This window comes from Hymenobacter fodinae (assembly GCF_004745825.1).
Taxonomy (GTDB): domain Bacteria; phylum Bacteroidota; class Bacteroidia; order Cytophagales; family Hymenobacteraceae; genus Hymenobacter; species Hymenobacter fodinae.
Window position 1 is genome coordinate 230,124 of record NZ_SRLA01000006.1, and the last position, 114,096, is coordinate 344,219.

Consider the following 114,096-nt stretch of genomic DNA (forward strand, 5'->3'; position numbering starts at 1 on the left):
GATTGGCTCCCTCGACTGGCTGCCCAACCAAGAGGGCCTCGACTGGCTGCTGGCCCACGTGTGGCCTACGGTGTCGAAACTTTACCCTGATCTGGAGCTGCACATTGCGGGCAAGGAAATGCCCCTGCGCTTCCAGCAGTTGAAAGTACCCGGCATTGTGGTGCACGGCTTCGTGGAGTCCGCGGCGGCGTTTATGCAGCAGTATGAGGTGATGCTGGTCCCCTTGCTGAGCGGCGGCGGTATGCGCATCAAAATCATCGAGGGCATGGCCCTGGGCAAGTGCATCATCAGCACACAGTTAGGCGCCGAAGGAATTCATGTGCGCGACGGTTTTGATATTGTACTGCGCGATGAGCCCGCCGCCTGGATTGAAGCCATTGGCCACTACTACCGCAGCGAGCTAGGCCACCAAGCTATTGGCCAGGAGGCCGCCCACACTATTGCTCGCCTCTACGACAACCAGCGCGTGGTCGAAAGCTTCCAGGATCTGTACACCATTCTGCTCCCCGAGCGCGCCAAATGTTAGAGCTGGGGGCTGCCTTCGTGTTGTGGATGAGCCTGTTGCTGGTAGCGCATACCTACGTGCTGTTCCCACTACTGCTGGCCCGCCTGGCCCGCTCGCGCCGCCAGAACCAGCAGGTGTACGCTCCTGACAACGCAGATTTGCCCGCCGTGGATATTCTGCTGGCTGTGTACAACGAAGAGCAGGTAATTGAGGAGAAAATTCGCACCACCTTCGCCACTACCTACCCGCTCGACAAGCTTACCTTCTACATTGGCTCCGACAACTCCCAAGATAATACCAATGCTCTGGTGGAGCGCCTGGAGCCGGAGTACCCTGGCCTACGGTTCCGCCCGTTTGGGCAGCGCACCGGCAAGCCCGGCGTAATAGAGGCCCTAGGCCAGGAAGCTACCGCCCCGGTTCTGGTGCTGACTGACGCCAACGTCTTCTTCGCGCCCGATACCATTTACCAACTCGTGAAGCACTTCCGTAACCCGGCTGTAGGCCAGGTAGGGGGCAATATCATCAACCCCGAGCACCGGCGCGAAGGAATATCGGGGCAGGAGAAGGCTTATCTCGAGCGGGAGAACATAATCAAGTACCAAGAAGGCGTAGTGTGGGGCGCCATGATTGGGGCCTTCGGAGGCTGCTTCGCGGTGCGCCGCGCCTGCTACCACCCCGCGCCGGCTTCGTTTCTGGTTGATGACTTTTTCATCTCCATGGCGGTGCTGCAGGATGGCTACCAGGCTATCAACGAGCTCGATGCCGTGTGCTACGAGGACGTTTCGGACCGACTGCCGGAGGAGTTCCGGCGGAAGGCGCGCATCTCAACGGGCAACTTCCAAAACCTGCTGGCCTTCCGGCGGCTGCTGTGGCCGCCTTGGCACGGGGTCAGCTTTGCTTTCTGGTCGCACAAGGTGTTGCGCTGGCTCACGCCGCTGCTGCTGGTGCTGATGCTGCTGGCCAATGTGGTGCTGGTAGCTTTAGGAGCCGGCTGGTTTTACCAATTGATGATGCTAGGCCAGGTAGGGGTGCCCTTGTTGCTGCTGCTGGATTCTGGCCTGCGCCGCCGGGGCACTCATTCGCGGCTGCTGCGCTTTATCACGCACTTCTACAGCATGAACGCCGCCTTGTTTGTCGGGCTGTGGCGCTTTCTGCGCGGGGTGCGCACCACGGTGTGGGAGCCTACGCAACGCTTTCAGCAGAGCAAATAGGAGCATACTGATTCCGTCTCAGACAAGAAACCTAATTACTGTCATGCTGAGCATGTGGCGCATCAAGCCAGCGAGCGAAGTACCTCTACCGCTGGCTAACCAACTGGCCTAGTACTAGTAATTATCCAACTAAGCAGGAGAGGTACTTACCTACGGCGACCTTCGGTTCGGCCAGCGGATTGACGTTCTACGTTTTCCGGGTAGGCGTTAAGTCTGAATTAGATTCAGCAGCTTTTTTGTGCGCTGCCCTCGCCACCTAGTACCTTGGCGATTATGGACAACATACGCATTGCTATTTTGGGCTGCGGCAATATGGGGCTTGCCTTCGCCAAAGCTTTCCTTCAATACAACCTGATCCGGCGCGAAGACCTGCTGCTGGTTGGCAAGCACGACGACCAGTGCCAGCGCCTACGCCTGGCGCAGGCTGACGTTCCCGTAGGCCTGCTAACGGAGGCAGTAGGCACCTACGACATAGTGTTGGTGGCCGTGAAACCTCAAGACTTCGGCACCGCCGCCGCGGGGTTGCGGGCCGTACTCCGGCCGGAGCAAGCCGTACTTTCCATCATGGGCGGCATCCCGATTGCGCGGCTGCAACGGGAGCTAGGCCACCGGCAGGTGCTGCGCGCCATGCCCAACACGCCCGTGCTGCTGGGCATGGGCATCACCGGGTTTACGGCGGCACCCGAGGTGGAGCGCAGTCTCATGCACCGCGTGGAGAACTTGCTTAATGCCACTGGCCGCTCTATTTTCCTGGAAGATGAGAGCATGCTCGATGCCGTAACCGCCGTGAGTGGGAGCGGGCCAGCTTACTTCTACTACATTGTGCAGGCCATGATGCGGGCCGGGCAGGAGCTGGGCTTCTCCGAATCAGTGGCCGGGCTGCTGGTGAAGCAAACCATGATTGGGGCCTTCCACCTGCTCAACAACTCCGACCAAAGCCTCGACCAGCTCATTGCCACCGTGGCCTCTAAGGGCGGCACCACCGAAGCCGCCTTGCGCACCTTCAGGGCCGGCAACCTACAGGAAACCCTTGTGGAAGGCATTAAAGCTGCCCAGCAACGCGCCACGGAGCTAGCAAAGGAGTAGAAGTAGAGGAGGTAATGAGGTCAAGTGTCCTAGGCCTGCCCTGTGTATGCTTCATCGTGTCTCCTCTCAATGACGCACATTAGGCCACTTCACTCAGTCACTCAATCACACATTCACCGTTTGTGTAACTTCGCGGCGCCGTTGGTGGTTGTTCCTCCAGCTTCGCGGCCGTATGCTTATATCCGGCGCTCAGCGAAATTATTTCACTCCTAGTTAATCAGCGAATCATGCTTGATTCCATCGAAGACGCCATTGCCGACATCCGCGCCGGAAAGGTGGTAGTGGTTGTAGACGACGAAGACCGCGAAAACGAAGGCGACTTTATCTGCGCCGCCCGCTGCGCCACTCCCGAAGTCATCAATTTTATGGCCACCCACGGGCGCGGCCTTGTGTGCGCTCCTCTTATTGAGCAGCGCTGCGAAGAGCTAGGCCTAGAGCTGATGGTGGGTCGCAACACCGCTCTGCACGCCACGCCCTTTACCGTGAGCATCGACCTGCTGAAGAACGGCGTGACGACCGGCATTTCGGCCTCCGATCGTAGCAAGACCATCCTGGCCCTCATTGACCCCGAAACCAAGCCTGAAGAACTAGGCAAGCCCGGTCATATTTTCCCGCTAAAAGCTCGTAAAGAAGGCGTATTGCGTCGGGCTGGTCACACTGAAGCGGCCATTGACCTGGCCCGCTTGGCGGGCTTTGAGCCCGCTGGTGTGCTCGTAGAAATTCTGCGCGAAGACGGCGAAATGGCCCGCCTGCCCGAGCTGCGCGAGGTAGCTACCAAGTGGAACCTCAAGCTGATTTCGGTGCAGGACCTGATTAAGTACCGCCTGAAGCAGGAAAGCCTTATCACCCGCGAAATCTCCGTGAAGTTGCCCACTGAGTTCGGCGACTTCGACCTGATTGCCTACACCCAAACCTCCACCAACGCCCAGCACCTGGCTCTGGTGAAAGGCGATATCTCCGGCCCCGAGCCCGTGCTGGTGCGCGTGCACAGCTCCTGCGTAACCGGCGACATCTTTGGTTCCTGCCGTTGCGACTGTGGCCCCCAGCTGCACCGCGCCATGCAGCAGATTGAGCGCGAAGGCCGCGGCGTAATTGTGTATATGAACCAGGAAGGCCGCGGCATAGGGCTGCTGAACAAGCTGCGCGCTTACAAACTCCAGGAGCAAGGCCGCGACACCGTAGAAGCCAACGTAGAGCTGGGCTTCGGCATCGATGAGCGCGACTACGGCGTAGGTGCCCAAATCCTGCGCGACCTAGGTATTTCGAAGATGCGCCTGCTCTCCAACAACCCCCGTAAGCGCACCGGCCTTATCGGCTATGGCCTTGAAATTGTAGATTCCGTGGCCATCGAAGTAGAGCCCAATGAGCACAATGAGCGCTACCTTACCACCAAGCGCGACAAGCTAGGCCACACCATCCTGCACAAAGACCGTACCCCGCACCCCGACGCGGAGGCGGCTGTTTAAATCAGAGTCCTTTTGATGGCTCCCTACAGCCCCGACTTGGCCTACCGGCTGGGTCGGGGTTTGCTTTGTAGTTCTGTTTCCGGATAAGGTGATGCTAGTACAACGGGAAATAAGAGTCACATTAAATAAGAGAGATTAGTTGCAAATAATAATAACTGCCCTCGATTTGCCAAGATGGCAAGTTTCTGCAGCTGCCAAGATCGTTTGATGCAAAAAGATAGTTGAAACACGCCAGGTATTAAAGCCATTGCTATACTTAGATTGCCAGACAAGCAACTGGTTTTACGCACAATCTATTCTCATAATGACGAGATACTTACCTGTTGAGAGAAAACCCGAAAAATTAACCTACCTCTATTTTGCTCTCTTTAGAGTGCTCGTGTAGTTTCATTTTTCTAGTAGGCCTAGCCGTAATGCTGTAGTGCAGACGGCACCGACTCCACAAGAGTAAAGCAGGGTACGTACTGCTGGCAGGGTAATTTTCGGGAACAAGCAAGAGAACTATACCGTTGCGAAAGTGTATATTTCTTTGGTTATGAAAGCTTGCTACTCCTCCCAAACTGCCCACTCCATGTGCCTGTGGCAATGGATGCTGCCCGTACTGCTGCTACTTTGTCTTACGGCTAACGCCCAGCGCGGGGGGCAGGGCTTCACGCAACAGTTTACCCAGGCCACAGTGTTGCTGAGTACTGGCGACACTATTGCTGGCCCCCTGGCGCTGCACCGCTCCGAGGACATTCTGACCATGACCATGGCCGACAACACGGTGCGCACCCTGCCCGCCGTTAACGTGCAGAGCTTTGCCGTGCAGGGCGAACGGTACAACCGCCAGCGCGAGCAGTATTACTACGACGATTTCTACGCCATGCGGCAGGGGTATTATTATGGCAACCCTTACTTCAACTCGTTGCCCGTGCCCCGCCGGCGGGAGCGGCCCGATACAGCGCTAGTGCGCGTGTTTCGGGTGTACCGCTGGAACCGCGACAACGATTATAGCGACTTTCGCACGCCAGGCTTTTTCGAGCAGCTAAGCAGCGGGCCTACTATTCTGCTGCGCCGCGAAGGACTGGTGCAGCGCCCCGTTATGAACAACTCCCCTTATGGGTATGGCTACGGGTACGGCGTTCCGTATGGGATGGGCCGGCCCATGGGGTATTACACCGAAGTAAAAGATAGCTTTTTCCTAGGCCTACCCGATGGTAACGTACTGCCCCTGCGTAACCCTAAAAAAGACTTGCTTTCCTTCTTTCATGGTCATTCTCGTCAGGTAGAGAAATACGCGAAAGACAATAGCCTAAGCTTCACCGATCCGCGGGAACTGGCCTACATCGTAAACTACGCTAACTCGCTGGGTAGTGAGAAGATAAAGCAGTGAACAGATCTTGTGTTTGAGATGCGGGGCCGAAACATCTACGGTTGTTGCGTTTCGCTCAGTGAAAAAAAAGCCCTTACCTCCGGCACGGAGATAAGGGCTTTTTTGTCTTACCCGCTCACACTACACAAGACGCACTTGGCATAACCTATACCGTTAATTTTTCACTGCCTCCGTTGGCAGTTGGCCCCCCGTCCACCGCACAATAGGGTAGCGCTGGTGGGTTTTCTCGTAGTTGGGCGACTGTCGGTACACCCAGTCGAGCTGGGCGGCTCCGTTGGCGGCGAATGCGGGGTTTTGCTGCTTCAGCTTCTCCAGCCGCTCCCGGAGCGTTGGGTCGCGGCGAAGCAGGTCGGCGGCCACATCTTCAAACACGTAGTCGGAGAAGTACTCCTTCTGCTGCAAAATGCTGTCGAAGAATCCCCAAGCGAAGAAGGAATCAGTGGCTTGGGGCTCTAGGGTTTCAATGAGGTAGCGCGCTGCGGGCTGCGCAACCCACGCCACGTAGTCGCCGCGGTGGAAGGTAAGGGGCAGGCGCTCCGGGCGCACCTCCACCTGGGTGTGCAGGTAATGACCTTCGTAAGGCCTAGGCCCGGTTTTGTAATCCTGAATGTAATAGGCCTCCGTGGTGAGGGTTGTGTCGCGGGTGAGACGTTGGAGCTGCGTACCAGCGCGGCGCAGATGGTCTATTACCTCACCCCAGGCCTGTGGAATCAGGTAGGCGGCAGGCCGCTCAACGGTTACGGTGGGCCGGAAGGTATTGTAGTAGTTGATCTGGCGAGAGTAAGGAGCGGTGCGGTCGTAGTAGAGCCGGGGCTTGCCGCTTACTTCACTGGGTTTCATCCGGCCTTCATAGCCCAAGAAAGTAACTTTTTCTGCGGCGGTAGTATCCAGCTTCCACGCCAGCGGAAAGGTGGTTTGGCTGGCCAGCTGGCGAGCAGCTTCGGCCCGGGCCTGGCCTAGCGCTTCCTTATCGTGGGCCACTGTCCGGATCATCAGGTCCAGAAAATCATACTGGGCTTTCACGCGGGGCGTGTAGGCTTTCAGCATGTGCGTTTCGGTGATGAACCCGATGGTGTTAAACAGGGCGGTGTAGCCACTGGAGTAACGAGGGGTTTCCAGAAACCCGACTAGCCCGCGGGCATCGGGCGTACGGCCTTCGAAGTCTACGTAGGGTGTCATGGGCTCCTGGCGTTGGCTCATGCCCTGGTATAGCTGCGGCAGCAGGCTAGCATTCATGTACTTGCTCAGGGCCGGGTGCAGCTTGCTCTGCTGCGTGGCAATGAGCGTCATTACGTATTGGTAGTCGGCGCCGTCGGAGGTGTGCGTGTCCACGAAAACGTCGGGTTGCCAGCGGGTGAGCAGCTCGGCGAAGCTGCGGGCATTCCGCGAGTCCTGCTTCACGTAGTCGCGGTTTAGGTCGAGGTTGCGGGCGTTGCCACGAAAGCCGTATGACTCGGGCCCGTTCTGGTTGGCGCGGGTGGTGCTGTTGCGGTTGAGCGAGCCATCTATATTGTAGATAGGGATGATAATCAGCGTGACATCCTGCAATTGCTGGCGTAGCTCGGGCTTCTGTACGTAGTCGCGGGCGAGCATCATGGCGGCATCAATCCCCTCCGGTTCGCCCGGGTGTATGCCATTTTGAATAAGAATTACCCGCCGGTTTTTACTGCGCATTTTCACCGGGTCGAAGGTTTTATCTAGCGACACAATGACCTCATGCAAGGGTAGCCCGCTGTCGGTAGAGCCAGCTACCTGCAGCTTTATCTCCGGGTAGGCTTTGTCGAGCCGTTGGTAATAGGCAATACACTCGGCGTACGTGGTAGTGGTGTTGCCATTGCCTTTCTCGAAGGGGGTGCGCCAATCAGCTTTAGGCGAAGGAGCAGGTGAGGAAAGCAGGAGGGCAGAGAGCAGAAAAGGCAGCATAGAAACGGGCGTCAGCAATAACGCCCGAAACTAGAACTAAATAGTCAGTTTCAAGAGCTCTTATAACCCAACTGCTGATGACTACCCACTATCAGCAAAAAAATACGCTGCCCGCCAAAGCGGTACAGCGTGTTAGTAAGATAAGGTTTGCAGAGCTAGTAAAGGCGCCTGGGAGGCGGAAAAAGCACTTGATCGAGGCTGTATCGGCCGGGGCCGGCAAACAAGAGGCCTAGGAATAGAATGGCTGCCTCCAGCGCGTGCGAGTACACCTGAAAATCGTCGCCGCTGAGCACATGCTGCACGGTAGCCATCAGCATGGTGCCCAGCAGGAGGGCGCAGGCCAAGCGAAAAAACAACCCTATTGCCAGCAACTGCCCACCTACCGCTTCGGCAATGGCCGCCAGCAGCCCCCAGAAGGTCGGCGCAAAATCAATCCCGACCAGTTTCATGGTGCCGCCAATTTTCTCCCACACCTCAGGCCCACCAACCAGCTTGGGGTAGCCGTGAATGGTGAACATAATCCCGATTCCTACGCGCAGCAGCAACAGGCCTAGGTCGTGGGTTTTATAGCGGTTTTCAAACAGAGCCATAGGCGAGAACAGAAACAAAACCGGGGACGTGGTAGTGCAAGCTACCCGCCTACTGTGGGGCATTGCGTTGCCAAAGTACAAGTTTTGCAGCGGAATGCAATCGTTCTAGTGTGTAGCTTACCGGTATAGTAATACGCCAGTGATGCGCGCTGCCGGCGGTATATCAGCCGAGTTCATTTCGTCGGGGTGTTTGGCGGGCAACGACTTAGGGTCGATTACCCAGGCCATTTGTACCTGCCCTGACACTGCCGCAAACCCAGCCGGCGTGGGGCGTACTTTCGTGAGGCCTAGGTTCTGGCGTGCAGCACCAAAGGGTGAGCCCACCCCAATGCCTTCGGCCGTGCGGTACTGTGGGTCGTAGATGCGGATGCGGCGTAAGCGGTACCCCCCCGCCGAGTCGCCGATGAAGTGGAGCACGGTGGCAGGTGCCGTGGGCTGCTGGGCATCCAGCATTTCGTAGGCCGGGAGTTCCTGGCCATTATCTACGTAAGTAGTAGCGCGCAGCAGTTGGGCTGGCACCACTTTTTTCAGCTTCGCTTCCGTCATGCCCAAGCGCAGGCGGCCCGCCCGGCCCGGACTGATTAGGTGTAGCGAGTCGGGGGTGGGAGCTCCGCTTAGTGGTGGGGTGGCGCTGGCCGATTGGGCCACGGAAGTGGAGCCGGGTGATGTGGCCGGTGAGCCATCGGCGGGAACGAAGGGAGGCTCGGCGCCCCCGGAAGCACCGGCCGCCGAGCTGCCATGCTGCTCGTTGCAGCTCACTAAAACGAAGGCCAAGCCGAGAGCCGGCAACAGGTGAAAGGAAGAAAAGAAACGATTGAGCATGATGTGCATACGAACACCAGGGGCGGGTTGTTGAAATAGCATCTGCCATTGTGTGCCCAAGTAACGTAGCACAACCATAACCACCCCAACGAGGTGGCCTACGTACCTTTACACTCCTTCCAATCTAAACCAACTTATTGCCCGTGACTGCAAACACCCGCAAGCCCCTGATTCTGATATCCAACGACGATGGCATTACGGCCCCCGGTATTGCTACGCTAGTGCGCGTAATGAGCCGAATTGGGGAAGTAGTGGTGGTAGCGCCCAATTCTCCCCAGTCGGGGATGGGCCACGCCATAACCATCGGTCATCCGTTGCGCCTCGACGCGAGTACCATTTTTGAAGGGATAGAGGCCTACGAGTGCAGTGGTACTCCCGCCGACTGCGTGAAGCTAGCCAAGCATTTCGTGCTGCGCGACCGGACCCCCGATCTGGTAGTTTCGGGCATTAATCATGGCTCTAATTCGTCGGTAAACGTGCTGTACTCGGGCACGATGTCGGCGGCTATTGAGGCGGCCATTGAGGGGCTGCCCGCCATTGGGTTCTCACTCTGCGAGTACGGCCACGACGCCGACTTCTCCCACACCGAAGGTTGGATTGAACACCTAACTCGGCAGGCACTGGAGCACGGTATTCCGCAGGGCACGGCCCTGAATATCAACATCCCGAAGAACTCAGAGACGCCCATTGCCGGTGCCCGCGTGTGTCGCCAAGCCCGAGCTAAGTGGCAAGAAGACTTTGACTTACGCCACGACCCGCACCGCCGCCCGTATTACTGGCTGATTGGAGAATTCGTCAACCTCGACAAAGGCACCGACACTGATGAATGGGCTCTGGCTAACAACTATATCTCCATTGTGCCTTGCCAGTTTGATCTGACGGCCCTGCACGCAGTGGGTGAAATGAATTCACGGTGGGACTTAGCTACCGCCAAACCCGCCGCAGCGCAACCAGCCCCCAGTAGGGGAAGTGCCACGCCGGAGCCCGGCGAAACAGCCGAAGGACTAGGCTAGGCCACTAGCGTTACCCACTTCGCGGAACCGCCGCCCCACGGAGTGCCGCTGCCCAAAACCGATGTGGCCCTGAGCCGACTAGGAGGTTTTGGGCAGCGGCACTCCGTGGGGCGGCCGTTTGAGCCGTTATAACACGGAGGGTCTACTTCTTGGTGGATGGGCGGTGGTGACCTGCGTAGAGGCCGTGCACAGTGGTAACGTGCTTGATGGGCGCAACGTCATGCACCGATTTACGGATGACGGGAATGGTAGGCGAGTACGTATGGGCGGGCGGAGGACGCCGCAAAAGCAGCGCCAGCGCAATACCTATGGCCAGTAACAAGACCGCCAAAAGCAGCTTTTTCATGGAGAAGGAGGTGGCAAGAGCAATAAAGCTAAAAGCTACACTCACCAAGGTGAAGGACAGGTGAAACCACCCGCTACCGGAACCGCAGACTAAACGTGGTGCCCTTGCTCACCTCCGAAGTTACCGTGAGTTGGGCCTTGTGAAACTCCGCAATGGTTTTGGCGATGGGCAGGCCTAGACCGTAACCTTCCGGCGCCGAAGCTCCCTTTTGAAATCTCCGGAAGCGGTCGAAGAGGTGGGGGAGGTTTTCGGGGGCAATGCCAGGCCCAGTGTCCGTAACCGAAAGGGTGTAGCCCCCTTCGGGGTGAGGGCGCCCCAACACGGTGATGCTGCCGCCCCAGTTGTTGTACTTGATGGCGTTGCTGATCAGGTTAAACAACAGCGTGAACAGCAAGGTGCGGTTGGCCCGCAGCAGTACATAGTCGGGCTCCAGATCTTCCAGCAGATGAATCTCGCGTTGGGCCAGTCGATCTTCCAGCTCATTGGTCACCTCGGCCAGCACCGTGGCCACCGATACGGTTTCGTCGCGCAGGTACTGCTCATTCTCAATATTGGCAATGAGAAGCAGCGTTTTCACGGTGTTACGCAGGCGGTAAAGTGTCTTCTGCGAGTCTACAATCTTGAGGGAGTGTGCGTGGCCTAGCTCGGGGTCTTGCAGCATGTTCTCAAACCTCGACTGCAGAATGCTGACCGGCGTAAGCAATTCGTGCGAGACGTTCGACATGAACTCCCGCTCTTTCTCAAACGCCGACTGAATCTTGCGCATCATCTCGTTCAGGCTTTCGTCCAGCCGCTGAAAATCGGCGGTGTCGGTTTCGAGGGGCGTGTAAGAGAAGGCCGAAGGGTGGTGCACGCCGCGCAGTTTGCGCACAATCAGCTGGCGCAAGGGGCGGAGCAGGTAGTGGGCAAAGGCAGCATCGGTGAAAATGGTAATCAGCGCCCCGATTACGAGCACCCACAGGGCCATGTGGCGCAGCGTATCTGTGAGCAGCTCCACCGTGGCCAGGGAGGAACCAATTTCCAGACGGTATTCCTTCCGGTCGATGTTGAAGTTGTAGCTCAGTATCCGGAAATCCTCAATTTCGTTGTCTACCTGCCTGGGCTCATCAAAAATGCGCGGCTTGCCGGTAGGTTCCGAGGCGGCAGGGAGGGGAGTAAGCGTGATATACTCTTGTTTTAGGATATTGTAGTCGGCGTAGGCCTCTCCCTTTACAAACGCTGAGATGCCGTTGCGTCGGATGAGCTGCATCACCTCCGCCTGCTTCTCGTGCAGGCGCTGGTCGGTGTGGCCTACCGCCACCCGGCTCACCACCGGCGGAATCACTACGGCCCCCAGTAAGACCAGCAGCAGCTTGGAGAGAGCATTAAACAGGGCCAGCTTCGCCTCTAAGCGCATGGGGTGAAGAATGAGGGGGCTAGATAGAAAAATGTAAACGACTCCGAGCCGGGCAAACGAGATGAGCCCTAAGCAGCCGCTAGGCCACTCCCAGCTTTAAGGCGCTACCCGATACCGATAAAGCTAATTCGCCTCAGTTACGCGGTAGCCGATACCACGCACAGTTTCCAGAAAGTCGGTGGGGGCGAACTGGCTGAGCTTCTTGCGGATATTCTTGATGTGCACGTCAATGTAGTTGGAGTCGGAGTCGTCCTCCAGCACGTTGCCCCACAGGTGCTCCCCAAGCTGCAGGCGCGTGAGCACGCGGTTTTTGTGCAGCAGCAGGTAGTGCAGCAGGTCAAACTCTTTCTTGGTGAGCGACACATCCTGCCCCTCGAAGCGCAGGGTGCGGCCGGTGGCATCAAGTTGAAAGCCGCCGCCAAACTGCATTTCCTGGCGCTTCAGGCCAAACTTACGGCGCATGATGGCCTGCATCCGGCTTTGCAGTTCCAGCAAAGAAAATGGTTTGGGTAGGTAGTCGTCGGCTCCCAGGTCCAGGCCTTTGATTCGGTCGTCGAGGGCGCCGCGAGCCGTCAGAATGATGAAAGACGCTTCCTGCCGGTCGTTCTGCCGGGCTTCACGCAGCAGCTCTAGGCCATCCCCATCGGGCAGGCCCAGGTCCAGCAGCACAAAGTCGTAGCTATTCACGAAGACCTTCTCCGACGCCTCGGCGTAGGTGTAGGCCGAATCGACGAGGTACTGAGACTGGAGCAAAAACTGCTGCACCTCCTGGTGCAGGCTTTTTTCGTCTTCAACAATTAGAACGTGCATGGGGCGCTGGCGAAGTAGTTGATGGTGCAACATACGCACCGCCGGGGTGAAGAGCACATGAAATTCCGCGCAAAACTCCGCGAAATAGCGGGCCCGGTGCGGTGGCAGTGGCTCGGCAGTTGCGCTAGGCCTGTGCATCTTGCCTCTCGTAAACTCCGTTACTTTACCCTAACCCTTTTCTTTCGCCCTTGAGCTACGCCTCTCACCCGGTTGCTGCGGCGCCGGCCTTCGTTAGCATCATCATTCCCACGTATAACGAGGCGGCGGGAATCGGGCAACTGCTAGGCCACCTGCAAGCCACCGCCGGCCCCGATGCAGCTCTGGAGGTGCTTGTAGCCGATGGGGGCAGCCCCGATGGTACGGCTCACCTGGCCCGGCAGGCAGGCGCGCGGGTAGTAGAATGTACTCGCAAGGGCCGGGCGGCTCAGCTGAATGCCGGCGCCGCGGCTGCCGCCGGCCGCATCCTTTACTTTCTGCACGCCGATACTTTCCCGCCGCCCAACTTTCTGCCTTTGATTCGGGCGGCCGTTGCGGCCGGAGTTGGGAGCGGCTGCTTTCGGCTGCGCTTCAATGACTCGCACTGGTTTCTAAGGGCTAATGCCTGGTTCACCCGATTCGATATTGACCTGATTCGATTTGGCGACCAGAGCCTGTTTGTGGAGCGCGCCGTGTTTCAGCAAGCCGGGGGCTTCCGGGAAGACCTAGTGCTCATGGAAGATCAGGAGATTATTGGGCGGTTGCGCAAGGCAGGGCGGTTTCAGGTGCTGCCACACACCGTAGAAACTTCGGCCCGCAAGTACCACGAAAACGGCGTTTTCCGTCTCCAGGCCATCTTTACACTTGTGGCCGTGATGCATTGGCTTGGGGTGCCGCAGGCCCGCTTGGTGCGCCTATACCGCCACCTCATCCGGCAGGGCAAGGTATAAGGACCTCACAACTACGCGCTTACTTGCGTAGAAAGGCACTCAGATCTGATACTGAGGCAATGCCCAGGCGCTCGGCATGCTGACGGCGCATCAGCAGGGCATAGGTGTTGTTGAAGCCCAGCGGTGCCTGCCACTCCAGCCCGTAGCGCCGCTCAAACTCCCGGTGCACGTAGGCCAGTACGGCCGCGGGCTGGCTTCCCAATGAATCCAGCACGGCTGTGGCTGGCTGCAACACCACCAAGAGGCCCGTGCCCGTGTACTCGGGGTAGAGGTCGATGGAGCCCGTGCGCAATGCCTCAAAGCAAATGCTGGTGCCCCCCAACCCCGTCTTAGACTCCACGGCTAACCCCGTGTACCCCCGAATCAGGGCCTCGTACATTTCAGCCAAGATATACTGCTCGGCAAAGATTTTTGAGCCCAGCCGGATGGTGCCGCCTTGTACGGGTAGTGGGTCGTGCCACAGGCCGCGCTGGCGCAGGAAAGCGTGAGCCACGGTCCGCGGTGTTTCGTGTAAGTAGTCAACGCGGTAGTTCAACTCCGTCATAACAGAGTCTGAAATCTGCCCGTCTAACTTGGCTAGCACGGGGGCCAGCTCGGGGTGCTGGGCCAGCGTCTGGGTTCGTACCACGGGCGCCGCTTGGTAGGGCGGAAATGCCTGCCGGTCGTCGTGCAGCACCCGCAGGTCATAGGCCCGAATGCGGCCGTCGGTGGAGTACCCATCAATAACGTCTACGTCGCCGTGGTGGGCTGCCTCATACACCAGCGCGGGGGCCAGCACCACAGAGGCTGGGTGTAGGCCATACTTCTGCTGCAGCCCGGGTAGTCCATCGGCACGGCCCACAAACTCGGGGCTGAACCCGGCCAACAGGCGGCTGGTGGCGCGGGGCAACAGGTAGAGTCCCGCTAGCAAGGGCAGCACCACCAGAGCCACCTGGCCTACGCGCACCAAGCGCCGAACCGGCAGGCGCTGCAGCAAGGCCAAAGCTGCATCGAAAGCTAAGGCCAGTGCGGCCGCCGGAATGGCTCCGGCCAGAATCATAGCGGGATTGTTCAGGGCAATGCCGCCAAAAATGAATTCGCCTAGGCCACCCGCCGCAATGTACGCCGCTAGCGTAGCCACGCCCACGTTGATTACTGCTGCCGTCCGGATACCGGCAAACAGCACCGGCAGCGCCAGCGGCAGCTCTACCCGGCGCAGCACCTGGCCATCGGTCAGGCCTAGACCGCGGGCGGCATCTACCACGGCTGCATCCACGCCCTGAATGCCCGTTACGGTGTTGCGCACAATGGGCAGCAGGGCATACAGAAACAAGGCAAAGATGGCGGGCCCCGGGCCGATGCCCAAAGCCGGAATCAGGAAGCCCAGCAAGGCAATACTCGGGATGGTTTGCAGCACGCTGGCTACACCCAGCACCCAAGGAGCCAACCGTGGGCGGCGCGTCACGAGCAGGCCTAGCGGCACCCCAAGCAGCACACCTAGCAGGAGGGAGGCAGCCGTTAGACCAATGTGTTGCAGGGTCTGCTGGCCTAGCTTATCGGCTTGAGCGTGCCAAAAGGAGAGGAGTTCGGTGAAGGTGTTCATGCGGTCTGAACGTCTTGGAGCGCCCGGCCAAACGCCGTCATTAGCTGCGGCAGCGTCAGGGAAATGTATGCCGTTGCGGAAGGGCTATTGCCTGCCTCTACCCACACTACTGCCTCCTCTTCAGCACTAGTCTGCAGTCCAGAAGGTGAGCTAAGCGCCTCTATAGCCTCCTGAATGGTTACACTAAGTGGCAATACCTTATCGGCTGATTTATAAGTATGTAAAGAATTATTATGAACCTCATTAGGGATGTATGTCATTACGTCAGCTAGTCGTAGCGTACGGAGTTGTAAGGAGAATTTCTCGGCATCGAAGAAGCGGCGCACGAACTCATTCGCGGGCCGGAACAGTAGCTCCTTGGGCGTGCCCAGTTGCTGTACTTGCCCGGCATTCAGAAGCATGATGCGGTCGGCTAGCTCAAAGGCTTCCGTCACGTCGTGGGTAACCAGCACTACGGTTTTGCGGCGTAACTCCTCCAGCTCCCGGAACTCCCGCCGAATACTGGCGCGGGTAATGGGGTCGAGGGCGCCGAAGGGTTCATCGAGCAGGATGATGGGCGGGTCGGCGGCTAGGGCTCGGGCCAACCCCACACGCTGCTGTTGCCCGCCGGAAAGCTGGTGAGGGTACAGCCCCGCGAAGCGCTCGGGAGGCAGGTGCAGCCGCCGCAAAAGCTCCTCGGTCCGGGCCGCCACCTGAGGTTCTTCCTGGCCTAGCAGGCGAGGCACCACCCCCACATTTTCGGCCACCGTGTAGTGCGGCAACAGGCCTACCTGCTGAATGACGTAGCCGATACCACGGCGCAGCGCGGCGGCAGACTGAGTGCGAACATCCTGCCCCTGCACGGCCACGCTCCCTTCGTCGGGCTCTACCAGGCGGTTGAGCATGCGAAGCAGCGTGGTTTTGCCGCAGCCGCTGGGGCCCAGCAAGACCAAAGTTTCGCCCGCCGGTAGGGCAAAGGAAACGTTCTGCACTACCGCGTGGGGGCCGTAGCGCTTGCTGAGCTGGGTAGCCTGAATGGCAAGTGGAGAGGAAGAAGTCACGCAACAAGTAAACTGACGAGTGGTGTAAGGTAGAAGGGAAAGCCGACATAGCCCGCACCAGCACAGGGCGAGGTACCTGCTAGGCCACCCCAGGGCAGAGCAGGCTAGGGCTGACGGGGCATGTCATGGCGTGTAGTATCTTGCCCACCCACAACCTATTTTCCCGCACTCGTACCATGAAAAAGATTCTCCTTGGTCTGCTACCTGCGCTGTGGCTAGGCCTGGTGCGGCCCGCTGCTGCCCAGGTGTACACGGCCACCGACCCGCTGGCCCACACCTACTCCATTGTAGCCCGCGACCCTCAAACCGGCGACCTGGCCGTGGCCGTGCAAAGCCACTGGTTTTCAGTTGGCACTTCAGTGAGTTGGGCCGAAGCCGGGGTAGGAGCCGTTGCCACCCAGTCGTTCACCAACAAGTCCTTCGGTCCGCGCGGCTTGGCGTTATTGAAAAGTGGTAAGTCGGCCCAAGAGGCTCTCGATGAGCTGTTGCGCACCGACGAAGGCCGCGACGTGCGCCAGGTAGCCATTGTTGACAACCAGGGCCGCGTAGCTACCCACACCGGAGCCAAGTGCATTGATATGGCCGGCCACCGCCAGGGCAGCCAGTTTTCGGTGCAGGCGAATATGATGCTCAATAACACGGTGCCCACGGCCATGCAAAAAGCCTACGAGCAAAACGCCAAGCTGCCCTTCGCCGAGCGTGTGGTGTCGGCGTTGCAAGCGGCCCAGGCTGCCGGCGGCGACATTCGGGGGCGTCAGTCGGCGGCCTTGCTGGTGGTGCGTGCCAAAGCCAGCGAGGCACCCTGGACCGACCGCCTCATTGATTTGCGCGTGGATGATGCTGCCGAGCCGCTGCGTGAGCTGAGCCGCCTGCTGAGCCTACACCGAGCCTACGAGCACATGAACGCCGGCGACCTGGCCGTGGAGAAGAACGATGTGCCGGGGGCCATTCGGGAGTATGAAGCCGCCGAAAAGCTATTTCCCCAAAACCTCGAAATGAAGTACTGGCATGCCATCAGCCTGGCTAACAAGCAGCAGGTGCCGGCTGCCATGAAAATGCTGGGACCTATTTTCAAGCAAGACCCCAACTGGCGTACCCTCACCGAGCGTCTGCCCAAAGTGGGGCTGCTGACGGTTTCTGATGCTGAGCTAAAGCAAATATTAACCCTCAAGTAAGGTGGCGAGACCATTCAGTAGCTTAGTTATGCATTGAGTTGCTGAAGTAGCCGCCAGGTTTATTTGATCTACTACTAACTGACTTGATTTCCTGAGGATGAACCAATTCCTAACGTCTTTCAACTGGCTACTGCCGCTCCTAACTTTGCTAAGCAGCTGCGGGGGCTCGGCGCACGTGAGTACTTCTGCCGCCCCAACCACGGTCTACATTGTACGGCACGCTGAGAAAGACCCCACACCTGGCCTAGCCGACCCCGCCCTGACGGAAGTAGGCCAGCAACGGGCCCAGGCCCTGCGCGAAGAGCTAGTGAAAGCGCCCCGCCCCGTGTCCACGGTGTTTAGCACCAATACCCTCCGCACCCGCACCACCGCTATGCCGCTGGCCACTCAACTCCAGATTCCGGTAGAGGTATACGATGCCCGGCAGCTGCCCAAGCTAGCCTCGCGCATCCGCCGCGAGTATGCCGGCAAAACCGTGTTGGTGGTAGGCCACTCTAATACCATCTTGGAAACGGCCGAAGCCCTGGGGGCGCCCCGACCCGTGCCCTCCGTCGGCGACAACGACTACAACTATTTGCTGGAGGTAAGCATGCCGCGAGACTCTACCAAGGCCTCTACGGCCGTGGCTCGGCGGTACGGAGCCGGCAAGTAACCGCTAGGTTCTCCAGGGGAAATGCCCTGTTGCGCCTGCCTGTTATCTGACGACGGACAACCCCGGCTGCTAGCTCTAGGCCACTTGCTTGCAACCTGCACGGCTTTTTCACTTCTATTGCGCACATTTACCCGCGTACTCCTTCCAGTTTCATACTATGCGTATTTCCTCCCTCTGCCGCACTCTTCTGCTGGCAGCTGTACTGCCGGCTGCCCCAGTGGCGGCTTCGGCGCAATCAGCCCGCATCAATACCATTGATTCGCTCAACATCCGCAAAATCTACGACGAGGCCCTGGCCCACGGGCAGAGCTACGCCAACCTGCGGGAGCTGACCGGCTCTATTGGCGGGCGCCTGAGTGGCTCGCCAGAGGCCGAAAAAGCAGTGCAGTGGGGCAAGACTACCATGGAGAAAATGGGCCTCGATCGGGTGTATCTGCAGGAGGTGATGGTGCCGCATTGGGTGCGGGGCGCCAAGGAAAAAGCGCAGGTGCGGGGAGTAAAGGGTAAAGGGCTAGCTCTAAACGTATGCGCCTTGGGCGGATCGGTGGGGACCAATGGCAAGTTGAAAGCCCAGGTGGTAGAGGTGCACAGCATGCAAGAGCTGGCTGCCCTGCCCGCCGACCAGGTGAAGGGCAAGTTTGTGTTCTTCAACCGGCCCATGAATCCGCTCTACGTGGAGACTGGCCGGGCCTATGGCGAGGCCGGCGACCAGCGCCGGAGCGGGGCCTCTGAGGCAGCGAAGCGTGGAGCCGTGGGTGCCCTGGTGCGCAGCCTTTCCCTGGCGCACGACGACTACCCGCACACTGGCACCATGCGCTACGAAGATGGCGTAGCGCAAGTACCCGCCGCGGCCCTCAGCACTAATGGCGCCGATGAACTGAGCCAGCTGCTGAAGGCCGACAAAACCCTCACTGTTGAATTGGAAATGAGCTGCCAGACCCTACCTGAAGTGAAAAGCTACAACGTGGTTGGTGAAATCAAAGGCTCAAAGTATCCCGACGAAATCATCACCGTTGGGGGCCACCTCGACTCATGGGACCTGGCCCAAGGCGCCCACGACGATGGCACGGGCTGCGTACAGAGCATGGAGGTACTGCGCTTGCTGAAGGCCAGTGGCCTACGTCCCGAGCGGACGGTGCGCGCCGTGCTCTTCATGAACGAGGAAAACGGTACCCGTGGCGGCAACAAATACGCGGAGCTGGCCAAGAGCGCCGGCGAGAAGCACGTAGCCGCCATGGAGTCTGACGGTGGCGGCTTTACGCCCCGCGGCTTCAATATTGAGGCCGACCCCGCCACCGTGCGCAAAGTGCAGCAGTGGCAACCATTGTTTGTTCCCTACGGTAGCGGTGAGTTTGCGCCTGGCCATGCGGGCACCGACATTGGCCCCCTAAAAGGCCAGGCTAAAGCCCTCATCGGCTATGAATGCGACTCCCAGCGCTACTTCGACATCCACCACACCGCCGCCGACACGTTTGACAAGGTGAACCGCCGCGAGCTGGAACTGGGTGGCGCTAGCATGGCAGCCCTGATATACTTGATGAGTAAGTACGGGCTCTAGGCCAGTACCCAGCCACTGCGCGTGCCCTATATGATGCGGCCGCCCACTTGCCTGCACGCGGGCCGGTGGGCGGCCGTTGCGCTTACTTGGTCCGCTCGTATCATTCTGGGCTGCCCGAGCGTAGGAGCACAGTGGGCAAACCGGTTAATGCTTACCGATCTATGAATTTGTATTTAGTAGCTGTGTTGCCACCCGAGCCGGTGCTAGGCCAGGTGTGGGCCCTGAAACAAGAGGTGCATGAGCGTACCGGTAGTCGCAATGCGGTGCGGTTGCCTCCCCACATCACGTTGATTCCGCCAACTCGCCAGCCCGCGGAGTTTGAAGCCGCGGCGGCCGATGCATTAGCAGAATTCGTTCGGGGGCGTGCTGCAGTAAGGGTTGGCCTCCATGATTTCTCTTGGTTTGGGCAGCGGACGTTATTTGTAAGGGTAGTAGAGGCCGATGCTTTACTGGAGCTACACGCAGCCCTTTATGCGTGGTGCGCGCAACGGCTGCCCAGTATTCAGCCCGAAAATCGCCCCTTTACTCCTCACATGACCCTTGCTACGCGCGACATACCCACCTCGGCGGTGCCACTGCTGCAAGAGGAATTTCGCCACCGCCATTACGGCGCTACATTCGAGATAAAGTCGTTGCAATTATTTCGGCATAGTGGGCAGCAATGGGAGAAAATACGGGAGTTTGAGCTAGTGTGATAATTAGGCAGAATAGAATATAAAATAAGGCCCGAAACACAAGTTGCATTTCGGGCCTTACATGTATGAGCTTAAAATAACTTAAGCAGGCGTTTCGCTTTTTCTTGGACGGCCGGGACGCTTGCCAGTAGCAGAAACTGCACGTGGCTTACGCTCCTTGCGCTCTGGCTTAAAGCCGGGCTCAAGCATCGTGTTTACTTCCGCAATAAGTTCAGCCACCTTCGACATATTCTTGCGAATCTGGCTAATTACGAATTCATTTTCTTCTGCGTTTGCCAGAATCTGCTGTAGCTTGTTAAGGTCGGGAGCGGCCATGTCTTAGTCTATTTAGTGTTAATGGTTTTCAAAGGTGTGATAAAAACGTACGCAAGGCAACTAATGTTTATTGTAAATGAATAATTTATTTTTTCTGTCCATAATTGATAACCGAGCGTAGCTATTACCACTTACTAAGCCTGTAAACCTAGCATTTCTGCAGCCCGCTGAGTATTTGACTAAGTAAGATAAGCTGTTGTAGAGCTGTAAATGGTAATTTAATCAGCTTATTTGTCTTGATTTTTAAATTTCAAGTAGTTGATATGCAATTAATTATGGCTAAAATGATTTGCTTGCGATAGTAGCCTGACAAATAGCAGATAGGTCATAACTAAGCCATTTCTGCCGCAATAGGTCAGTACCTTAATATACGTGATTTATCCTTGTTAACTTAATTACACTACAAACGTGAATTGCTTGGTAATAGAAATGATGCTAGGTAAATCAGCTGAGGCATCAAGCAAGTAGTTATGGTCGATGCTGATTGGTGTATTTTAGGACAGTTTAATTTATAGTATTGAGCAACTTTAACGCTTTTGCAGTGTAGGCTACATTGGCCTAGCAATGTCCTCTCCGCAAATGGAGGTAGTATCATTACAGCGCAGTATGTTAGGCAGCTGCGTAATCTAAATTATTGTGCAAGAAAGCCACCACTGGAATTGGCTTAGGCCTTATAAGTAACAAATGAGCTCTACCTGTTATTGAGTTTACAATCCTTTAACCGAAACAGCCAAACTCAGCTTTATTATTTAGCAGTGAGTTAAAAACGTGGGCTCGAAAACAAGTTAGTTCTTGTAGCCAATACCAAAACATTAGCATAACTGTTCTACTCAGCGAGCCTCTATTAGGAAATACAAGCCTTTTAGAACCTAGTGACTACGTATCACTTAGTGGGTGACATAGCTCGCCTCGGACATAAACTGAGTTGTCAGTTGTGCTGACTTTTACCGTGCTACGAGCCATTTCCCGTACCTTGTGGGGCTTTTATCTGGTTTACACGTTGCTGTTTTCTATTCGCTTGTATCAGTCTGCACTTTCTATTCTGGTTCGGCAAGGGCTGCTGGTTGGCATTCTGCTGATTGTGGGTCACACGGGAGTGGCTCAACCGGCCCCTTGCGCAGGCTCCGGTCGGTTTTGGGTTGTTTTCACCGACAAGAAAGGCCAGCAGTTTTCCCCAACTCACTACTTCGCTCCGCAGGCGCTGGCACGGCGGCAGCGGCAACACCTGCCCATCGCCGACAGCACCGATTTTCCCGTGCGCCCTGCGTACGTAGCTAGCGTGCAGCAGCAAGTAAGCTCAGTGTTGCTGGTAAGTAGGTGGTTTAACGCCGTAGCTTGCCAAGCTACACCAGCTCAAGCCGCAAGCGTACGGTTGCTACCGGGCGTGCGCTCAGTAGAGGCCTTGCCGGAGGCGGCTCTGCTGCCTGCGGAAAGGCTAGTCGAGGACCAGGGAGCTTCCATGACACTCTCAGCCACCGACCGCCAACTGGCCCGGCGCCAAACCTTAAGCTTGGGTGGTAGAGAATTTCAGGTGGCTCGCTTAACGGGGCAAGGAGTGCGCATTGCAATTTTTGATGTGGGGTTCAACGGGGCTGACCAGCACGTGGCCTTTGCGCACCTGCGGCAGCGGAAAGCCATTGTTGGGACGTACGATTTTCTCAAGCATTCCCCCAACGTATACCAGGGCGGCACGCACGGCACCGAAGTCCTATCCTGCATTGCGGGGCGTCTGCCCGACAGTACCTACCTAGGCCTCGCGCCTCAAGCTGAGTTTCTGCTGGCTCGTACTGAGCAGATGTACCGGGAGCGGTATGCAGAGGAACTAGCCTGGCTGGCCGCCGCTGAGTGGGCCGACCGCAACGGGGCCGATATCATTAATTCGTCTTTGGGCTATACTACCCGGCGCTACTTTCCAGAGCAGATGAACGGCCGCACTAGTTTGGTAGCCCGCGCTGCAGAACTAGCCGTGCGCAAAGGTATTCTGGTAGTGAATGCGGCTGGCAACGACGGCGACGACCGACAGTGGCGCACCGTTGGGACCCCCGCCGATGGGGATTCCGTGCTGGCCGTGGGGGGCATTGATCCGGATACTTACCTCCACATTGACTTCAGCAGTTACGGTCCGACTGCGGATAAGCGCCTGAAACCTAACGTGGCGGCTTTTGGCACCGTTATGGCCGCCGCGCCGGGTGGCTACGTGCGCACGCAGGGGACTTCGTTTTCGAGCCCCCTCATGGCTGGGTTTGCGGCCTGTGTGCTGCAACAGCAGCGTAATTTACCCGTCATGACGTTGTTTCGGCAACTGCAGGAGGCGGGCAGTTTGTATCCGTACTTTGATTACGCCCACGGGTATGGCATGCCACGGGCGGCTTTTTTCACGCGGGGAGCCAACGTTAAAGCACCCGTAAAACCATCCTTTGACTTTGTCCGGCAGGATTCAGCTGTTGCCGTAATTATTCGCCCCGAGGCGGCCTTCATTCCGGCCCGTACGTTGCCCCTCTACGCCGATTCTGTGCGGGCCGTGACGCCAGACCAGGCAGCAGCTCCCGTTGCTAAGCTAGGCCAGGAGGAGCCGCATCCGGAAACTCCGGATGCTCCTGACCCGGACCCTGTGTTGGGTCCTGTGCCCCCCGATTACCTCTACTGGCAGATTCTGGATGCCGCTGGGGTAGTGCGCCGGTATCAGGTGCTGGAAGTAACCCAGCGGGCCGTGCTGCGCGTGCCGCTACGGCGCCTGCGCTCCGGTGATGTACTGCGCGTGCACTATCGGGGCTTCACCCACGTGTATTCTGCTTCATGAGAATTCTACCAGCTGCCTTTATCGCGGCCCTTGCACTAACGGGAGCTGCGCGGCAGAGCGCGGCCCAGCGGGTACTGCTGCGCTCTACAACCAGCCTCGATACCGTGCGCTCTAGCTACGGGCCTAATCGTGCGTTCTTTCGGCATATGTACCTGAGCTACCTGCCCATAGTTGGGTCGGCTGGTGGGCCGGGCGCAGAGTTCCGACCGTTTAAGTCGGCTGAGTTTTCGTTGGGAGTGCGGCACAAGTATCGCTTATCCAATACCACCGCCCTGGGCTTCGACCTGCGCTACACTCGTCTCAACTATAGCTTGGCTCAAACCGATGATAAAGTGCTGCCTACTCCCGATAAGCATCACTCCGAGGCCTTGGTTCTGCATAACCTGATTGCGGAGCCCTACGTGCGACTGAATTTTGGACGGCGGGGCAACGTAGTAGGCCACTACTTCGACCTGCTCGGTTGGGCCGGATGGGTGGCCGGCACGGTGCACACCTACGAAGACCGCCCAGGTGCCCGCGGCGCATCTCGCACTGTAGTGCACGAGCGCGGGCTAACCTATGTGCGCCGTTGGTCGGCGGGGGTAGGGGCCCGGATAGGCTCAAACCGGTACGCAGCCGTGGTACGCTACCGCTTAACCGATACCTTTACTAAGGCTGCTTCAGCTACTTACCCCGATTTGCCGCGGTGGTCAGCCGGACTGGAGCTAGGGCTTTTTTAAGTTTTGTAGACCACTGCAGCTAGATTGTTTTCTGTAAGTGGATGAAAATGTGCTAAAAAGGTCTTATCCAGCAGAAATATAAAACCAGGGCTTAGTGGTTAAGCGTAAAAAGCAATGCAAGGCCCTTTTGTACAGTTTAGTGGCAGTCGACCTGCAATTTGCTGACAGCACACTGTTGTGCGGTTTTCCCGAAGTTAACCTTCGGAAAAGCTGCCCGGCACTCGGTCGAACGAAACTCCTCTGGTATAATAATGGCTAGGCCACCCGACTATGTTCTTATCTGTCGGGAGGATTCGTACTTTGGCGAACTGAAAGATGGTTGACGTATCACAGATGAAAAAATATATACTCCCCGTAGCCTGCGCTCTGTTGCTGGTGCAGACTACCTCGTGTATCAACACTGAGCGTGAAGTGGGGACTTCCAAAAACGCCCAAAAAGTATTTACGCCTGCCCCGGAGGGTAGCCGCTCCCGGCTGTCAGATCGGAGCATATTGCGTACGGTGAATGCCACCCACTACTTCTCCAACCCCAAAACCAAGGACAACTTTATCCTGCAATTGCGCGGGACTAAGATTGCTACGGCGCAGGCGAATTTCATCATTGTAAGTAGCGCCGGCGATACGCTGCGGAAGGAGATAATGCCAGCCTCGGCGCTCATTAACGAGCGAGACCTAGCGGACCCCCAGGCCGCCACCGTCCGCGACAAGGAAATTGCCATTCTGCAGGGCATGAACAGCTTTTTCCGCGACGATCATTTCGTGCAGCCAGCTATTCCAAAAGCTTCCGTGCAGCCTGAGAATGTGGATGCGCAGTCTTGGAGCAGTGTGAAGGAGGATAACCGCGCCGTTGGTTTCGACTACGTGGGAGCCGGTGGCCGTGAGCGGCGTCTGGCCTACTCCAAAAAGCTCAGCCGAGCGGTAGTAGTGGCAGAGTAAAACCACGCGCCAATTTGTAAATCATTCGAAAAAGCCTGACTACTGCTAGTCAGGCTTTTTTATGTTCATGGGAAGTGTCTGGCCAGGCCAGGAAAGAAAAACGCGGTGCAGCCCCCTTGAGAAAGCTACACCGCGTTGTACTCCAATCACCGGTTCAAAAATACGGGCCACTGCATGAACGCTGCATGAAGCTGCAAGCCCAAATGCAGATTTTGTGAAAGTGGCCTAGGAAGCACTGGGAGCCAGCCACCCCACGCGGCCATTCGTGCGCCGTACCAAGCGGTACCCCGCAAATTCGCCCAGCACCGCCACGGTAGTTTTAGCGGGTACCGAGTCGAGGGCCTGCGCATTGGCTTGGGGCAGGGCGTACAAATCAGCGGCGGTGGCTAGCGCCTCTCGACGCAACGGCTCAGCCTTGAGAACTGTGCGCGAGGGCACAAACCCGGTCCGGCCGGTGGGCAATTGCACCCGCAGCCAGTCGGCGGTTACGCCCAGCACCAATAGGGGAGTAGGCCGGGCCGTGGTACCCACCGTGGTGCTTTTGGCGGCGGGGCTTCGGTGCAAGGCTAATTTAGGGTCTTTCGCCCGCACCCACTGGCCTAGGCGCTCGGGCGCAAGCCGGGGTGGCGCAGGCAACACATCGGGGCGGCGCACAAAGGGGAATGGGTCCACGGCCCCACGTCCGCCGCGGTACACACCGAAGTGTAAGTGTGGATTAGTGGTGCGGGCGTTGCCGGTGTTGCCCACCAAACCCAGCGTATCTCCAATCCGGACTTGCTGGCCCGGCTGCACCAGTTGCTTATCCAGGTGAGCGTAGTAGAGATGCTGTCCGTGCTCAGAGTCGGCAAGCCACACCACTAGGCCACCTAAGTTCGTCTCGTTTACCCGCGTGATAAAGCCATTTGCGGCAGCAATGGCAGGCGTACCGCGCTTAGCAAAAATATCGATGCCCTCGTGGCGGCGGGCCCCACCGTCGCGGTCAGAGCCCCAGAAGCTACCCACGGCAGCATCGTTCTTGCCCCGCACCGGAAAGCTCAGGCTCGGTTCCCGCTGCACCCGCAGAGTGTAACGGCCGGCCCGCAGCAGTTCCGGCTGCACCCGCAACACATGCTGCTGGTCGTTGTCGGCGGTGTAGCGGAAGGAGAGGTCGGTGGTATCAGCAGAGGCTAGTAGAGCGGGCTTGGCGAGGGAGGGCCGCAGCTCAAACGCATCGAGGAAGACACGCGCATCGGTGCCGGGTGCCAGCTTCAGGCTCACGTGAATTGTTTCGCCGTTTCGCACTTTGTAGCGGTAGCCGACGGCGGTGGCGCGGTCAGCGGGGAAGAAGCCACTTTCCTGGAAAGGCAGCGTAATAGTCAGGGAATCACGCAGAGCCTGTTCGGCGGCGCGCAGCCAGTCACGGCCCAAGGCCGTTTCATCAAGGCGGGCCTGCCGCAGTCGGCGGGCATATTCCTCGTGAGGAGTTGATTTCTGAAAGATGCCCTGTAGCGTCTGGCTTTGGCTGCAGGCAGTAAGAAATAGGACGAAAAAAACGGCAGGCAGGGCACGAAGGCGATGCAGCATGGAGCAGGGTCAGGCAAGAATAAATAGGTAATAGGATAAACCCCAGCCAGAGGCTAGTAGTTCGGTAAGCAGTATATCAGCCCCCAGATTGCCCCGGCCGCTGCTCGACTCTCATGATGGCGCAGAACAGTCGGCGGGCACCGCTACCTTTACTTTCCCAACCACGCACCCTCCACCCATGCTCCACCTCACCGAATGCCCCCGCGACGCCATGCAGGGCTGGCCGACGTTTATTCCCACCGCTGATAAGATTGCCTACCTCAACGCCTTGCTGCGGGTTGGTTTCCAGACCCTCGACTTTGGCTCCTTCGTGTCGCCGAAAGCCATTCCGCAACTCGCCGATACCGCAGAGGTGCTCGACGGGCTCGACCTAGGCCAGTCGGGCACGCACTTGCTGGCCATTGTGGCTAACCTGCGCGGGGCCGAAACCGCAGCTCAGCACCCCCAAATTCGGTATATCGGGTTTCCCCTGTCGGTTTCCGAGACCTTCCAGCAGCGCAACACCAATAAGAGCATTGCCCAGGCCCTCGATGATGTGGCGCGCATGCAGGAGTTGTGCGCCCGCACCGGGCAGGAGCAGGTAGTGTACCTGAGCATGGGCTTTGGTAACCCCTACGGCGACCCGTGGAGCCCCAGTGTGCTGGGAGAGTTTACTCAGAAACTAGCCGATCTGAACGTGGGAATCGTGGCCCTGTCGGATACCATTGGGGCCTCCACGCCCGCCACCATCAGCCCGGCCTTCCAAGAACTGACGGGGGCTTTTCCTGACATCCGCTTCGGTGCCCACCTGCACACCACCCCCGATACCTGGCAGGAGAAAGTGCAGGCGGCCTACGAGGCTGGCTGCCGTCATTTTGACGGAGCGCTAGGTGGCTACGGCGGCTGCCCCATGGCCGCTGATCAGCTCACTGGGAACATGCCCACCGAGCGCCTCATAGAGTTTGGGGTAACAGTAGAGGAGGAGCCCGTGCTTAACTTGGAAGCCCTAACAGATGCCTTAGAGCTAAATCAGCGCATTTTTGCGGTTCATTAACCGTACTTTGTCATTCCTACGCCAGAGGAAACTGGGTTAGCCTCCAGACCAGTTTCCTCTGGCGTAGGAATGACATTCTTCTTTTCCTATGCCAGCCCCTCAAGTCGACCTGTTTATTCCTTGCTTCGTAGATCAACTGTTTCCGGAAACCGCCATGAACATGGTGAAAGTGCTGGAAGCGGTGGGCTGCGAAGTGCATTACAACGCCGCCCAAACTTGCTGCGGGCAGCCCGCCTACAATGCCGGCTACAAACAGCAGAGCCGGGAGGTAGCCTGCAAATTCCTCGACGATTTTCCCACGCAGCAGGAGCGCTACATCGTGAGCCCCTCAGCCTCTTGCATTGGAATGGTGCGCAACACCTACGCCGAGTTGTTTGAAGGCACTCCCGAAGCAGGTCGCTACCACGGTGTAGAGCGACGGGCGTTTGAAATGACGGAGTTTCTGGTAGATGTACTGGGTGTGAAGACCATCCCACAGGCGCGGTTACAGGGCAAATACACCTACCACGACTCCTGCTCGGCCCTGCGGGAGTGCGGCATCCGCGAAGCACCTCGCCTGTTGCTCGACGCTGTACCTGGCCTAGAGCGCCTGGAAATGGCCGAAACCGAAACCTGCTGCGGATTCGGGGGGACTTTCGCCGTGAAGTTTGAAGCCATATCCGTCGCTATGGCCGAGCAAAAGGTAGAACACGCCCTGGCCACCGGCGCCGACTACCTCATCAGCACCGACACGAGCTGCCTCATGCACCTCGACGCCTATATCCGCCGCGAGAAAAAGCCGATCAAAACCCTGCACGTGGCTGATGTGCTAGCCAGTGGCTGGTAGGCCAGTAGGTAGCGCACGCATGAAAAGGCTCTTGCTAACATGGGTGACTTACCTAGGAGCAGTGGCTTTGCTCTCCTGCCAAACGGGACCCAGCCAGCTAATAGGGGTTGGTGCCAAAAACTCTGCTGAGGCTAAGCCCGAAATTTTCACCCAAAACAAAGAGTTTGTCTATCAGGTGAGCCGTTTTAAGGACGGCCGGGCCATCATAACAGATACGGTGGTACTCACCTCCATAGGCACTGCCTGGAAGATGGACACCACGCAGAAGGAAATAGGGTGGAGCAGCAAAGTTAGTGGTACTCAAAGTGGTACTGGCGTGGAAGAAAGCCCAAGTGGGGTCTGGATACATCCGCCGCGGTTTGACGAGTACGCTATTCTGGAATTGAGTCCATTTCCGGAGGTGAGGCTGCCGTTCAGCGTAGGACAGGAATGGGACTGGGAATTAAGCGTTGGCTCACACTGGTCGAACCCGGCCTGGGCCGTATGGAAGGACCGCATGGTGGTACGATCTCACTACAAAGCTGGCGGCGAAAAAAACATTCAGACGCGCCTAGGCCAGTTGACATGCTACGAGGTTACGGCTGTGGCCACTTGCACGGCTGGCAAAACCACCCTAGTTCTCCTGTTTCATCCGCAATACGGATTCGTGGAGCTCGACTACCGGAACATGGACGGGAAACGGATGCGGTTTCAATTGGTGTCGTCCGGAATAATCAATGAATTTCACGGGGCAACCTACTTCGATAAGCCCCTTCCTTGACAACACACGGCCTGCTCTTTCTGAGAAGGAGCAGGCCGTGTGTTGAGAAATCCGTAAAGCAGCCGCTGAGCAGTAGCAGCCGAAGCCAGGTGGCCTAGAGCAGTTTCTGGATACGCATTTGTAAGCCTTCGGTGGCCTCGACCAGCGGCAGGCGAACCGTGGCAGCGCAAATGCCTAAGCCTGCCAAGGCTGCTTTTACTCCCACGGGGTTACTTTCCTCATACATCAGCGGGTTGAGCTCCACGAAGTCGAAGAGAAGTTGGCTGGCCGCCTTGAAGTCACCGGCCAGGGCGTGGCGGGTCATGTCAGAGAAGCGGCGCGGGAAGGCATTAGCCAATACAGAGATGATACCCACGGCCCCAAAGCTGATCAGTGAAGTAGTCATCATATCATCCCCCGAAATCAGTAGGAAGTCGGCAGGCTTGGCGGCGGCAATGGCAATGCACTGCTCTAAGTTGCCGCTGGCTTCCTTGATGCCGATGATGTTAGGGTGCTGGGCTAGCTGCAGAGTAGTGGCGGCGGTGAGGTTGGAACTCGTACGGCCGGGTACGTTATACAGCAGCACTGGTACCGGCGAGGCATCTGCAATGCGCTGGTAGTGGGCCACAATGCCGCGCTGGCTGGGTTTGTTGTAGTAGGGGCTGGCCGAGAGCAAAGCCGAAATGCCGGTTAGGTCGGTGCTTTGGATGGTGCGCACCACGGCGGCGGTGTCGTTGCCGCCAATGCCGTACACCAGCGGCACCCGGTCGGCGGCTTGCTCGCGCACTACGCGCAGTATCTCGGCCTTTTCCTCGGTGGTGAGGGTCGGCGACTCGGCCGTGGTGCCGTTGATAACGAGGTATTCTACCCCGCCATCGAGGGTGAAATCGACCAGGCGGCGCAGGGCGTCGTAGTCGACGGCGTAATCAGAAGTGAAGGGAGTAACGAGGGCTACACCAGTGCCACGGAGTTTGTCCATGCGGGAAATTAGCGGTTGATTTGTAGTAGGGAAGACCCGCAGCGAAGGTACTATACCCGCGGCGAAGGTCAGCTCGTTTCCTTCAAAAGTTCGGCTCCCCTAGGCCGGTCGCGTTAACCCCGTTCATGAAGTTTACCACTTACCCGTTACTGGCTGCGGCCACTATTACGGCGCTCAGCGCCCTCTCTTCCTGCAACGACGCTAAAACGGCTACGGCCGCCGAAAACGCTGCTTCGGCCACCGCCATTGCCGCCGACTCGGCCTCCACGGCCACCATTACTACGGCCGGCAACGCCACCGCCGCCGACGTAAGCACGGGCAGCCCAGCAACCATTCCGGCCAGCAAGCGCGCCGATGCCGCCACCATTCTGGCCCGGCCTCAGGTGCCCATCCTGTGCTACCACCAAATCCGCGACTGGCGCGCCAAAGATTCGAAGGGGGCTAAAGACTACATTGTGCCCGTGGAGCAGTTTAAGGCCCAGATCAAGATGTTGGCTGACTCCGGCTACCACGCTATTCTGCCCGACCAGCTATTTGCCTACCTGACCACCGGGGCTCCGCTGCCGAGCAAGCCCATCATGCTCACCTTCGACGACACCGACCTCGACCAGTTCACTATTGCCCGGCCCACGTTGGACAAGTATGGCTTTAAGGCCGTGTACTTTGTGATGACGGTGAGCCTAGGCCGGCCCAACTACATGACCAAGGCGCAGGTAAAGCAGCTCTCGGATGAGGGCAACGTTATCGGCTCGCACACCTGGGACCACCACAACGTAAAGAAATACCAGGGCCAAGATTGGGTGACGCAGATTGAGAAGCCCACCAAGCAGCTGGAAGAAATTACGGGTAAGAAAATCAACTACTTCGCGTATCCCTTCGGCCTCTGGAATCCCGAGGCTTTCCCTGAGTTGAAGAAGCGAGGCATGGACGCGGCCTTCGTGCTAGCCGAAAAGCGCGACCAGCAAGACCCGCTGTTCACCATCCGCCGCATTATTGCCAGCGGTTACTGGAGCCCCCGCACCCTGCACAACAGCATCGTGCAAAGCTTCTAGGCCACTACTGTGTGGGCCATATGGCTCGCGCCAGATAAAATAAAACAGCCCCACCATCCCATGGGATGGTGGGGCTGTTTTATTTGACAAGTTCAAAGAAGTCGGGTGGTAAGTTCTGCAGCGTGGTGAGAACCTCGTCACGGACTGCTTCAGAGGGGCAAGCAAACGACAAACTCCAGTTGTCAAGGTCGAAGCTGGCCTCCGTGCCCAGGACCTGAAAGTCGGCAAAGTACCCGTCCAGCGTACCCACCACGGACGGTAAGGGGAACTGATAGATATTGGCGAGGTAGGCCAGCACCAGTTGAAATAAAGCGGTTTTAACGGGCTCCATTTCAATGCTAGGCCACTGGTTGCCAACCCAGCGGCTGGGGAAGAACTGCACCATGCAGGTTACTCAGCCTTCAGACCACCTTCCTGCAACGTTTTGAAGGCACCAGCGTTGAGAACCTTCTTAATACCCTTTTCCTGGAAGAGCGCCGCCGCTTTGCCGCTGCGGTTGCCGGAGGCGCAGTATAGGACGTAAGTTTTAGTAGGATCAAGCTGGCTTACTTGGGCGGCAAAGTCAGCGGCTCGAAAATTTACGTTGCGCGCGTTGCTGAGGTGGCCGGCCGCAAATTCTTCCGGCGTACGCACATCCAGCAGTACCACGCCCGATTGAGCCAGAGCCTGCTGTACGGCCGCCAATGGAGCTATGGGCACCGCAGGGGCGGCAGGGGCAGCAGCAGTGGCAGGTGTTGCGGGTGCCGTTTGGGTCTGCCCCTGCGCAAAGGCGCCGGTGGCGGCCAGGAAGAAAACGGAGGCTAGAACTGTGGAGCGGAGCATAAACAAAACGAAGTGAGAAAGGAAGAAGGCAGAAGGAAACACCGGCGGCTGCGGGCGTGTGGTAACTGGCCTAGCCAACAGAATGTTCCTCCGCGGACGCACTAGCCATAAGCTGGCGGATGCGTCCGGTTGGCTACCTAGGAACGAGAAAGCCTAAAACAAAGAGCCTTGCTGGCCTAGGCCACCACTTGGCTTGCCTTCGGGAGTAGTGTCGTCGGTAGGGTCGGGGGCCGGAAGTAGGTCAGCCGTCAGCAAAGAGGGGGCGTCAGTTGATTCGTCCTCCTCGGGGGCATTGGTGGTAGTGGGCAACATAGCTAGCAGGTCGGCCTCGGAAATGATGGGCACCTTCAGCTCAGTGGCTTTTTCGCGCTTGGCAGGGCCCATTTTGTCGCCAGCCACCAGGTAGCTGAGCTTCTTGCTAATGCTGCCCGTCACTTTACCACCGTGCTGCTGAATGAGCTGCTGCAGGTCTTCGCGGCTGTACTGCTCAAATACGCCCGAAAGCACAAACGTGAGTCCTGCCAGTCGGTCGCTGACGGCCTGCGGAGCTTCCCCGGTCAGGGCCATCTGCACGCCGGCGGCCCGTAGGCCACTGATCAGGGCTTGGTTTTCGGGCTCCTGGAACCACGCCGCCGCCGATTCGGCAATAACGCCACCCACCTCGGGCACGGCGGCCAGCTCTGTGGCGCTGGCGGCGCTGAGGGCTTCCATAGTGCGGTAGTGGGCGGCCAGCTTTTCAGCTACGGTTTCACCTACGTACCGGATGCCCAACCCAAACAGCACCCGATCAAACGGCACCTGCTTGCTTTGCTCTAGGCCAGTTACCAAGCGCTGCACCGACTTTTCACCCATGCGCTCCAGTTGTGCCAGCTCGGCGGCTTTGGCCGGCAGGTCGTAGAGGCTGGCGGCGTCGGTCACGAGGCCTAGGTCGAAGAAGCGACCCACGGTTTCTGCTCCCAGTCCATCAATGTTCATGGCCTTGCGCGACACAAAGTGCTCCAGACGGGCCTTCTGCTGGGGCGGGCAGCCCCGGTCGTTGGGGCAGCGGAAGTGCGCCTCACCCTCCGGCCGAATCAGGGGAGTTCCGCAGGCGGGGCACTCAGTGGGGTACTGAATGGGTTGACTGTCGGCAGGCCTAGCGCTCAAATCAACGCCCGTAATTTTCGGAATAATTTCGCCGCCTTTCTCCACGAATACCATGTCGCCGAGGCGTAAGTCGAGGGCCGCAATTTGGTTGGCGTTGTGCACAGAGGCGCGCTTTACCACGGTGCCGGCCAGCGGCACGGGGTCGAGGAGAGCCACGGGCGTTACAGCGCCGGTGCGGCCCACCTGGTACTGAATGCTGTTGAGGCGGGTGCGGGCTGCCTCGGCCGGGTACTTGTAGGCAATAGCCCAGCGCGGGCTCTTGGCCGTGAAGCCGAGAATTTCCTGCTGCCGGAAATCATCTACTTTGATTACGATGCCATCGGTAGCCACGGGTAGGGTGAAGCGCTGCTTGTCCCACTCGTGCACAAAATCCAACACCTCCTCAATGGAATGGCAGCGGCGCCAAGTGTCGGAAACGGGTAGCCCCCAACTCAGCATGGCCTCCAAGGCCGCGCTGTGGGTAGGGAAGCTGGTGCGGCTAGAGGTCAGGTAAGAATAGGCGTAGAACCGTAGGCGGCGGGCTGCTACCAGGGCGGAATCTTGCAACTTGAGGGCCCCGCTGGCCGCGTTGCGCGGGTTAGCCAGCAGCTGCTCCCCGTTGGCTTCGCGCTCAGTATTTAACTCGGCAAATACCGGCAGGGGCATGAAAATCTCACCGCGAACTTCAAACTCCTTTGGCTGATTGGCGGCCGGCCGTAGGTGAAGAGGGAGGTTCTTGATGGTGCGCACATTATTGGTTACCACGTCGCCGCGGGTGCCGTCGCCGCGCGTTACGCCCTGGGTGAGCTGCCCATCCTGGTAGGTGAGGCTCATGGCCACGCCATCAAATTTAAGCTCGCACACATACGTCACATCGGCGCCTTCGAGGCCCCTACGCACGCGCTCGTCAAACTCGCGCAAATCGGCCTCAGAATAGGTATTGCCAAGGCTGAGCATGGGGTAGCGGTGCTCGGCCGTTGGAAACTGTTTGGTAATGGTGCCGCCTACCCGCTGGGTGGGGGAGTTAGGATGGGCAAACTCGGGGTACTCCTTTTCCAGGCGCGCCAGCTCGGCCAGCATGTGGTCGAATTCCTGATCTGGCACTTCGGAAATGTCGCGCTGGTAATACTGGTAATTGAGGTGGTGCAGGCGCTCAGTGAGGGCCGTTATCTGTTGCTGAATATCGGACATGGAACTTCGCTTGGGTGGCTCAGACGCTTACGGAGTGGGCGGCACAACGGGTAAATACTACGCCGCCAACATACGCGCAAGCTACGAATTGAGCGTCGGTGCTGCTCATAGAAACCGCCGGTACGCTAGTAGCATGGCCTATATTTTTATCAGCTGGTGGCCTAGCAGAAGGGTAGCCGGCATTGCCTAACTAGGCCTAGAACGCACCGAGCCCCTTCACTGGCAGGAAAGGGCTCGGGAGGTAGGGTACGGCAAGTGAGTAGATCAGTCGGCCACTAACACCCCATCCGCCTCGAAAGTATATTGTTGCTCTGGCTCCGTAATGGCCGCCACCTCTTGCTTCGATTTGCCGGCGTCCTGGGCGTAGTGCTGCAAGTCAGAAACCGGCACTGTTTCGCGGTGGGCCCAGCCATTAACCACCACCGTTTTGCCTACAATGTCTTTGGGCACGAAGAAGGCGTACTCCTTGAAGCGGACCCGCATGGGCTGTCCGTCCTTGGTTTTCATCGTCAGCCAGCAGCCTTTAGCCTGGCACACCGCGTCGGCAGTGCCCACAAGCTTCACCTGGGCTGAGTCCTTGCTCCCGAGAGCCTGCTGCAGCCTCGCAATTGGTTGGGCTCCCTCAGCACTGATGGGTGCCCCGTAGGTTTTGCCCGTCAGGGCGGGGGCAGTAGAGCTGGCGGGTTCCTGAATGGCAGCTGTTTCCGGCGACGATTGGCAAGCGGCGAACGGCAAGACTGCCAGAGCCGCAGCGAAAAGGGTACGTGGCACGTGGGAGAGCATAGGTAAAGTAGAATGAGATTGGGCTTATTTGATTTTAATCTTGCTCTTTTGTTTCAGATGCTCAGTGGCTTCTGCGTCGGAGCCCTGCCGCATGGTCAGGAGCCGGACTTGCTCCAGCTTGCCTTTCTTGTCGTAATACTCCGTCTTGACCACGCCTACTTCCGGGGAGTAGTAATCAACCATGCGTTGGCCGTTTCGCATCACCAGGTCGGCGCGGGCGGCCGTGCCACTCTCCCGCTCTGATTCCACTTTGTAGCACTGGAAAGTGCCGGCCGGCGTGGTAACAGTCTCCGGGCCGCTGACCACCTTTCGGTTTTTGATGGTAGTATACACCTTGGCAATATCCACAGCAGTACTGCTTACCTGCACCGTAATGCCCCCCGAGGGCAGGGTAGTCCCAACGGTGGGGTGGGTAGGCCAGGCCAGTGGCACAGGCTCGTAGCTAAAGCGCCGGTCGCGGAAGGAGCGGAGGCTTTCTTGGTTTAGCTCACTGGTACCATCCGTAAAGCAGGTGTCTTGTCGGCACAGGTAACGGAGGTCCTGCAGGTTCATGAGCTTGTTTTTAGTATCGTAAGCGCCGCTTTTTATAAGGGCAGTCGTGGTCGTAATTGTCTGTTTCTTGTTCTGCTCGGTGCCGAAGTTAACTACCCGGTTGCGGATGGTGCCAAGCGGTTTGCCTTTCGCATCTTGCAATTGGTATACTACCTCCATCCGATCCGTCAGCCCAAACGGGCGGGCACTTTCGGTGGGTGGCGTGGGCTGGTCCTGAGCAGTGGCGGCCGGGGCAGCCAGCACCAGCGTGCCGGCTAAACATAACAAGAAGGAATGGCAGGTCATAATGCAGAGCAGGGCTGAAGGGTAGACACTGGCAGCATACGCAGTTTACACCCTTTGGATTTTGTCTTGTTGGGCTTGGGACGCCGCCCGCTGGCCGCACCCCAAATTGAGCTGGTGCAAATGACTTGCCAATCACAAGAACGCACAATGGTTTCAGAGGCTAATGTAACTTGCGCGCCTCCCGGCCGTTCGTTACGTACGGGCCTGCGGGGCTGGGTATAGGAAGCGGCGGTTGTCTGGTTAGTACTATGGCAACTGGCATCTTTCTAAGAAAGCCGCAGCTATATCCGTCTTACTCTCTTAACCAGAAAGCATTATGCCTGACAACAACCCGCAACCTTCCTGGGCCGATACGGCCGCCTCACTCTTGTCAAAGCTATCGGGAGGCGTAGAGCTGGCCCTGAATTTTGATCAGATGGAGTTGCAAATGCCCAACGCCCAAAACCCAAGCGCCCCCACTACGTGGCGCCTGAACGGAGCTCTCCGCATTCGGACCCGCGGTGAAAACCCGCCCGCAGCCACGCTTCCACCTGCAAACCCCACGTCCGTTGGCTAGTGGCCTAGAGATAGATGCGCAATTGGTAGTAACCCTCGATGGCGACGATGTGAAAATTGTGGCCGTGGGGACCTATCTGATTATAAATTTCCCAAGTCAGCGGGTGTTCGATAAGATTACCAGCGGGCCTCCTAAGGACCCCAATGCGCCGAAAAAGCCCAAAGACCCGAACGCTCCAGACCCGCTGAAACAGCTCAACGACCTGGCATTGCGGCTAGGCCTGGTGCTGGATATGAGGGTAGCCAACAAAACTCACGTGACCTTTGGGGCAGGCTCCGCCCCCAAGATCACATTCAATGCCGTACTTGGGAAAATAGGGTCCTTTTTCAGAGGAAACTAGGCGCAGAAATGCCCTAAAAATGGAACAGCCTTCCGGCCGATTTTACGTATCTTGCTGGTAGGCCCTCTTGCCTTCAGTGCCTTCTTGGGCTGGAACTAATGGGCTCTGGATTGGTTTGCATAACCACGAAGCTGCCCATTTTTTCAGCCTGATGAATTCGGATAGAGAACATAGAGATAAAGTAGGGGCCGGGCGTGCCTCCTCCACCTTCCAGCGGATGGAGCGCATGCCCGTTTTACTGGTCATGCTGTACCTAGGCCTGGTCGGTATAACGGTGCTCTTTGTGGTACTGGTTGCTGCCTACGCCCGCCTGCGTTTCGTGAGCGATGCGCCAGTGGGTATTTACCCCTTCCCGCGCTACTTCTCTCTGAGCACCATAGTGCTGCTGGTGAGCAGCTATACCATTAGCCAGGCCAAGCGGCTTTACCAGCAAGACGATTTATCAAACCTGGTGCGCTGCCTCGGAGCCACGCTGCTGCTGAGCAGCATCTTCGCCGGACTTCAGATTTTGGGTTGGCGGGAGTTGCTCAACCAAGGGGTGCTACTCAATGGGGTAGCCAGCGGCACGTTTATCTACCTCATTTCGGGGCTGCACGTGGTGCACCTGCTGGGAGGGATGTTGTTTCTGCTGGCGCTGCTGCTGCGTACTATCCACGCCTCCCGCGATGGGGTTCGCACGCTGGTGTTTATTCGCAACCCCTACCGCCGGTTGCAGCTGCACATGATTACCGTGTACTGGCACTTTATTGATGTGCTGTGGGTGGTACTCTTTGCCGCCTTCCTGTTCTTGTATTGATGCATCGTTGGCTTACTGCACGACCGTCTCCAGATTCTTTGTGAAACTGGAGACGGTTTTTTATTTCATAACCCTGGCCTAGCTAGTTAGCGAATTTGCAGTCATGTGCTAAAGCCAGAAATCCTGTCCGTCTGCGTACCTTGTTGCTACCCGTTATTGGGTTGGTTGCCTGCGCTTGGCCTTTTATTGTCTTCCAATCAGCTTTATGTCTCGATTTTTACCGGCTTTAGTAGCGGGGCTGCTACTGCTAGGCCAGTCTGCCTTGGCCCAAGTGCCCACGTACCAAGCGCGGCCCGCTGATATCCTGGGTGCTGCCGATGCCTGCGCCCAAGCCCGAATAGGGGAGGTCAACCGGGTGGCCTACGCCAGCCTTAACCACCGCCAGAAGATGGCCCGCTACGATGTCAGCTTTTATAAGCTGGATATAGGCCTAGAGAATAACTCCCGCAGTGTGGGTGGTTCCGTGCGCATTAAAGCCCGCTCCTTGGTGGCTACGTTTGACTCGTTGGCATTTGAGCTGTACCCAACCCTGGTCATTGACTCGGTAGTAATAGACGGCCGGAAAAGTCCGGGCTGGCGCCGGGCCGGCGGTGACGTAACCGCCGCTTTGCAGCAGCCCGTGGGTGCGCAGGCGTTATTTAATGCCCTTATTTACTACCATGGCACCGCTCCCAGCGGCAATTCAGCTGCCATTGGCAATGCCCTCAATACGGCCGTTGCTCCCACGTACGGGGTCAGCACCACCTGGAGCCTGTCGGAGCCCTACAACGCCTATGAGTGGTGGCCCTGCAAGCAGGTGCTCACCGACAAAGCCGATTCCTCAGAAGTTTGGGTGACCACCTCGGCCATCAATAAGGTGGGCTCTAATGGGTTGCTTCGGGCCGTAACGCCCCAGCCCAACGGGAAAGTGCGCTACGAGTGGAAATCAAAGTACGCCATTGATTACTACCTGATATCGGTGGCGGTAGGGCCCTATGTAGAGTACATCAATTACGCCAACCCCGTGGGCGGCCCCCGCATCCCAATTGTCAACTACGTATATAACCAGACAGCGCTCAGCAACTACCGCGCAGAAATTGACCGCACACCTGGCTTCATTGAGAACTATTCCCGGCTGGTAGGCCTGTATCCGTTTGCGGCGGAGAAGTACGGCCACAGCATGGCACCCATTGGGGGAGGCATGGAGCACCAGACCATGACCACTCAAGATGGCTTTACCTTCACGCTCACGGCCCACGAGCTATTTCACCAGTGGTTCGGCGACAACGTGACCTGCGGCGCTTGGGAGGATATCTGGCTGAATGAAGGCTTTGCTTCCTACGGGGAGTACCTCTCACTAGGCCAGTTCGCTTCAGACACTGACGCTAGAAGGTGGATGGATCAGGCTCACGCTTCCGCCATGACGGCTCCCGGTGGTAGCCTATTCGTGTCGGACACCAGCAACGTAAACCGCATTTTTAGCTCGCGCCTGAGCTATAAGAAGGGGGCCTCCGTTGTTCACATGCTACGCTACCTGCTGCATGATGATGAGAAATTCTTCCGGGCGTTGAGAACCTACCAAGCTACGTACGCCGGTCGTACGGCCCGCACTCGCGACCTGCAGCGCATTTTTGAGACTGAAGCAGGGGTGCCGCTACAGTATTTCTTCGACCAGTGGTTTCGGGGGGAGGGGTACCCCACGTTCGCAGTGCGGTGGAACCAAGTGGGCCAGAGCATCTTCCTACAGTCCACCGAAACGGCTTCTATGCCCGCCGTTACTCCGTTTTTCGCCACCGATCTTGACTTGCTGCTGCAATTCACGGATGGTACCAGCCGCACAGTGCGTCTGCGTCAGAACCAGCCCATCACCGACCTAGGCCTCTCGGAAAGTCGGACACTCAGTGCCATTACCATCGACCCAGACCAGTGGGTGCTCAACGGTGCCGGCTCCGTAACCCGCGACAATGGACTAGTGCTGGCCAGCAAGAACGCCGCCGCAGTTGCCTCAGTAAGTGTGTACCCCAATCCTTGTGTAGGCCAGCTGCGCATTGCGGATCTGGGGGCAACGCGGGCGCAGGCCGAAGTGCGCGATGCTACTGGGCGTGTAGTGCTGCGGCAGGCAGTAGCTGGGTCGGCGCCGGTTCTACATACTCAGCACCTAAGGCCAGGTATCTACCATCTGCACCTAACGACACCTGATGGCAGCGTATCGCAGGCGCGTTTTGTGCGGGCTGCAGAATAACCGGGCACCTACCAAAAATACACCAAGGGCTTCCTCAACTGAGGAAGCCCTTGGTGTTTTAAGCAAAAATACTCCCTATTTGTGAGCGTATTTTTTGATCAGCTTTTGCACCTCAGGAGTGGCGGCGGGCATGTCAAAGATGGCCGCTAACATCTCGTCGAAAGAGTGAGCGGGGGTGAAGATGGCATTAGCAAAGGGATTGCTGAACAGGCGCAGAAACCCAGGTTGCCCATTGACGCTCACTAGATCAATAGTAATGTTGCCGTAGAGCTGATTGCAGCGGCCAGTTTGGGTGCAGTCGCGCGGTTGCGGCTTCAGAAAGTGCTTGAAAATAGTTTCGGTGTAGGAGGCGTGGCGCACGCTCCGCTGGTCGGAGGTAGCAAGGTTGTAGCCCAGCGCCAGAACCCGGTCGCGGATGTAATCGAAGAGGTGGCGGAAGTTGCCGGGTCCAATGCTGGGGTCGTAGAAAAACAAGGCACCCTGGCGGCCCTCATCGTGCAGCAGTTGCACTCGAAACTGCTGATTGGGTAGGCCTGCTTTCTGATAATGATAGGCTTTAAAATAGGGTCCCATCCAGTTTAGGTACACTTGCTCCTGCACCCATTTCTGTCGCAGGCGCTCTTCTGCCGCGCTACGCTGCAGGGGCTGCCACTCCGTAGAAGGAGCCGCATCAGAAGAGGAAAATAGCTTTTTAAGGAAAGGTAACAAGGCGGGGAAGTTTCAGGAGTAACATAAGCCCAGCTAAATAGTTTCGATACAAGCTGCAACCTGTGCGCCTCCGATGGGTCCCTTTTTGTCTTGCTTTATGAATAAAAATTAGCTTCTGCCATGTCAACAACCAGCGCATCTGCTACCCTCAAACACCAGCTTTTGGCGGAGTGCCGCCGCATTCAGGAAGAGAAAGTCCACAATGCCCGACAGGCCATGCTGGAGGTGCAGGAAAGCGCCTTGGAAGGCGACACGGCTGAGGAAGCCATGGAGTCGTTTCGGGAGGTGTGCCAGCGCCAGCGCGACCTGTTTGCCCGTCAGCTCGATGAGGCTTTAACTGGCCTACAGGTGTTGCGCCGCGTACCGGAAGCCAAATCTTCACCCAATCAGCCAGGTTTGGGCTCAGTAGTAGTGACGGACTCGCAACGTTTCTACGTGTCGCTGAGCCTGGGAGAGATTAAGGTAGAGGGCCAGCCTTACTTTGCGCTTTCGGCCTTTTCGCCCTTATACCAGGCAATGGCACAGGTGCATTCCGGCGACACGTTTACGTTCCGCGGCAAGTCGTACCAGATCAAGGAGATTTTATAATGTGGCCTAGGGGCTTTTGTTCACAACAGAGCAGTGCCCCACTGGCCTAGCTAGCGTACCCGGGTCCAGTAGTGAGAGCGGCCCAGAAGCGGGAAGCCGATATAACCCTTTACCTCCAAGCGGTTTTTGGAGTGCAAGCGCACGTAGCAGGAGTATGTACGGCCGTTGTTGGGGTCGTAAATCTCGCCGTCCTCCCACCGTTCGTCGCTGGCGTCATAGCGCAGCCCGCGTAAAATCCGCAGATTATGCATGGGGTGCTGGCGCTTGGCTGGGTCGGGGTTATGCACATCAAGCTGAGGGTAGGCGGCGGTGCTATCGGTGGTGGGGCGGAGCCACACGAGCTTGCCGCATAGCTCCTTATTGCCGCACGAATACAGCTCGATATGTGTGTTCTGTGAATCATCGGCCCACACACCTACGGGTGAGAGCGACTGGCCTAACCCTGCCGCTGGGGTGAGCAGGCCCAAGGTCAGGGTCAATATTCCGGTGCTCCAACGTAGTAGCTGTTTCATAAATTCTGCAAGCCGGGCACAAGTAGCCTACTGGCACATGTAGCCAGTGTAGTAGTAAGAAACAAAAAAAGCGACGCTTCTGCGCAGAAGCGTCGCTTTTTACCTACTGGCCTAGCAGTGGGTGCCTACTAGCGTACCCGGGTCCAGGTCTGTGACTTGCCAATCATGGAGAAGCCAATGTAGCCTTTTACCTCCATGGTATTCTGATTTTCCATTTTCATGTAGCAGGAGTACGTTTTGCCGCTTTCGGGGTCGTAGATCTTGCCGTCATCCCACTTGTTGCCTTCATCATACTCAAACCCTTGCATGAACACTAGGCCCAAACGGGGGCGGTTGCGCAGCTTGGGGTCGGGGTTCATAGAGTCTGTTTTGGGCTTACCCGTTTTGGGGTCGTTGGGAACCGTCAGGGTTACAATTTTACCGCAGAGCTTGTTGCCACACTGATAAATTTCAAAAGTGGCCTTCTTTTCGGCGTTGGTCCAGACACCCAACGGGGAGAGTTTTTGGGCCGAAGCGGCGCCAATTACACCAAGCAACAGGGTTAGACAAAGGAGCAGGGTTTTTTTCATGGTGATGAAGTAAGAGTGGGTTTTCGGGAAAAAGATAGAACAAAAACTGATCAGTGCAATCCGTTGTCCCTCGGGTTTGTGCGCAGATAGTATAGGCAAGTTTGAAGCCAGATATCCTATGCCTGAATTTTGACTTCCTGCTGTAGAAATTAAAGGCCCTGATGATCAGGCGTATGGCCCGAAAGTGGGCTAGGGGGCATAAATAATGGTGTTTTTATTTTGAACCATCCGGGGGGATTTTAACTTTACTAACCGTAGCGAGTGCTACAGCCCCCGCCGCGCAGCCCTAAGGTGCTGGGAAGCAAAGCCCGGGTTATGTCGGATCTAAAGAAAGGAGGTACAAAATGTCTAGTAGTCCCAAACAAATCCTGCCAAGCCTGTCGAATGTAGTCCGCTTCACCGCCGGACGCGCTTAACAACAGCTTTCGCGCGGAACTCGCTCCTATTTGAGCTATTCCCGCATTCTGGCAAGGTCTTACTCGATAAGTGGATGATGGGGCTGTACCCCAGACTCATCGCTTGGTAAGATTTGAAGGATTAGATGCCCGGTTCGCCCAGCAGCCCACAACGGTTCTGCATAGGCGACCGGGCATCGCTTTTTTGTGCCATGTGAGAAGGAAGAATAGCGAGACTATCCCGTGGGCCTTTCTAGCCAAAGCAGAATCATCAGGACTAGCCTAGGCCACTCACGTCGCTTCTATGCTTTCCGCTAAACCACTTTTTTTGCGCCCCTACAGCACCCGGCGGACCTGCATAAAGCGTCGCTCGTAGTCGGTGCCTTCTACCTGGCTGATTTTTACACCAGACTCGCGGCGGGCCGAGGAGGAATGAATGAAGCGCAGGGGTTGGCCTGGGTTGGAGATAACGATACCCGCGTGGCCAGGAGTGGTAGAGGTGGTAGCCGTACCAGTAAACACCACGATGTCGCCGCGTCGGGCTTCTGCGCGGGATATACCTTTGCCCACATTAATGAGCAACGCCGTGGAATGCGGCACGGGTACCTTGTAGCGGGCAAACACGTAGTTCACGAAGCCGGAACAGTCAAAACCAGTTTCGGGAGTGCTACCGGCGTAGCAGTAGTTCGTGCCCAACTGGCGCATGGCAAAGGCCACTACACTGTCGGCCCGGACGGGCACACGCTTGTTGCTGACTACGTAGGCCACTCGTTGGGTGGGAGTTGGGGCTGGTGCTACGGAAGCGGAAGAGGCTGAAGCCGGGGTAGGGTGCAAACGTACCCAGGCCAGGCGGGCAATCAGCACGCTTGCTAAAGTCAGGAAAACAAGCCAAACGTAGCGCATATAAGCAGAAGGCCAGAGGCCATATATCGTGCGTAACGGGGGGAGTACAGTTCAGGTTCCGGGGAGTAGGGGACCGGAGCAACGGGTATAGCGCAAATTTTAGTCCGTGCTTGCAGCTTCGGGCGGTTTTCTCCGTTCTTTGGCCACCCAATAGTGGCTGCCTTGGCGCTTCCTACTGCAACACCTCCTTTTCACTCCTTCCTTCAAAAACATGCTTCAACTCCGTACCCGCCTGTTCTCGGCGGCGGCTTTGGTGGCACTGCTCAGCCAGGCTAACGTGGCCGAAGCGGCATCGCCAACCTTGCGCTACGTACTGTCTATGCCGGCGCCTCAAACGCACTATTTCGAGGTAGAGACCACGCTCAGTGGCTTCAACAAAGCCTACACCGACCTAAAAATGCCCGTGTGGGCACCCGGATCTTACCTGGTGCGGGAGTTTGCCAAGAACGTAGAAGGCTTCCAGGCCACCGCGGGCAGCGAAAAACTACGGACCGAGAAGGTAAGCAAGAATACTTGGCGCGTGTACCATCCCAAGGGCAAAGACTTCAAGGTAAACTACCGGGTGTATGCCTTTGAGTTGAGCGTGCGCACCAGCTTTATAGATGCGGCCCACGGCTACCTCAATGGCAGCAGTGTATTTATGTATCCCGCCGAAGCCAAGCAGTTAGGCAGCACCCTCGAAGTACGCCCCGCCCAGGGCTGGACGCAGGTAAGCACCAGCCTCAAGCCCGCTGGTGGTACCTTCACCTATACGTCCTCCAACTACGATGAGCTGGCCGACTCACCCATTGAAATCGGCAACCAGAAGATTTACACCTTCACGGCCAACGGTACGCCGCATACGGTAGCCATGTTCGGTGACCCGAAGGTAGATGAGGCCCGCCTCACCCGCGACATGCAGCGCGTGTGCGAGGAGGCACACCGCGTGGTAAACCGCAACCCCCTCGACCGGTACGTGTTCATTGTGCACAACATCGACCGGGGCACGGGTGGCCTAGAGCACCTATTCTCTACTACGCTGTCGGTGTCGCGCAATGCGTATTCCTCAGAGGCTGGTTGGAAGGGCTTCCTAGGCCTAGTGGCGCACGAGTACTTCCACCTCTGGAATGTGAAGCGCATTCGGCCCATTGCCCTAGGGCCATTCGACTACGATAACGAGAACTACACGCATATGCTGTGGGTAAGTGAGGGTGGCACCGAGTACTTCTCCAACCTGATTGTGCAGCGCGCGGGCTTCCTCTCGCCCGACGAATACCTCGGTGACCTGAGCAACGGCATTAACCGCGTGGAGAATACGCCCGGCAACAAGCAGCAGTCGGCCGCCGAGTCGAGCTTCGATGCCTGGATCAAGTACTACCGCCCCAATGAGAACTCAGCCAATACCGGCATCAGCTACTACGATAAGGGCGAAGTCATTGGGGCCGTGCTAGACCTGATGGTTATCAACGAAACCAAAGGCCAGAAACGTCTCGATGACGTGATGCGCTACCTCTACGACCAGTACTACAAAAAGCTGGGGCGGGGCTTTACTGATGAGGAATACCAGGATGCCGTGGCTAAAGTAGCTGGCCGCCGCTTCGATGACTTCTTCCGTCGCTACGTGTACGGCACCGAAACGCTGCCCTACGAAACGGCGCTGGGGTACGCTGGCCTGAAGCTGTCAGTGACTACGGCCGCCGCTACCGATGCGGCTCTGGGTGCTAGCATCAGCCCCGCGGGTGGAAAGCAAACGGTAGCCAGCGTGCTGCGCGACGGCAGTGCTTGGCAGGGTGGCCTAAGCGTAGGCGATGAAATATTGGCAGTGGATGGTGCGCGCGTCACCGACGACCCCAACAAACTGCTCGCTAACCGCGCTGTTGGCTCGCAGGTGAAGATGCTGGTGAACCGTGAGGGGCAGATCAAGGAGATAAGCTTCCCGCTGCTGGCCTCCTCGGCCCGCCGCTACCGGATTGAGCGCCAGGCAAACCCCACTGCCGAACAACAAACCGTGTTCAATAAGTGGCTGCCAGTTCGCTAACCGAACATACTTCTAACAGAAAGGCCCGATGCAGCACTGCGTCGGGCCTTTCTGTTAGAAGTTAATGGCTGTAAAATGACGAGTACTGGTTGGCCTAGCCGGCAGTGCTTCTACGGCAAGATGAGTAAGAAAGGCTCTTAGTCAACCTGTTGTTCTCTATTGGGGTAAGGCTCCGAGTGCAGTCGCAACATTCACGCGGCCCCAGCCGAAAGTGCTGCTGCGGGCCGTGCGGTTGCTGCTGGCGGCTACCAGCCGGCTCATGAGCTGGGTGCGAGTATCGGCGGGGTAACGGGCCCAAACCAGGGCCGCGATGCCGGCCATGCTGCTGGTGGCCACGGACGAACCCCCCACGGTGCTGGGAGCGTCGCCGCTCATGGCCAGGGTCAGAGGCCTACGGTCAAGGGCAGTGCGCTGCATCACTACTGTAAACTCAACGTCGCTGCCCACGTGGCACTCATCGCAGCGGGTACGTAGGTCGTCTTTCATGCCTGTGACGGCAACGGCTTCGGGCAGGGAGGCCGGAAATACTACTCCGGCCCAGCCGGCTGTCCAGTCAAAGGAAGTACCTGCGGCGCAGAGAATCAGCTTGCCCTTACCATAGGCGTACCGGATGGCATCGGTGAGTTGCGACGAGCTAGTGAGGCGGCCCATACTCATGCTGATAATGCGTACATCGGGGCGGTTACCAGCCAGCACGAAAGCATTGGCAACGCCCTGCACCTCGCGGCTGGCATCTAGCAATACATCTTCGGCGGCCCGGACGGTAATCAGGTTACTGTTGTAGGCCACTCCCACGGCAGCGCCATCGGTACCGCGCGGGGCGGCGCAGGCTCCGGCCATGCTGGTGCCGTGCCCGCAGCCGTCGTTAGGCGTTTCTGCCTCGCCGTAGGGAATGCCAAAAAGTGAGTTGCGCGGCAGGGTAACCAGCCGCTCAATGCTGCGGCCACTACTTTGGCCCTGGTTGAAGGCAGCGCCGAGATTTTCCTGCGCATCTGAGGAGCCGGTATCAATGATGAGCACTTTTATCCCTTGCCCCGAGCTCTGACTCCAGCCCGCCCGGATACCGTGGTACTGGTCCTGCTGATTCCAGGACGATTTGCTCCCGTCGGGCAGAACAGTGTAGTCGGAGCCTTCCATAAGCCCTGCGGTGGCGGTGTTGTTGCCGCAGCCGCTACTGCTAAGTGAGGAAACCGCGCGGTTGGCAGCCCCGGCAGCGGGGCGGTTGGGCTCATACCCCATGGGCTCGGCGTAGCGCACCAGCCCAGAGCGGCGCAAGGCCTGCACGGTACTCAATTCCCGCACATGCACCGTCAGCACGGGAAGGCTGTTTTCCTCAAAAAGAGTGAGTTGGTCGAGGGTAAGCGTAGGATTGGTCTGGCGTTCCTGGCCTAGAATCAGCTGAAGCACTTGCTCACGGGCCTGCTGCCACTGCGGCAGCTGACGGGCATCGGCGGGGAGGGCACTGGTGGCCGCGAAGCCGACTGGCTGGTAGCCAACTGAAAGCACGTAATCAGAACGGGTGAGGGCACTCCAGACGGTGTGAGCTGAGGCCTCGTTCCAGTTAAACTGACCCGTTGCGCGCAGGCGTTGCATAATCTGCTCATCAAGCTGCTGCACAGTCAGGGCGGTGGTAGGGTCGGCGTCGGGTTGGGGAAGTGCCTGCTCGGTTTCGTGCTGGCACGCGGCCAACGCCAAGGCCAGCATGGTGGCCAGGGGCAGAGTAATGGTACGCATACGTGGTGGGGTTTTGGTTGGTGGGAGCTTAGTATACTTAAGGACAAGAAAATCAGCGACAAAGGCAAGGGCAGGCTTGGCCCTCGCGCATAGAGGGTTTCTGCGTATTACAGTCCGTCATCCTAAAACAAACCCGCTCACTCCAGGCTAGTGGCCTAGCGCCTCCTATAGTGAAACACCATCATCAGTTGCCATACCCCAGACAATGAAAAAGGCTCCTTTACCAGCTAGGTAAAGGAGCCTTTTGACAGGACTAGATAAACGTTATTGAATCCGTTTCAGGGCTACTTCCCTAACGGGGGTAATAACGAGCGGCACTTTCTCCACCTTAACTGAGCTGGTATCGAGGCCAAAATACTTGTCTTCGGAAGCAATGAACTGCTTGATGTAGAAGTAGGCCTGCATCACCAACTTTTCCATGAGCGGGAACTCGTTCTCGACCGACAGGAACTTCTCCAGCACTACGAAGCGGAAGTCGCCGGTAACGTGCTGCTTGCTCAATGACTCGTAGCGGGAGGTGATATCTACTTCTTTGTTGCGCACCAGATCTTCTACCACTTTGCGGAAGTAGAGGTTGATGCGCTGCTCTACCCGGAAGCCCAAGCGGAAGGTGATGCGGAACACGTCGTCGGGGGCCAGTTCCGTTACCTTATACTCCATGGTATACGGTTCATCGGTGGTGTCAACGTGCACAAACCAATAGATGTCGGCTCGCTTAGGACGTTTTTGGAAGATGGAGTAGATGATCTTCGACTCAATCTCCGTCGCCCGTTCTGCTGAGCTCATAAACACCAGGTGGGTGGCGTACTTTGAAACCGTGTCGTCGTCGGAGAGCTGCTTGAGCGCCTCCATGTAGGGCTCAATTTTCACAAACTCCGTGAGGCGGCGCTTGATGTAGTAGGCCCGCAGCCACACGTACATTACGCCCATGAGGGTGGCGCCAATAGCCAGCGACACCCAGCCACCGTGCGGAAACTTGATCAGGTTAGCCACCAGGAAAGAACCCTCGATGGCTCCGTATACTAGCACAAACAGGGCAATAGCCACCATAGGCACGCGTCTGGAACGCAGCCACATGGTCAGCAGGAGGGTGGTCATGAGCATGGTAAGTGTAATGGCCAAACCGTAGGCCGCTTCCATGTTTTCCGACTTCTGGAAGTAGAGCACCACCCCAATACAGCCCGCCAGCAGCAGTCGGTTCATGCTGGGCACGTAGAGCTGGCCCTTCACATCGGTGGGGTAGTTGAGCTTCACCTTAGGCCACATGTTCAGCCGAATGGCCTCGGCTACCAGCGTGAAGGAACCCGTGATGAGAGCCTGGGAGGCGATAATGGCCGCAATGGTAGCCACGCCAATACCGATGAGCAGGAACCACTCGGGCATGAGTTCATAAAACGGATTTTTCTTGCCCAGCATCTCGCCTTCGTGGGTAATCAGCCATGCTCCCTGGCCCATGTAGTTGAGCAGCAGGGCCGTTTTCACAAACACCCAGCTAATTCGGATGTTGCCCTTGCCGCAGTGGCCTAGGTCGGAGTACAGGGCTTCGGCACCAGTCGTGCACAGGAACACTGCCCCCAATAGCCAGAAGCCTCCTGGGTAATGCACTAGCAGGTCGTAGGCATAATAAGGATTGAGAGCCTTCAGAATCTGCGGGTGCTCGGCAATCCAGACGCCGCCCAAAACACCAAGCATCGTGAACCAGATCAGCATGATCGGGCCGAAAGCTTTACCTACAATCTGAGTGCCGAAGCTCTGCAACAGAAACAGTACCAGTAGAATACCGATGACAATCGGCACCGTCGGGATGTGCGGGTACACAGCTTCTAGGCCTTCAATAGCCGAAGAAACCGAGATGGGCGGGGTAATAACCCCGTCGGCCAGCAGAGCTGAGCCCCCAATAATAGCCGGAATGGTCAGCCATGCGGCCCGCCGCCGCACCAGTGCGTAGAGCGAGAAAATGCCACCTTCCCCGTTGTTATCGGCGTTGAGGGTCAGCAGTACATACTTGATGGTCGTCTGGAGGGTAAGCGTCCAGAAAACGCAGGAAATACCACCGTACACCAAATGTGAGTCAATTTGCCCCGGGGTTACTGACTGCGACTGGATGATGGACTTCATCACGTAGAGCGGGGAAGTGCCAATATCCCCGTAAATGATACCGAGTGCAATTAGCAAGCCGGCCGTTGATACGGCGGTGTGCTGATGTTTTGCGTCCATGTGAGGGGTAGAAGTAAAATAATGCTAGGTAGAAAGCGGCGCCAAAGGTAGGGCTTGCAACAATAGCAGCTGCCGGCAGGCCTACGCAATACAGCGGAAAAAGTGCGAAGCGGCCTAGAAATGTTCTGGGGGTTCTGGGGCGTTTGCCCGGGCAGCCTGGCTGGCGTTCCAAGACATGTGCAGCCAGTACTCAGCGGCCGCGGCGGCTTCATCGTGGCGCTGCCGAATGCGGCGGTTGGACTCGGCGGCCAGCTGCTGCCAGCCCCGCGCCGGCCCCGACAAGGCAAAGTAAGCCGCCTCCTGGCCCGGCCGGTGCAGGCGCCAGCGGTTAGCGCCCCGGGTGCCAAAGGCCAGCAAGAGCGCTCCCAGAGCCATGCCCATGGCCGCCGGAATTGTGCGAAGCCAGTTCTGCAGAAACCCCAGCATGAATCCGGCCAGCGTGAAGCCCCCCAGCAAAAACCACAGTAGCCACCGTACCGGTTGTACGTCTACGCCTTCCAGCTCCCGCCACCCAAACACCTGGCCATTGATTTCCAGGGCCTCGTTGGTCAGGGCCATCCGGCCGTCTTCGCTGCGCACCACGGTAAATACCATCGGCGGGGGTGGGGGCAGTAGCTGAAATGCGGTACTCTGGCTTCCGGCGAGTGGCCTAGAGGTGTCCTCTTCAGCCCCGGATAGGATAGGCACTTGCTCTCCGGGGGTTGGTTGAGCAGGGGAGGTATTTTCCGAAGGATCCTCGACTGGGCCGGGAGAAGAAGGGGGTGGGACAGACATACGAAAAGAAGCCCCGCTGCCCGGCAACGTCAGCCTCAGAAGGGCGACTATACCAGATAGCGGGGCTTTAAGTAAGGGTAGCTTAGTTGTTGACTTTCAGCAACTCAACGTCGAAGATAAGAGCCGTGTCAGGTCCAATGTCGCGACCAGCACCCCGGCGTCCGTAGGCCAGGTCCGAGGGAATGTAGAGGCGCCACTTAGAGCCTTCGGGCATCAGCTGGAGGGCTTCTGTCCAGCCGGCAATTACTTGGTTTACACCAAACGTAGCGGGCTGACCGCGCTGGTACGAGCTGTCGAACACGTTACCATTGATGAGCGTGCCGTGGTAGTGCGTGGTTACCGACGAGCTAGGGCCGGGCTTCTTGCCAGTACCTTCCGTCAGGACTTCGTACTGTAGGCCACTAGGCAGCGTCTGCACACCCGGTTTGTTCTTGTTTTCGGCGAGGAATGCTTCGCCTTCGGCTTTGTTGTTCATGGAGTTGGAGTCTTGAGATTCATCTTCCTGGCCAATGCCCATTTGCTCCTGCAACTGCTGCATGGCAGTTTGCATTTGCTCGGGGGTGAGGCGGCTAGGCTCGCCACCAAGAGCTTCTTTCATGCTCTGGGCAAACGTATCAACATCAATGTCGAGCCCTTGTTGCGCGAAGTTGCGGGCCATGTCGCGCCCAATGATGTAGCTGATCTGCTCTTTCAGGCTGGTCAGGTTCATAAACCATGTACTATGCCACGCGGTAGGCAACCCAGGCGCCACGTGGCCCGAGCCTGCCGCACCGGCAGCGGTGAGAGATACCGGCATCCCGCGCGGGCTGCCGAACTGTGAAGTACAGGAAACTACCGGGAATGGATGCGGTTTTTTTGAGGCCAAGCGGCTAACCTCCTGAGGCTGAAACCCGGATTATTCCTTCAGCTTGCCGTAATCGGGCAAAAACTGCCGAACAGGGGCTCTGATAGCCAAAAAACTATACCCTCCGCGAGGGCTGAAAGCGCTGTCGGCTCTCTAGTAGAAGGCTGGCAACCGCGCTTGCGGAAGGGCCTAAACGCAACGAACTCCGCCGGGAGGGGCGGAGTTCAAATATTACCTGGAAGAAGACACCACTTAGCAGAAGTGCAGCTCTTCCTCGTCGCGTAGGTCAAAAAATAGATTCATGTCGCGTACCTGAGCAGCCAGATAGCGCAATGACCCTAGGCCTCCCAGAACAAGTAGAGAAGAAACGGCAGCAGTGCTCTTTTTCATTGTGCGTTTGGTATGTTAATGTAATTCAGATTATTGACTGCAAAGATACAGCGCAAAAGTTAAGAAAGTGTTATGCAAGCATCATTTATTTATGAGAACTGCTCAACAATTCTTTAGCTGATCGAGCTTCTCGCATGAGTTAGCAACCGCTAGTAAACGAAGCATGTGGCTAAAGGTTGCGAAGGGTAGCAGAGATTGAGTTATCGGCATTGTATGCTAAGGGGTTAAAGTTGGTAATCACTTGATGGAGCCCATCGCTGAGCAGTGGCCTAGTGGGGCCTATTTGTGGTACTAGGGCCATTGCTTCTATATTTGCTTTTGCATACGGTGATGGATTTCCACCGCGAACCGCCAGCCGCTTCGGCGCTGCGCTGATGATTCCTACTGAACGGCGGCCCACACAGGGCTGCTGCTTGCTTCATCGTATAGTTCGCCTTATGCCACTCCGCCCTGCCTCTACTTCCTTCTGGTTTTCGAATCTGCGCGCCCTTAACCTACCGGCCACCCTGTATTTTGTGGGACGCTGGCTGGTGCTCAGCCTGCTGGTAGGAGCGTTGGCTGGTTCGGCGTCGGCCTTATTTCTGGTTTCCCTGGATTGGGTGACAAACTACCGGGAGCTGCACGAATGGATCATTGTCCTGCTGCCGCTTGCCGGGCTGGTGGTTGGGCTGGCCTACCACTATTTTGGGGATAGGGTAGTACGCGGCAACAACCTGGTGCTGGACGAAATACATGCACCCCGCCTGCATATTCCGTTGCGGCTGGTGCCCTTGGTACTGGGCGGCACCCTTATCACCCACCTGTTTGGAGGCTCGGCGGGCCGCGAGGGTACCGCCGTACAAATGGGCGGGGCCCTGGCCGATCAGCTTACCCGGCTCTTCAGACTGCGCCCCCGCGACCGGCGTCTACTGCTGATTGCGGGCATGAGTGCCGGCTTCGCTTCCGTATTTGGCACGCCGCTGGCCGGGGCCGTGTTTGGCTTGGAAGTGTTCTTGCTAGGTACCATTCGCTACGATGCCGTACTACCTGCCTTCCTGGCCGCCGTCAGCGCCGACGTGGTAACGCGGGCCTGGGGCGTAGGCCACACCCACTATCCACAGCTGGCCGCGCTGCCGCTTACGCCCCTAGGATTAGGCTGCACGTTGCTGGCGGGAGCATTGTTTGGGCTGACGGCTCGCAGCTTCGCCACCCTTACCCACTGGATTAGCCAGCAGTTTGCGCGGGTGGACTACGCGCCGTTGCGGCCCGTGCTGGGCGGTGCGCTAGTGGTAGCGGCCATGTGGGCCCTGGGCACCACCCGCTACAGTGGCCTAGGCGTGCCCGTCATTGTCGAGGCCTGCCAGGTGCCATTGCCGCCCACCGATTTTATTCTCAAGCTGGTGTTGACGGCCCTCACCCTGGGGTGTGGTTTTAAGGGGGGCGAGGTAACTCCGCTATTTTTCATCGGCGCCACACTGGGTAGTGCGTTATCGGGGGTATTACCGCTGCCGGTGGCCCTGCTGGCAGCTATGGGATTTGTGGCCGTGTTTGCGGGAGCGGCCAATACGCCCCTGGCCTGCATGCTCATGGGCCTGGAGCTGTTTGGCCTGCAAGGGGGAGTATATCTGGCCCTAGCCTGCGTGGTGGCCTACCTGTTTTCCGGTCATCGGGGGATCTACTCGGCGCAGATAATTGGGCAGCCCAAGCACCTGCGTCTGGGCCGCGACCAGGGAAAGCGCCTCGGTGAACTATAGAAACCCTAGGTAGGAAAGTGAGCTGTTTGGCTAGGCCACTCTATGCGGCAAGAATGCCTGTGCGGGCACCAGTCGGAATTCTATAATGTTTCTCCAGAATCCCGTACGGCCAACTGTCTCGGTTGGCTGTTGATTTGTGCAGTGGGAAGGCACATCCTTTCCGCTTGAGGCCTAGATATGAATCAGCAAGATGTAGTGTGCGGCATGATGGTTGACGCGTCTTCGGCCGCGCATCGTTCGCACTTCAACGATAAAGAATATGTGTTTTGCTCCGCGAACTGCCAGCATAAGTTCGAGGCAGATCCAACGCAGTATCTGGAAGCTGAGCTCGTGACAACTGGTGGCACTGTCGCAGCGCGGCTAGGCCAGTCAGGCGTAGCGGCGGCAGTGCTGCCTCCGGTGGTGCCTGTCCCGGTTGCCACCGCCCTGGCTACTCTGGATATTGAGGGCATGACCTGCGCCTCGTGCGCGTCCTTCGTGGAAAAGTCTTTGTCGCGCACGCCCGGCGTGCACAAGGCGCTGGTGAACTACGCCACGGAGCGGGCTACGGTAGAGTACCTGCCTGGCCAGGCCACCCCCGAAACGTTGCGGGAAGCCGTGGTGAAAGCAGGCTACGGCGTGGCGGCCCCCGCCGCACCCGACACCAGCGCCGCTGACCGTCAGGCCGAACTCGATCAACAGAAGGCCCTGGCCTACCAGAAGCTCAAGCGCCGCCTATGGGTGGCCGTGGGGTTGGCAGCCGTCGTGATGCTGCTTTCCATGGTGATGCTCTGGCCCGCCTTGTCTGCCCGCATCAATATGCAGGCACTCAACTATGTGTTACTGGGTCTCACGCTGCCCGTGCTGCTCTACAGCGGCCGGGAGTTTTATACCTCGGCCTGGAATGCCTTCCGGCACCGGGCGGCCAATATGGATACCCTAATTGCGGTAGGCACTGGGGCTGCTTTTCTCTACAGCCTAGCCGCTACCGTAGCGCCGCATCTCTTTATGCAGCACGGCCTCATGCCGGAGGTGTATTATGATACCACTGCCACCATCATTGCCCTTATTCTGATGGGCAAAGTGCTGGAGCTACGGGCCAAAACTCAAACCTCAGCGGCTATTAAGTCGCTGATGGGCCTGCAGGCTAAAACGGCCCGCGTGGTACATGGCGAACAGGAAATTGACCTGCCCATTGAGCAGGTGCGGCCCGGCGATGTGGTGGTAGTACGGCCCGGCGAGAAGGTAGCCACGGATGGAATAGTGGTGCTAGGCCACTCCGCCGTTGATGAAGCCATGCTTACGGGCGAAAGCCTACCGGTGGCAAAGAACGTGGGGGACCCCGTTTACGGGGCTACACTTAACAAAACCGGCTCCTTCCGCTTCCGCGTAACCAAAGTTGGCGCCGAAACCATGCTCTCCCAGATCGTAAAGCTGGTGGAAGATGCCCAGGGCAGCCGCGCGCCCATTCAGCGCCTCGCCGATAAGGTCAGCGCCGTTTTTGTGCCTACGGTGGTGTGCATTGCCATTCTTACCTTCGTGCTGTGGTTTGACCTGGCCCCGGAGGCCACCCGGTTTCCACTGGCGCTGGTCAACTTTGTGGCCGTCTTGATCATTGCATGTCCGTGTGCGCTTGGCCTAGCTACGCCCACCGCCATCATGGTCAGCACGGGCAAGGGCGCCGAAAACGGGGTGCTTATCCGCAACGCCGAAGCGCTGGAGAAAGCCCATCAGGTCACTACTATTCTCCTTGATAAAACCGGCACCATTACGCGAGGAGAGCCGACAGTCACGGATTTTATCGTTGCCCCGGGCCAAACACCCAGCCAGGTGTTGCAAACGGTGGCAGCCGTAGAGCGCCAGTCGGAGCACCCCTTGGCGGAGGCCGTGGTGCGCTACGCCGAAGCTCACCAGGTGCCCAGTGTGCCGGCGCAGGAGTTTAGGGCGGTAGAGGGCCGCGGGGCTAGCGCCCTCGTTGCCGGCGAGCGGGTGCTCATTGGCAATCAACGGTTGCTCACGGAAGCCAGCGTGGAGCTGCCGGCGCAGCTAACAGAGCAGGCCAGTGAGCTGCTAGGCCAGGCCAAAACGGTATTGTTCGTTGTCATCGGTGGGCAAGGCGTGGCCCTGATTGGGGTGGCTGACACGGTCCGGGATACCTCTGCCGCGGCCATTCGGCGCCTGCAGGCTATGGGGTTGGAAGTAGTGATGATGACCGGCGACAACCCTCAGACAGCCGAAAAAATTGCTCAACAAGTTGGGATTAAGCGCTTCTTCGCCGAAGTGTTGCCCCAAGATAAAGCCGGCAAAGTGCAGGAGCTCCAGACCGAAGGCCGGGTGGTAGCCATGGTCGGCGACGGCATCAACGATGCCCCGGCGCTGGCCCGGGCCGATATTGGGCTGGCCATGGGCGGCGGCACCGACGTGGCGATGGAAGCCGCCGGCATCACCCTCATGCGCTCCGACCTGCAGGGTGTGGTCACCGCCATCGACCTCTCCAAGCAGACCATCCGGACCATCCGGCAAAATCTGTTTTTTGCCTTTATCTACAACGTGCTGGGTATCCCCATTGCGGCCGGGGTGCTGTATCCGGTGCTGGGTATTTCTCTTTCGCCCATGCTGGCGGCCGGGGCCATGGCCCTAAGCTCGGTTTCTGTACTCACCAATTCTTTGCGGCTGCGCTCTTTCCGGGGTGCGGCGGCCTAGGCCTCCTTTGCTACTTCTCATGGATACCTCTGAGCTTATCGTCACCCTCGTAGGCCTGGGCCTGATTGCCTTTGTGCTGTGGTACTTCTTTTTCTCAACTCACCAGACTGTTAGCGCAGTTTCGTCGGCCACCGGCGTGCAACAGGTTGATATAACGGTGCAGGGGGGCTACTCGCCTGCTGTAATTGAGGTGGAGAAAGGCAAGCCTGTGCAGTTGCACTTCCATCGAAACGAGGAAGCCAGCTGCTCGGAAGAAGTGCTGTTCCCCGACTTTGGTATTCGGCGTGAGCTGCCCGCGTTCCAAACCACTCTGGTGGAGCTGCTGCCTCAGCAGGCCGGCCGGTTTGAGTTTACCTGCGGCATGGGGATGCTGCGCGGTAGCTTGGTGGTGAAATAGCTAAGCCCACTTGCCTGTAGCGTCTGCTAGGCCTGTTCGTCAGCGGGCACGGAATAGGGCTTGGGAGCGTGGTGACCGTGCAGCACCCGTAAAATGGTTTGGCGCTTGCTGCGGATGCGTACCAGCCCAGCACCACCATCCCAAAGCCTACCGGCACCAGCAGCACACCTACCCACACGTACAAATACCCCCGGAAAAAGTTGATCAGGGAAAAGCCGGCCACTACCAACGCAATACCCGTGCGAAGGTAGGCTAGGATGGTTCGTTCATTGGCCAGGCGGGTCCGCTCCAAGGCTAGCCGGTCGCTGATGCCGAGGGCCAAGTCAGGGGGCGCGGAGGGGGGAGTGCGGGGAGTTGATGCCAAAACACGTATCGGTTAAGCGTGGCGTTACTGCCTTGAGCCAGGCAGCTAACTGATGCGGGGAGTATCTGCGGTTGAGTTGCCCGCCTCAAGCTGCACCAAGCCAAGGGACTGAGCGTGCTGACGTGCAAAGTAGGTGGTTGCTGGCCGGTTTACTTCTGGTAGAAGTACTCCTGCGCTCTGGTGGAGTTGCCCAACTGTCGGTATTCGGCCTCCTGAGCCCGTAGCTCTACCCGCCGAATTTTGCCGCTGATGGTTTTGGGTAGCTCCGTCACGAACTCCAGAATACGCGGCATCTTATACGGAGCCAGCACCTCACGGCAATACTGAAACAAAGCGGTAGCTACCGCCTCGGAGGGCTGCGTCTCGGGGTGCAGCAGCACGAAAGCCTTTATCTCGTGGCCCTTTATGGGGTGGGGCGAGCCTACCACGGCCGCCTCTACTACAGCGGGGTGCTCCACCAGCGCACTTTCTACCTCAAAGGGGCCCACCCGGTAATCAGAAGACTTAATGACGTCATCATCGCGGCCCACAAACCAGAGGTAACCATCGGGAGTGCGGTAGGCCTTGTCGCCGGTGTAGTACAGGCCGTGGCGGAATACACTGGCCCCTCGTTCCGGCTCCCCAAAATACTCCTTGAAGATGCCATTGGGCCGGCCAGGGTTCATGCGCACTGCAATGTGGCCTTCTTCATAGTCAGCCAGCACTTGGCCTTGCTCGTCGGCAATTACTACCTCATACAGGAAGGAGGGCAGCCCCATGGAGCCTTGTTTGATCTCGCCGGTCGGCAGGTTGTACACCATGGCCGTGCTTTCCGTCTGGCCGTACCCGTCGCGAATGAGGAGGCCCGTGCCGCGCTGCCAGGCATCAATCACCTCGGGGTTTAGAGGCTCCCCGGCACTCACGCACTCCCGAAAACTGAACTGGTACTGTGTCAAATCTTCCAGAATCAGCAGGCGTAGCACGGTGGGAGGGGCGCAGAAGGTGGTAACGCGCTGCTGTTCCAGTACTTTCAGCAGGGGCGGAGCCGCAAACTTGCCGCTCTGCCGGTATACCAGCAGGGTGGCGCCCACGCTCAGAGGGGCGAAGAAACTGCTCCAGGCAAACTTCGCCCAGCCTGCCTGCGAAATGTTGCAGTGCACATCCTCCGGCGTCAGCCCAATCCAGGCGGCAGTACTCAGGTGGCCTACGGGGTAGGAATAGTGGGTGTGAGTTACAATTTTGGGCATGCCGGTAGTACCCGACGTGAAAAACAGAAAGAGCGGGTCATCGGCGCGGGTGGGGGCGGCTGGAGCTTCCGGCGCTTCCGTGGCGCAGGCCGAGCAGCTTACCCAACCTGGCCGCTCTGCTTCACCCACCAGCATCTTAAGCCGAATGCGTTGCCCGATCTGCTGCTCGGCCAAATCAATCTTCTCCGCATTCTCAGCATCAGCCAGTACCACAGCGGGCAGCAGGCGCTTAAAGCGGTAGGCAAGGTCCGGCACCGACATAATAGTGGCCGTGGGAATGAGCACCTGCCCGCCCTTAATACTGGCCAGGTAACTGAACCACAGTTCGGCCACCACGGGCACCATCAGCAGCACCGCGTCTCCGGGCTCCACTTGCTCACGGCGCCAATAGTTGAGCAGTTGGTTGGCCTGTTGGGCCAGGGCCTGGTAGCTAAATCGCTGCTCGGGACCATCGTCACTCACCAGCACCAGCGCCTCCTTCTCCGGATGTTCCGCCGCGTGCAGCCCCTCAAAAATCTCGACCGTCCAGTTAAAAAACTCGGGCTTCGGGATGGGGTGCGTGGCAAGCGCCGCGTAGGTGCGCGTGCGCGCAATGCGCTGGAAATCCTGGAAATAGCGTTTCATGGGTGGGGCCGGGGGGTGAGGTCAGAACGCTAGTATAAGAAAGTGCCCGGAGACTAACCTCGCCATGCGCTAGGCCAGTCTCCGGGCAACTACACTACGTTTGGGCAAGCAAAGCTTTCTGACGGCTGGGCATCTAGCCGCGCTGTTGCTCGGCGGTGTCGCCGGGCAAAGGGCCGTTGGGCTGCGGTGCAGACTCATCGGCGGCATCGAGGTCTTCTAGTTGTTCTAACTCTTCTATAATCTGGGCGGGGTTGAACAGGCCAGTAAGGGCAGCTAGCTCTTCCAAGGAAGGGGTACCGCTATTGGCTGATGGCTCCGGCTGCTCCGGTGATCCGGGGTAAGGGGGCTGAATGATGCTCATACCGCAGCATACGCAAAAGCAGCCTAGGCGGGTGTGTAGTGGTGGGCTGCTTCCAGGAGAGTGTCGGCATTAAGTTGGTGCCCTTGCTCCAGCAACTGCTCACAGTAGCGGTGTACGTACACCTCCTGAGCTAGCCCCAGATGGGCGTGCTGCTCATGGCGGGCTACAATTAGTTGGGCCAATAGAATTGCGGCAGTGCTGAGTTGCCCTTTCTGCAGGGCGTTGCGAAATGAATCTTCGGTCGGAAACATGAGGCAAAGAATAGGGTCCTGCCTAAGCTCGGCAACAAGCATACCATTTGCCCTACTTCATAGGGGGGTAACCTATGATATTACTAATTGCGGTCTATGTATAAGAATTTGATAAATAGATGTTTGTGAGAATATTGTGCTGCAAGTAGAATATAGATGAAAGCCACAATATTGTACCTGTGGCTAGCACTTGGCCTAGGCCTCTTGCTTACCCGCTTCTAGCGCTAGCAGCCACTGCTTGCGCCACAGGCCCCCGGCATAGCCCGTCAGGTGCCCATCGGCCCCAATTACGCGGTGGCAGGGAATGAGGATAGCCACGCGGTTCATGCCATTGGCCGTGGCCACCGCCCGCACGGCGCTAGGCCTCTGCAAAGCCAGCGCCTGTTGCCCATACGAGCGGGTGGTACCGTACGGAATGGTTTGTAACTCCTGCCAAACGGCCTGCTGAAATTCCGTGCCTGGGGTGCACAGAGGTACGGTAAACTCCTGCCGGGTGCCCGCAAAATACTCGGCCAGTTGGGTCCGAAGCAGACTAAAGTGTGAGTTTTCGCCCTGGATGATGGTGGCATTTAGTCGGCGAGCTAAGTCTTTCAGCTCATTTTCCAGCATGCGCCTGTCAGTGAATTCCAACAGGCAAATGCCCTGCTCATTAGCGCAGGCGAGCATGGTCCCCAGCGGTGTTTCGAGGCGAGTAAGCTGAATGAGTTGCTGCTCCCGACTCTGCCGCGGCGACACCCCAAACACCGCCTTAAAGGAATCCTGAAACCCACTCAACGAGTCATAGCCGCTGTCAAAGGCTGCCGCCGTCACCGACTCGCCCCGCTGCAGTTTCTTGAAGGCGACATTAATGCGGTTGAGTCGTTGGTATGCCTGGAACGTGATACCGTGCTGGCGCAGAAACCAGCGCCGCACGGTAGCCGGCTCCAGTCCCTTCTCGCGCAAGGCTTGGTCGGTTATTTTCACTGCGGGCTGTTGACTTAGCTCCTCTAGTAGCCGTTGAATAAAGGCGGGGGTAGATGCGGCTGCCTGCAGCGGCACGCACACCTTACAGGGCCGGTACCCTTGCAATAAAGCTTCTTTGGCGGTGGCAAAGAACTCCACGTTCTCGGGCTTAGGCTTGCGGGCAGTACAGGTGGGCCGACAGAAAATGCCCGTAGTTTTCACCGCCGCGATGAAGCGGCCTTCATAGCTAGAGTCTTTTGCTACTAAAGCTTGGTAGCATTCAACGGGGGAGGGCAACAGCAGGAATTCCATAGTGGGTGGAGAGTGGCGTGAGCGAAGTGCTTGCAGTATGCAAAGGCAAAGCAAGGCAGCGTGCCACCATTCCACAACCGGAAATTAGACAAGCATTTTTCTACACCACTTGTCACAACTGAATCGAATTAATCAGTCTCTACCTAAGCCGTCCATCGAGAGTTATTAGGGATAATGTTAAAGTTGATGTTGTGATGGATAAATATCAGAATTATAAACGTTTATATATTGAAAATGACTGGGTGTCAGATGTAATGCGGCGTTGCGCATAGTGCATTAAGCGTGCAGAAGCATAAGCGCAGAAAGACTAGTTTAGACACTTGCCCGGCAATAGATTGTCCCTGATCAGCTATCTACTTCGAAGGAGCAGAGGGGGCGGAGTTCTCGAGGCTAGACCGATCGGCGCTGGTAATGTGGGCTACCTGATTCAACAGTTTGTGCAGTGCCTAGTCGGTAGCAGTCAGCTTCTAGGCCAGGTATAAGGGACTGCTATGAACGGGAAATCACCCTGAGAAAGCCTGGCACCATCCGGCAGCAGAGCCCTCTCAGGGTGATCTATCAGCTTAGTCCGATTCGTTTACGATGTTATCTAGCTTGGGTAAGGTCGATTGATCTGCGGGGTTACGGCTGTTGAGGCCCAGCCCTTGGGTTTGAGAATCGTCCGGCTGATCGTAGTCGCCACCGCCATATCCGCCGGTGAAGGCGTTCTGATAGGGGTTGGCATTCCGGTCGGAGAGGTCTTCGCGGCCTCCGCTGGTGCCTAGGCCACCCCGGTGTCCGCTTTGGTCATAACCGCGGTCTTCATCATTGTTAAAGCCAGCCCGGCCCATCCCTTCACCGGCGCCCACGGCCCCAGACTGGTTGCCGCTGCCAGTTGCGCCCTGGCGGCGTTGGTGGTCAAAGTCAGAGCCCTGCTCAGGATCTGACGGGTTGCTGTGCGCCGAATTTGGGTGGCGGAGCGCCACTTCGTCGCGGTAATTACCGGTGTTGGCCAGCACCGTCGACATATCTCGTGGATCTTCTTCCGGGGAAGAACCGGGGCCCTGGTCGGCACCTAGTTTAGCGGGGTCAGTAGCGTTGTTCTGGTCGTTGGGGGGAGGGAAGTTGGCTGCCATGGCGGGTAGGGTTTGGAAAATAAAGAGCTGCGTAGTCCCTTATCCTACTGTGCTGGCTCCGGAAAGTTACACGTCACTAGCGGCCAGGCCACCAGCTTACTCCTGCTGCGCCCGCAAACCAAATCGGCTCTTACGCCTCCGATATGCTTCTGCTTAACGCGGCTTCAACACTTTATCCAGAAACTCAACGGTATACTGCAGAGTGGGCGCAAACCAGGGGTTAAATAGGGGGAAGGGGTGCGGGGCCTCCGGGAATTGGTGCACCTCTGAGTAAATACCAAACTGGGTGAGCTGCCGCCGCAGGTCGTCGCGGCCCGCGTGCATGCGGTCTACGCCGCTGTTAATGAATAGGATGGGAGGCGTTTGTGCGCTTACGTGCGTCAGGGCCGAGGCTTGCTGCCAGAGCTCAGGGTGGACCGTTTTAGGGCTCCCGAACCAGTACGTGGCCGCCGAGGTGTTCTTGCGGTCGTCGCCTTCGCCCGACTCCGGATGGATAAAAGCTAAAATGCCATCTACATCCACAATGGCTTGCACACTGCTAGAGTGGGTAGGGTAGCAGCCCGTTTCGTAGAGAGGGTTGCCGTTGGTAGTGCCAATGAGGGCTGCCAGTTGGCCCCCGGCCGAGAATCCCCACACGGCCAGCCGAGCAGTATCAATGCCGTACGTGCGGGCGTGAGCGCGCATCCAGCGTAGGGCGGCTTTCAAATCTTGCACGGCCGCTGGGTACGGTGCTTCGGTAGACAGCCGATATTCTGCCGTAACGGCCACGTAGCCCTTGCCCGCCAGTTGCTGAGCCAGCGGCACATGCTGCGACCGGTCGCCGGAGCGCCAGCCGCCCCCGTGGATGAGGAGCACCGCTGGGCGTAGTTGCCGCCGCTTGGGTTTGGGGTAAAACACATCCAGTTGCAACGCGTGGGTGCCTTGGGTACAGTAGGGAATATTGGTTTGCGCCCGAACGCTCGGCGGTGCCGCTGGCCGAGCTATGCTGATGGTCGGGTCCTGTTTCTTGGCCTTAGTGTAAGCGCTGTAGGTAGTGAAAGACGTATCGCGCGGGCTTGGTTGCTGCTGGCCTAGGGCGGGTTGAGCTAGTTTCAATAGAAGAGCTGCTAGGAATAGCAGTCGGGAGTGGCCTAGGAAGCAGGGGAAAAGGCGCATAAGGTAAAGCTAGGGAGGAGGTAAGCAGAAAGCGCTGCTCTAAGCTAGCAAGAAAGACTGGCGCCCGGCATCGGCGCCAGCCACAAGGGTAGCAAAGGTGGTGCGCCGTTGCTCATCAGCAACAATACCATTCTGGAGGCAGCCCTCAATATTTCCTCCGTAGAAGGGCGCCACGCTTCTTACATCCGAACGGTGCGCCGCGGCAGCCCGCAAAGTATTCCCGGCCCGCTCACCTCTAAGCCCAAGAACTGGATTTCGGGCGACGATAATGGCGGGCTCGCGCCCATGTACACGGCACCCGTGTATGCCCCCAATATGCCAGCCGAGCAGTACCCCAGCGAGGCCAACGTAACCCAAGCTGGCGTGAATCTGGTAACCGCCTTTGGGGTAACGACGGCAGAGGCCCAGGAGGCATTTAATTAGCCCCTAGCCCCGACGACCGTACTGGCCAGCTCTTGTGCATTGTACCCACCCGTAATCGTTAGGGCTAAGTGGGTTCATGAGAAGTTAGAAACACTGGCCTAAGAGCTCACCTGGTGCGGCGCTAGCCAACGCGGGCGCCGGACACCGCGTATACAAAGGCACACTCCCCGTTTAGCTTTAACCAAACCTCCTATGGAAACTCCCAATAGTAACAATAACACCAGCTCTTCGCAGTCGAACGACGAGCGCCAGCCCGAAGGCCAGTATTTCCCCGGCAGCCACGATACCGGCCTGAATGCCGATGATAACTCCGGCAGTGGCGGCACCGAAGGTGGCCAGGAAATAAAAGGAGCCCGTGTGCGTTCTGGTGCGCCTAACTACGACGCCCCCGGCAACGCCCAAGACGGTGACGTAGGCGGCAACAGCATTAGCAGCAGTACCGGCGTATCAGGCGGCGAAATTGGCCAAGTAACCCTGTAAGTGGCCTAGCAGCTACGCTGATATAATTTGATGTAAAAAGGCCCTCCTCCGACTGTCGGAGGAGGGCCTTTTTAGTGAGCTACTTAAAACTGCGGGAGGCTTTTAGCCTTTAACCTTGCCTGCCGCCGGACCTGCTTGCACCGTTTTTATTTTCTCGGCTACTTCCACCATGGGGGCCACCCAAATGTCTTTTTCGTGGGCTTTCAAGTAGCGCAAGAGCTGGCGGTGCGCTTTCAAGTCGACGTTGAGGCCGTGGCCGCCCCCCACACCGTGAAACAGAAACACCAGCAACGTGTGCGACTGCTGAGCCTTTTTCACGAGGTCAATCAGCTGCTCGCCGGTTTGCCCGTTAATCATGTAGCTGTCGATGTTGGTCAGGTCTACTTCGGCGGCGGTTTGTAGGCCACCCGTTACGCCACGAGCCCCGACGAAATCGTTCTTCAACTGATCGTAGAACTTCACGCCCCCGATTTGTAAGTCGCCGCAGGGGTAGGCAAAGGTGCGGGCGGTTTTGCCATCGATGGCATTGAGCAGCACATTATTGGCTCGCACCTCGCTCACGGCCCGGCTCACGGTGTACTTACTTAGGTCGTTGTCGGGCGTTACAAAGCCACGGCCGGGTAGGCTGCCGTCGCAGGGGTGCATCAGGGCATGGTTGCCCAACTCATGGCCGCGCTGGGCGGCACGGCGCCACTCCGGCAGACGCTTAGCTACCACGGGCGAGGAGCCGATAAGGTAGAATGTACCCCGAAATCTCATGGAATCGAGGGCCGGAATGGCATTGTCGAGGTCTACATCGATGGCATCGTCGTAGGTCAGCACCACGGCGCACTGCTTGTTATTCCAGGTAGTGGAGGGTTTAGTTTGGGCGTAGCCAGCAGAGAGGCCTAGCCACAGGAGGCTAGCGGCAGAAAGGAGGGGAGCAAGGAAACGCATAGAAATTCGGTGGGTGATTCGGCAGGCGGAGGGGCTAGCCTCTACAAAAGGGCTTTTGTGGTATGTTAAGAAATTCACTTGCAGACAAATATCAGCGCAATTGGGCGGTAGTTCTGCTGTTCTGATACTGTTGAAACCGAATTATTTGTTGAGTATATCCAAATATACTAATAGTACCTTGCTTAACAAGGTACTATTAGTATATTTGGATACTCGATAACGGTTCTTATTGTGCCAGCAGGTGCATAGTGGCCTAGGTGAGGTAAGGAATTTCAGTGCTTATCTATTCAATATTATGAAAGTCTACAGATCAATCTTTGCCGTTGCATTAGTGCTACTTCTACTGCTGTGCGGTACGGCTATTGAAGCGCAGACTTATTCCCAACGGCTTGATAGTGCAGCGTACTACCTAGGGCAGAAGAATTATTGTGCCGCAACCAGGGCATTTGCCCTGGCATTTATTGATAGCACGCAGGCAAGTCCTTTCGACTTGTATGCCGGAGCCGGGGCGGCGGCTAACTGTGCGGGGCGACAAGGGCAGGCCTTGCGCTGGTTGTTGCAGCTTACCCGCCGAGATGATGTACCCATTACAGATCGAGATATCGACCAAATGGCGCAAGACGCTGGCTTAGTCAGCTTACGTACCTACCCCGAGTGGAACCACTTTCTGCGCAGCTTACGGGCAAGCGCGGCCACCCGCGTTGCCAAGGTCCAACAAGCCAAAGCTGAATGGCAACTGACAATAACCCAGCAAGCGCTACCTGCCGCTGTAAAAAAAGGAGCCTACGCCCCGGCACATTCTGGCTTTGCGCTCTACTATGCACCCGTTGATACGGTGCGCGTGCCCTACCTCGTGTATGTACCCACCACGTATCAGTCCACCCGCCCAACGGCTTTGCTCGTGTACCTGCATGGTGGCATTGTGAACACCACGCAGTTTCAGGCCGCCGACCCTGGGGTGACGCAGGAGCCTATTTTTGCGGTAGCCTCCAAGCTAAATGCGCTGGTATTATATCCGTTTGGCCGCCGCTCGTTCGGCTGGCTTGAGCAGCGGGCGGCCCTGGAGAATGTACGCACGATGGTGGAGCAGGTCAAGCAACGCTACCACGTGGATAGCCGGCGCGTGTACCTAGGAGGCATGTCGAACGGAGGCACTGCCGCTTTCTGGTACGCCTGCAATTCGCCGGCGGGGTTTGCGGGATTCTATGCCATTTCAGCTCGGCCTACTAGTTCTCTCGGCCCGCTGCACTTTGCGCAGCTTCACCAGGGCGCCCCGCTGTACTCCCTGCATACCCAGGATGACGACGTAGTGGCCTACCAAGAAGTGCAAGCTGTATACACGCAACAGCGCACCCTTGCTCGGCAGTGGCACTTCGAGTCGCGCCCCACGGGTGGGCATGGTTTCTTGTATGGCCCAGATGGACCTGCTGCCCTAGAGGCGTTACTACTTCAGCTTATGAAGAAATAAGGGGAGATAATCAGTCCCACGATCCACGGCGAGGGGCTATTTTACTTCTGCCACTTCTACTCGCCGGTTGCGGGCGTCGGGAGAAGGGTACAAGGGGCGGGAGTCCCCGTAGCCAACCGTGCTGATGCGGCCAGCATCTACTCCGGCTTTCACTAGGTAGGCTTTCACGGCCTCGGCGCGCTGCTCCGAAAGCACTTGATTTTTCTCGGGCTCGCCAATTTTGTCAGTGTGGCCTGCCACCCGAATCTTCAGCAGTGGCCTAACTTTGAGCTCGCTCGCTAGTTGGTCGAGCGCTGGCAGGCCTTCGGATAGCAGTTCAGGAGTACCTAGCTTAAACAGCACGGTAGGCAGTACTACCGGAGTAGGCGCCAGCACGGGAGCCGGTGCGGGCAGAGGCCGGGCCGTATCTTGCCGAGCCACTTCCGGGCGGCTGGGGGTAGCCGGGGCGGCGGGAGCAGGAGTAGGCCTAGCCGGAGCCGGCTTAGTTGGAACTGCCCCGCTTACCTGAATATTGATGGGCACCGCCGCGCTCTGCCGGGTAGGATAAAAGCCTTGGGTGAGGTAAAATGTAGTGGTTTTGGTGAGCTTGGTGCGATAAGAGTTGCCCGTATTTACGGGTTGCTTCAGCTCAGCGTCGGCGTACCACAGCACGTTTCGGCCCGAAACCCGAATGGTACTCTCAGCCCCGGCCGCCACTTTAGCCGCCGATTTCAGCTTTACCCGGTAAAACGTGAACGTGCCCACGTCGCAGTTACCGATGGGCTCGTAGGTGGCCCGGCCGGTGAGCTTTTCCAGCTTGGGGTCGTAGGTAAACGTAATAGAGCCCGAGCACCAATAGGAGCCAGGCGTGCGGCCGGTTTCGTTGAGTTTCTGCTGGTGCTCCAAAACCAGACCGGTAGCGCTAGGAGTGGCCTGCACTTTAAACGTGACGGTCACCCGGGGCTCGCCGCCCACCTCTTGGTACAAAATACCAAACAAGGTGTTGCCCTGGCCTTTTTGCAGGCGTAGCTCGGCGGGCCAGGTCGCATCGGGGTCTCGCTCACCCGTGTCGGTTTCTACACCTTGCCAAATGCCCGCCAACGATTGAGCCTTTACCGGCCCAGCCATCAGTAGAACCAGTATGGTTAGTAGTTGCCAAATACTGCCTTTCATTCTGCTAAGTAAAAACTCTTAGTTGGACACTATCAAGTGGCCTAGAAAAACAAAAAAGAACCGTCTGCTGCGAGTAACGCGCCCGACGGTTCTTTATTCTCATGTTGGTTAGGTAGCGTTATACAGCTCCGCCAGAATCATGTCAACTACTCTCTAATGTCTGGTCCCGTAGGCCAGTATCTTGACGCTTACACAGCAGGGGCAGTGAAGGATGTACTGCTCTAAGCCAGGTAGGCCATATCCTCTTCGCTCAGTTTGATATCGGCCGCTTGCAGGTTTTCCCGCAGGTGGGCTAGGGAGGACGTGCCCGGAATAGGCAGGATGACAGGGGAGCGGTGCAGCAGCCAGGCAAGGTTAATCTGAGCCTCGGTGGCGTTGTGCTTCTGGGCTATTTCGGCAATTTTATTGCCTGCCTTAGGTAATCCATGAATCAGGGAGAAGAAAGGAATCAGCGGAATTTGGTGCTGCTCACACAGATCCAGCACTTCCTCACCACCGGGGTTGTCGCCGTGGGCTGAGAACACGCTAGTGCGCTGGGCATAGCTGTACATATTCTCCACGGTGGCAATGGGGCCCAGCGCTAGGCCAGCCTCCAGTTGCTCACGCGTGACGTTGCTGAGGCCTACGTGCAGGATTTTGCCTTCGCGCTGCATGTCAAACATAGCCCCCAACTGCTCCTCCAGCGGTACGGGGCCTTGGCCCATCAGGCGTAAGTGCACCAGCTGTACCTGTTCCTGGCCCAGGGTACGCAGGTTGTTTTCAATACTCTGGCGCAGGTTTTCGGGGCGGTTGAAGGGCACCCAGCTTTTATCGGGGCGGCGGGTGGCACCTACTTTGGTGCAGATGACAAGATCGGAGGAATAGGGATATAGTGCCTCACGGATGAGCCGGTTCGTGACGTCCTCGCCGTAGTAGTCGGCCGTGTCGATGAAGTTGACGCCCAGCTCCACGGCGGTGCGCAGAATCTGCAGGGCTTCGGGGCGGTTAGCGGGCTCCCCCCAAATTTCCGGACCTGTCAGGCGCATAGTGCCGTAGCCGAGGCGGTTAACGGTGAGGGGATAGGCAGAGGTTGGAGCGATGGTGATGGTAGCAGACATACAGATAGTGAGATGGAATACGTTGAACCACGAGACATAACCCTTGGTTGCCAAGCTGACGAATAAGCGGGTAGGATACTTTAGGCCGCTCGTACATCATTTCGTTGCAAGATGGCTGAAGTAGAAAATAAGAGTTGATTCTTACTGGCCCTTGGCTGCGTTCAGGCTGAGTTTCGGGATGGTTCTGTCCTTCACGTATAAGCTGGCCCGTTCCTGCTCACTTGTATCGGATAAGGCCCACCATACGTCAGTGCCCTTGGTGCCAATCCGGACAGCTTCTTTATACTGCCCGAAAGGCCGCTCGTAGTTCATGGTGAGGCCCGCAAACCCGGTTTTGTCGTTCACAATCATCTCTACTGCGTCTTGATTCTGCCGGTCGAGGGCAATGACGCCGCGGCCATTATCGAGGAAACTCATACCACCGCGCTCCTGGCCAGTTTTGTCATGAATAGTTAGGCCATATGAAGCAGCAATGCGCGGATAGGTCTTGCCCTGCAGCACTGGGTCGGGCGCCTCACCTAGAACAACGCGGTCTTGTCCATCGGGTCCTAGCACTACCAACGAGGCCGTGGGTGCATCCTTCCGCTGGCGGCCCGTGGTTTCATTGGGTGCTCCCATGAGGATACGAGGCTTCCCGGCGGCGTCCGTAATAGTGATGCCGCGCACATGCAGATACTCCGTTTTGCGGGCCACGAAACCCGTTAGCATTACCCCCAGCACTGCTAGGCCACCCAAGGCGCCCAGCAGGCGCTGCCGCTTCAGCTGCTTTTCCAGCTTTTCAATTCTGTGTATAAGCGCTGCGGAGTCGAGGTCAGGCGTGTGCATGATGAAGAACCAGTAACAGATGTGGCTGCCAGTGAGTTAGTTGGCTAGTCTTGTCAACCCATACGCGTCTGCTACTAAGTGGTTTACACTTGGCCTACGGGCACAAAAACCTACTTCTTACTGGTGCTAGTAGTTTGAAGGGCCAAAGGCCGTATCTCATTTACTAAGGTGAGTAGAAGCTTGCCGGGTTCTTCGAGGGGAATAAGATGGGCCGAGTTTTCAAACCAGATGCCTCTCTTCAGCGGCGCTTTCACTTGGGCCAGCCAGCTAGCAGTAGGCTCGGAGGGCGTAGTATAATCATGACGCCCCATGAGCATGAACACCGGGATAGGAAACGATTTTACCGGTTTAAAATCAACTTGTAAAAAGGCCGGTAGTATGCGGCCCAGCGTAAACAAGCTACCCTGGTCAATAGCCTCCACTTCCTTGCTGGAGTATTCGTAAGAAAGCAATGGGGCGTTGAAATAGTACTTCGACTCGGAGCGGTACGCCGACAGACCGCCATAGTACTGAGGCCACTTTCGGGCAATGATAATTCGCTTGCGGGTAATGGGTTGGTTGCCGGGGTAGGGAGCAATGGAGCGTAATTCTTTGAGAGTTACTTCGTTGTGTTCTGCCGTGGCACGTTTCAGCGCATATTCGAAGCTCACCCGCTCGTTTTCTTGGGTATTGATAACTTGCCCAATGCCCACGTAAGCGTAAAATAAATCGGGGCGTTTGAGGGCAGCTTGCATGCTCACGATGGTGCCCCAACTATGGCCCATCAGAATAACCTTTGGCTGGCCGTACTTTTTTCGGAGTAGTTCAGCCAGGTCAATGGCATCCTGCACGTACTGCTCAATGCGGATGGATGGAGCTAGGCCAGTGGTATCGTTGGTGGCGTAGGTTTTGCCGGCTGCCCGCTGGTCGTACTGCACCATGGTGAAGTATTCCTCTAGTGGCCGCTGAAACATCCACGATACGGGCGCCATTGGCGACGCGGGCCCACCGTGCACAAATAGAATAATGGGGTTGCGCTTGTCTTGCCCCCGAACATATACCCACTGCTTTATACCCCCAATGGCCACGGTATACGATTCCTGAACTCCATTGGGCGAGACTATTTTGCTTAAGTCCGCCAGAATAGCCTTGCTGTTGGCGTACTCATCGGTAAGCCCACTGGTCTGCGCAAACGATGCACTAGTGCCCAGCAATAAGAGCAAAAAAAACAAGCCGGGGCAGTGAGAGTAGTTGCATAGCAAGCAAATAGAAAAGCTGTGAGTGGCCTAGAACCGCAGAAACTGGCTACGCTCTGGCTGAGCAACTGCATCAGGCGAGGATTTGGACGCGGCTCACTCCTTATAGTACTCCTTTATGGGGTAAGTACGGGTGGTACTCGTCCAGCGGCCATTGGTTTTGCGGCGAGTTTTCACCAGCACATTTTCGCCGCCGCGCGCATCTTCTTCCAAAGTCAACACTTCGCTCAGACCTTTGCCAGGCACTACCTCATACTCCGTGGTCAGGTGCCAGCAGCACCCGTCTTTTTGAAACGTAGTGAGACGCTTATGGGCCTTATCAACCTGAAACATGCCGAGGTTATCGGACGCCAAGGCCGTTAGCTCAGGGCTGCGTATAAAGCGGCGGGAGCGGCTGGCGTACACGTACACGTCGTAAGAAGGGCCGTCGTAACTGCTGTGGTTGCCGTTGCGGATGGCCAGATCTTCGGTGCCATCGAAGTTGAAGTCGTTGAAGATGAGCGTACTCTGCTCGCCGTACAGCTGTACCGTGTTTACGGTAGGTTGCTGGCCCTGGGCATCGAGGTAAAAGGAGAGGTCCTCAGAGGTGAAAGTCTGGACGAGTTGCTTGGTTTGCTTGCTGTACAGCTTGATGGTGCCCGCCCCCTCGCAGTGGTCATCGGCGCAGCCCGCGACAGTAATGGTAGCGTAGTAGCGTGTAGAGCCTTGGGTAACGGTGAAGCTGCGCTGACTCCAGCCCGGCAGGGCGTGGCCTAGCAGAGAAGCAAGCAGAAAGGCGCGGAGCATGGGGAAAATAGTAGCTTAAATTAGTGGCCTTTAGATAACTAGTATACCTCCAAGTATTAGACAAGTACTCCTGCTTCGACAGGTAACTACTGAGAGATTTTGCTAGCTACTTATAATGGTTATTTGCTGGAACTAGGCTTCAACGGCCCCTTTCTCGTAGCCAATCCATTCATCTAATTACCAGCTGAACGGCAAGTAAAGCTCCAAAGAATTGGATGAGATAATACCCGGCGGCAATCCCAACCAGAAACACGATTGGGCTATAATAAGCCAGAATAGAGTCGTGTCCGGGTTTTACGATGGCCGCGCCCCCCACATGAGGGCTTCAAACAAGATGGATAGACCTAGGCCTATCCCGGTAATCCGAAGCGACTTGGTAGTAGATGAACTTGACATGTATACTAAGCTGAGATCTATGATAGATTTTTTTAAACTATTGCTTTAGGCTAATACCCGTGCCGGGCTCTGCTCTGAATGCGCTTCTCCCAGCGCTTACGCTTGGGCGCAATGTAGCCGCGCAGATGCTTCTCCATCACCATCACGGCGCAGGGCGCGGCGGCCGTAGCCCCAAAGCCGCCATTCTCAAAGTACACCGCCACAGCTATTTTAGGCTTATCAGCCGGAGCGAAGCCGACGAAGGCCGCGTGGTCGTCGCCCTCATCGTTTTGCACGGTACCGGTTTTGCCAGCTACCGTAATACCTACATCGGCTAAACTGGAAGCATCAGCCGTGCCGCCCTTCTGCATTACAGCTACCATGCCCGGTACCAGGGCCGCAAAATGAACACTGTCGATAAGAGTGTGGTGCTTCTCCGTGAAGCGAGGTAGTGGCCCGCCCTTTCCAACGGCACGCACCAAGTGAGGCGCGTAGTACCAGCCGCGGTTGGCAATGATGGCGGCCATATTAGCCATTTGCAGGCCCGTCAGGTTGATTTCACCTTGCCCGATGCTGAGAGAGTAGATGGAGCGGTAGTTCCAGTTGCGGGTGCGGCGGGCTTTGTCGTAGTACTCGGGGGTAGGGAGGAAGCCCGGGGCTTCACGCGGCAAGTCCACCCCCAGCACCGAATCAAGCCCAAACGACCGAACATAGCGGCGCCACTCGGCCAAGTTCACGTGGCGGGCTGCTACCGTATCGGCCACCAAGCTATCGGGCACCGCGTTTATCAGGTTCTGCATTACCTGATAGAAATAGGGGTTGCAGCTGTACTTGAGGCCCAGGGTCAGGTTGGTGGCGGGCTTGTGGTGGTGCACGCAGCTCACCAACGACTGGTCGCAGGGGAAAGCGGTGGCGGGCGTAATGGCGCCCAACTGCAGGGCTACGGCGGCATTCACCAGCTTAAACACCGAGCCCGGCGGATTGGCCAGCATAGCGGGCCGGTTCAGCAGGGGCATGTTTTCGTGCTCCAGCAGTTCAGCCCGCACCCCGGCCTGGTCGGGGGCAGTGATGGTGGCCGGGTCGTACACCGGCCCCGACACGTAGGCCAGTATCTCGCCGGTGCATGGATCGAGCGCCACGAGGTAGCCCTTGCGGTTGCCCATCAGCTTTTCGGCGTAGGCCTGTAGCTTCACATCGATGGTGAGGTGTAGGTCCTGGCCTTGCTGGAAGGTGGTGTCTTTGGCCCACGTGCCGTGCTGCTGGCCCTTGGCATCAAGCAGGGGGTGCAAGTACCCGTGACGGCCTTTGAGCAAACCGTTGTAATAGGCCTCTACGCCGCCGTTGCGCAGGCGGTAAAACCGGCCGCGTCGGTAGCGCTGGGCTTGGCGGTAGAAGGCTTGGGCCTCACTGCCGAGGTAGCCCAGCACGGCGGCGCCGGCATGAGTAGTATAGGTGCGCTGGTGGCGCTGACTGAGCAGGAGGCTAGGCCACTCGGCGCTGTCGCGGCGGACCCGCTGGGCTTCTTTGGCCGTGAGGAGAAGCTGTACCCGGGTTTGAGGACGGGCCCCGGGGTAGGGCAAGGCCTCGGCAATACGCCGGCGCACAGTGGTGGAGTCCCAGCCTAGCAACTGGCCTAGGGCCAGCGTATCGAGCGGAGGGCGGCGCGGCAGCTTCAGTAGAAACACAAGACGGGTATCTACCAGCACCGAGTCGTGGCGGTCAAGGATGCGGCCCCGGATCAGTGAATCAGTAATGACCACGCGGCGCTTGGTGTATACTTCGCCGGTTTTCGGGTCTTGGGTGGGAGTAGTCGTGTTGTGGTCGGGCGACGAGCAGGCGGCCAATAAGACCAACGATGCCAGCAGAAGCCTACCCCAACGAGTAAAAGCGGTACGCATGGGGTAAAGCTAGGCAATTGGCATTCTTCGGAACCGGGCTTCTCGGCGAACAAGCCCGGTCACTGGCTTATTAGCGAAACCCGCGGCGTGGTGTCATGTGGCCTAGTACAAGTTGTAGGGAACAACTCACTAGCCCGTCATGCTGCGCGGCGCCGGAGCATGACGGGCTGGTTGGCTCAATACCTACTCTCTATTGTCTGGCTAACCTGTATAGGCCAGTGAGAGCAGGCCTTATTCGTCGGAGTTGCTGGAGGCTTTGGGGCCACCGCCAAACATGAGGGCCATGGTCTTCATTCCAATCTGGGCGGCATCCTTGGCGTAGTCGAGCACCGGCGCGGTGGTCGTGACTTTCAGGTCTTGGTCGGTTACGGGCTTTGCCTGCACGTTGGTAAACTCGTAGCGCATCTGCTGCTTGCGCTCCTTATCGAAGTACACCACCAAGCGCGTGATGCCATTGGCCTCATTCACGTACACCGGATGGGCAAAGTTCAGGCTCTGCGGAATCTGCTTAGACGTCCACACATCCAGCGCTACGGGCTTGCTGGGCAGCTGGCCGGGGCCCTCGGGGGTGCTGCCGGCGGCGCCAGGCTTAATAGTATAGGTGGTTTTCTGGCTGGGGTAACCGGCTACCAACTCGGTTTCAGTAGTCGGGCGCACGGTGTAGTCGGTGGTGGTTACCACAATGCTCTGCCAGCTCCGCTCCACCGAGGCCGCGTCGTAGGTGTAGTTCACGTTCTGGGGCACCGACTGGGAGGCAATGCGCAGCAGACCTTTGTTGGTGGCGTTGTTGAAGTAGTTTTCGAGGTGGTAGGTGAGGGCGTCGGTGGTGGCGCGCACTTCCTTGCCTCGGCAATACAGAGTGCCCTTGCGCGGCAGCATCAGCGCCCCGATGGTCATGGCTGGGCTGAGGTTTGCGGCGGCCGCCTGAAACTGCTGCTGCTCAGTAACAGTAAGGCTGGCAGCCAGCTGCTGTATCTGGCCCTGAATGTTTCCCTTGGTTGGGTCGATGCGGTTGAGCAGCTTATCGTAGGGGTTGCCAGGCAATGACACGCGGGTGGTGATGATTCCCTGGGTGAAATCGGCTACGGGGGGCGTGGCCGCAGTAGGAGCGTGGCGGTAACCGGCCGCGGCCAGCAGCACCGTAAGCGGAAGCAAGGCCCAGGCAGATGAACGAGAAAGGCGCATGATGGAAGGAGGAGAATATTTATGGCGCCAAATCTATATATAAAATCTGCTTAGTAAGGTCTCTAACCCATCGGGGCAAGCTGGTAGATTACAGCCTGAAACTCTTAAAAATTAGCACGGCAGATGCGGCGCGGCAGCCAAGTGACAAATAAGGTCTTGGATAACTATTCCAGCAGAAAACCGGTAGCAAGCAGAACAACCCGCGGCTGCAGAGGTTACCTGCCATATACCCCCGATGAACTACTCCACCTACACCTCTGAGCTTTATACCCAGCCGGCTCTGCAAACCAGCGACGCGCAGAAATGGCCGGGGGTGCGGGTGGAGCGTTACCAATTGGCACCTGGAGGGATGCCGGCGCATTTTCATGGGCAACACCTGCTGCTGGTGCACCAAGCCGCCGTTCATTCCCACCGACTGCAAGGAAGCCGCGTGGAGGAAGGGCTATTTCGGGACGGCGACGCGGGCTTGTACCCCGCCGGAGAATATGGGCCTTCTGCCTGGGATGAGCCGGCGGATATCATCAACGTGCACATCGACCCAGAGTGGCTGGAAACTCTCGCCCGCCAGAGTTTAGACCTAGTGCAGTTTAACCTTCGCGAACGGTTTCAATTTGAGGATGCGCTGTTGCCGCACGTTGGGCGCCAGTTGCTGGCCGCCGCCGGTAAGGAGCATGCACTAGGGCAGTTGTATGCAGAATCGCTAGTGAACACGCTGGGCTACCACCTTATCGAGTTCCATGCCACCTTCGAGCGGCGTATTGCCGGCGCTGGGGCGCAACTGCCAGCGGCCGTAATAGCCCGCATCGACGCTTATTTAGAGGCCTACGCAGAGCAGCCTATTACGCTGGCCGCGCTGGCAGATCTGGCCAACCTGAGTGTGTTTCACTTCGCCCGGCGCTTCAAACTGACTACCGGCCGCTCGCCCTATCAGTACGTGCTCGACTGGAAAATCAAGCGCGCCCGCCACCTGCTCCGCACCGGCGACCTACCTGTAGCAGCCATCAGTGATGCGCTCGGCTTCGCCTCGCCCGCCCACTTCTCCGCGGCGTTCAAACGGGCAGTAGGCGAAACACCCCGCGAGTTTCAGCGCGGCTAACTAGAGCAAAAGACTAGTTCCCCTCCTTAGATGAGGAGGGGCTAGGGGTAGTTGAAGTGCTAGGATTAGAAACTAGTGCTAGTAATTGTTTAACGAGTAGTCAATCATCCCTAACCCCTCCTCAGCTACATTGGGGAACTAGGTTCCAACTCTAGGCCACAACTGGAGTGAGCAAGAATGTATAAGAAGTGAGCAAGAATTGGGTAGGGTGCTGGAGGGGTTGCGGGCAACTTTGCATCATGCAAACAGGCAGTTGCCTGGTGCTTCACCCCACACTTTCCTCTTTATGCATACGCTCGAATCAACACCCTACACCCCGCTCACGGAAACCCTGGACATGTACTCCGATGCGGAGCTGATTAAGAAGCTGCCTGGCTTCACCAATCATTATGTCTCTGTCAATGGCATTCGGCTGCACTACGTGGAGGGTGGTAGCGGACAGCCGCTGATTTGCCTGCCGGGCTGGCCTCAAACCTGGTGGTCGTATCACCCAGTGGCAACCCAGCTAGCCGAGCACTACCGCGTCATCATCCTGGATATCCGGGGTATGGGCACCTCGGACAAGCCTGCCACGGGGTACAACAAAAAGACTATGGCCCAGGACGTGTACTCCCTAACCCAGCTGCTAGGCCTCTCGAAGGTGGCGCTGATGGGGCACGACATCGGCGGGATGGTGGCGTTGAGCTTCGCCTTCAACTACCCCGAGGCCACCGACAAGGTAGTACTGCTGGATGGTAGCCACCCCACCGAAGGTATGCGGTACATGACCATGCTGCCCGCCCCCGGCACCTTCGAGGCTAAGATGGACGGCGACAACCCCTACATGTGGTGGATGGCCTTCAACCAGATCAAGGAACTACCCGAGCAGCTGCTGGCCGGCCGCTTCCGCTACCTGCTCGACTGGCTTTTCAGCTACGTCATGATTGATGAGAGCCATATGTCGGAGTTCGACCGCCAGGTGTACGCCGCTGCCTACAACCACCCCGACAGCATCCGGGCGGCTACCGGCTGGTACCGAACCTTCAATCAGGATATTGCGGACGCCAACACCTACCCCCGCCTGACTATGCCAGTGTTGGGCGTTGCCAGCTATGTGGCCTACAACCATATGAGCATGGGCTTACCCCACGTAGCCGAAAATGTACAGGTAATTGGCCTTCAGAATAGTGGCCACTACATGTTCGAGGAAAAGCCCGCTCAAGTGCTGGAGGCAGTATTCAACTTCCTGCAATAACTCACTCGCATCAACTGTCCCGCACCTAAGCCACGTCACTTAGCTAGGCCTAGGCCTCTTGGCTGGGTACCCTCGCAGGCTGCATCTGAGTTTGCCGTCGGCGGAAGTATACGAAAAAGGGGAGCCCTGTCAGGATGAGGCCTAGGCCTAGCAACGACTGCGTAGGTTGCGTAATAAGCGTGTGCCCGGTGAAGGTGAGGGCGAACAGGATGAGTATGAGCTGCACGAAGGGGTAGCCTGGCACCGGGCCTGGAATACGGCCCTGGCGCTTCATCTTTACCACTGCCACCGCCAGCAGGCCATAAAACAGAAAAGTGGCGAAAATGACCAAGTCAGTAAGTCGCTCGAAGGTGCCGGATATAATCAGCAGGCTGCTCCATGTGAAGGTAAAGGCCAGCGCCCGGTGAGGCGTGCGGTAGTGTGGGTGCACTGCCGCGGCCGATTGAAAGAAATACCCTTCCTGGGCCATGCGGAAATGCACGCGGGTGTGCGAGAGCAGCACCGAGTTGAGGGTGCCGAATACGCTGACCAAAATCAGCACCGTTACGCCCGTTTTGCCCCACTTGCCCAGCAAGCCCTCGGCTACCACGGCTGCTCCAATTTCGTTCGGGCCGATGGCCGCCAGTTGGGCCAGGGGTAGGGTACGCAGGTACACGTAGTTGATGAGCACGTACAGCACAATGGCAATGCTTACCCCACCAATAATGGCGCGGGGCACGTTGCGCCGCGGATTTTTGATTTCACCCGTTACGAAGGAAAGGTCTACCCACCCATCGTAGGCCCAGAACACGCTGAGCAGCGCCCCGAAAAAGGCACTGGCCAGCGACACCTCCTGCACCGGTATTACCGCCACTGTTGTGCCGCCAGAATCTGGCGCAGTCAGAAACAGGCCCGCCAGAATAAGCAGGAGAATACCCCCAATTTTGGCCGCCGTAAACACATTGCTTAGCCGCCCGCTTTCACTCACCCCGCGGTAGTTCACCCAAGTAAGCGCGGCCGTGGTGGCAATAGCCAGGAGCTTAATGCCGGAGTCTGCGAAAGGGTAGATGAGCCCACCGATGGAGAGGTGCGCCCAGGCCTGGGCCGGGTTGGGCAGGGGCAGCAGGGCATTCACAGATTGGGCGAAGATAAAGGCCAGTGCCGCCACCGATGCCGAGCCGATGATGGCAAAATCCGTCCACCCAAACATGAAAGAGGCAAAGTTGCCGAACGACAGTCGCAGGTACTCGTACACGCCGCCCGATTCTTCGGTCAGGGAGGCCATGCCCGAGAGATTTAGGGCCCCACAGATGGTCACCATCCCCGCCGCTACCCAAGCGGCCAGAATCCATTCCGCGTTTAGGCCACTCTGCGCCAGCGGCACGATTTTCTTAAACACGCCGGAGCCAATTACAATGCCTGCCACCAGCAGGGTCCCACTCACTACTCCAAAGGCTCGAACCAGAGTAGCGGGAGCAACTGCGGGCGACTTTTCTAAGTTGTTCATTCTTCAAGGTAACCAGTTATGCTGCAGTGTTAGACTGGCTGCTCGACGGACAGGTTACGCGCAGAAGGATAGGCCTAGCGGCATTAGGTAGCAGAAAAGCACTAGATGGATGCCCCGGGGAAACCAAGAGGCGTTTTATTAATCGTTGATTGTCACTGACTGCTCGCGTTTCTTTATGCTTTTACACGTAATAAAAGCGCTTAGCTATGAGTCTAGTGTTAAGCGCACGTGGGCCTGCATAATAATAGCTTGCGTAGACTACAAGCACGCAAGGGACACAGTCACCGGCTTCTTTCGACAGCTGGCAACTGTGCCCCTAAAAAAGAAATGCTTGCTTATTGAGGTAGGCCTAGGCCACTACCATGCGAGTCGCCCACGACTGATGAATCTCTTCAAATGTGGTGCGCAGGTTTTTGGTGATATCCCAGTTGGGATAGTGCGCCCGCATTTTACTTAGGTCGGAGATGTAGCAGATATGGTCGCCCGCGCGGTTTTTATCTACATAGTCGTACAGCATCTTCTGACCTGAGATATCTTCGATCAACGCAAAGGCCTCCAAAACGGAGATGGAGTTGTCGCGGCCACCGCCAATGTTGTACACCTCTCCAATGCGCGGAGCCGCAATAAATTCTTCCATGAAGCGGACTACATCGTGCGAGTGGATATTGTCGCGCACCTGCTTGCCCTTGTACCCAAACACGGTGTACTTCTTCTGCTCTAGGTTACACTTGATTAGGTAGCTGAGAAAGCCGTGTAGCTCTACACCCGAGTGGTTTGGTCCCGTGAGGCAGCCCCCGCGCAAGCAGCAGGTCGGAATATCGAAATAGCGGCCGTATTCCTGCACCATCACATCGGCCGCCACTTTTGATGCGCCGAAAATGGAATGCTTAGACTGATCAATGCTGAACGACTCCTTTATACCATCGTGGTACTGGGCATCGGCGAAATCCCAGCGGGTGTCTTTCTCTACCAGATTGAGGCTGTTGGGTGCATCGCCATACACTTTGTTGGTCGACATATGCACGAAAACCGACTCAGGGCAGTGCTGACGCGTGGCTTCGAGCAGGTTGAGAGTACCAACGGCATTAACGTCGAAGTCGTCATAGGGACGTGAGGCGGCTAGGTCGTGGCTGGGTTGAGCGGCAGTGTGCACAATAGCGTCGGGGCGAAGTTGCTTGAGGGTCTCGCTAACCCCCGTGCGGTCCCGGATATCCAGCTCAATGTGCTCGAAATTCTTGAACTCGGCGAGCAGCCGCAACTGGTTCCAGCGAGTGTCGCCGTTGGGTCCGAAAAAGTCTGCCCGCATGTTGTTGTCAATGCCATAGACCTTCCAACCACTCTGGCAGTACTTGCGCACTACTTCACTCCCGATAAGCCCGCTGGAGCCAGTGACTAATATCTTTTTCATAAGGCAAAATGTATGGTGATGAACGAACAATCATGTAGGCAGGCCCCGTGAGTTGGGGTCGGAATAATGGGTGGGATGCAGAAATAAAAAGGGCAGCGGGTAGTGCTAATTCGCACTAATAGTGTGGACCTGATCTAAAAATGATTTGATAACAATGTTCCGGTCAAACTGATGAACATAGTTGTAAGCATTTGATTTATATATTTCGAAATCGTGTTGTTTTTTTAAATATTTAGTCAGTAAAGATTCCATTTGGTCTATGTCGCCAAATTCGGAAGAAATGCCTAGCTCGTTGTGTGTAATGACCTTGTAAATCTCAGAATCCTTGTCGGCTGATATAAAAATCAGCTTTGCCTTAGCCATAATTCCTAAGAGCTTAGACGGGAAATATACATCTCCCGAATCTTTCTTCTGAGATAGGAAAACTATATCGGCATCAGTTAAGAAATTAAAATAGTCTTCTTGATTTAGAAAATCAATAAAATGTAAGTTTGGAATATTCTTTTGCTGGGCGTATGATTTAAGATTGTCTAAATCTCCTCCTTGACCAATAATTAAGAAGGTTAAGTCGTCACGGTCTCTGAATCTTTCACTTAAGTCGATCAATACCGAAAGGCCTTGCTTTATCCCAATATTGCCAGCATAGCCAATAATGGTTTTGTCGCGGTACTGCGGAAACTTCTCCCGGAACTTGCCCTGCAAGCCTTTGTCTTTAGCTTCGGCAACATCAATCCAGTTAGGCCACAAATAGATTTTCTCGTCCTCAATTCCCTTTCGCTTAATTAAATCTAGCATGCCAGTGGAAATAGAAGTGGTCAGGTCGGCCTTTTTGTAGCTGTACTTCTCAATTCCATTCATGATTTCAACGATGGGTAGCTTGCCCACCATACCCAATGACTTGGCCGCATCTAGCTGCAGGTCTTGCACATTGATGATGAGCTTAGCCCCCCATAGCTTTTGAAACAGGGTGCCCATGAGGCCTAGGTTAATAGGCGTTGTAAACAGGACAATAGTATCGTGCTTGCCTGCTCGCAAGAAGTTGATGAAGGCAAACGTGATAAAGGAAATCTCCTGCACCATGCGGGTGAGGGTGGTTACCTTCTTGGGCACGTAGAGGTAGCCCCGCAGCACCTTGATATTCTTGTACATATCGGTGCGGAAAAGCTTGCCCTTGTCCTCTGGGCGCTTCACCCACTTAGGATACCAAGAAAAGCCCGTTACGGCGGTTACCTCGTGCCCTTGCTCCGCGGCGTACGTCGCGAAGTCAGTGGCATACAAGGAAATGCCACTGTGGTCGGGCGCAAACGTCATACTGCTGACTAGAATTTTCATAATCCGGAGGGGGTATGGTCGCTCACGAAGTGTAGGCCAGGGCAGGGCCCAGCCACTGATAGCCGCGGGCTAGTACTGCGACTTTAGGATGGAGTACAGGTGGCGTTGTCCCTTATCGGATAAATGAATACCATCCCGGTAATCATCTTCCTGAAAGGCGTAATCCAGTTCCTTGATGAGAGGAATATGATGCTGTGCGCAAAACGCAATGATTTCGGCTCCTTGAGAATTATAAGCGCCTCGCTTCAATTCTTCTTGATCGGCGTGTAAATAAATTAGAAGTGGAATTTTAGCGCTATCTGCATACGCCGCGAAATGGCTAAACCCGCTGTTAAAATGCATGCCTTCTTGATACTTGCTAATTAGCAAGTTGTCGTTTTTGCTCGGTGTCTTGGTTTCTTGTGGTGCAATATATTGCGCTATGTACCGCGGATATAAATACCGATCAAATAGCTCGGTTATGCCAAAGGCGTATTGCTTAGTTGGGTAGCTGGGAATTACGCCAACAATTTTTTCAAAGTTCATGTTGTCGTAAGCATCGTGTGAGCTTACAACTAATAATATTTTTTTAGCACCGAAATTGCCGTATTTTTTAAGGTAGGCGTAGCAGTTGTCTGGCCCCCACGATCCGGCAGCAATATTCGTGACCAGTATGTTTTGCTTGTTTTTCTTGGTTAGGTAATTTGTTAGCAGCGTAGTGGCTAAACTGTCTTGGTCAGTTTGAACCCCGCCGTTAAGTACTGAGTCGCCAAAGCCTAATATAACTTCAGAATCAGCGGCCGTGATTTCTCGGTTGCGTTGAGAATAAGAATTGTAAAAATTATTTTTTAAAAACCGATAACGCTTTTGTGGAATAGGAATGTATTCAAAATCCTTGTCCTCCCGCATCAGCACGGCATCAGTAAAGCCATATACCTTGCGTAACACGCCCTCCATCAATAAAAGGCCAAACAGCAAAAATCCCCCCACGATAAAGTATTTTCTCCGACTGCTAACGGGAGCTGGTTTGTCTTTAATTGCCTTAACAAGCTTGACGGTCGTGTTCATTGAAGGAAGGATGTTTGATGGATATCAGTTAGCGCCTGTTAGCGCCGATTGGCGTGCTTAGCTTTAATTCGGTTTTGATATCCACCCACAATTGCAGCAAGCCCTAGGCCTGCTGCAGCGCCAACCACACCCCATCCAATATCTCCCCAGTCAAAAAATCGCTGCGGCAGAAACAACTGCCCCAGTTCCGCTATTACCACCACGGCAACTAAACTGGTAAAGGCCATTCCCCACCAGGGCCATGGGTGTTCTTCAGCTATCAACCACGCCCCTACAAGTAGGCCTAGAAACACGAAGGGTATACCCGTCCGGATTTTATCATTGCGGTCGGCATCGGCCCACTGGCCTAGCCACCCTGGCATAAACCAGAGGGAGCTAAGTTTGGGCAGTGGTAGCCAGCTTAAGTAGAGCACGAGCAGGGTGCCAATGGCTAGTAAAGTCAGAAGTATTCCAAGCCGCATAGAAGAGGGGGCCGGTAGGGCCCTAGCTAAAGGCGGTGAAAGAGTAGGTTAGAAGCGACGCCTGATTAGGCTTCCTGCAGGAGGCGGTTTTCCTTGATCTTGCAGTAGACCTGCGTGAAATAGGACATCTTGAGAATGGCGAAGGCCAAGCCCCGCGCTCCGTCGCGGAACCCCCCCAACAGGAAAAAGCTACCGCAGAAATAGGCCGGGCCTATCAGCACGCTGCGCATCAGCCGATACTTGAGCTGCTGCTTCCAGGTCCAGCGGGTGGCTACTGTCGCATCGGAAGATGACTTCAGAAAGCGGGCAGCTTCCCAGCCTGCGTATTCGTTATGCTTGGTCACATAGTGCGACAAGCCGCGGAAGTCTTGGTGGTCAATCTTGTGGTTTATCACCCCTACTTTGCCCTCCAGCACGGGGTGCTCGTGCACCTCCATATCAAGCTTGCTCCACTGCTTTTCATCAATCTGCTCGTACTCACCGGCGCCTACCCGAAACAGCGCCAGTTTGCGCAAAGGGTAACCGCCACGCAACTGCTTACCCATGAAGTAGATAGTGTAGCTCAGCCAGTACCCAACCTTATCAGAGCCAGCATCGTCGCGCAAGGTTTCGCGCAGCTCAGCCTTAAACTCTTCCGTCAGATACTCATCGGCATCCAGGAACAATACCCATTTAGTATCGGGGGTATGATTGCGCAGAAACCAATTTCGCTTCTTCGGAAACTTGCCATCCCACTCAAAGTTGAGCACGTCTGCCCCAAAGCGCCGCCCAATGTGCGGCGTTTGGTCCGTGCTCCCCGAGTCGATGATCACAATGCGACGAGCCAAATCAGGGCCAATGGCCGCCAGGCAGCCAGGCAAGTTCTGCTCTTCGTTGCGCACGGGAATAGCGATAGTTAAATCAAGTGTAGGCACCCTCATGAACTTCTAGAGTTTAGTCTTAGTAGTGGGCCATGGGCATGGGTTGCCGGCCGGGTGACGCGGTAGATTTACTGTCGTATGGGGGGTGGGATGGGAAGTAGGACGAGGGGCCGCAAGGGGGGAGGGCGGCACCAGAGCGTAGGTAGCTAAGCGAGGCGCGAGGCCAAGCTGGGGCGGTTAAACCAGGACCGCCCGGTCCTTAAGGGGTTTACAAGGATGTCCGGCGCATACCATCCAGTCTGGCATGTCCTTGGTAACAACGGAGCGGGCACCAATTACGCAGCCCTCTCCAATGGTAATACCTGGGTGAACAAAGGCGTCCGCGGCTACCCAGGCGTGGTCTCCCACCGTGATAGGGTTGGTAATCAGAGGAAAACCAGGCTGGGTATAGTCGTGAGTGCCGGCTACCAAGTGAGCACCCTGAGAAACTACGGCTCGTTTCCCAATGGTGATTTTCCCTTGGCAGTAGAGAATGGCACCACTGGCAATGCCACACTCATCGGCTAAATCCAGATTCCACGGCGCCCAGATCTTGACCCCTGGGTACACGTGAACTCCTCGTCCGACTTTGGCCCCGAAGCATCGGAGTAAGAACGAACGCCAAGCGTGCATCGGCCGTGGTGAGTAGCGAAACAACAAGGCCGAGAACATTCCCCACAGCAAACGTCCTAACCGGTTGCGCCGGGAAAAGGATGGTCCGGTGTGGGTGTTGGAATTGACAGCCATTTTACGGAAATAAATTTATAATCAAAAAAATCCAATGAAAAATTTACAAAAAATTGCTAAATAGTTCAACTACATTATGATTTATACAATAATCAAATGGATATTATTGATCTAAGAAGTGTGCATGCTAATATAAGCTATTAGTAGTCAATGTTTAACACTGAGTAGAGCCTTTTGCAAAGAAATATCTAACCTTTGAGCAGCAGCGGACACTGCAAATTGGCTTTCATAACAGGCTCGGGCTCGCGTGCACATGGCCTGCTTTTGTGACTCCGAGAGTTGATACCAAGCCGTTAATAGAGCTTCGGTGCCAGCTTGCGTATCAGGAGCTACTAGGCCTGCTCCGCTCGCCTCAATTTCCTGCCATATATTCACCTGATCTGAAATGAGCACGGGTTTGCCGCAGGCCAAGGCTTCTACCACGGCAATGCCGAAATTCTCTTGGTGGCTGGGCAAAACAAAGGCTTCGCACCCGTAAAAAGCGCCCCATTTAGCATCCCCAGTTAGCATGCCGGTTAAGGAAATAGTTCTTGCTGGAGTTGCTTGAGCTTGAGAGGCCCGACTAATACTCTGCCCATAAGCAGTAGCTAAGCCAGGGCCAGCAATGACCAAGTGCGGGGCTGCTGGCTCCTCAACGGCTGTGGGCTCTGCACTGGTTGCTGCCAAAACGGAACTGGTTGGGACATGGGCGGCTACCTTAACGAAGGCGTCAACGAGCAGGTCAACTCCTTTTTTGGGATCAATTCGGCTTAGAAAGAGTAGATAGGGCTGATCTGGTAGCTCAGTAGGGCAGGCTTGCTGAAAGGCCGTATCCAGGGCGGGCGTGTAATGCGGTGGTTCCTCTACGCCTAGGCCTACAACCAGCTCACGAGCAGGATGGTAAGGGCGGAAAGGCTGCCTGGCCAGTTGGCGCTCAGCTTCACAAGTGAACAGCACGCCCGCCGACTCATTCACTAAGGCTGCCTCCACCAGCTTCCAGTAGGCCCAGTTGCGAGCCGCTTTGAGGCGTCGCCCGCCGGCCCGTTGAAAATAGGGGTCGAGCATGCCGTGGGGCATAATAAAAAGCTGAGGCAGAGCACCCACGCCTGCTTTACGGCATCGCGTTAGGGCCTTTCGAACAGCATATCCGTGATAAAGCCACAAACCGTGCAGAATAACTACATCGAAGCGGGCTAACTGCGCTACCAGCCAAGGGATTAGATGAGGACTGTATTGCCAGGGGCCTTGGGCCGGACCGAGCGCATGAATGGGCAGGGGGTCAGTGCCTAGGAATTCTGCATCCGGAGCATCTAAACTCACAATTTCGCTGTAAGCCCCAATACTTGCCAGCCCATTCACCATGGTGCGCACGGCTTGACTCACCCCACCCAATTGAGGGTCCATGCGAGATATGACGTGTAGGTATTTCATAGGAGGTTAGGCAGAAGCAGCAGTCGGTGCTTAAAAAAGTTAGCTTATTAATTAATACCTTAGGTCGTGTTGGATATTATTTGCTTCTACTGGATTTATTAGATAGTGCTTGTGGCGATTTTGAGTAAAATATTTTACTTTTTAGTTATAGCGTTGCTGCTTAAATAATATTTATGAGATATGTAATCTTTGTCTTTATAACAATATAAGTGTATTTACTTGATTTGTATAGTGGCTTATAATGCAATGATTAAATAAAAATTACTGAAATGCAGTTGATTTAGTAACTCGGTTAAAAATTGTGGCTACCACGAACTTTGGTGATAGCACTGAAGCAGTTAGCAAAAGCCAGGAAAAACTCAGGTATTTCCGGGTTTTCATGGCAAAGCTGGCTTCTCGATGATAGAGGATGGAATAGATGTAGCGCTTGCGGTCTAGTTTCTTCCACCAGGGGTCTTGGTCGCGGGCAGCTTTAAATTCAGCGTAAGTAATCTCGGGCTGGTTGGAGCGGCGGCGCGTGGTGCAATGAGCAGCGTAATCCATCACCTCAAAAGTGTGCACGGGCTTTGTTGCCGTAATAGAGGATGGATGTACCCGGTATTTCATCAGGATTTCCTGCATGATGACCAGCGAGTATCCCTTTTCTATCAGGCGGTTGAAGAAGTCGAAATCATCGCAGGGCCAGCACTGATTCCGTAACCCCCCGGCTTCGAAGAATGCAGCTTTACTTGTCATAAAGCCAGTAAAGGCACACTTCACAAACTCATTGTTAGCCAGTGCCTGTTGGCATTCTTCCACGGTACGGAGGCCTAGGTACCGCTGCACGCCCAAAAACTCGCCGGTGGGGCTGATGTATGTGCAATGGCAGCTTGACGCTCCTATGGCTGGGTTAGCTTCATGGAAGGCCACTTGCCGGGCTAGGCGCTCTGGCAGCATCACGTCGTCGGCGTCAAGAAAGGCGCACCAGTGAGCTTGGGCCTTTTCCACCAGCTTGTTGGTGGCGTTGCACTTGCCCGCATTAGGCTCAAAGAAGGCGTGGATGCGGGCATCGGTGGCAGCGTAGCGGCGGATGATGTCGGCCGAGCCGTCCTTGGAGCCGTCGTCGAGGATGAGCAGCTCGAAGTCGGTGAAGGACTGGCCTAGTACGCTCTCGATGGTTTCCGCCAGGTAGGGCTCCTGGTTGTAAACGGGCAGTATGACAGATACCGTGGGGGCCATGGTGACTTATGCTCTAGCGAGGTTGCGGACTTTCGTAAGCATGTACCCCGGCGATAAGGCCGTGGCCGTGCTGGCTTGCCATAAAAAGTTTAAATAGTTTTTAGACATGATTGAAAACCCCGCATTACGGAAAAATATCTGCGAGTAATTAAATCTTTTGCGATTGAAGCGAGTTAGCCACGGCTCTGCCTGACGAATACGCATAAATTCTTCAAACGTAATTTCTGGTTGCAGTTTCCGGCGAGAATTCAAGCAGTGCATTGTGTATCCTATCATATCAAACGTATGAAAAGGGTTGCGCACAGTAATTGCTGATTCATGAATTCTGTATTTCATCAGGGCCTCCTGAATTATGACCAGAATATATCCTTCCGCTATTAGACGATTGAATATTTCAAAATCATCGCAGGGCCAGAATTTAGACCGCAGCCCACCCGTTTTCTCGAACACTGCCCGCGAAACCATCAGGCCCGTCATGGCGCACTGTACGAACTCGCCGGTAGCCGCCACCCTGCGGCATTCAGCTACGTTTTTGATGAAAGGGTAGCGTTGCGTACCCAGCGTGTTGCCCTTGTGGTTAATGTAGTAGCAATGGCAGCTAGAGGCATCTACCTCCGGGTTAGCTTCATGGAAGGCCACTTGCCGGGCCAGGCGCTCCGGCAGCATCACATCATCGGCATCGAGCAGGGCGCACCAGGTACCGACGGCTTTGGCCAGCAGCTTGTTAGTGGCCTCGCAACGCCCGGCATTAGGCTCAAAGAAGGCGTGGATGCGGGCATCGGTGGCAGCGTAGCGGCGGATGATGTCGGCCGAGCCGTCCTTGGAGCCGTCGTCGAGGATGAGCAGCTCGAAGTCGGTGAAGGACTGGCCTAGTACGCTCTCGATGGTTTCCGCCAGGTAGGGCTCCTGGTTGTAAACGGGCAGTATGACAGATACCGTGGGGGCCATGACGATGTGTAGGTTAATGAGAAATGAAATTCAGGCAGGAATAAGCGTGACTCACGAGGGTTAGTAGACAAAGCCCTCGGTTCGGCTGAAATACTTGGCGTCGGGGGGGATTTCGCCCACCGCCTTGGCGGGCACCCCCGCGTACAGCTTCCACTCCTGTTCGTAGGCTTTGTTGAGCAGGGATTTAGCTCCCAGCACGCAGTAGGCCGGAAGCACCGACCCACCCAGCACTACCACATTGGTACCCACGAAGGTGTAGGCCCCAATTCGAATTGGCTCGCTGCCCTGCCGGTTGTCAAACAGGTTGATGGAGTGCGTTAAGAACTGCGAGCGGTAGCCGGCAATAGTGGCAAATCGGCCTATTTCCAGCAGGTTCGTGCAGTCGAGGTGATGGTCTTTGGTAACGGCCGCCGACTCGCCCAGGATAAGCTCGGCACGGCGGGAAGGCTGGTGCTGAAAGTGGGGCGACTGCGTGCGGGTGGGAAAGCCCGTAATCCAGTTGCCGCGGCCAATGGTGGCATTGGCCTCCATGGTAATGGCATCAAGGTGAATAGCCACGGTGAAATGGTCGATGCGGGCACCGGCGCCCATGGTTAATCGCCGGGGAAAAATCCAGGCTAGGCCTATGTGCGCGGTGGGGTGTAGCTCAAAGCCAAACCACCGGTGCAGGGCTCGCCTTTTAATGCTCCAGGGCAGAATACACGTGACTGCTTTACGAAACATAGCTAAGCTCTTGCCGGACCCCGAACAGATCCAGATAATGGGAGGTCATGTGCTCAGGCTCAAAGCGGCGAGCATTCTCGAAGCCCCGCGCCACCAGGGCGGCGCGGGTGTCGGCGTCCTGTAGAGTGAGCAGTGCTTCCGCAAACGCTTGGGGTTGGGCCGGATCGGCGTGCAGGGCGGCACCGCCGCTCACTTCGGGCATGGGCTCAATGTCGCTGGCAATGACGGGGGCTCCGCAGGCCTGGGCTTCAATAACTGGCCAGCCGAACCCCTCGGAGAACGAAGGAAAGATGAAGGCTTCGCAAGCCGAGTAGAGCGCCACCAGCGTAGCATGCTCCGGCTTAACCACGGAAACTACCCGGCCCTGTAGGCCTAGGGAGTTTGCCAGCACAAGCAGCGCTTCCTCAAGGGGCTCTCCGGCAAAACAGATCAACCCTTGCCAACGCGAACCTAGCGCGGCGGCCATATGAAGGAGCAGCGCCCGGTTCTTACGGGCCAACCCTGACCCGACATGCAGCAGGAAGTTTGCATCCGGGGCTAGGCCTACCTGGCTAAGCAGCTCGGCTTGTTGGGCCGCGGGCAGCGGGGCAAATCTTGCGTTGAAAGCGTTATGTATCACCCGCCAATCCTGAGTGGCATGGTCGGGGGCTAGCTCGCGCAGCTGTTGCAGGGTGAGTTGCGAAACGGTGGCCAGCAATTTGGCGCGGCTCAGGTGGTGCAAAATCCACTTTTGCAGCACCTTGCCTAGGCCAGAAGCGGGGCAGTAAGCATCGGCGTAGCCGAATGCACCCCTGATGGCCAGCACATCGTGGCACGTAATGCCCGCCCGCTCCTCTGGCAGGTGCTGCAGATACGGGGCGTTGGAATGGTCGCACACGTGAAAGCGTACGTTAGGGCTGGCAAAGGCCTGATCCAGCAAGCGCCAGCGCAGGACCATTGGAAAAACCAGCCATTTATCTACGTAAGCCAGCCACTTGCCTATGCCAGTAGTAGCAGCCTGATGCCGGCGGCCGAACAGAACAGTAGGACGCCAGATTTCGGAGTTAATACCTGCCTGCTGATAGCCCGCGTGAAGCATGCACGCAAAGCGCTCCATGCTTTCTTGACCATCTGGGGGGTAGTTCCCGATTAAAATAAGCCTCATAAGCTACCTGTTCGGATAAAACGCGTGAGAAAACGGCAGGAACAGCGGGCCGTTTAGTTGAGCTGAAACTCGCTGAGCACCAAGCGGCCAAGGTCTTCGTGGCCAACGCCTAGCTCGCGTACCTTCTGCGCCCCGGCGCGTCGGATGCTTTCTCGCAGCTCGTCATTGCGCAGCAGCTCATGGCAAACGCGCGCGCACTCGGCCGCATCAGACCAGAAAACGGCTTCGCGGCCTTCATCATAAATCTGCTGGTGCTCCTCAGTGCGCTCGGCACACAGTAGGCCGCCGGCGTAGGGCACTTCCAATGAGCGCTGGGTGTGCAGGTCGCGGTTGCCCTTGGAGAGCAGCCCCAGGCAAATCTTAGCGCCCTGAATGGCCGCTACGTAATCGCGACCACCCAGCGCACCCCCACGGTAAGCAACCTGCAACTCCTTCCAGTGAGGAGATTTTTCCCAGCGGCTGCCCCAAATGGCAAGCGGTACGCCCTGCCGCAGTAGCTCAAGCATAAACTCGTCGCGCTTTTCGTTGGGCATCCAGGTGCCAATAAACACCACGTCGGACCGGTAGGCCGCAGGCACGGCGGTAGGGCGCGGGAAGGGCTTGTGGGCTATTTCATCATAGCTGCGCAGCACGCGCCGAACTTGAGGCGCACCCAGGGTCTGGCATTCGACTTCCGTCTCGCGGCGCACTACCACCACCAAATCGTAGAGGGATAAAGCCGGAAGTAGGGAATCGAAGCGGTGGCCGTCGCGCTGACCAGTTGGGTCATCCACGTTGTAAAGCACCACGGGGCACCCTACGTTCTTGAGCACTTTCAGGCAGCCGACGCCAAACAGCTCCCCGCTATCCACCCAGATCAGGTCGGGCTTAGGAGTATTCGCCAAAATGGTGCGCAGCCAATGACCCACTTTGCTTTGCATAAAGCGGTAGCCGGTACGATAGTGGAAGGCCACAAACCACCGGTAGCTGCCCATCGGGCCCACCAAGTCGGCAATGGTATCAAAGGGGCTGTGCTGAATTACATGGTGGCCTAGACGCTTCAAGGCCTCGGCGCGCTGGGCTGCCGTGGATTTGGGGTTGCAATCCCCGAAATACAGAATAGTAGCCATAGGGGAGGTCGTTGTTTCCATCAGGTCATGGGTTATAGGTGCTTTCTAAGTGCTTAGCAGCACCCGCCGGGGCTTGGCAGTGGCGGACAGTAGCGCAACCATGGTGCTGAGCCGCCGAGTAACGTGGAAGAGGAGTAGATACAAGAGCACTTGCTGAATCCAGCTGCGCAGCAAGAAGTTAGCCGTGCCCGTCACGCTCTCCATGGGCAAAAACTGAAATACCATCGTCAGGCTCAGTAAGCCGCAGAAGCTGAACAGCAGATAGGTGCGGCCCTGGCCGGTGGGCGAGCTGCCCGAGAGGGGCCGCCGAATACAAAAGCAGTCAAATAAGAAGTACACCGGAATCATGGCTACCCCCAGAATAAGCAGGTACCACCAGCCAAATGCGGCCATTCCGGTGCCGGCAAAGTGCCCGGTAAGGCGGGCTCCAAACACCTCATCACTGCCCGTTACTTTGTAGTACAGAAAGTCGCCGTAGGCAATGGCATTCACGGCGTCCTTGTCAACGTCTAGCGCCAGCAGGTCAAGCACTGGCTTAGGAAACGTGGTCAAGAAGCGGTCAATGCTGTACTGCCGAACATCGGGGTCATTATCCCCAATTTCAGCGCCCAGCAGCAGATTAATGTCGTTGAACTTGATGTTGCAGAAACGGGCCAGGAAGATGTTGTCCAGGTAGGTTTCATCCCAGGCTTCCCAGGCGCTAGACACCTCATTGCTGGTTTTGAAATCGTGGATGGCTTGCTTGTCTTGAAAGACTTGCCACGTGAGCCCAACTAGCTCTGAGCGTGGGGTGTCAGAGCGCACATTGCGAACCATAACCATGGCGGTGCCTATATCCGACATGGGGCCCGTGAGGAACCACGCCACGAACAGGGCAATGGCTAGGTTCTTGAGCGTAAAAAGGCGGGTTTTAATCAGGCCTAGCAGCAACCCCAAGGCGAAGGTGAAGCCAACCGATGTAAACCCGAGCATGAACGCTCCGCGGCTGTTGGTACCTAGGCTCAGGATAAACAGCAACACGGTAAACCCAACCAACCGGGGTACCAGGTTGCGAGCTGGGGGAGTAAGCTGCCCATACATCCGACCGAAGGGGATGAAGTACGGGGCGTAGGTGAACGGAACCAGTGCTTCAATAATCTTCTCGCCGGCTCCGGCCGTCTCCCGGCCCTGCGAAGGCATGTAGAAGTAGGAGAAGAACATAGCTCCCAACCCGATAAAGCCAATCAACCAGATTTGCAGATCACTTGGGGCCGTAAACATCCCGAGCCGCTGCAGCAGACTAGGCCGCTTGGCGGACAAGCTGCGTGGGGCAGTTGCCAGGAAACGGTAGAGGAGATGAGTGAAGACCAGCACCCCCAGTGCTAACAGAGAGTGGAGAAAGACGGTGTAGGGCAACTTCAGATTATACACCAGCTCTTTCCCTTCCAGCAGGGTGAATATGAGTGGGAAAACAAACTGAGTCGCCGTGAAGCCCACAATCAGATAGGAAGACAGGGGAAACTGCTTCAAGCTGGCAGGGCGCAGAGCAGTGAGCGTAACGGCGGCCCACGCCACCAAGACGGCGCCTGTACCCACCAAATTTGCCTGAGTACTAAAGAATATACTCTGCAGCAGCGCGGCTCCGAGTATCACCACCCAAGACCAGCCGACAAACTGAGACAGGAAGTCTCGCTGGCCTTTTGGGGCCAACTGGGCTGGGGCTGCGTGTGTGAAAGAGGGAACTGGTTGCATGGCAAACAAAACGGCTAGAGAAAGCAGGGTTAGCGGACTACAGCCTGCAGGTCGGTGAGCACATGGGAGAGGGCGGTGCCGTAAGAGTCCCAGCCTCGTATTGCCTGCACTCGTTTAATGGCCGCCTCAGACATGTGCTGTTGCAGTGCTTGATCATCCGCGAGTTGTTGGAGTCGCTCTCGGATACTATCGGGGGAGCGAATGGGCACTACAAAGCCTTCTAGGCCATCCGTGAACAGGTCTTCACTACCCGTATTAGTAGATGAGATTACCGGGCAGCCGCAGGCCAGCGCTTCACCTAATACCAGCCCAAAGCCTTCTTCCACACTCGGGAGCACGAAAACATGCGACGAACTGTAGAGGGCGGGCAGCTCTTGATTAGGCACCAGCCCCCGGAAATCAATACCGGTCACGTCGCGGTTCGCTAACAATTGCTGTACTTCCGGCTCTACGTAGCCCACCACCACAAGCTCCTTACGTGGGTGTCGCAGTGCCTGGAAGGCTTGTTGCAGATCCAGAAACCCCTTGCGGATGCTTACCGCGCCCACCCAAAGCACCCGAAAACGGTCTTGGGGCGGATCGGCTACTTTGTGAAACCGGTCTAAGCGCGCGCCATACGGCACCTTCACGAGCTTTTCGTCGGGCACCCCCATTTGCAAAAACGAGCGCCGCACGAATTCGGAAGGCACCGTTACGAGGTCAGCCTGCTCATACTCAGCTTCTTCCTTGGCAATAATGCGGGGGTCGATGCCGCGGTAAGGAAGTCCCCACCGGGCATGCTCAGAACGCAGAATCTGATCCTGAAAGCGGATGTGGGAGGAGCCTCGGTCGCACACGTGGTATCCTCCATTGCGCTGCGCCGCAGCTCCGGCGTGTAGGCCACTGCCCGACAGCGCCATAAGCGTTGTGGGGTTGCGCAGGCGCAGGGCCACGTAACGGTCAAGCGTTTCGTGGGCCCACCATAGCCACTCCCGGTCGAGCCAGGGCGAGCCACCCAGCCCAAAGCGGCCCCTGGCCATGAAAGGGGAGTGTAGCCAGGGAAACGTACGGATTTTTGCTGCCGGAATGCCTTGTTCATCGCGCAGCTTCAGGCGGGGGTAGCCCGTCCAGATGCAGTCGAGCAACCCATGCTGCTCAAGCTGCCGGGCCAGGTGAAAGTGGTGAAAGCGTCCGATTGAAATCTGAGTGACGGCCATAATAGGGCGAAGAAGCGGGAGAAACGTGGGTGGTTAGGCCGGGAAAAGCCTTTTAACCAAAGGCAGAGCACTTACCAAGCGCAGGGTGTGCTCAGTGGCCAGCGTAGGCAGCACCTGCCAGTAGCGCCAGGCGTTGCCGAGCAGCAGCACCAAGGCGCTGCTCACAATTAGCCATTTGAGTTGGGGCAGCACAATCATGGCTCCCATTGCCAAGGCGGCCACCCACACCGAAGTCACCGCTATCCGGAAGGGGCGCGTAGGCCAGTATAGGCCATTGGTGCGCAACCATTGCCCGGCCACCACCCGGTAGCCAAAGGTGGCTACCACTTCGGCAGCTAGCAGGGCCAAGCCCCCACCCAGGATGCCCGTGCTGGGAACCAGCACGACTATTCCACCCACTACCACGGCGGCAGCAGTAGCGGAGAGCAGCAGTTGCGGACGCAGGAGGTTGTTGCCGCGCACAACGGCCATGGCTGGCTGCACCACGGCATACACCAGTACCGAAAGCGAGAGCGTAGCAAATAACAGCGGGTCGAATGGCACCTTTCCGCGCGTCCAAAGGCCGTACAGGGGCTCTACTACAGCCTGAAAGACCACTGTGGCGGGAGCCATTACGGCCACCAGCACAAACCAGATAGTTCCGAAAGCCACTTCGCTACGTGCCTGGTCGCGCTGGTGCAGAAAGCGCATCAGCTCCGGCATCATGGGGTTGACTACCGTGTTCAAGCCCTGCAACGCAACGTTGGCCCCCGTGCGCATGGTAGAGAAAGCGGCTAACCCGGCGGCGCCCGCTAGGGGGGCCAGCAGTAGGCGTACTCCTTGTTGGCGCGCATTCTCGAGCAGCACCCGCCCGGTGATGGCCAGCGAGCGGGTAAAGTTCTTGAAGCCCAGCCGCAGCGAGGGGCGTGTAAACGGAATCTGTTCCTGCCGCAATAGCCGAGACAGATCTAGGTAGAGCGGTAGTGCAATGATCAGCCCGGTTACGGCCGTTACAACGCCCGTGGTGAGCAGGCCCGCCCCAAGCAGTACTGCTGAAACTGGAGCCACGGAACAGGCTACGGAGTAGGCCAGTCCCCACCACGCCATGCGCGGGTAGTGCCCGAACGGAGCCAAGGCCCGAAAGAACAGCCCCGATACACTCGTGCAGACCAACCACGTAATGCCCTGCAGCAGCAGCACAATGCCCGCATCCCGGATCAAGCCAGGACTAGCCACATCTGTTTTGCCTAAAAAGTACGGTAGTGCCCCGGTAACAAGCAGCGCGGTAATAATGAGCAGCTGCACCAGACTCAGCAGAATACCAATACTGATACCTGACCACAGGTGCTTGCTGAGGGCTGGGCGCCGGGTAGTGCCAATTTTTAGGAACTCGTAGGCCAGGAACTCCTGGTGTCCCAGGTCCAAGATAGAGATGACGCTACCCAGCGTCTGAACCGCAATCCACACCCCAAAGGTGACTACGCTCCAGTGCGAGAGGTAGAGAGGAACCAGGGCCATTTGTGATAGCACCGTGACGCCAATCTGTACCCAGGACGCCGCACTTCCGGAAATCAACCGCGAGGCTGTTGACATAAATTACCTGTCTGCTTGTGAACAAAACACCCGTAGCGGCTGCTACCAGTGTACTGGGGCTCTGCTTATTGCAGCACGCTCTCTTTGAAGTATTCCAGGGTGCGCCGTAACCCTTCGGCACGGTCTACTTTGGGCTCCCAGCCCAGAATCTCCTTGGCCTTGGTGATGTCGGGCTTGCGCTTCATCGGGTCGTTCTGGGGCAGCGGATGGTAGGAGGGCTTGAACTCCACGCCCGTCAGGTTGGCAATTTCCTCCCCAAACTCCTTGATGGTGATTTCGGTGGGGTTGCCAATGTTCACCGGCAGGGGGTAGTCGCTCAGCAACAGGCGGTAGATACCCTCTACCAAATCGTCGACGTAACAGAACGAGCGCGTTTGCGAGCCGTCGCCAAACACGGTCAAGTTCTCACCACGTAACGCCTGCGAGAGGAAGGCTGGCAGCACGCGGCCATCATCGAGGCGCATGCGGGGGCCGTAGGTGTTGAAGATGCGGATGATGCGCGTTTCTAGGCCATGGTGGGTGTGGTAGGCCATCGTAATGGCCTCCTGAAAGCGCTTGGCTTCGTCGTAGCAGCCGCGGGGGCCTACTGGGTTCACGTTGCCGAAGTACTCTTCCACCTGGGGGTGCACCTCGGGGTCGCCGTATACTTCCGAGGTGCTGGCAATCAGGATGCGTGCGTTTTTGGTCTTGGCCAACCCTAGCAGGTTGTGCGTACCCAACGAACCCACTTTCAGCGTCTGAATAGGAATCTTAAGGTAGTCGATGGGCGAGGCCGGCGAGGCAAAGTGCAGGATGTAGTCTAGCTTGCCCGGCAGTGATACGTAGGTGGAGACGTCGTGCTCCACAAACTCGAAATCCTCGTTTTCGAGCAGATGCTCGATGTTAGCAAGGTCGCCGGTAATGAGGTTATCCATGGCAACAACCTGATACCCCTCGGCTAGAAATCGGTCGCACAAGTGAGAGCCCAGAAAGCCGGCGCCGCCAGTAATCAGAACACGTTTTTTATCGGACATGGGATGGTAGCTAATGGTTGGCAATACCCACCCCGGCTGGGGTGGGGGCACAGGGCGGGCGTCAGAAGGCTAGCTCCTTGTACTCGGTGCGAATACCAATGCAGTGGTAGATAAATCCCGCCTCCTGCATCTGTTGAGGCTCATAGATGTTGCGGCCGTCGAAGATTACTTTGTCCTTCATCAAGCGGCCTACAACCCCGAAATTGGGAGAGCGGAACTCGGGCCATTCCGTCACCACCAGCAGCGCATCAGCATCAATCAGGGCTTCAAACGGGTCTTTGGCGTAGGTAATACGGTCGCCTAGAGTGTGCCTGGCCTCGGGCATGGCTACCGGATCGTAGCCAGCTACGGTGGCTCCCTGCTCCAGCAGCTTGTCGATGATGACCAGCGAAGGAGCCTCCCGCATGTCATCGGTCTTGGGCTTGAACGAGAGACCCCACACGGCAAACTTCTTGCCTTGCAGCTCCCCGCCGAAGTGCTCAGTAACCTTGTTGAACAAGACCGATTTCTGCGCTTCGTTTACGCTCTCTACGGCCTTCAGCACCTGCATCTCATAGCCGTTTTCGGCCGCCGTTTTGATGAGTGCCTTCACGTCTTTCGGGAAGCACGAGCCGCCGTAGCCGATGCCGGGGTAGATGAACTTGGTGCCAATACGAGCATCAGAGCCAATGCCCTTGCGCACCATGTTTACATCGGCCCCCATGATTTCGCACAAGTTGGCAATGTCGTTCATGAACGAAATTTTGGTGGCCAGCATGGAGTTGGCCGCGTATTTCGTCATTTCAGCCGACGGGATATCCATGAAAATGATGGGGTGCCCATTGAGCAAGAAAGGCTTATACAGGCGGCTCATCACTTCCTGCGCCCGCTCCGAAGCTACGCCAATCACAATGCGGTCGGGCTTGAGGAAGTCGTCGATGGCCGCGCCTTCTTTCAGGAACTCTGGGTTTGAGGCTACGTCAAACTCCACCTCCGCCCCGCGCAGGTACAAGGCCTGCTCAATCTCACGGTGCACTTTGGCGGCCGTTCCTACTGGTACAGTGCTCTTCGTCACCACTACACAGTAGTCGTTTAGGTTCTCGCCAATGGCGCGGGCTACGGCCAGCACGTACTTCAGGTCCGCCGACCCATCATCACCTGGAGGGGTGCCCACTGCAATAAACGCCACATCGGCCTCCTGAATGCTTTCGGCCAGGTTGGTGGAGAAGCTCAAGCGCCCCGCCGATACGTTGCGGGATACTATTTCTTCTAGGCCAGGCTCGTAAATGGGGAGAATGCCGTGGTTGAGGTTGTCAATTTTCTTTTGGTCGATGTCGATGCAGGTAACCTCAATGCCGACTTCGGCGAAACAGGTGCCCGTCACTAGGCCTACGTACCCCGTACCTACTACTGCAATTTTCATGTGCGTGCTTTTTAAGTTGGTATGTATCAGTTATCCAATTGGTTGGTGTGCCAATGAGCCAGGCTAGGCAGGGCCGCGCCAAGCATTCGGCTCCCAGGCCAAGCGCGTGGGGCGTTTGGCGGGGGCCATGGGTGGGAACTGAGGTGGGATGGGGCAGAGGCCTAGGAGGCCGTGGGCGCGGAGTTGAAGCGGGAGGCGTACAAGACGACGGTTACACCAGGTTTTGCCGTTGTTTTCTGGTGTCGGGCTTATAGTAGCCGTACCCGTTGCCGTAGCCGTAATCTCGCAGGTTGGCTTTGTTGGCGTCATTCACTACCAGCATCACTTGCTTTAGCTTATGACCGGCCTGAATGCGGTTTATGATTTCCAGCTGGGCCTTGTGCGTGAAGTTGTAACGGACCAGATAGATAGTGGAATCAATGTAGGGAGCCAGACTGAAGGCATCCGCGACCTGGCCTACGGGCGCAGAGTCAATGAGAACGTAGTCGAAGCTTTCCTTAAGGATATCAATGAGCTTGTCCACCTTGGGGCTAAGCATCAACTCCGAGGGGTTAGCCACCGTCGGGCCGGAGTCTACCACGTATAAGCCCGGTAAGGCGGTCGAAGGCTTGACAATGTCATCGACCGATACCGCATCAGAAACCAGGTAGTCGGTTATGCCTGGGCTATCGGTTAGGGGTTGGTTGGTAATGGCGTTGGGCTTGCGTAAATCTAGGCCTACTATAACCACCTTCTTCCCGGTTAATACCAAGCTGGCGCCCAGGTTTAAGCTAAAGAACGTCTTGCCTTCGCCGCTCATGCTGGAGGTTACCAGCAGCACCTTGTTGTCTTGCTCGCGGGCCGCGAACTGCAGGTTGATGCGAATCAAGCGGAACATTTCGGCAATGGGTGTCTGGTTGGCTACCACAATGGCCTCGTTCGTCCGGTCATGAATCAGCTCACCCAAGATGGGGGCAGTAGTAACCCACTGCACATCCTGCAGCAGTTGCACCTTGTCGTTCATGAGCTCCTTCACGTACACGAAGGCTAGCGGCAGGCCTAGCCCCACCAACAGAGCCACCAGCAGCACCGTGGTTTTGTTGGGACTAACTGGGTAATCCTCCGCAATGGCCCGGTCAACGATGCGGGAGTTCGATACAGTGGCCGCCAAAGACAAGGCCGCTTCTTCTCGCTTCTGTAGTAAGTACAGGTAAAGAGCGCGCTTGAGCTCCTGCTGGCGGTTGATGGCCAAGATGCCCCGCTCAATGGTGGGCACCTGCTGAATTCGAGAGCCAAACTGGCTATTTTTTGCCAGCAAATTCCGGCGGGTAATAGTTAGGTTGTTCTTAACGGTACGCAGGTTCTCCTGAATATTCTGCCGCAGGTTCGCCAGCTGGTCGTTCATGTTCTGCACTACGGGGTGGCTGGCCTCTGTTGTGCGCAGCATTCGGTCGCGGTCTAGCTGCAAATCATTGTATTGCGCTATCAGGCTCGCTAATGTCGCGTCTTCCACGTTGAGCGTGCCGGGAATAAGCTGCTGCTGATTTTCGCTCTGTGTGATATAGTTTTCGATGGATTCCAGCACTTCAATCTGGATACCATAGTTGGAAATCTGCTTGCTGTATTCACCGGCTTCTCGCAGAGACTGTGTTACCTGGGAGCTGACATCAGCCACCTGGTTCTTCCGCTTGAAGTTCTCATCTTCCTTCTCCACGTCTGTTAGCTCAGAGCTGAGGCCCTGTAAGCGTCCGTCAATGAAGTTGATAGTATTAGTTGCCGTGGCATTTTTATCTTCCACAGCTTCCTTGTTATACACCTCCACAAGCTTGTTGATAATGTCCTTACCTCTCGCGGGCACGGCATCCGTCAAGCTCAGACTTAACACACTTGCTTGTTTGTTAACGGGCACTACGCGCAAGCTCTTCGCATAGTGATTGGCAAGCTTCTGGGGGTTCTGAAAAGTTATGGTGACCGGCTGAGTACGGCGGGTACCTCTCACTGCCGGTAAGGAAACCAGCGTGAAAGTGCCGTATGGCTTGCGCAAAATCTGGCCAAACTGGTGAGTGCTACGCTGCGTTTTATCCTCGAGCTCAAAGCTGTTGTTGCTCGTGATGTGAACCGTCACAGACTGGCCATACGCGGCGGAGTCTAGGTGGCTGATGAGTAGTTTGAAGGGAATCTGGTCCTGGTATACTTCCTGCTGACGAATGCCACCCTTCACTCGGTACGTGGCCTGTAAGGAAAGCTCGGATAGCACCCGGTGCATCAGGCTGACCGACTTTAACAGCACAATCTCATTATCAACGTTTTTACCAGCGTTTAGGCGGCTGAAGTCCGTGAATTTCTCCGTGGGGTTAATCTCCGTTTCGTTGCGCTTATCCTTGATCAGGAGCAAGCTGCTGATGTTGTACTGGGGAGTGGCATACCGCAAGTAGAGCACAGCAGCACCCAACGAAAGCACTACTCCCAATACAAACAAATACCAATAGCTCAGGTATTTGGAGAGGATATGACGGTAGTTCGTAGACTCAAACTCTTCCGAATGAAATGACTCTGTACTCATAGTAGAAGGAGTAAAGGCGACGTACTAGAAGATATTCTGGAAATTGAATATCAGCGCGACTAGAACCGAAACCGCTAATGCAGCCACTGTGTAGGTGCGGGTATCCGTAGTGGCCTGGATCTGCTTGATCTTATCTGGCTCCACATACACCACGTCATTCTGCTGCAGGTAGAAAAAAGGAGAATTAAGAATTTCCTTGTTGTTCAGATTTAACCGAGTGGTGCTGCGCACACCATCTTTCTCCCGGACTAACAGCACATTTTCTCGCTTGCCATAGGCGGTCATGTCGCCAGCTAGGCCTAGTGCTTCTAGAATATTAATTCGCTCGGTGGGTACAATAAACGTAGAAGGTTTATTTACTTCCCCGATAACAGTTATTTTAAAATTAAGCAGTCGAATATTAACAATAGGATCTTTTACAAATTTCTTGATTTCTGTCGTCATCTTCTGCGTGGCTTCCTCTTTGGTAAGACCAGCTAATTTTACTTTGCCAAGCACCGGGAAGTCAACCTGGCCGTTGGTGTCAATTAAATATCCATCAATTGCGGTATTTTCATCAGCTAGGTTCAAGCCTGCAGTGGCTTTGCCGCTGGTAGGTTGTACAGTGCCTTTATTAAACAAGGCGTTAGATTCCTGGCTGAGGCTTATTAATTGAATATTAAGGAGGTCATTGGGTTGATAGCGTAATGCAAAGTTATTGGGAACATCAACTTTATAATTGTCATTATTTTTTAAGTCGCTGAAATAAACCAAATTTCTTGTTGGCCGACAGGCAATTGAGGCTAATGATATGAAGGATAAGAGAATTAATTTTATGATGTCCCTGCTCATGCGAAAGAAATTTATTGATTTAAATGTGCTGCTCATTTCTGCCTTTACCGGCTGAGTACTTTATACCAGTTATCATAAAGCATGACGGGTAAGTAGGAATGAGTCATCATGTTCTGAGCGGCTTAGTATGTTGTTTGCAAGCTGAACAAATGAGTGACCTAGCGTATGGAGGAGTTGCTTTTATATCCGTTTAGTAAGTGGGTTAAAAACATAATTACTTGATAAGCAATATTATGTGTAATTTTCACGTCCGGCGCCATAAAGCTTTACCTAGTTATCGATGCCAGAACTTTACTTTTGTGTTATATCAAATCTGACACGAACTGCGTAGGTAAGCATATGGAACCGGAAGATGAGTTTTTAAAAAATGCTTCTACAATGGTGAAATTTGCCAAAGAAGAAATCAAGCAATTCTTGGGGTGGACCAATAAGCATAGCTCTTATGGTCAGTCAGCTCAATTAATAGTTTCCAAACTGGAGACTATTTTGAAAGACATTAAAGAATTGGAGGAAGAGTTCAAGAATAAACAAGGTTAGGTAAGAGAATACTATTTTTTTGTATTCTTTAAAAGGCATTGTCGCTGCCCTTAAACGTCTGTTTTATTGTAAGAATAACAATTTTTAGATCTAGCATAAACGACCAGTTCTTAATATACCATATATCAGTATCTACTCGCTTTGCCATGGCTTCAGTTTCTTTTGTTTCGCCTCGATACCCAATTACTTGAGCCCATCCGGTAATTCCTGGGGAAACTAAGTGCCGAACCATAAAATTGTCAATCAGGCGAGAATAATCTTCCGTGTGCTTCAGCATATGTGGGCGGGGGCCTACAACCGACATTTCTCCCCGTAGCACATTAATAAATTGAGGTAGTTCATCAAGATTGGTTTTGCGCATAAATGCACCAAGACGAGTGATGCGGCTGTCACCTTTGGTTGCCTGCTTATGGTCAGCGTCTGCATTAATGCGCATGCTCCGAAATTTCAAGCAGTAAAAAGGTTTGTTGTGCTTGCCTGTCCGCAATTGCTTGAAAAAAACGGGTCCTTTTGAATCCAGCTTAATAAGCAACGCAATCAGGGGAACAAACCAGCTGAGGAGCAGCACTACCACGCACAAGGAAAAGGCAAAATCAAACGCTCTTTTCCGTAGAAAGGCACCCAGAACGATATTATCGACATGCGATGGCAAGAACTGATGTGCCATAGTTCCTTTTTCGAAAGTTTCTGCATGCATAGGGGAAGGAGCTCAGTAGAGCTGTTTATCCAGTTTGGAATACTTCTCGCATTTGAATAGTCGCTAGACCACACACTGCTAGGCACTGTTACAAGCAGTGTGGCATGGGGTTGGTCGGGGCAGCAAGCTGCATGTAAGCCCAGTTTGGGCATGGGATAGTACGCTAAGGGGGGGGAGCGTACTGGGTAGATTGACTGTTTAGCGGTGGGATAGTAGCTAAACAATCTGCACTTGGCCTCCAGGTGGGATGGAGCACCGGCGCTTAGCGTTGTAACAGGGGCGGAGTTGGGGCGCGCTTACTAGTTGTCAGTTTTTCCTGGCCTAGGCCTTCCTCTCTGTCTGTTGTTACACGTGCATCTTTTTTATTTGAATTAATTGAATATGGTGTCAATAGTATTTTGTTGTAAACACCAAATTATCAAACAGTTAAGAAGAGCTGTTGTCCTCTTATTTGTACCTAAAGTATAGCATGATTATAGAAAATCAAAATAAAGTCACAGATTTTTGAATATATATTCAAATTATCAAGTTTTCACGGAAATTTCGTATCTATTTAAATACCAGTTGTATAGGGTTGTGTCTGGCTGGTTTTCTATCCCGACTTCATTCCGCTAGGCCTCCTACTACTATGGCGGCTTTACTACTTGCCTTATGTAAGTGAATAGGTTGTGACCATACCCAAGGGCACCTTCTTCTTGGCATTTCATTCCTTAACCAGCTTTAGAGACTGATTGGTAGTTGCGTTAACTAATCGTAGCAGGTATCCGCCCGGCTGGCGCAAGTAAGGGCCAAGATCTAGCGGAACTAGGCCAGTGGGAGTAACTGGCAGCACGCCACTGGTCAAGGGCTGGCCCACCGCAGAGTAAAGCTGATAAGTTAAGGGGCACTGTGTTGGCGGCAACTCCAGCCATACGCGGCCATCGTGGGTCGGAGTCGGGTAAAGCTCAATATGGGGGAGCTTCTTGTCGCCTGAAGGCAGAGGCTGCTGTAATTCCACAGCAGCTATACTTGTGGTCTGCACTTGGCTGCCAGCTGCGGGGAACACCTCGATGGCTGAGACTTTAGGCTGATCTATGCCACCGTCGGTGGGCAAGGAGCTGAAGTAGAGGGTGAGGGCCCCATCGGAGACGGTGGTGGTGAAGGTCTCGGTAGTAGCCGTCAGCGGGCCGACTTTCTTGATGATGTCGTAGTTGTCGAGCACTTTCTGTCCCTCCAGGCTCACATCGAACAGGCGCTGTCCGGGGCTGCTCCAGTAGATGTCGGCGAAGTGCAGCACCACCTGGTACGTGCCGCTCGTCACCGGCAGGGAGTAGGTTAGCTGGCCGTTGTTACCGTAGCGCTCCGTCTGGTACAGCGCATCATCTGTGGTGCCGGCAATGGGCGAGGTTACAGAATAGAGGTTGCTGGCTCCGTAATACTGGTCGGCGGCAAACGTCCCTGAGGAAGTAGTAAGCTGCCCGCCGCCGGCGTTGAGACGGAAAGTGGGCAGGGCAGCGGGCGTAACAGTGAGCGTAACCTGGTCGGGGGCACTATTGGCCTGTTGGTTATCAGTAACAACCAGACTGAAGATGTACGTGCCGGCTACTAGGCCACTGACTGTGGGCGTTGCTACTAGTTGGCTGCTGAAACTGGCAGTATTCGGGCCACTGATCTGGCTCCAGCGATAAGCGCTAATAGAGCCATCTGGGTCGGTGCCTGAGCCAGCTAGGCTGGTGCTGTTGGTGGGTAGGCGCAGATTCTGATCTGGACCTGCGTTGGCTACTGGCGCTTGGTTGCCAGTGGCGGTAGTGAAAACTTCAATGGCCGAGATTTTAGGGCGATCTACACCGCCGTCGGCAGGCAAGGAGCTGAAGTAAAGAGTGAGGGCGCCATCGGAGACGGTGGTGGTGAAGGTCTCGGTAGTAGCCGTCAGCGGGCCGACTTTCTTGATGATGTCGTAGTTGTCGAGCACTTTCTGTCCCTCCAGGCTCACATCGAACAGGCGCTGTCCGGGGCTGCTCCAGTAGATGTCGGCGAAGTGCAGCACCACCTGGTACGTGCCGCTCGTCACCGGCAGGGAGTACGTGAAGCTACCCTGGTTGGTGTTGGAACTGCGCTCGGTCTGGTAGAGGGCATCGTCGGTAGTGCCAGCAATGGGCGAGGTCACAGTATATATATAAGAGGTAGCGGCGGTATAATACTGGTCGGGGCTAAAGCTGCCTAGGCCAGTGCTAAGCGCACCACCCCCGGTGTTAAGCCGATACACAACGGTAGTAGAGGTAGCAGGATTAATAATCACCCGGAACGTGTCATCGGCCCACAGCCCATCGGCATCCGTTGCGCGCACTACTATATCACTAGCGCCTAGTAGGTTGGGCTCATACGTGAGGGTCAAGGTAGAGCCGCTAAGGGAGGTGCGAATGACATTGGGGTCTGAATTGCCCACAATGCTGAACCGCAGATTGCTAACGCCGCCGTTGTCGCTAAACACACCGCTCAGCGGAATTTGAGTGGGGGCGCTGCCTTCCTGCACGGTTACATCGGCAATAGGATTCACAACTTTGGGAGCGAGAGTTTCGCCATCATCGGCGCCCGCCACCCACTGCAGGATGCGCTGCGCAAATACCCGGTTCTCAACCCGACTCAGGTAGGTGCCCTCGCCGGCGTTCCAAAAGGCATTGCGGTCAAAGAAACCCAGTACGCGCCCTTGCCCAATCTTAGCAATGGCAACTGCCGCATCTGCTGCCGTCACGGGACCATCAAGACTATTGAGTTGCGCTTTTCCCGCAGGCAAGCCTGCCAAGATGGTAGCTGGCGAGGTAGTGCGCACCGGGCTAACCCCTTCGGCCTCAATAGTTAGCCCTCCATTCTTATTGAAACGGTTGATGTAATGATTCGTGCTCCACTGATTTAGGGTAAACACGCTCACGCCATTATCGCGCAGGAAGTGCATGCCAAACTGATCGGTTAGGTCATTGTCACTAGTAGCCCCCACGGTGCTATTGATGCCTCCACTATCCCAGCCAAAAGCCGCGTCTGACCACGCTAGTAAGCCACCGCCACTGTTTACCCAGGTGGCCACAGCCGTCTTCTCAGCGGCGCTAAACCGGCGGTTGTTAGAACCCAAAATGAGCACCTTATAGTTGCTGAGCGTGGCGGCATTGAGCGTAACGGTGGCATCGAGGGCCTCTACCGCGCTGAATCCGGTTTCAGTGAGCAACTGGTTGAACTGAGACATACCTTGGTTGCCGGAATCAGCCAACCGCATGTCGTGAATGGAGGGCGGCACGCTACCATATAAATAGAGAAGTTTCGGTTTGCTATTCTGCACCGTTAGCGTCACCTCCAGGGTAGCATCAGGGTAGCCGGTGGCCTTGGCCGTAACGGTGGCGGCGTAGGTGCCCGCACTCAGGCCCGTTGTGGTAGCCGTGACCTTCACTTCGGTGCCGCCCAGCAGGTCGATGGTACCGGTAGTGGGGCTCACGCTTAGCCAGGCCGGGAGGGTGCTGGCATCTATAGTATAGTTTGGGGTACCGCTAAGGGCCCATAGCAAAGCTTGCTTGGTGACGGTAGTACCCGCTGCGGCAGAGAGGGTGAGCTTGCCCGGCCAAAACCCGATTTTATTATTAGGCGTGCGAGGTAGGTCGCGCTTGCGGGTAGTGGTTTGCGGGTTGGTGGCCTGGTTGAGACCACCATTAGACACAATGAGTACGCTGCCGATAGCCTCCGCCGCCGGGCCAAACAGGTGGTCTAGCAGCGGGGCCTGCTCAGTCCAGGTGTCGGTGGCTGGGTCGTAGGTAGTAACGTTGTTGAGTACGTTGTCGAAGCCATTGGGCCGGCCACTTCGGCCTCCAACCAACATCACTTTTCCGTCTACCACGAATGTGGCCGGCTCGCTGTGGGAGCGGATATAGGGCATATCCCGCAGGCGCGTCCACGTGTCAGTTGCCGGGTCGTAGACCTGCACGTAGTTCACGTCATTGAAGGGGCCGTCGTGGCCTACCTGGCCCCCCATGGCGTATATCTTGCCTCCCACGTGGGCCGTAGCAAAGTGACACCGCGCGTCAGGCATGGGAGCTGCCGTGGTCCAGCCGGCGTTGGGGTTGCTGAGGTCCAGCACATAGTGCACGTTAGCCCCAGTCTGCCGATCATCCAGGAGCCCTCCGAACGAGTGCAGCTTGCGTCCTACGCGTACTAACGCATTGCCCCCGCTCCGGCTGGGCAGCTTTGGGCCCAGGCTCCAGGTATTAGTGGCTACATCATAAATCTGCAGCAGGTCAGAATTAGGGTCTCCTACTAGCCCCCCCAAGAACCCCCCAGCCACATATACTTTGGTACCATCAACGGTAATGCCGGCATGGGTTACCGGGTAGGGCATATCCGCCAGATAAGTCCAAGTGTTCGTGGCCGGATCATAGACTTCGCACTTCGCCGTAGTGTGCACGGAGCTGTTATCGAACCCCGAGAACACGTACATCTTATTATTAATCATTACGCTGAAGCCGACCCATTTAGGCGTGTTAGACGGGGTCATCAGGCTCCAGCCTGCACTCTGCCCCTGGCCTAGAAATGGTATCAGCAGCAACCACAACAGTAAACATGCGCTAAACAGCCGCTTCGGAAGCGTGTACTGGATCAAGGCGTTTTCCATCTGATATATAATAGGATATGAGTAACCGGCTCACGCAGGGCAACTGCGGCAGGGGCAAGCAGGGAGTGGCCTAGAAGCTGATGGCAAAGGCCTTGCTTGATTTAGCTCACTCTTTGACGAGCTTAAGAGGTTGGCTTATTCCCGGCCCCAGCAGGTGCAGGACGTATACCCCCGGCTCACGCAAAAAGGAGCTCAGGTCTAGGGGTACCGTTCCGCCCGCGGGAGGGAGCTTGCCGCTGGTCAACTGCTTGCCTAGGGCAGAGTACAGCTGGTAAGAGTGGAAGCTGGGCCCGGCTGTGGGCAGCCGCAAGTGCAAGAGCCCATCGGGGGTGGGAGTGGGGAATACCTCGGCGGAAGTAACGCTCTCGGTAGCGGGCACCGAAGTGCTCGTCAGCAGCTGTGCCGAGGCTACGCTGCTGGCTCGGGCGCTACCTGAGCCGGCGGAGAACACCTCAATGGCCGAGATTTTAGGCCGGTCCACGCCGCCGTCGGCTGATAACGAGCTGAAGTAGAGGGTAAGAGCCCCATCGGAGACGGTGGTGATAAAGGTCTCGGTAGTGGCCGTTAGCGGGCCGACTTTTTTGGCAATATCATAGTTATCGAGCACCTTTTGCCCTTCTAGGCTCACGTCGAACAGGCGCTGGCCGCTGCCACCCCAGTACAGCTCAGCAAAATGCAGCACCACTTGGTACGTGCCGCTAGTCACGGGCAGGGAGTACGTGAAGCTGCCTTGGTTGGTGTTAGCGCTGCGCTCGGTCTGGTAGAGAGCATCATCCGTGGTGCCGGCAATGGGCGAGGTTACAGAATAAACGTAGCTGTCGGCGGTTGAGTAGGCTTGGTCGGCGGCAAAGCTGCCTAGGCCAGTGCTAAGCGCACCACCCCCTGCGTTGATGCGCAGCAACGGAGTCCAGCTTGAGCCGGTAATGGCGAGCAGAAAGTCGTTGGTGGCCGTACCGCCTCTGCCATCATTGGCCGTGACGCGTAGCGTGAGGCTGGTGGGGCTGCCGGCGGGCGGGGTGCCGCTAAACGTGCGCGAGGTGGGCGTGAAGGTGAGCCAACTGGGCAGGGCCGCCCCCGTGCTGAGCGTGGCCGTGTATGTGAGCGGGTCCAGATCCGCATCCCAGAAAGTAGTGGCGGCAAAGCTATAGCTAAACGCTGCGCCCGTGGTAGCTCCTTGGTTAGGAATGGAGGTGGCAACTAGTGGCGCCCGGTTTCCTACGGACGTAGTAGAGAACACCTCAATAGCGGAGACCTTAGGCCGATCGACGCCACCGTCGTTGGCTAGGCCACTAAACAGTAGGTTCAGAGTGCCGTCCGATACGGTAGTCGTGAAGGTTTCGGTGGTGGCCGTAAGAGCGCCTACTTTCGCGAAGATGTCATAATTGTCGAGGACCTTGGTTCCCTCCAGGCTCACATCGAATAGGCGCTGGCCGGGGCCGCTCCAGTACAGCTCCGCAAAGTGTAGTACCACCCGGTAGGTGCCACTGGGCACGGGTAGGGCGTAGTTGAAGCTGCCCTGGTTGGTGCTGGCGCTGCGCTCGGTTTGGTAGAGGGCATCGTCGGTGGTGCCGGCAATGGGCGAGGTCACGGAGTACACGTACGAAGTGGCAGCTGAATAATAATAGTCAGCGGCAAACGTGCCCAATGAAGTGCTGATCTGCCCGCCGCCTGCATTGATGCGGTACACGGGGGCTAATGGGGCACTGGTAATAGTGAGCAGAAAGTCGTCGGTAGCAGTACCGCCTCTGCCATCATTGGCCGTGACGCGTAGCGTGAGGCTGGTGGGGCTGCCGGCGGGCGGGGTGCCGCTAAACGTGCGCGAGGTGGGCGTGAAGGTGAGCCAACTGGGCAGGGCCGCTCCCGTGCTGAGCGTGGCCGTGTACGTGAGCGGGTCCAGATCCGCATCGGTGAATGTGCCAATGGGCACCACATAGCTGAAAGGCGTACTTATGGTAGCCACCTGATCGGGGATAGGCGCGGCCACAATTGGTGCCCGGTTAACCGATGGCGTGTTGGAGTACACTTCAATGGCCGATACTTTGGGCTGGTCGATGCCGCCATCAGCCGCCGTCCCGCCAAACACAAGGTTCAGCGAACCATCGGTTACGGTAGTAGTGAAGGTTTCGGTAGTGGCCGTCAGGGGGCCAACTTTCTTCACGATGTCGTAATTGTCGAGCACCTTCGTGTTTTCCACATTTACATCGAATACCCGCTGGCCTACAGAGGTCCAGTACAGTTCCGCGAAGTGCAGCACCACCCGGTACGTGCCGTTGGGCACGGGTAGGGCGTAGCTAAAGCTGCCTCCGCTTCCGTACCGCTCGCTCTGGTATAAGGCCGCGCTGCTGGTAGCCGCAATGTTTGCGGTGGTGGAGTAGGTATTGCCTGGGCTAGGGGAGAAGTATTGATCAGCGGTAAAAGAGCCCAATGACGTCATGAGGGCACCTGCTCCGGCATTGAGCCGATAGATGGGCGTAAGAATCTCATCGGCGGTTATGTAGATATAGTCCCACGTTGCCGTGAAGGGGGTGGCACCCCGGCTCGTGGCAATGAGACCAACGGCCAACGCCTGATTGCCCTGCAGAATGGTTAGCAAGGTGCCGCTCAACGTAATGGGTGACCCTAGATTGACCAGCGCTCCATTATTGGCTGAGTACCTGGGTTGCACCGTGCCGGTGGCGGGGTTAACCGCCAGTATTAGGTCCAGGGTAGAGGAAGGAATACCGTTTGGCAAGGCATAGGTAGTGTTTAGCGCTACCACGCCAGCTCTTTCGTACACTACTTGAATGCCGCCGGTGCCCCCATTGGCAACCAAGGCAACCTTCAAGTAATTGTCCTGGTCACCATTGCCAATATAGATGCCTTGGGATTGATTGTTGGCAGGCGTCTGGCCATTGAAGAATGGGCCTAGTAATCGACCCTTTACTGTGAAAGGCCCAGTTGCGGTGCCCGCTTTTATTCCAAACTGAAAGGCATCTTCTTGCGTGTTCAGTGCTCCCAAGGCATCGCCCGCCGATACGCTCACGATAGAGAAAGCCCCGGCCGTGCCCCCCGCAATCAGGTTTTTGTCTTCGAACAACAGCGAGTAGTCGCTAGTCCCATCGCTCATTAGCCCGGTAAAGCCTAGCCCATATAGGCCGGTGCCAGGGTAGTTGTTTAGCAGGTCGTAGCGGATGGGCAGGTTGGTTGTGAGGCCATTGGCAGCATCAACGCCGAAGTAATCCTCGGTGTCGGCTAGGCCATCATTATCATCATCCAGATCATTGAGGTCAGATAATAGGTCTTTGTCAAAATCTGGAGGCACACTGGCTGCCGAACATGGCTGTGAGCCGTTATCAATTTCGTCTGCATTCGTGTAGCCGTCGTTGTCGTCATCGGTGGCATTATACAGGCCGGTGCATACCAGAAAGTCTTGCGGTTCAAATACTACGATGGCGTTTGAGCCGTACGTAGCGGCCCACACTGTTCCGGGGAAGATATCGTTGTCGCCTTGAGCGGTAACATCCAGCGGAACGGAGCCGAAGTTGGAGGCAAACGGCAGGTCTTGGTTGACTTTGTCGGCAGCAGCCCGGGGGTTGGTTACTCCTGTGCCATCATCCGTCAGCGTTATCTTATAAATGCTACCATCGAAGCTACAGGCCAGTAGGGCTCCTTTCAGAGCATTACTAAAATTGGAGGCTGTATATTCTGCCAGCCCATTCGTGGAGTTAGTAAAGGTCAGGGGGGAGGTGTCATTCACCCCCGGCATCTGAAAATCTCCCTCAATGGCATGAGCCTGCGGAACGGGTGGCCAGTCTTGGGGCAGCGGGTTTGTACCTGTTTTGCTAGTGCGCCATGTGCCGGTGCTCCCATTGTGCACGTAAAGCCCAGCGCCCGATGGATTGGCCCGGGTGGGGTTGGGGTGCCCCCCGTAGTGGCTACCTGGTACATACGTGTCCAGATTACCAATGTACTCCAGGTTGTCAAGGTTGTTCACAACACCTTCGGTGGCACTCGGTACAGTTGACCCTGGCTCATTGGCCACGTACTTGTTCGTAACGTTGGCTGTACCCTCGCCATCGGGGTAGCCCCCCCAGCCCTGGTTGGCCCCGTTGTCGATGGTATACATGCGGCGGGCCTTACCTGGCGTTTTGGTTATCACCAGATCATACGGGTTACGATATCCAGGGGAGTATACCTGCACGGGGCCGCCTGCCACTAGTTTGGCTTGGTTTAAGCCGTCATTGCCACCGAAAGGGTCATCTACATCCGTGCCGTCAGGGTTGTTGGTACGGGTGGGGTCGTTCAATGTGGGCAAGTCGTACTTATAGGCGGCATTCCCGTTGCCTTTGGTCGGGAGGGCGTCAATAGTGGTTAGGTTAACTGATAGGATAGCACCTGAAAGCGCGTATTCGTTGATATAGGCGAAATTGGTGGAGGGGGATCCCGCATTTGTAAACCCGCCAGTAGCTACGTAGAGCGTGTTCTTGGTGGCATCCAGTTGCATGCCGTTTACCGAGTGGTTTTCCTCCGACCGGGGAAGGCCTCGCACCAAGTCCATCTTACTCCAGACCCCGCCGCTGCGGGTCAGTCGTGATATTATGCCGGAGTTCGTATCCAAGTTAAAGTCGCCATCGGGACCACCGATTCGACTGTCGCTGGACGAAACATACAGAATAGGGCTGGCGGCCGTTCCTACTACTAGAATCCCGGTAACCTGGCGCGTTGTAACCTGGGGGTTGAGCGCCCCATTGTCGTCATGGTTAGGAATGGTATTGATCAGCCCGATGGTCTCCGTTGCCGTGACGGAGTAATCAGCAGGGCCGGCCCTAACAATAGTGAAGGCCTTGATTAAGCCATCCTGTTGAGCCACGTACAAACGGCCGTCGGGGCCAAACTGGAGGGAAGTGGGGTTTCCCAGGCTCACGTTTTTTAGGCCACTTCTCGAAAAAGAGAAGTTATACTGGGCATTAGCCAGCATGGCACCGCTTAGGTTTATAGGCGGGAGCTTGGCCTTTTTTTCTTTGACCTTCTCTTTAGACCGGCCTTGATTAGCCGAGGTTTGGGCAGTGGTGCTCTGTGGAGTTCCAACTCCGAGTGCCAAAGCAATACCTGTCACCCACAGGCACTGGCTTTTCCAATACCTGATTTTTGCGTAAAAGTTGTGATTCATGGGCTAACAATAAGACATGAGGAAAGCCGGAGGCTTTGGCGAGAGCGATTCTAAAGGACGCAACCACGCCGCTAGCTCACCTCTACAGGGTCTATGAAGCGTTTAGTGTTCAGGAGAGGACCGCAAAGGGCCGCTGACAGAAAGGTGCGCTACGCCGTAGTCGCCCAATCTTTGCAGCTAGGTCATGTGTGAGCTACGAAAGCGTAGCGAGCGTAATGTAAGTAGAGGGAGTAACGGAGTATAGGGAGTGAAGCGGCACCCCAGAGCGGCCGTGTAGCAGCGTAGTAAGTGATTATAGCTGGGGAAGGAAGGGGTGCCTGAAGCCTATTAGCAATAGGCCTAGTCAGCAACTAATTCCTTACATGTGGCTCTCGAAGAAGTCAGGTACGCCCAACGGGCCTCACTGTTTGCAAGTGCTTTTACCTGATGTAGTTATCAACTGCCCGTGACTGCTTGCCCATAGGTATCTTTCTTTGTCTTGCGCTGCTAAAGTAGAGAACCCTATAGACTTATGCTATATATATTTCTAGTTTTTTTTGGAATATTCCAATAATTAAAATGGTGTTGATAAAGTATAAAATGCCTGCGTACATAGAGTGTAGCGGTAGCTTGCTCATCAGTAAGACAATAAAAAAGGCCCTCACCGAGCGGTAGGGCCTTTTTTTAGTGTAGTTTTTTAGTGTAGTATGAGTGCTACGTTTTCTCCTTTACAAATTGCTGTCGAAGACAAGTGCCCTGATCGGGCCGAACGAGTAGGACGTACGTACCAGCAGGCAGTTTCTGAATATCTAATACACCCTCCTTCGTAGCTGTACGCGTATCAAGTAGCGCTAGGCCAGTTGCCGAGTACACCGTAAGCCGTGCGCCAGGGTTTGATAAGTTTATGCGCAGTTCGTTGGCTGCAGGGTTGGGATAAATGTTCAGAGCTGCCGTGGCTGGCGCCGCGAAGCTAACAGCCCGCACGGCACTGTAGGTAGTGGTGCTATCCTGGTCAACTTGCCGAAGGCGATAGTATACCATCCCCGGAGTATGCGCCCCCACGCCATAATCCTCAAAGCTGTAGGCCATTCCCGTAGTTGAAGTGCCTGATCCACGGACCGTATGCACCGTCTGGAAGCTTGTACCATCAACACTACGCTCTACAGCAAAGTAGCTATGGTTCAGTTCTGCGGCAGTTGCCCAAGCCAATAGCGCATCGGTGTTGCGCGCTTTAGCCGTAAACTGAGTAAGCACTACGGGCAGCGGGTTAGAAACCGGAATCACAAAGTCGGCTCCAAGGCTCACGAGCCCATGGTCGTCAATGGAGGTGTAGGTAAACACTACTTCACCCGTGAAGCTAGTGCGCGGCTCAAAACTTAGTTGCTGTCCTTGCTCTACTGACAAGGCGCTGTGCTGAGAGATGGGGTCGGTCCCCAAGTACAAGGTGCCCTGCGAGGCCGGGGGCAATTCCGTGATGGTAAACCCCGTGATATAGCCATTAGGAGATGACCCCGTTAGGGGCAGCACCCGGGTAGCGCCTCCATTGCGCGGAATTGGAGTATTGGTTTTGGGGTCGGCGGTAGGGCGAGGACGGCTGTTTGGTGGTTGCACAGTCGAAGCGGAACACTCGCGTACAGTATTAACGGAGGCCTTCGCTGCGTTATGAAGCACACGGTCGTCCACGAGATTGTCCACGTTGTTAAGGGTGGTGGAGCAGATCAACGTATTATGGGCCCCGGAGCTTAGGTAAAAAGCGTTGGCCGTGTTGCGGGCCGTGTTGTTCTGGAAGATCGTGCCCAGGGTTACCGGAATATCGCTCATGGGCCCGATAAACTGGGCCAGAAAATGGTTGTAATACCCCTCGCGGCCTAGCTCATTATTGTTAACGAAGGAGGTTTTGTAGGAAGGTCGAGCGACAAGGGTGTTGTTCTTCACCTCCACGCCCAGCGCGGCCGTGCCCAGGCTCTGGCTCACCCCGTACTGGTAGGGCAGCAGCCCGATGTAGGCCGGCGCCCCCGTGTTGGTGCGGTCCTCCACGTTCTCCACCCAGTTGCCCACCAGCTGCGTGTTATACACCA

Annotated in this window: 97 protein-coding genes and 1 riboswitch (1 of these 98 cut by a window edge); of the genes, 33 read left to right on the top strand and 64 right to left on the bottom strand. The window is 56.5% G+C overall.

What is annotated here, in order from left to right; all coding sequences use genetic code 11:
- The 5 genes from EU556_RS23420 to EU556_RS23440 form a co-directional block, all read left to right on the top strand.
- Positions 1 to 526, top strand: the end of a protein-coding gene (locus tag EU556_RS23420) for a glycosyltransferase family 4 protein (protein WP_210116357.1). It extends 695 nt beyond the left edge of the window; only the last 526 of its 1,221 coding nucleotides appear in the window; the start codon falls outside the window, past its left edge; its stop codon occupies positions 524 to 526.
- Positions 520 to 1,716 (top strand): glycosyltransferase, encoded by a 1,197-nt coding sequence (locus EU556_RS23425; protein ID WP_135436676.1) that lies wholly within the window; start codon positions 520 to 522, stop codon positions 1,714 to 1,716. Before EU556_RS23420 ends, EU556_RS23425 begins: the two co-directional genes overlap by 7 nt.
- 282 nt (positions 1,717 to 1,998) lie before the next feature.
- Positions 1,999 to 2,802 (top strand): pyrroline-5-carboxylate reductase, encoded by an 804-nt coding sequence (gene proC, locus EU556_RS23430; protein WP_135436773.1) that lies wholly within the window; start codon positions 1,999 to 2,001, stop codon positions 2,800 to 2,802.
- Positions 2,803 to 3,029: 227 nt separating this feature from the next.
- Positions 3,030 to 4,268 (top strand): bifunctional 3,4-dihydroxy-2-butanone-4-phosphate synthase/GTP cyclohydrolase II, encoded by a 1,239-nt coding sequence (locus EU556_RS23435; RefSeq protein ID WP_135436677.1) that lies wholly within the window; start codon positions 3,030 to 3,032, stop codon positions 4,266 to 4,268.
- Between the two features lie 535 nt (positions 4,269 to 4,803).
- Positions 4,804 to 5,643, top strand: a complete 840-nt coding sequence (locus EU556_RS23440; RefSeq protein WP_135436678.1) for a hypothetical protein — start codon at positions 4,804 to 4,806, stop codon at positions 5,641 to 5,643.
- Positions 5,644 to 5,796: 153 nt separating this feature from the next.
- Here EU556_RS23440 and EU556_RS23445 read toward each other — a convergent pair whose 3' ends face one another.
- From EU556_RS23445 to EU556_RS23455, 3 genes are all read right to left on the bottom strand, one after another.
- Positions 5,797 to 7,566 carry a M14 family zinc carboxypeptidase gene (locus tag EU556_RS23445; RefSeq protein ID WP_135436679.1) on the bottom strand — a complete coding sequence of 590 codons (1,770 nt, stop codon included), beginning with the start codon at positions 7,564 to 7,566 and terminating at the stop codon, positions 5,797 to 5,799.
- 155 nt (positions 7,567 to 7,721) lie between these two features.
- Positions 7,722 to 8,156 carry a DoxX family protein gene (locus tag EU556_RS23450; protein WP_135436680.1) on the bottom strand — a complete coding sequence of 145 codons (435 nt, stop codon included), beginning with the start codon at positions 8,154 to 8,156 and terminating at the stop codon, positions 7,722 to 7,724.
- A gap of 117 nt (positions 8,157 to 8,273) precedes the next feature.
- The gene (locus EU556_RS23455; RefSeq protein ID WP_210116358.1) at positions 8,274 to 9,020 is read right to left on the bottom strand and encodes a hypothetical protein; all 747 of its coding nucleotides are present in this window, start codon (positions 9,018 to 9,020) and stop codon (positions 8,274 to 8,276) included.
- 101 nt (positions 9,021 to 9,121) lie between these two features.
- Between EU556_RS23455 and surE the strand changes: the two genes are divergently transcribed.
- Positions 9,122 to 9,991 (top strand): 5'/3'-nucleotidase SurE, encoded by an 870-nt coding sequence (surE, locus tag EU556_RS23460; RefSeq protein WP_135436682.1) that lies wholly within the window; start codon positions 9,122 to 9,124, stop codon positions 9,989 to 9,991.
- 142 nt (positions 9,992 to 10,133) lie between these two features.
- Here surE and EU556_RS23465 read toward each other — a convergent pair whose 3' ends face one another.
- From EU556_RS23465 to EU556_RS23475, 3 genes are all read right to left on the bottom strand, one after another.
- A complete protein-coding gene (locus EU556_RS23465; protein ID WP_135436683.1) occupies positions 10,134 to 10,337 on the bottom strand; it encodes a hypothetical protein in 204 nt (67 codons plus the stop codon).
- A gap of 73 nt (positions 10,338 to 10,410) precedes the next feature.
- Positions 10,411 to 11,733 carry a sensor histidine kinase gene (locus EU556_RS23470; protein ID WP_135436684.1) on the bottom strand — a complete coding sequence of 441 codons (1,323 nt, stop codon included), beginning with the start codon at positions 11,731 to 11,733 and terminating at the stop codon, positions 10,411 to 10,413.
- Between the two features lie 123 nt (positions 11,734 to 11,856).
- On the bottom strand, positions 11,857 to 12,543 hold the full coding sequence (locus tag EU556_RS23475; RefSeq protein ID WP_135436685.1) for a response regulator transcription factor: 687 nt from the start codon (positions 12,541 to 12,543) through the stop codon (positions 11,857 to 11,859).
- A 188-nt stretch (positions 12,544 to 12,731) separates the two neighbouring features.
- Between EU556_RS23475 and EU556_RS23480 the strand changes: the two genes are divergently transcribed.
- The gene (locus EU556_RS23480; RefSeq protein WP_135436686.1) at positions 12,732 to 13,469 is read left to right on the top strand and encodes a TIGR04283 family arsenosugar biosynthesis glycosyltransferase; all 738 of its coding nucleotides are present in this window, start codon (positions 12,732 to 12,734) and stop codon (positions 13,467 to 13,469) included.
- Between the two features lie 19 nt (positions 13,470 to 13,488).
- Here the strand turns inward: EU556_RS23480 and EU556_RS23485 are convergent, their stop codons facing one another.
- Positions 13,489 to 15,051 carry an ABC transporter permease/substrate-binding protein gene (locus tag EU556_RS23485; protein ID WP_135436687.1) on the bottom strand — a complete coding sequence of 521 codons (1,563 nt, stop codon included), beginning with the start codon at positions 15,049 to 15,051 and terminating at the stop codon, positions 13,489 to 13,491.
- Positions 15,048 to 16,091 (bottom strand): ABC transporter ATP-binding protein, encoded by a 1,044-nt coding sequence (locus tag EU556_RS23490; RefSeq protein ID WP_135436688.1) that lies wholly within the window; start codon positions 16,089 to 16,091, stop codon positions 15,048 to 15,050. The genes EU556_RS23485 and EU556_RS23490 overlap by 4 nt, the downstream gene beginning before the upstream one ends.
- 176 nt (positions 16,092 to 16,267) lie before the next feature.
- Between EU556_RS23490 and EU556_RS23495 the strand changes: the two genes are divergently transcribed.
- The 4 genes from EU556_RS23495 to EU556_RS23510 all read left to right on the top strand — a co-directional run bounded on the left by EU556_RS23495 (position 16,268) and on the right by EU556_RS23510 (position 20,171).
- A complete protein-coding gene (locus EU556_RS23495; protein WP_135436689.1) occupies positions 16,268 to 17,266 on the top strand; it encodes a DUF1028 domain-containing protein in 999 nt (332 codons plus the stop codon).
- 97 nt (positions 17,267 to 17,363) lie between these two features.
- Positions 17,364 to 17,918 (top strand): histidine phosphatase family protein, encoded by a 555-nt coding sequence (locus EU556_RS23500; protein ID WP_135436690.1) that lies wholly within the window; start codon positions 17,364 to 17,366, stop codon positions 17,916 to 17,918.
- A 157-nt stretch (positions 17,919 to 18,075) separates the two neighbouring features.
- Positions 18,076 to 19,476 (top strand): M20/M25/M40 family metallo-hydrolase, encoded by a 1,401-nt coding sequence (locus tag EU556_RS23505; RefSeq protein WP_135436691.1) that lies wholly within the window; start codon positions 18,076 to 18,078, stop codon positions 19,474 to 19,476.
- Positions 19,477 to 19,637: 161 nt separating this feature from the next.
- The gene (locus EU556_RS23510; RefSeq protein ID WP_135436692.1) at positions 19,638 to 20,171 is read left to right on the top strand and encodes a 2'-5' RNA ligase family protein; all 534 of its coding nucleotides are present in this window, start codon (positions 19,638 to 19,640) and stop codon (positions 20,169 to 20,171) included.
- Between the two features lie 81 nt (positions 20,172 to 20,252).
- Here the strand turns inward: EU556_RS23510 and EU556_RS23515 are convergent, their stop codons facing one another.
- Positions 20,253 to 20,486, bottom strand: a complete 234-nt coding sequence (locus EU556_RS23515; RefSeq protein WP_135436693.1) for a hypothetical protein — start codon at positions 20,484 to 20,486, stop codon at positions 20,253 to 20,255.
- Positions 20,487 to 21,420: 934 nt separating this feature from the next.
- On the opposite strand from EU556_RS23515, the gene EU556_RS23520 reads away from it, so the two are divergent.
- The 3 genes from EU556_RS23520 (at position 21,421) to EU556_RS23530 (ending at position 24,941) form a co-directional block, all read left to right on the top strand.
- The gene (locus tag EU556_RS23520) at positions 21,421 to 23,286 is read left to right on the top strand and encodes a S8 family serine peptidase (RefSeq protein WP_135436694.1); all 1,866 of its coding nucleotides are present in this window, start codon (positions 21,421 to 21,423) and stop codon (positions 23,284 to 23,286) included.
- Positions 23,283 to 24,005 (top strand): hypothetical protein, encoded by a 723-nt coding sequence (locus EU556_RS23525; protein WP_135436695.1) that lies wholly within the window; start codon positions 23,283 to 23,285, stop codon positions 24,003 to 24,005. The genes EU556_RS23520 and EU556_RS23525 overlap by 4 nt, the downstream gene beginning before the upstream one ends.
- A 333-nt stretch (positions 24,006 to 24,338) precedes the next feature.
- Complete coding sequence (locus tag EU556_RS23530) at positions 24,339 to 24,941, top strand: hypothetical protein (RefSeq protein ID WP_135436696.1); 603 nt, start codon at positions 24,339 to 24,341, stop codon at positions 24,939 to 24,941.
- 225 nt (positions 24,942 to 25,166) lie between these two features.
- Here the strand turns inward: EU556_RS23530 and EU556_RS23535 are convergent, their stop codons facing one another.
- A complete protein-coding gene (locus EU556_RS23535) occupies positions 25,167 to 26,504 on the bottom strand; it encodes a M23 family metallopeptidase (protein ID WP_135436697.1) in 1,338 nt (445 codons plus the stop codon).
- A 178-nt stretch (positions 26,505 to 26,682) separates the two neighbouring features.
- On the opposite strand from EU556_RS23535, the gene EU556_RS23540 reads away from it, so the two are divergent.
- The 3 genes from EU556_RS23540 to EU556_RS23550 all read left to right on the top strand — a co-directional run bounded on the left by EU556_RS23540 (position 26,683) and on the right by EU556_RS23550 (position 29,123).
- The gene (locus tag EU556_RS23540; RefSeq protein ID WP_135436774.1) at positions 26,683 to 27,537 is read left to right on the top strand and encodes a hydroxymethylglutaryl-CoA lyase; all 855 of its coding nucleotides are present in this window, start codon (positions 26,683 to 26,685) and stop codon (positions 27,535 to 27,537) included.
- 88 nt (positions 27,538 to 27,625) lie between these two features.
- Positions 27,626 to 28,363, top strand: a complete 738-nt coding sequence (locus EU556_RS23545) for a (Fe-S)-binding protein (RefSeq protein WP_135436698.1) — start codon at positions 27,626 to 27,628, stop codon at positions 28,361 to 28,363.
- 61 nt (positions 28,364 to 28,424) lie between these two features.
- Positions 28,425 to 29,123: a hypothetical protein gene (locus EU556_RS23550; protein ID WP_135436699.1), complete on the top strand. Its 699-nt coding sequence runs from the start codon at positions 28,425 to 28,427 to the stop codon at positions 29,121 to 29,123.
- Positions 29,124 to 29,217: 94 nt separating this feature from the next.
- Here EU556_RS23550 and dapA read toward each other — a convergent pair whose 3' ends face one another.
- Positions 29,218 to 30,081, bottom strand: a complete 864-nt coding sequence (dapA, locus tag EU556_RS23555) for a 4-hydroxy-tetrahydrodipicolinate synthase (protein WP_135436700.1) — start codon at positions 30,079 to 30,081, stop codon at positions 29,218 to 29,220.
- A gap of 125 nt (positions 30,082 to 30,206) precedes the next feature.
- Between dapA and EU556_RS23560 the strand changes: the two genes are divergently transcribed.
- Positions 30,207 to 31,133 (top strand): polysaccharide deacetylase family protein, encoded by a 927-nt coding sequence (locus EU556_RS23560; RefSeq protein ID WP_135436701.1) that lies wholly within the window; start codon positions 30,207 to 30,209, stop codon positions 31,131 to 31,133.
- A 79-nt stretch (positions 31,134 to 31,212) separates the two neighbouring features.
- Here EU556_RS23560 and EU556_RS23565 read toward each other — a convergent pair whose 3' ends face one another.
- The 5 genes from EU556_RS23565 to EU556_RS23585 all read right to left on the bottom strand — a co-directional run bounded on the left by EU556_RS23565 (position 31,213) and on the right by EU556_RS23585 (position 35,891).
- On the bottom strand, positions 31,213 to 31,518 hold the full coding sequence (locus tag EU556_RS23565) for a hypothetical protein (RefSeq protein ID WP_135436702.1): 306 nt from the start codon (positions 31,516 to 31,518) through the stop codon (positions 31,213 to 31,215).
- A 5-nt stretch (positions 31,519 to 31,523) separates the two neighbouring features.
- Positions 31,524 to 31,955 carry a rhodanese-like domain-containing protein gene (locus tag EU556_RS23570; RefSeq protein ID WP_135436703.1) on the bottom strand — a complete coding sequence of 144 codons (432 nt, stop codon included), beginning with the start codon at positions 31,953 to 31,955 and terminating at the stop codon, positions 31,524 to 31,526.
- 153 nt (positions 31,956 to 32,108) lie between these two features.
- Positions 32,109 to 34,271 carry an NAD-dependent DNA ligase LigA gene (ligA, locus tag EU556_RS23575; protein WP_135436704.1) on the bottom strand — a complete coding sequence of 721 codons (2,163 nt, stop codon included), beginning with the start codon at positions 34,269 to 34,271 and terminating at the stop codon, positions 32,109 to 32,111.
- A gap of 264 nt (positions 34,272 to 34,535) precedes the next feature.
- On the bottom strand, positions 34,536 to 35,042 hold the full coding sequence (locus EU556_RS23580) for a DUF4920 domain-containing protein (RefSeq protein ID WP_245327864.1): 507 nt from the start codon (positions 35,040 to 35,042) through the stop codon (positions 34,536 to 34,538).
- 36 nt (positions 35,043 to 35,078) lie between these two features.
- A complete protein-coding gene (locus EU556_RS23585) occupies positions 35,079 to 35,891 on the bottom strand; it encodes a TapB family protein (RefSeq protein WP_135436706.1) in 813 nt (270 codons plus the stop codon).
- A gap of 316 nt (positions 35,892 to 36,207) precedes the next feature.
- Here EU556_RS23585 and EU556_RS23590 point away from each other — a divergent pair, with 316 nt between their 5' ends.
- From EU556_RS23590 to EU556_RS23605, 4 genes are all read left to right on the top strand, one after another.
- Positions 36,208 to 36,447 carry a hypothetical protein gene (locus EU556_RS23590; protein WP_135436707.1) on the top strand — a complete coding sequence of 80 codons (240 nt, stop codon included), beginning with the start codon at positions 36,208 to 36,210 and terminating at the stop codon, positions 36,445 to 36,447.
- Positions 36,392 to 36,787, top strand: a complete 396-nt coding sequence (locus EU556_RS23595; RefSeq protein ID WP_135436708.1) for a hypothetical protein — start codon at positions 36,392 to 36,394, stop codon at positions 36,785 to 36,787. Before EU556_RS23590 ends, EU556_RS23595 begins: the two co-directional genes overlap by 56 nt.
- 226 nt (positions 36,788 to 37,013) lie before the next feature.
- Positions 37,014 to 37,583, top strand: coding sequence for a cytochrome c oxidase subunit 3 (locus EU556_RS23600; protein ID WP_245327865.1), 570 nt, complete (start codon positions 37,014 to 37,016; stop codon positions 37,581 to 37,583).
- A gap of 205 nt (positions 37,584 to 37,788) precedes the next feature.
- Positions 37,789 to 39,804, top strand: a complete 2,016-nt coding sequence (locus EU556_RS23605; RefSeq protein ID WP_135436710.1) for a M1 family aminopeptidase — start codon at positions 37,789 to 37,791, stop codon at positions 39,802 to 39,804.
- 75 nt (positions 39,805 to 39,879) lie between these two features.
- Here the strand turns inward: EU556_RS23605 and EU556_RS23610 are convergent, their stop codons facing one another.
- Positions 39,880 to 40,512: a hypothetical protein gene (locus EU556_RS23610; RefSeq protein WP_135436711.1), complete on the bottom strand. Its 633-nt coding sequence runs from the start codon at positions 40,510 to 40,512 to the stop codon at positions 39,880 to 39,882.
- A gap of 120 nt (positions 40,513 to 40,632) precedes the next feature.
- Here EU556_RS23610 and EU556_RS23615 point away from each other — a divergent pair, with 120 nt between their 5' ends.
- The gene (locus EU556_RS23615; RefSeq protein WP_135436712.1) at positions 40,633 to 41,100 is read left to right on the top strand and encodes a hypothetical protein; all 468 of its coding nucleotides are present in this window, start codon (positions 40,633 to 40,635) and stop codon (positions 41,098 to 41,100) included.
- 50 nt (positions 41,101 to 41,150) lie between these two features.
- Here EU556_RS23615 and EU556_RS23620 read toward each other — a convergent pair whose 3' ends face one another.
- The 3 genes from EU556_RS23620 to EU556_RS23630 form a co-directional block, all read right to left on the bottom strand.
- Positions 41,151 to 41,612 (bottom strand): DUF2147 domain-containing protein, encoded by a 462-nt coding sequence (locus tag EU556_RS23620; RefSeq protein WP_135436713.1) that lies wholly within the window; start codon positions 41,610 to 41,612, stop codon positions 41,151 to 41,153.
- A gap of 128 nt (positions 41,613 to 41,740) precedes the next feature.
- Positions 41,741 to 42,181 carry a DUF2147 domain-containing protein gene (locus EU556_RS23625; RefSeq protein ID WP_135436714.1) on the bottom strand — a complete coding sequence of 147 codons (441 nt, stop codon included), beginning with the start codon at positions 42,179 to 42,181 and terminating at the stop codon, positions 41,741 to 41,743.
- 731 nt (positions 42,182 to 42,912) lie between these two features.
- The gene (locus EU556_RS23630) at positions 42,913 to 43,479 is read right to left on the bottom strand and encodes a C40 family peptidase (protein ID WP_135436715.1); all 567 of its coding nucleotides are present in this window, start codon (positions 43,477 to 43,479) and stop codon (positions 42,913 to 42,915) included.
- A gap of 211 nt (positions 43,480 to 43,690) precedes the next feature.
- Here EU556_RS23630 and EU556_RS23635 point away from each other — a divergent pair, with 211 nt between their 5' ends.
- Positions 43,691 to 45,496, top strand: a complete 1,806-nt coding sequence (locus EU556_RS23635) for a M61 family metallopeptidase (protein WP_135436716.1) — start codon at positions 43,691 to 43,693, stop codon at positions 45,494 to 45,496.
- Between the two features lie 156 nt (positions 45,497 to 45,652).
- On the opposite strand, the gene EU556_RS23640 is transcribed toward EU556_RS23635, so the two are convergent.
- The 5 genes from EU556_RS23640 to EU556_RS26210 form a co-directional block, all read right to left on the bottom strand.
- Positions 45,653 to 47,230 (bottom strand): S8 family peptidase, encoded by a 1,578-nt coding sequence (locus EU556_RS23640; RefSeq protein ID WP_135436717.1) that lies wholly within the window; start codon positions 47,228 to 47,230, stop codon positions 45,653 to 45,655.
- A gap of 264 nt (positions 47,231 to 47,494) precedes the next feature.
- A complete protein-coding gene (locus EU556_RS23645) occupies positions 47,495 to 49,447 on the bottom strand; it encodes a KUP/HAK/KT family potassium transporter (RefSeq protein WP_135436718.1) in 1,953 nt (650 codons plus the stop codon).
- Between the two features lie 114 nt (positions 49,448 to 49,561).
- A complete protein-coding gene (locus EU556_RS23650) occupies positions 49,562 to 50,221 on the bottom strand; it encodes a hypothetical protein (RefSeq protein ID WP_135436719.1) in 660 nt (219 codons plus the stop codon).
- An 82-nt stretch (positions 50,222 to 50,303) separates the two neighbouring features.
- Complete coding sequence (locus EU556_RS23655; RefSeq protein ID WP_135436775.1) at positions 50,304 to 50,930, bottom strand: FKBP-type peptidyl-prolyl cis-trans isomerase N-terminal domain-containing protein; 627 nt, start codon at positions 50,928 to 50,930, stop codon at positions 50,304 to 50,306.
- 387 nt (positions 50,931 to 51,317) lie between these two features.
- The gene (locus EU556_RS26210; protein WP_167855174.1) at positions 51,318 to 51,455 is read right to left on the bottom strand and encodes a hypothetical protein; all 138 of its coding nucleotides are present in this window, start codon (positions 51,453 to 51,455) and stop codon (positions 51,318 to 51,320) included.
- A gap of 317 nt (positions 51,456 to 51,772) precedes the next feature.
- A riboswitch (Fluoride riboswitch) is annotated at positions 51,773 to 51,846 on the top strand.
- A gap of 46 nt (positions 51,847 to 51,892) precedes the next feature.
- On the opposite strand from EU556_RS26210, the gene EU556_RS23660 reads away from it, so the two are divergent.
- From EU556_RS23660 to EU556_RS23670, 3 genes are all read left to right on the top strand, one after another.
- A complete protein-coding gene (locus tag EU556_RS23660) occupies positions 51,893 to 53,188 on the top strand; it encodes a voltage-gated chloride channel family protein (RefSeq protein ID WP_135436720.1) in 1,296 nt (431 codons plus the stop codon).
- A 177-nt stretch (positions 53,189 to 53,365) separates the two neighbouring features.
- Complete coding sequence (locus EU556_RS23665; protein ID WP_135436721.1) at positions 53,366 to 55,870, top strand: heavy metal translocating P-type ATPase; 2,505 nt, start codon at positions 53,366 to 53,368, stop codon at positions 55,868 to 55,870.
- A 19-nt stretch (positions 55,871 to 55,889) separates the two neighbouring features.
- Entirely contained in the window at positions 55,890 to 56,267 is a 378-nt protein-coding gene (locus EU556_RS23670; RefSeq protein ID WP_135436722.1) for a cupredoxin domain-containing protein, read from the top strand.
- Here the strand turns inward: EU556_RS23670 and EU556_RS26870 are convergent.
- From EU556_RS26870 to EU556_RS23705, 7 genes are all read right to left on the bottom strand, one after another.
- The gene (locus EU556_RS26870) at positions 56,221 to 56,631 is read right to left on the bottom strand and encodes a DUF202 domain-containing protein (protein WP_210116359.1); all 411 of its coding nucleotides are present in this window, start codon (positions 56,629 to 56,631) and stop codon (positions 56,221 to 56,223) included. The genes EU556_RS23670 and EU556_RS26870 overlap by 47 nt on opposite strands.
- Positions 56,632 to 56,780: 149 nt before the next feature.
- Positions 56,781 to 58,481 (bottom strand): acyl-CoA synthetase, encoded by a 1,701-nt coding sequence (locus EU556_RS23680; protein WP_135436723.1) that lies wholly within the window; start codon positions 58,479 to 58,481, stop codon positions 56,781 to 56,783.
- 133 nt (positions 58,482 to 58,614) lie between these two features.
- A complete protein-coding gene (locus tag EU556_RS23685; protein WP_135436724.1) occupies positions 58,615 to 58,842 on the bottom strand; it encodes a hypothetical protein in 228 nt (75 codons plus the stop codon).
- Positions 58,843 to 58,865: 23 nt separating this feature from the next.
- Positions 58,866 to 59,093: a hypothetical protein gene (locus tag EU556_RS23690; RefSeq protein WP_135436725.1), complete on the bottom strand. Its 228-nt coding sequence runs from the start codon at positions 59,091 to 59,093 to the stop codon at positions 58,866 to 58,868.
- A 195-nt stretch (positions 59,094 to 59,288) separates the two neighbouring features.
- Positions 59,289 to 60,347 (bottom strand): bifunctional transcriptional activator/DNA repair enzyme AdaA, encoded by a 1,059-nt coding sequence (locus EU556_RS23695; protein ID WP_135436726.1) that lies wholly within the window; start codon positions 60,345 to 60,347, stop codon positions 59,289 to 59,291.
- 563 nt (positions 60,348 to 60,910) lie between these two features.
- Positions 60,911 to 61,462: a hypothetical protein gene (locus EU556_RS23700; protein ID WP_135436727.1), complete on the bottom strand. Its 552-nt coding sequence runs from the start codon at positions 61,460 to 61,462 to the stop codon at positions 60,911 to 60,913.
- A gap of 153 nt (positions 61,463 to 61,615) precedes the next feature.
- Positions 61,616 to 62,617, bottom strand: coding sequence for an alpha/beta hydrolase (locus EU556_RS23705; RefSeq protein WP_135436728.1), 1,002 nt, complete (start codon positions 62,615 to 62,617; stop codon positions 61,616 to 61,618).
- 69 nt (positions 62,618 to 62,686) lie between these two features.
- Here EU556_RS23705 and EU556_RS23710 point away from each other — a divergent pair, with 69 nt between their 5' ends.
- Together EU556_RS23710 and EU556_RS23715 are read left to right on the top strand one after the other, a co-directional pair.
- Positions 62,687 to 63,040 (top strand): ferritin-like domain-containing protein, encoded by a 354-nt coding sequence (locus EU556_RS23710; RefSeq protein ID WP_262709676.1) that lies wholly within the window; start codon positions 62,687 to 62,689, stop codon positions 63,038 to 63,040.
- Positions 63,041 to 63,232: 192 nt separating this feature from the next.
- Complete coding sequence (locus EU556_RS23715) at positions 63,233 to 63,520, top strand: hypothetical protein (RefSeq protein ID WP_135436730.1); 288 nt, start codon at positions 63,233 to 63,235, stop codon at positions 63,518 to 63,520.
- Positions 63,521 to 63,622: 102 nt separating this feature from the next.
- Here the strand turns inward: EU556_RS23715 and EU556_RS23720 are convergent, their stop codons facing one another.
- Positions 63,623 to 64,456: a polysaccharide deacetylase family protein gene (locus tag EU556_RS23720; protein WP_135436731.1), complete on the bottom strand. Its 834-nt coding sequence runs from the start codon at positions 64,454 to 64,456 to the stop codon at positions 63,623 to 63,625.
- Between the two features lie 295 nt (positions 64,457 to 64,751).
- On the opposite strand from EU556_RS23720, the gene EU556_RS23725 reads away from it, so the two are divergent.
- A complete protein-coding gene (locus tag EU556_RS23725) occupies positions 64,752 to 65,924 on the top strand; it encodes a dienelactone hydrolase family protein (protein ID WP_135436732.1) in 1,173 nt (390 codons plus the stop codon).
- A 36-nt stretch (positions 65,925 to 65,960) separates the two neighbouring features.
- Here EU556_RS23725 and EU556_RS23730 read toward each other — a convergent pair whose 3' ends face one another.
- From EU556_RS23730 to EU556_RS23760, 7 genes are all read right to left on the bottom strand, one after another.
- Complete coding sequence (locus EU556_RS23730; RefSeq protein WP_135436733.1) at positions 65,961 to 67,076, bottom strand: OmpA family protein; 1,116 nt, start codon at positions 67,074 to 67,076, stop codon at positions 65,961 to 65,963.
- 221 nt (positions 67,077 to 67,297) lie between these two features.
- A complete protein-coding gene (locus EU556_RS23735) occupies positions 67,298 to 68,173 on the bottom strand; it encodes an aldo/keto reductase (protein WP_135436734.1) in 876 nt (291 codons plus the stop codon).
- A gap of 141 nt (positions 68,174 to 68,314) precedes the next feature.
- Complete coding sequence (locus EU556_RS23740) at positions 68,315 to 68,998, bottom strand: hypothetical protein (protein WP_135436735.1); 684 nt, start codon at positions 68,996 to 68,998, stop codon at positions 68,315 to 68,317.
- Positions 68,999 to 69,108: 110 nt separating this feature from the next.
- Positions 69,109 to 70,209: an alpha/beta fold hydrolase gene (locus EU556_RS23745; RefSeq protein ID WP_135436736.1), complete on the bottom strand. Its 1,101-nt coding sequence runs from the start codon at positions 70,207 to 70,209 to the stop codon at positions 69,109 to 69,111.
- A 120-nt stretch (positions 70,210 to 70,329) separates the two neighbouring features.
- Positions 70,330 to 71,019: an XAC2610-related protein gene (locus tag EU556_RS23750; RefSeq protein ID WP_135436737.1), complete on the bottom strand. Its 690-nt coding sequence runs from the start codon at positions 71,017 to 71,019 to the stop codon at positions 70,330 to 70,332.
- A gap of 446 nt (positions 71,020 to 71,465) precedes the next feature.
- Entirely contained in the window at positions 71,466 to 73,292 is a 1,827-nt protein-coding gene (locus tag EU556_RS23755; protein ID WP_135436738.1) for a peptidoglycan D,D-transpeptidase FtsI family protein, read from the bottom strand.
- Positions 73,293 to 73,523: 231 nt separating this feature from the next.
- Complete coding sequence (locus tag EU556_RS23760) at positions 73,524 to 74,477, bottom strand: hypothetical protein (protein WP_135436739.1); 954 nt, start codon at positions 74,475 to 74,477, stop codon at positions 73,524 to 73,526.
- A 235-nt stretch (positions 74,478 to 74,712) separates the two neighbouring features.
- Here EU556_RS23760 and EU556_RS23765 point away from each other — a divergent pair, with 235 nt between their 5' ends.
- Positions 74,713 to 75,573 carry a helix-turn-helix transcriptional regulator gene (locus EU556_RS23765; protein WP_135436740.1) on the top strand — a complete coding sequence of 287 codons (861 nt, stop codon included), beginning with the start codon at positions 74,713 to 74,715 and terminating at the stop codon, positions 75,571 to 75,573.
- Between the two features lie 286 nt (positions 75,574 to 75,859).
- Positions 75,860 to 76,807 carry an alpha/beta fold hydrolase gene (locus EU556_RS23770; protein ID WP_210116360.1) on the top strand — a complete coding sequence of 316 codons (948 nt, stop codon included), beginning with the start codon at positions 75,860 to 75,862 and terminating at the stop codon, positions 76,805 to 76,807.
- 49 nt (positions 76,808 to 76,856) lie between these two features.
- Here the strand turns inward: EU556_RS23770 and EU556_RS23775 are convergent, their stop codons facing one another.
- The 20 genes from EU556_RS23775 to EU556_RS23870 all read right to left on the bottom strand — a co-directional run bounded on the left by EU556_RS23775 (position 76,857) and on the right by EU556_RS23870 (position 101,026).
- Positions 76,857 to 78,293, bottom strand: coding sequence for an APC family permease (locus EU556_RS23775; RefSeq protein ID WP_135436741.1), 1,437 nt, complete (start codon positions 78,291 to 78,293; stop codon positions 76,857 to 76,859).
- Between the two features lie 349 nt (positions 78,294 to 78,642).
- Positions 78,643 to 79,701, bottom strand: a complete 1,059-nt coding sequence (locus EU556_RS23780) for an NAD-dependent epimerase/dehydratase family protein (protein WP_135436742.1) — start codon at positions 79,699 to 79,701, stop codon at positions 78,643 to 78,645.
- A gap of 105 nt (positions 79,702 to 79,806) precedes the next feature.
- Complete coding sequence (locus tag EU556_RS23785) at positions 79,807 to 81,033, bottom strand: glycosyltransferase family 4 protein (RefSeq protein WP_135436743.1); 1,227 nt, start codon at positions 81,031 to 81,033, stop codon at positions 79,807 to 79,809.
- Positions 81,034 to 81,102: 69 nt separating this feature from the next.
- Positions 81,103 to 82,080, bottom strand: coding sequence for a hypothetical protein (locus EU556_RS23790; protein ID WP_135436744.1), 978 nt, complete (start codon positions 82,078 to 82,080; stop codon positions 81,103 to 81,105).
- 38 nt (positions 82,081 to 82,118) lie between these two features.
- Positions 82,119 to 82,541 carry a VanZ family protein gene (locus tag EU556_RS23795; RefSeq protein ID WP_135436745.1) on the bottom strand — a complete coding sequence of 141 codons (423 nt, stop codon included), beginning with the start codon at positions 82,539 to 82,541 and terminating at the stop codon, positions 82,119 to 82,121.
- A 65-nt stretch (positions 82,542 to 82,606) separates the two neighbouring features.
- On the bottom strand, positions 82,607 to 83,461 hold the full coding sequence (locus EU556_RS23800) for a glycosyltransferase family 2 protein (protein WP_135436746.1): 855 nt from the start codon (positions 83,459 to 83,461) through the stop codon (positions 82,607 to 82,609).
- 177 nt (positions 83,462 to 83,638) lie between these two features.
- The gene (locus EU556_RS23805) at positions 83,639 to 84,187 is read right to left on the bottom strand and encodes a DapH/DapD/GlmU-related protein (protein WP_135436747.1); all 549 of its coding nucleotides are present in this window, start codon (positions 84,185 to 84,187) and stop codon (positions 83,639 to 83,641) included.
- A gap of 147 nt (positions 84,188 to 84,334) precedes the next feature.
- Positions 84,335 to 85,597 (bottom strand): glycosyltransferase, encoded by a 1,263-nt coding sequence (locus tag EU556_RS23810; protein ID WP_135436748.1) that lies wholly within the window; start codon positions 85,595 to 85,597, stop codon positions 84,335 to 84,337.
- A 261-nt stretch (positions 85,598 to 85,858) separates the two neighbouring features.
- Positions 85,859 to 86,815: a glycosyltransferase family 2 protein gene (locus tag EU556_RS23815; RefSeq protein WP_135436749.1), complete on the bottom strand. Its 957-nt coding sequence runs from the start codon at positions 86,813 to 86,815 to the stop codon at positions 85,859 to 85,861.
- Between the two features lie 6 nt (positions 86,816 to 86,821).
- Complete coding sequence (locus EU556_RS23820; RefSeq protein WP_135436750.1) at positions 86,822 to 87,763, bottom strand: glycosyltransferase; 942 nt, start codon at positions 87,761 to 87,763, stop codon at positions 86,822 to 86,824.
- Positions 87,764 to 87,823: 60 nt separating this feature from the next.
- Positions 87,824 to 88,486, bottom strand: a complete 663-nt coding sequence (locus EU556_RS23825; RefSeq protein WP_135436751.1) for an acyltransferase — start codon at positions 88,484 to 88,486, stop codon at positions 87,824 to 87,826.
- On the bottom strand, positions 88,476 to 89,564 hold the full coding sequence (locus EU556_RS23830; RefSeq protein ID WP_245327867.1) for a glycosyltransferase: 1,089 nt from the start codon (positions 89,562 to 89,564) through the stop codon (positions 88,476 to 88,478). Before EU556_RS23830 ends, EU556_RS23825 begins: the two co-directional genes overlap by 11 nt.
- A gap of 119 nt (positions 89,565 to 89,683) precedes the next feature.
- The gene (locus EU556_RS23835) at positions 89,684 to 90,760 is read right to left on the bottom strand and encodes a CgeB family protein (RefSeq protein WP_245327868.1); all 1,077 of its coding nucleotides are present in this window, start codon (positions 90,758 to 90,760) and stop codon (positions 89,684 to 89,686) included.
- Positions 90,761 to 90,784: 24 nt separating this feature from the next.
- A complete protein-coding gene (locus EU556_RS23840; RefSeq protein WP_210116361.1) occupies positions 90,785 to 92,314 on the bottom strand; it encodes a hypothetical protein in 1,530 nt (509 codons plus the stop codon).
- 185 nt (positions 92,315 to 92,499) lie between these two features.
- On the bottom strand, positions 92,500 to 93,666 hold the full coding sequence (locus tag EU556_RS23845; protein ID WP_135436754.1) for a glycosyltransferase family 4 protein: 1,167 nt from the start codon (positions 93,664 to 93,666) through the stop codon (positions 92,500 to 92,502).
- Positions 93,667 to 93,699: 33 nt separating this feature from the next.
- On the bottom strand, positions 93,700 to 95,163 hold the full coding sequence (locus EU556_RS23850) for a hypothetical protein (RefSeq protein ID WP_210116362.1): 1,464 nt from the start codon (positions 95,161 to 95,163) through the stop codon (positions 93,700 to 93,702).
- 140 nt (positions 95,164 to 95,303) lie between these two features.
- Positions 95,304 to 96,251, bottom strand: coding sequence for a UDP-glucuronic acid decarboxylase family protein (locus tag EU556_RS23855; protein ID WP_135436756.1), 948 nt, complete (start codon positions 96,249 to 96,251; stop codon positions 95,304 to 95,306).
- 61 nt (positions 96,252 to 96,312) lie between these two features.
- Positions 96,313 to 97,653 carry a UDP-glucose dehydrogenase family protein gene (locus EU556_RS23860; protein ID WP_135436757.1) on the bottom strand — a complete coding sequence of 447 codons (1,341 nt, stop codon included), beginning with the start codon at positions 97,651 to 97,653 and terminating at the stop codon, positions 96,313 to 96,315.
- A gap of 211 nt (positions 97,654 to 97,864) precedes the next feature.
- Positions 97,865 to 100,195, bottom strand: coding sequence for a GumC family protein (locus EU556_RS23865; RefSeq protein ID WP_135436758.1), 2,331 nt, complete (start codon positions 100,193 to 100,195; stop codon positions 97,865 to 97,867).
- A gap of 24 nt (positions 100,196 to 100,219) precedes the next feature.
- The gene (locus tag EU556_RS23870; RefSeq protein ID WP_135436759.1) at positions 100,220 to 101,026 is read right to left on the bottom strand and encodes a polysaccharide biosynthesis/export family protein; all 807 of its coding nucleotides are present in this window, start codon (positions 101,024 to 101,026) and stop codon (positions 100,220 to 100,222) included.
- Between the two features lie 339 nt (positions 101,027 to 101,365).
- Between EU556_RS23870 and EU556_RS23875 the strand changes: the two genes are divergently transcribed.
- Positions 101,366 to 101,563 (top strand): hypothetical protein, encoded by a 198-nt coding sequence (locus EU556_RS23875; protein WP_135436760.1) that lies wholly within the window; start codon positions 101,366 to 101,368, stop codon positions 101,561 to 101,563.
- A gap of 28 nt (positions 101,564 to 101,591) precedes the next feature.
- Here the strand turns inward: EU556_RS23875 and EU556_RS23880 are convergent, their stop codons facing one another.
- The 4 genes from EU556_RS23880 to EU556_RS23895 all read right to left on the bottom strand — a co-directional run.
- Entirely contained in the window at positions 101,592 to 102,260 is a 669-nt protein-coding gene (locus EU556_RS23880; protein ID WP_135436761.1) for an exopolysaccharide biosynthesis polyprenyl glycosylphosphotransferase, read from the bottom strand.
- 703 nt (positions 102,261 to 102,963) lie between these two features.
- Positions 102,964 to 106,890, bottom strand: coding sequence for a malectin domain-containing carbohydrate-binding protein (locus EU556_RS23885; protein ID WP_135436762.1), 3,927 nt, complete (start codon positions 106,888 to 106,890; stop codon positions 102,964 to 102,966).
- Positions 106,891 to 106,996: 106 nt separating this feature from the next.
- Positions 106,997 to 111,847 (bottom strand): malectin domain-containing carbohydrate-binding protein, encoded by a 4,851-nt coding sequence (locus EU556_RS23890; RefSeq protein WP_167855699.1) that lies wholly within the window; start codon positions 111,845 to 111,847, stop codon positions 106,997 to 106,999.
- A gap of 885 nt (positions 111,848 to 112,732) precedes the next feature.
- Positions 112,733 to 114,096, bottom strand: a 1,364-nt coding sequence (locus EU556_RS23895; RefSeq protein ID WP_135436764.1) for a T9SS type A sorting domain-containing protein, incomplete at its 5' end; no start/stop codon positions are given.

Coding starts and splice junctions, on each gene's coding strand:
- EU556_RS23425 (WP_135436676.1), top strand. CDS start 520: ATGTTAGAGCTGGGGGCTGCCTTCGTGTTGTGGATGAGCCTGTTGCTG.
- EU556_RS23435 (WP_135436677.1), top strand. CDS start 3,030: ATGCTTGATTCCATCGAAGACGCCATTGCCGACATCCGCGCCGGAAAG.
- EU556_RS23440 (WP_135436678.1), top strand. CDS start 4,804: ATGAAAGCTTGCTACTCCTCCCAAACTGCCCACTCCATGTGCCTGTGG.
- EU556_RS23445 (WP_135436679.1), bottom strand. CDS start 7,566: ATGCTGCCTTTTCTGCTCTCTGCCCTCCTGCTTTCCTCACCTGCTCCT.
- EU556_RS23450 (WP_135436680.1), bottom strand. CDS start 8,156: ATGGCTCTGTTTGAAAACCGCTATAAAACCCACGACCTAGGCCTGTTG.
- EU556_RS23455 (WP_210116358.1), bottom strand. CDS start 9,020: ATGCTATTTCAACAACCCGCCCCTGGTGTTCGTATGCACATCATGCTC.
- EU556_RS23465 (WP_135436683.1), bottom strand. CDS start 10,337: ATGAAAAAGCTGCTTTTGGCGGTCTTGTTACTGGCCATAGGTATTGCG.
- EU556_RS23470 (WP_135436684.1), bottom strand. CDS start 11,733: ATGCGCTTAGAGGCGAAGCTGGCCCTGTTTAATGCTCTCTCCAAGCTG.
- EU556_RS23475 (WP_135436685.1), bottom strand. CDS start 12,543: ATGCACGTTCTAATTGTTGAAGACGAAAAAAGCCTGCACCAGGAGGTG.
- EU556_RS23485 (WP_135436687.1), bottom strand. CDS start 15,051: ATGAACACCTTCACCGAACTCCTCTCCTTTTGGCACGCTCAAGCCGAT.
- EU556_RS23495 (WP_135436689.1), top strand. CDS start 16,268: ATGAAAAAGATTCTCCTTGGTCTGCTACCTGCGCTGTGGCTAGGCCTG.
- EU556_RS23500 (WP_135436690.1), top strand. CDS start 17,364: ATGAACCAATTCCTAACGTCTTTCAACTGGCTACTGCCGCTCCTAACT.
- EU556_RS23505 (WP_135436691.1), top strand. CDS start 18,076: ATGCGTATTTCCTCCCTCTGCCGCACTCTTCTGCTGGCAGCTGTACTG.
- EU556_RS23510 (WP_135436692.1), top strand. CDS start 19,638: ATGAATTTGTATTTAGTAGCTGTGTTGCCACCCGAGCCGGTGCTAGGC.
- EU556_RS23515 (WP_135436693.1), bottom strand. CDS start 20,486: ATGGCCGCTCCCGACCTTAACAAGCTACAGCAGATTCTGGCAAACGCA.
- EU556_RS23525 (WP_135436695.1), top strand. CDS start 23,283: ATGAGAATTCTACCAGCTGCCTTTATCGCGGCCCTTGCACTAACGGGA.
- EU556_RS23530 (WP_135436696.1), top strand. CDS start 24,339: ATGAAAAAATATATACTCCCCGTAGCCTGCGCTCTGTTGCTGGTGCAG.
- EU556_RS23535 (WP_135436697.1), bottom strand. CDS start 26,504: ATGCTGCATCGCCTTCGTGCCCTGCCTGCCGTTTTTTTCGTCCTATTT.
- EU556_RS23540 (WP_135436774.1), top strand. CDS start 26,683: ATGCTCCACCTCACCGAATGCCCCCGCGACGCCATGCAGGGCTGGCCG.
- EU556_RS23545 (WP_135436698.1), top strand. CDS start 27,626: ATGCCAGCCCCTCAAGTCGACCTGTTTATTCCTTGCTTCGTAGATCAA.
- dapA (WP_135436700.1), bottom strand. CDS start 30,081: ATGGACAAACTCCGTGGCACTGGTGTAGCCCTCGTTACTCCCTTCACT.
- EU556_RS23560 (WP_135436701.1), top strand. CDS start 30,207: ATGAAGTTTACCACTTACCCGTTACTGGCTGCGGCCACTATTACGGCG.
- EU556_RS23565 (WP_135436702.1), bottom strand. CDS start 31,518: ATGGTGCAGTTCTTCCCCAGCCGCTGGGTTGGCAACCAGTGGCCTAGC.
- EU556_RS23570 (WP_135436703.1), bottom strand. CDS start 31,955: ATGCTCCGCTCCACAGTTCTAGCCTCCGTTTTCTTCCTGGCCGCCACC.
- ligA (WP_135436704.1), bottom strand. CDS start 34,271: ATGTCCGATATTCAGCAACAGATAACGGCCCTCACTGAGCGCCTGCAC.
- EU556_RS23585 (WP_135436706.1), bottom strand. CDS start 35,891: ATGACCTGCCATTCCTTCTTGTTATGTTTAGCCGGCACGCTGGTGCTG.
- EU556_RS23590 (WP_135436707.1), top strand. CDS start 36,208: ATGCCTGACAACAACCCGCAACCTTCCTGGGCCGATACGGCCGCCTCA.
- EU556_RS23600 (WP_245327865.1), top strand. CDS start 37,014: ATGCCCGTTTTACTGGTCATGCTGTACCTAGGCCTGGTCGGTATAACG.
- EU556_RS23605 (WP_135436710.1), top strand. CDS start 37,789: ATGTCTCGATTTTTACCGGCTTTAGTAGCGGGGCTGCTACTGCTAGGC.
- EU556_RS23615 (WP_135436712.1), top strand. CDS start 40,633: ATGTCAACAACCAGCGCATCTGCTACCCTCAAACACCAGCTTTTGGCG.
- EU556_RS23620 (WP_135436713.1), bottom strand. CDS start 41,612: ATGAAACAGCTACTACGTTGGAGCACCGGAATATTGACCCTGACCTTG.
- EU556_RS23625 (WP_135436714.1), bottom strand. CDS start 42,181: ATGAAAAAAACCCTGCTCCTTTGTCTAACCCTGTTGCTTGGTGTAATT.
- EU556_RS23630 (WP_135436715.1), bottom strand. CDS start 43,479: ATGCGCTACGTTTGGCTTGTTTTCCTGACTTTAGCAAGCGTGCTGATT.
- EU556_RS23635 (WP_135436716.1), top strand. CDS start 43,691: ATGCTTCAACTCCGTACCCGCCTGTTCTCGGCGGCGGCTTTGGTGGCA.
- EU556_RS23640 (WP_135436717.1), bottom strand. CDS start 47,230: ATGCGTACCATTACTCTGCCCCTGGCCACCATGCTGGCCTTGGCGTTG.
- EU556_RS23645 (WP_135436718.1), bottom strand. CDS start 49,447: ATGGACGCAAAACATCAGCACACCGCCGTATCAACGGCCGGCTTGCTA.
- EU556_RS23650 (WP_135436719.1), bottom strand. CDS start 50,221: ATGTCTGTCCCACCCCCTTCTTCTCCCGGCCCAGTCGAGGATCCTTCG.
- EU556_RS23655 (WP_135436775.1), bottom strand. CDS start 50,930: ATGAACCTGACCAGCCTGAAAGAGCAGATCAGCTACATCATTGGGCGC.
- EU556_RS26210 (WP_167855174.1), bottom strand. CDS start 51,455: ATGAAAAAGAGCACTGCTGCCGTTTCTTCTCTACTTGTTCTGGGAGGC.
- EU556_RS23660 (WP_135436720.1), top strand. CDS start 51,893: ATGCCACTCCGCCCTGCCTCTACTTCCTTCTGGTTTTCGAATCTGCGC.
- EU556_RS23665 (WP_135436721.1), top strand. CDS start 53,366: ATGAATCAGCAAGATGTAGTGTGCGGCATGATGGTTGACGCGTCTTCG.
- EU556_RS23670 (WP_135436722.1), top strand. CDS start 55,890: ATGGATACCTCTGAGCTTATCGTCACCCTCGTAGGCCTGGGCCTGATT.
- EU556_RS23680 (WP_135436723.1), bottom strand. CDS start 58,481: ATGAAACGCTATTTCCAGGATTTCCAGCGCATTGCGCGCACGCGCACC.
- EU556_RS23685 (WP_135436724.1), bottom strand. CDS start 58,842: ATGAGCATCATTCAGCCCCCTTACCCCGGATCACCGGAGCAGCCGGAG.
- EU556_RS23690 (WP_135436725.1), bottom strand. CDS start 59,093: ATGTTTCCGACCGAAGATTCATTTCGCAACGCCCTGCAGAAAGGGCAA.
- EU556_RS23695 (WP_135436726.1), bottom strand. CDS start 60,347: ATGGAATTCCTGCTGTTGCCCTCCCCCGTTGAATGCTACCAAGCTTTA.
- EU556_RS23700 (WP_135436727.1), bottom strand. CDS start 61,462: ATGGCAGCCAACTTCCCTCCCCCCAACGACCAGAACAACGCTACTGAC.
- EU556_RS23705 (WP_135436728.1), bottom strand. CDS start 62,617: ATGCGCCTTTTCCCCTGCTTCCTAGGCCACTCCCGACTGCTATTCCTA.
- EU556_RS23715 (WP_135436730.1), top strand. CDS start 63,233: ATGGAAACTCCCAATAGTAACAATAACACCAGCTCTTCGCAGTCGAAC.
- EU556_RS23720 (WP_135436731.1), bottom strand. CDS start 64,456: ATGCGTTTCCTTGCTCCCCTCCTTTCTGCCGCTAGCCTCCTGTGGCTA.
- EU556_RS23725 (WP_135436732.1), top strand. CDS start 64,752: ATGAAAGTCTACAGATCAATCTTTGCCGTTGCATTAGTGCTACTTCTA.
- EU556_RS23730 (WP_135436733.1), bottom strand. CDS start 67,076: ATGAAAGGCAGTATTTGGCAACTACTAACCATACTGGTTCTACTGATG.
- EU556_RS23735 (WP_135436734.1), bottom strand. CDS start 68,173: ATGTCTGCTACCATCACCATCGCTCCAACCTCTGCCTATCCCCTCACC.
- EU556_RS23740 (WP_135436735.1), bottom strand. CDS start 68,998: ATGCACACGCCTGACCTCGACTCCGCAGCGCTTATACACAGAATTGAA.
- EU556_RS23750 (WP_135436737.1), bottom strand. CDS start 71,019: ATGCTCCGCGCCTTTCTGCTTGCTTCTCTGCTAGGCCACGCCCTGCCG.
- EU556_RS23755 (WP_135436738.1), bottom strand. CDS start 73,292: ATGCGTACCGCTTTTACTCGTTGGGGTAGGCTTCTGCTGGCATCGTTG.
- EU556_RS23760 (WP_135436739.1), bottom strand. CDS start 74,477: ATGCGCCTTTCTCGTTCATCTGCCTGGGCCTTGCTTCCGCTTACGGTG.
- EU556_RS23765 (WP_135436740.1), top strand. CDS start 74,713: ATGAACTACTCCACCTACACCTCTGAGCTTTATACCCAGCCGGCTCTG.
- EU556_RS23770 (WP_210116360.1), top strand. CDS start 75,860: ATGCATACGCTCGAATCAACACCCTACACCCCGCTCACGGAAACCCTG.
- EU556_RS23775 (WP_135436741.1), bottom strand. CDS start 78,293: ATGAACAACTTAGAAAAGTCGCCCGCAGTTGCTCCCGCTACTCTGGTT.
- EU556_RS23780 (WP_135436742.1), bottom strand. CDS start 79,701: ATGAAAAAGATATTAGTCACTGGCTCCAGCGGGCTTATCGGGAGTGAA.
- EU556_RS23785 (WP_135436743.1), bottom strand. CDS start 81,033: ATGAAAATTCTAGTCAGCAGTATGACGTTTGCGCCCGACCACAGTGGC.
- EU556_RS23790 (WP_135436744.1), bottom strand. CDS start 82,080: ATGAACACGACCGTCAAGCTTGTTAAGGCAATTAAAGACAAACCAGCT.
- EU556_RS23795 (WP_135436745.1), bottom strand. CDS start 82,541: ATGCGGCTTGGAATACTTCTGACTTTACTAGCCATTGGCACCCTGCTC.
- EU556_RS23800 (WP_135436746.1), bottom strand. CDS start 83,461: ATGAGGGTGCCTACACTTGATTTAACTATCGCTATTCCCGTGCGCAAC.
- EU556_RS23805 (WP_135436747.1), bottom strand. CDS start 84,187: ATGGCTGTCAATTCCAACACCCACACCGGACCATCCTTTTCCCGGCGC.
- EU556_RS23810 (WP_135436748.1), bottom strand. CDS start 85,597: ATGAAATACCTACACGTCATATCTCGCATGGACCCTCAATTGGGTGGG.
- EU556_RS23815 (WP_135436749.1), bottom strand. CDS start 86,815: ATGGCCCCCACGGTATCTGTCATACTGCCCGTTTACAACCAGGAGCCC.
- EU556_RS23820 (WP_135436750.1), bottom strand. CDS start 87,763: ATGGCCCCCACGGTATCTGTCATACTGCCCGTTTACAACCAGGAGCCC.
- EU556_RS23825 (WP_135436751.1), bottom strand. CDS start 88,486: ATGTTTCGTAAAGCAGTCACGTGTATTCTGCCCTGGAGCATTAAAAGG.
- EU556_RS23830 (WP_245327867.1), bottom strand. CDS start 89,564: ATGCTTCACGCGGGCTATCAGCAGGCAGGTATTAACTCCGAAATCTGG.
- EU556_RS23835 (WP_245327868.1), bottom strand. CDS start 90,760: ATGGAAACAACGACCTCCCCTATGGCTACTATTCTGTATTTCGGGGAT.
- EU556_RS23845 (WP_135436754.1), bottom strand. CDS start 93,666: ATGGCCGTCACTCAGATTTCAATCGGACGCTTTCACCACTTTCACCTG.
- EU556_RS23850 (WP_210116362.1), bottom strand. CDS start 95,163: ATGGCCCTGGTTCCTCTCTACCTCTCGCACTGGAGCGTAGTCACCTTT.
- EU556_RS23855 (WP_135436756.1), bottom strand. CDS start 96,251: ATGTCCGATAAAAAACGTGTTCTGATTACTGGCGGCGCCGGCTTTCTG.
- EU556_RS23860 (WP_135436757.1), bottom strand. CDS start 97,653: ATGAAAATTGCAGTAGTAGGTACGGGGTACGTAGGCCTAGTGACGGGC.
- EU556_RS23865 (WP_135436758.1), bottom strand. CDS start 100,195: ATGAGTACAGAGTCATTTCATTCGGAAGAGTTTGAGTCTACGAACTAC.
- EU556_RS23870 (WP_135436759.1), bottom strand. CDS start 101,026: ATGAGCAGGGACATCATAAAATTAATTCTCTTATCCTTCATATCATTA.
- EU556_RS23875 (WP_135436760.1), top strand. CDS start 101,366: ATGGAACCGGAAGATGAGTTTTTAAAAAATGCTTCTACAATGGTGAAA.
- EU556_RS23880 (WP_135436761.1), bottom strand. CDS start 102,260: ATGCATGCAGAAACTTTCGAAAAAGGAACTATGGCACATCAGTTCTTG.
- EU556_RS23885 (WP_135436762.1), bottom strand. CDS start 106,890: ATGGAAAACGCCTTGATCCAGTACACGCTTCCGAAGCGGCTGTTTAGC.
- EU556_RS23890 (WP_167855699.1), bottom strand. CDS start 111,847: ATGCTGGCTAATGCCCAGTATAACTTCTCTTTTTCGAGAAGTGGCCTA.